Raw genomic sequence first — 113,618 nt, 5'->3', positions numbered from 1 at the left:
AAGCCCTGAACTACGGGGCAAGGACGGCAAGTTACCGGTGATTGTCGCCTCGCCATCGCCCATCGCGCGCCTGCTGAACAACAGCGACGACGTGATGAGCAGCATCAACCGCCTGCTGTACAACGCCAACCAGATGCTCTCGCCGGAAAACGTCGACCGTCTGGGCAAGACCCTGGCCAACCTGGAGCAGACCACCGGGGCCATTGCCGAACAGCGTGGCGATATCCGCCAGGCCATGCAGCAACTGGCGTCCATTGGTAAACAGGCCACGGCCACCCTGGAGCAGACCACTGCGCTGATGCGCAACGCCAACGGCCTGCTCAACGACCAGGGCAAGCAGATGTTCGGCAGCGCCGAACAGGCGATGAAGTCCCTGGAGCAGAGCACGGCAACCATCAATACGCTGCTGACGAGCAATCAGGACGCCCTGAGCAACGGCATGCAGGGGCTCAACGGCCTGGCGCCGGCCGTGCGCGAGTTGCGCGACACCCTGAGCTCGCTGCGGGCCATCTCTCGTCGCCTGGAGTCCAACCCTAGCGGTTACCTGCTCGGCAGCGACACGGACAAGGAGTTCACACCATGAAGCGCGTCTACCGCCCATTCGCCTACGGGACCCTGCTGGCGAGCCTGGCCATGGCCAGCGCCTGCTCGATTCTGCCCAAGGCCGAGCCGCAGGATGTGTATCGCCTGCCTGCCACTCAGGGCCCGACCACCACGACGCGAGCCACCCCCGTGACGTGGTCGCTGCGCCTGGCCAAACCACAAGCGGGCGATGTGCTCAATAGCGCGAAAATTGCGGTGATCCCCCAGGGCGACCTGATCAGCAGCTACAAGGCCTCGCGCTGGAGCGATCCCACCCCGATCCTGCTGCGCAACCGCCTGCTCGATGGTTTCGCCGAGGATGGCCGGGTGCGCCTGCTGAGCACCGATGACAGCAACCTGCAGACGGACCTGGAACTGAATGGCAACCTGCAGGCGTTCCAGAGCGAATACCAGGGCAATGGCGTGCAGGTGGTGATCCGCTTGGATGCCCTGCTGGTGCGTGGCAGCGACCAGCGCATCCTCGCCAGCAAACGCTTTGAAGTGCGCCAGCCGGTGAGTGACGTGAAGGTGCCGGGCGTGGTTACCGGGTTTGGCCAGGCCGGCGATACGCTGACCCGGCAAGTGGTTGCCTGGACGGTGGAGCAGGGGCAGAACCATGCCCCACTGAAACCCTGAGGCCGTCCCACACGAGTGATCAGCCAAAGAACCAGTAGCAGACCCCGATTGCCCCCAGTACCCCGGCCAGTTCCGCCAACAGGGCACACCCCACGGCGTGCCGTGCACGCTGGATTCCCACGGCACCGAAGTACACCGCCAGCACATAGAAGGTGGTTTCGGTACTGCCCTGAAGGGTCGCGGCTACCAGCGCCGGGAAGCTGTCGACGCCGGAGGTCTGCATGGTTTCGATCAGCATCGCCCGCGCGGCACTGCCCGAGAACGGCTTGACCATGGCGGTCGGCAGGGCGTCGACGAACCGCGTGTCCCAGCCCGCCCACTCCACCAGATGGCGAATGCCGTCCAGGCCGAAGTCCAGCGCCCCGGAGGCCCGCAACACGCCTACCGCACAAAGCATGGCCACCAGATAGGGCAACAGGTTCTTGGCCACGTCAAAGCCTTCCTTGGCGCCTTCGACGAATGCTTCATACACCTTGACCTTGCGCAGCGCGCCAACCACTAGAAACAGCATGATCAGGCCGAACAGCGTCAAGTTGCCGAGGATCGAGGACAACCCCGCCAGCGCGGTGGCTGAGAGCGTCGCCAGCAGGGCCATGAAGCCACCCAGGACCAACGCACCGGGAATCAGGTAGGCAAGCACCACCGGGTCCCACAGGCGCAGGCGCTGCATGAATGCCACCGACAACAGCCCGACCAGCGTCGAACAGCTGGTGGCCAGCAGGATGGGCAGGAACACCAGGGTTGGGTCCGGCGCGCCTTGCTGGGCGCGGTACATGAAGATCGTCACCGGCAGCAACGTCAGCGACGAGGCATTGAGGACCAGGAACAGGATCTGGGCATTACTCGCCACCGTTGCGCTGGGGTTGAGCTCTTGCAGCGCCTTCATCGCCTTGAGACCGATCGGCGTCGCCGCGTTGTCCAGGCCCAGGCCGTTGGCTGCGAAGTTGAGGGTGATCAGGCCAATGGCCGGATGGCCTGGCGGCACTTCCGGCATCAGGCGCAGGAACAGCGGCCCCAGGGCCTTGGCCAGCCACTCGACGATGCCGGCCTTTTCGGCAATCCGCAAAAAGCCCAGCCACAGGGTCAAGGTACCGAACAGCAGCACCATCACTTCGACCGACAGCTTGGCCATGGCGAAGATGCTTTCCACCATCGCCGCGAAGATCCCGGCATTACCGCCAATCAGCCACTGCGCCAGTGCCGAAATGGCCGCCACGATGAAAAAGCCAAGCCACAGGCCGTTAAGCATCAGTCAAATCCCCCAGAAGATGCGGCGAATGATAGCGGGGTAGGCAGAAACGACAAACCCCGGATTTCTCCGGGGTTTGTCTGGGATCACGTCGGGGCAAGGCTTGCCTGCGATGAGAACGCCGCGGCGCATCAGCTACACCGCATTATCGTTCATCGCGGGCAAGCCCACTCCCACAGGTTTGGGGTCAGTTCTTGGAAACCTCGCCAACCGGCAGCTTGTCCTTGCTGCGCCAGTGCGGCAGGGAGTTCCAGTAGCGCTGGCCCTTGGCATCGTCGTACATGCCTTCCCAACGCGCGATGACCAGTACGGCCAGGGCGTTGCCGATCACGTTCAGTGCGGTACGAGCCATGTCCATGATGCGGTCGACACCGGCGATGAACGCCAGACCTTCCAACGGAATACCGACGCTGCCCAGGGTGGCCAGCAGGACCACGAAGGACACGCCCGGCACGCCGGCGATACCTTTGGAGGTAACCATCAGGGTCAGGACCAGCAGCAGCTGCTGGCTGATCGACAGGTCGATACCGTACAGCTGGGCAATGAAGATCGCCGCGATGCTCTGGTACAGGGTCGAACCGTCGAGGTTGAACGAGTAGCCGGTGGGTACCACGAAGCTGCAAACGGCTTTCGGCGCACCGTAGGCTTCCATCTTCTCGATCACGCGCGGCAGCACGGTTTCCGAGCTCGCGGTGGAGTAGGCCAGCACCAGCTCATCCTTGAAGATGCGCATCAGCTTGATCACCGAGAAGCCGAACAGGCGAGCGATGATGCCCAGCACCACAAAGGCGAAGAAGGCGATGGCGAAGTAAACCAGGATCACCAGTTTGGCCAGCGGCAGCAGGGAGGCGAAGCCGAAGTTGGCCACGGTCACCGCGATCAGGGCAAACACACCGATCGGCGCGTAGTTCATGATCATGTGAGTGACCTTGAACATGCTTTCCGATACGCCCTGGAACATCTTCACCAGCGGTTCACGCAGGTCCGACTGCAGGCTCGACAAGCCGAGACCGAACAGCACCGAGAAGAAGATGATCGGCAGCATCTCGCCACGCGCCATGGCGGCAAAGATGTTCGATGGAATCAGGTTGAGGATGGTCTCGATGAACGCATGTTCATGCTGAACCTCGGCCGCCGTCGCCTGGTACTTGGAAATATCCACAGTGCCCAGGGTGCTCATGTCGATGCCGGAGCCCGGGTGGAACAGGTTGGCCAGCACCAGGCCCACGAGAATGGCGATGGTGGTGACGATTTCGAAGTAGATGATGGTCTTCAGACCAATGCGCCCGAGTTTCTTCGCGTCACCCACGCCAGCAATGCCGACGATCAGCGAGGAGATCACGATCGGGATCACGATCATCTTGATCAGACGGATAAAGATATCGCCCGCTGGTTGCAGGACGTTACTGATCCACCAGGCTTTTTCAGCACTGAAGTGGTTGAGCAGTGCGCCGATTGCTATACCCAGGACCAGACCGATGAGGATCTGCCAGGCGAGGCTAAGCTTTGCCTTCTTCATATCATTACCCTTACTTGCGTTTGACTCGAGCAGATGCACGAACTGGAACGCCCATTAGCGCAAAAGCCTGTGCACCTGCCCCCGTATAAGGTTACCCGGAGCGCGTATTTCGGCTCTGTGGCAGGCGAAAAAAGGCGCAACTATTCCGATGCAGCGGGGCGACGTCTAATGCCGTAAACGCCTACCCTATGCCGAATCGGCATGAGTTTTTTTTAATAAAACGACCGTCCCAACCGGTTCAAAAACGACATTTCGGCAGGCAAAAGTGCCGTGAACCGGCCATCGTAGAGCAGACTGGTTGTTAATCGATCAGTCAATAATTTACAAAAAGATGAGATTTTCCCTACGCGCCGCGAAGAAAAATGATCAGAAAATAATCGCAAATTTCTCGATATACGGTCGCCAGGAAACACCGGAAAATGGTTTCTCAGAAAGGAATGCTGACCATGACCCGAGCAGAATAGCTCGAGCGCTCTGGCTCAGTGTTTTGCCCACGTAAGCGCGCCGCCCAATCGCCCAGTCGAGATTGACTGGCGAACGGGCGACGCTGCTTTGCCTGACCCGGCCCTCACGCAGGCACTCCCTGCACCCGTAGGTCACTCCGATCCTGCAACAATCAGAACGTCCCGGCCCCTTGGTCATACGCCCACCTTCCTCGGGTGGGCGTAAAGGAAAGAGACGTTATCCGGCTCTTTCGGTTTTCATTTCCTTTGCTCATCCAGCGAGCCCTGGCTTTGCCACCCGGCGGCGGAGTGGCGCCAGTGCCTTCACGCAACGGCTCAGTGTCAGCCTCGACCACGACGGCCAAGGAAGAAGGAAACAACAAACATCACCAGGAACACGACAAAGAGAATCTTGGCGATACCTGTGGCGGTGCCCGCGATACCACCGAAGCCCAGTACGGCAGCGACAATGGCAATGATCAAGAATGTGATTGCCCAGCTCAACATGATGAATCTCCTTACGCTTCGATTAGAGGTGCTGCTGTTCCCGGTGCATGGAGCCGGCACCAGGTCTGTTGCCTAGAACACCCAGCGCTCCTGACGTGGCATGTCGTACTCGCGCTGTGCCTGGTCGACATCCATCATGCGCATGGGGGCCGCATCAGCCGTCTGGCTGCTGACGGCGCTGAAATGGGTCTGGGTGACGTGTTGAGTCGGCGTAATCGCGGCATCGGGCTGCTGGCTGTGCTGCCAGAGCATGAATTGCTGGCCGCCGATCAAGGTGATCACCAGTGCAAGGACGGTGAACAGCCCTTGCTGGACATACAGTGGCGAAAGACGCAATTGGGCGGCACGTTGGCGATTCATCCTGAAACTCCTCCCACACTGGTGGTCATTATTGGGTAAAGGGCGAATCGGCTTGAACGCCCTGGGCTAATCAGTACATTGCAGCCTGCATGCCATCTTCATGAACTGTAATAAAGTAAATAAAATCAATATGTTACAGACATACAAAAAACCCAACTGAACGCATCCTGCACGATGGGGCAAGCGTGGGTCGTGCGTTCTGCACGATTGATTTGCAGCCGATCGAAAATTTTTGGAATGTATGAGGTGCCGCGGATGTCAGAAAAGGAGACAGGCGCGCGGCCGGAGCCCGACTTTTCGCTAAAAATCGATAGATTTCATAGGCTTAGTGGCATGAAGAGAGAATAACTACCCGGCCCTGACCAGAAGCGACCAGAATCAACCATGCAACTTGCCCGATTTCGCCGGGACTAACTACGATCATTCATTTAAGGAGCGCAGGAAAAATGGAATCTGCCAACGAGCACCAAGGCCGCATTCTGCTGGTGGACGATGAGTCCGCCATCCTGCGCACCTTCCGCTACTGCCTTGAAGACGAAGGCTACAGCGTCGCCACCGCCAACAGCGCTGCCCAGGCCGATGTCCTGTTGCAACGCCAGGTCTTCGACCTGTGTTTCCTCGACTTGCGCCTGGGAGAAGATAACGGGCTCGACGTGCTGGCACAGATGCGCATCCAGGCACCCTGGATGCGCGTGGTCATCGTTACCGCGCACTCGGCCGTGGACACGGCCGTCGACGCCATTCAAGCCGGCGCTGCCGACTACCTGGTAAAACCTTGCAGCCCGGACCAACTGCGCCTGGCCACGGCCAAACAGCTTGAGGTTCGGCAACTCTCAGCCCGCCTTGAAGCCCTTGAAGGTGAAATACGCAAACCCAGCGACGGCCTGGACTCCCACAGCCCGGCCATGAAAGTGGTACTTGAAACCGCCCGCCAGGTCGCTGGCACCGACGCCAACATTCTGATTCTCGGCGAATCCGGCACCGGTAAAGGTGAGCTGGCGCGAGCCATTCATGGCTGGAGCAAGCGCGCAAAAAAATCCTGCGTGACCATCAACTGCCCGTCACTGACCGCCGAGCTGATGGAAAGCGAGCTGTTCGGCCACAGCCGGGGAGCATTTACCGGCGCCAGTGAAAGCACCCTCGGCCGGGTCAACCAGGCGGACGGCGGCACGCTGTTTCTCGACGAGATCGGCGACTTTCCCCTGACTTTGCAGCCAAAACTGCTGCGTTTCATTCAGGACAAGGAATATGAGCGGGTCGGCGACCCGGTTACCCGGCGCGCTGATGTACGAATCCTCGCGGCCACCAACCTCAACCTGGAAGACATGGTCCGCGACGGGCGTTTCCGTGAAGACCTGCTCTACCGCCTGAACGTCATTACCCTGCACCTGCCACCGCTGCGTGAGCGCGCCGAGGACATCCTGACCCTGGCTGATCGCTTCCTGGCCCGGTTCGTCAAAGAATACGCGCGCCCGGCACGCGGCTTCAGCGACGAGGCACGCGAAGCACTGCTGGACTACCGCTGGCCCGGCAACATCCGCGAACTGCGTAACGTCGTGGAGCGGGCGAGCATCATCTGCCCGCAGGAACGGGTCGAGATCAGTCACCTGGGCATGGCCGAACAGCCCACCAACAACGCCCCGCGCATCGGCGCGGCCTTGAGCCTGGATGAGCTGGAAAAAGCCCACATTGGTGCCGTACTTGCCAGCGCCGGGACCCTCGATCAAGCAGCCAAGACCCTGGGTATCGACGCCTCGACCCTGTACCGCAAACGCAAACAGTACAACCTGTGAGCGCCACCTTATGAAACTGGCGATGAAGTTGCGCACCCGTCTGTTTCTGAGTATCTCGGCCTTGATGACCGTGGCCCTGCTCGGGCTGGTACTCGGGCTGGTGAGCGTGATGCAGATGGCGAGCAACCAGGAGGTACTGATCCGCGACAACTTCATCACCCTGGACCTGGGCCTAAAACTGCGCCAGACCTTGGGCGATCAACTGATGATCATGCTCAACCAGGCCCCCGACCTGGAAGCACTGGAAAACTCCGAACGGCATTACTTCGAGTTGCTGGATCAAGGCATCACCCATGAAAACCGCCTGGACAACGGCCACCATGGCTTCCAGCAAGCCCGGGATGACTACCTGTCCTTCCTCAAAGCCTTCAGCAACTCCCAGACCCCTTCCGGCAGCCTGAGCGGCAACCAGGAACTGACCGACAAATTCAACGTCCTGCGCAATGGCTTGATCATCGAACACAAACAGGCGCTGGAGAACATCAACAACACCCAGCGCGAAGCCCGCGAACGCGCGTTGCTGGTGGCCGGCGCGCTGGGCCTCGTGGGGTTGGCGGTGCTGATCATCGGCTTTATCACCGCCCACGGCATCGCCCGCCGGTTCGGTGCGCCGATCGAAGCGCTGGCCAAGGCCGCCGACAACATCGGCCAGGGTAACTTCGACGTCACCTTGCCCCTGTCCCCCGCAGTGGAAATGAACCAACTGACTCGCCGCTTCGGCATCATGGCCGAAGCCTTGCGCGAGCATCAGGCCACCAACGTCGATGAGTTGCTGGCCGGCCAGCAGCGCCTGCAGGCGGTACTCGATAGCATCGATGACGGCTTGCTGATGATCGACCGCCAAGGCCAGCTGGAACACATGAACCCGGTAGCACAACGCCAACTTGGCTGGGACGACGACCGCCTCGGCCTGGCTCTGGGTGTCGCGCTGCAACGCCCGGAGCTCGACGAACAACTGCAGTTGGTGTTGCGCGGCGGTTCACTGGAGCACGCACCGGATGACCTGAGCATCGAGGTCGACGGCGAATCGCGCCTGCTGACCTTCAGCCTGACCCCAGTCAGCCATACCGAAGGTCATATCCTCGGGGCGGTGATGGTGTTGCACGACGTCACCGAGCAGCGGGCCTTCGAACAGGTGCGCAGCGAGTTCGTGCTACGCGCCTCCCATGAACTGCGCACACCGGTGACCGGCATGCACATGGCGTTCGGCCTGTTTCGCGAGCGCGCGCACTTTGCCGAGGCTTCCCGGGAAACCGACCTGCTCGACACCGTCAATGAAGAAATGCAGCGCCTGATGCAGCTGATCAACGACCTGCTGAATTTCTCGCGGTATCAGAACGGCCTGCAGAAGCTCACCCTGGCCCCCTGCAACATTGATGACTTGTTGCAGCAGGCCCAGGGACGCTTCCTTGGACGCGCCCATGAGCAAGGCATCGAATTACGGGTGGAAATCCAGCCCCCCCTGCCGCGCTTACAGGCCGATCAGCCCCAGCTAGAGCGGGTGCTGGACAACCTCATCGACAACGCCCTGCGTCATACCAGCGAGAAAGGCCAGATCCGCCTGCAAGCACGGCGCCATGGCGAACGGGTGATTGTCAGCGTCGAAGACAATGGCGAAGGCATCGCCTATGGCCAGCAAGGCCGGATCTTCGAACCCTTTGTCCAGGTCGGCCGCAAGAAGGGCGGTGCGGGGCTGGGCCTGGCCCTGTGCAAGGAGATCGTCCAGTTGCACGGCGGACGCATGGGCGTCTACTCAAGACCGGGACAGGGCACGCAGTTTTACCTGGCGTTGCCGCTCTAGCGAGCGTTCACGCCTCGTCATCGATCCGACGTGGCGCCAGGCGGCGACCGCGTGTCACCAGTTCGATCAATTGCATGGCGGTCAGGGCGTGGGCAAACAGCCAGCCCTGGCCATAGTTGACGCCTTCGCTGCTCAGGTACATGGCTTGGGCTTCGTGCTCGATGCCTTCGGCGATCACCTTGAGTTCCAGGGCATGGGCCATGCGGATGATATGGGGTGCCACGCCACTGCTGGCGGCGTCATGGCCCAGGGCATCAATAAAAGCCTTGTCGATTTTCAGGCAATCCACGGGCAGGGTTTGCAGATACGCCAAGCTGCAATAACCGGTGCCAAAGTCGTCGATCAACACTTGGTGCCCGGCGTCGCGCAGGGCTTGCAGGTTTTCCCGGGCGACCACCACATCGATCAAGCCGCGTTCGGTGACCTCAAAGGCGATTTGCCGGGCTGCCACCCGGTGCAACGCGAGCAAGCGGGACATGACCTCGCCGATCCTCGGCACCATCACATCACAAGCCGCCAGGTTGACGGAGATGTACAGCTGCGGGTTGGCGCGCAGCAGTTGGCCCAATTGTTCCAGCAGCCGCTGCAGGACGAAGTCGGTGATTTGCCGGATCTGTCCGCTGTCTTCGGCCATGGGAATGAACAGGTCGGGGCTAGTCAGGGTGCCGTCCGGCCGGCGCCAGCGCAACAAGGCCTCGGCGCCCACGCAATTACGGCTGCGCAGATCGAAGATCGGCTGATACAGCACCTGCAACTCACCGCGCTTGAGAGCACCCTGCAGCTCGCCGCCCATGGACTGGCGCTGGCGGGCCAACAGAAACACCAATGCACCAATGCTCAGTCCCAGCACCAGGCTCGCCGGTACCAGCCACCACCACAAGGTCGGCAGGTGCATGGCCGTGCGCGGAGAGATCAGCACCAGTTGATACTCCGGGTTGTTGGTCGGCATGCGATAGATCAGACGGTGCTGGGTAATCTGCAGCGGCTCATTGCTGAACGGCGACCACGGCTCCGACGGTGGCCAGGCTTGCGGCACCCCCAGGACCGGTATCGCCCGCGAGCCATGGTCGAGCACCACCAGTAGGCTGCTTCCGGGCGACAGGTCGACCATGTCGGTCAAATGCCCGCGCGAGGTCGCCACCCGAAAACTGCCACGCCCCAGCATCAACGCCGCGCGGTTTTCATTGGGTTCGGTGGAGGTGTTGAGCCAATAGCTGTAGGTCGGCCCCTTGATGTCGGGGGGACGGATGGCCGAGAGGGCTTCCTGGTGCGGACGGTTGGAACAGAATTGGGTCTGGTCGATGTAGGCCGCTTCATAGACGAAACGGTAGTTGAAACTGACCTGCTGCAGGGTGGTGAACATTTTCATGTCGCAGCCGCGCAATGGCTGGGCCTCAAGGTCGTCCAGGCCTTCGCGCAATTGCCCGAACAACTGCTCAAGACGCTCGAGAAAACGTTCGCCCTGGCTGTTCATCTGTTCGCTTTCACGCAGTTGCACCTGACGCAAGGCCACGCCCAGGCTGCCGGCCAGCAACAAAGAGACACTCAACGCAGCCGCCAGTATCGCCAAAGACCAAGGGCGATAGAACCAACTACGCAGGGTCTCTCGTGCGGCCGCCATCATCGAATATCCAAAGGATTACCAATGAGTTATAGCTACTGATTGAGATTTAGCGCTGACCGTCGGGCGGGCGTCATTATTTTGTCTGATTCAGTACCTGCAGGATCGCCGCACTCTGCGCATCCGGCGTACCGTCGAACAGCGTCGGGCGAAAGCGCATCTGGAAGGCCGCCAGGACGTGACGGGTGGCGACATCCAACTCGCCGGTGTGCGCAATGGTGTAGCCCAGGCGCGACAACTGCTCCTGGAACCAACCGATGCTCGGCAACTGGGCGGCGAACAACGCTTGCTGGCGCGCCACAGCCTGCTCATTAGGCCACAGCGCCACCCCGGCCTCAGCCAAGCGCTTCCACGGGAACAGCGGGCCCGGATCGAGCTTGCGCAGCGGTGCAATGTCACTATGGCCGATCACCTGCCGCGGACTGATGCCATTGCGCTTGCTGATGTCCTTGAGCAGGAAGATCAGCGATTGCACCTGAGCTTCGCTGTAGGGATACCAGACGCGTCCAGTCGGCGTATCGGTGAAGCCCGGGTTGACGACCTCGATGCCGATCGAGCTGGAGTTCAGCCAGGTACGCCCTTGCCATTCGCTTTCACCGGCATGCCAGGCCCGACGGTTTTCATCCACCAGTTTGTAGATGGTCGCATTCTTGTCATCGCCCACCAGGTAATGGCTGCTGACTTCCCCGCGGGTCAACAACGCCAATGAACGCTCCAGCGAAGCGGAGGTGTAATGCACCACCACGAACTGTATCCGGTTGTCTTGGTTGACCGAGGGATAATGGGTATTGATACGCGGACCGCTGGCGCAACCGGCCAGGACAAGGAGGGATACAAGCAGGGCGATGAATTTCATGACAGTGGCAGTACGCTGCAGACGATAATGCAACAGTGTAACGTACTGCCCGAAACCCAATCGGCAAAAGCCCGGCATTTAAACAAAATGGAACAAATGCCCTCAGCCCGCCTCGACCCGGTTGCGACCGGCATTTTTCGCCCGGTACAGTGCCTGATCGGCTCTTTTGAGTACCAGATCGCTGTGTTCCCCCGACTTGAACGCCGACACGCCGATAGACGCCGTGAGGGTCACCGGCTCACCCTTGAAGTGAAAGGGGCAGGCTTGGATGGCGGTGCGCAAACTCTCCAGCAACTTGACCCCCACCACCAACGCAGTAGCCGGCATCAACAGGACAAACTCTTCACCACCAAAACGAGCGATGAAATCCGTGCCGCGCAGGCGTTTGCGCAACACCGTGGCAATGATTTTCAGCACCTTGTCGCCGGCCAGGTGGCCGTAGTTATCGTTGATGTGCTTGAAATGGTCGAGGTCGAGCATCGCCAGCAACAAGGTATTGCCGTGTTGCTGCCACTGGCCGACTTCATGCTCCAGGCGCTCGCTCCAGGCCGCGCGATTGGGCAATCCGGTCAGCGGGTCGACCAGGGCTTTCTGGCGTTGTTCTTCCAGGTGCTCGCGATAACCCTGGGCTTCCTGCTCCATGCTGGCCACTCGCGCGGCCAGGCCCTGCAGGCGCGCCGCGACTTCCTGCTCGCGCTCGTCACGCTGCTTCTGGTGCTGATCCATGGTGCTGAGCAAGCCTTCAAGGTGGTTCTCCAGCACGTGCTTGAGCCCATCCAGGTCAGCGGCCTCCTGCATGCTGCTTTGCAAGCCGTCGACCTGCTCACGGATCTGCGTGTCCAGTTCCCGGGCCGCCGAGCGGTTGTCGGCATGGCCTGCGCTGGCGGCCTGCAGGTTGCTCTGGAATGACTCCAGGCGCTCGTTGAGCTGCTTGAGGTAGACCTCAAACTCGTGCTGGCCACTGTCGGTAATCGCCAGCATCAACACCGCCAGATCATCGAGAATCGGCAGAAGCTCGTACCAGTTCAGCCCGTTTTTCAGACGCTCGCGCATGGCTTCGGCTTGCGGTCGATGGCGCTCTGGCAATGACAGATCGTCCAGCAGCCCCAACAGCGTGCTTTCTATGTGCTTGGCCACCGAGCTATAGGACGGCTCGGGCGAATCCGGCAGCGCATAGAACAGTTCCGGTTCGCTCGGCTGCGGTTCCAGCTCGGCGAGGATGGCGGGCAGGGCAGGGGCCACGGGCAACGCTTGCGCTGGCGTCGGGGTCGCTTCGTCCTCCGGTTGCACATCAGCGGGAGCGCTGTCGGCAACCGGCTCCAGAATCGGATCGACGGCAGACTCCGGCAGCAGCGCCACGTCAGTCTCGACCTCAAGTTGGACCTGAGGGGCCATGGTCGCAGGGGCAATAGCCACCGGAGCGACTGATGACGGCACCTCAATCAACGGCTCCGGGGCCACTGGGGCAACGTGCGTCGCACCGACCGGCAGCATGTCCGGCTCCTGATCGCGACCACCAAACAAACGCTGCAACAACCCCGGGCGGTTCGGCTCGGCAGGGTTGTCGAGGAGGCTGAGCGCCTGGCCCTGCAGGCCACTGTACTCACCCAACAGCAGTGGTATCTCGCGAGCCTGGCCTACGCGCCCATCCAGTTGCTTGGCAAAGGTCTTGAGCGGTCGGCTGACCTCGCGCGGCAGGGGCAAGCGCTGCAGTTGCCGGACCAACTCGGACAACGCCGTGCCGATTTGATCGACCCGGGTCTCGCGCCGCTGCTCGGAGTCGAGCACGGCTTTTTCCAGGCGCGGCAGCAGGGCGGCCAGGCCTGCATCCATGTCGTCGGTGCGGATGACTTCGCGCATCTCCTTCATGCACTGGTCAACCGCGCGATCCGTGCCCTCGGCCGCCAGCGTGCTGCGCACCAGCCCGCGACGCAGCAAGTCGAGACGGGCATCCCAACGACGTTCGAGTTTTTCCTGTTGTTCGATGCTTTTGAGGTACTTCTCTTTCCAGCGGCTAGCTTCGTCGCTCATTCAGGGGTTCCGCGAGGGGCAGGACTCAACGCGGGCAATGCATCAGCCGTGAGCGAACCCGGCAGACGAATCTCTACCGCGACCGGCAGGTGATCGGAAATCGGTTGCGCCAGCACTTCGACCCGTTCGAGGGTCAGCGACGGGCTGAGCAGTATGTGGTCCAGGCAGCGTTGCGGGCGCCAACTGGGGAAGGTCGCCTCGACCTGGGGCGCGAGCAAGCCCAGATCACGCAGCGGCGAGCTTTGCAGCAGATCACTGGCGTGGGTATTCATGTCGCCCATGAGTACCTGGTGCTTATAGTCGCCGATCAGGTCGCGAATGTACGCCAGTTGCAGGGTCCGAACCCGGGCGCCCAGCGCCAGGTGCATCATCACCACCACCAGCGCCTCCGGCCCTTCGCCGAACCGCACGAGAATCGCACCGCGCCCCTTGGGCCCGGGCAATGGGTGATCTTCGATCACCCACGGACGCAGCCGGCTGAGCACGCCATTGCTGTGCTGGCCGAGCCGACCGAGGTTGCGGTTGAGTTGTTGGTACCAGTAGGGGAAAGCGCCGAGCTGGGCCAGGTGTTCGACCTGGTTGACATAGCCCGAACGCAAACTGCCGCCATCGGCTTCCTGCAACGCAACCAGGTCATAGTCGCCCAGCAGGTTGCCGATCTTCTGCAGATTGTCGGCACGCCCGGTGTGTGGCAGCAGGTGCTGCCAGCCTCGGGTCAGGTAATGCCGATAACGCTCGGTACTGATCCCGACCTGAATGTTGAAGCTGAGCAGGCGCAGACGGCTGTCTGCAGGCAAGCCCGAGGGCTCCAGATGGTGCTCGTTGACCTGCGGATCATGCCGGCCAACGATGCGTTCAGTACTCCAGCGGCGCATGGCGTGCGCCGCTTACTTAGCGGCGCGCTCCTTGGCAATCAACTGATCAGCCACGCTCAGGGCGCCTTCCGGGCCACCGGCGGTGCCGAGGTCAAAGCGATACTTGCCATTGACGACCATGGTCGGTACGCCGGAGATCTGATAGGCCTGGGCCTTTTTCTTGGCGTCCTCGACCTTGCCTTTGACGGCGAACGAGTTGAACGTGCTGAGGAACTTGTCCTTGTCGACGCCTTCGCCAGCCAGGAACTCGGCCATTTCTTCCGGGGTCGCGAGTTTCTTGCCGCCGTGGATTGCTTCGAACACAGCCTTGTGGACCTTGTGCTCCACACCCATGGCTTCCAGGGTGATGAACAGTTGGCCGTGGACGTTCCAGATACCACCGAACATGGCCGGGATGCGCACGAAGTTCACGTCGGCCGGCAGTTTCTCGGCCCAAGGGTTGATGGTCGGCTCGAACGCGTAGCAATGCGGGCAGCCGTACCAGAACAGTTCCACGACTTCGATCTTGCCAGGCACCGCCACCGGAACGGCGTTGCTCAGTTCAACATATTGTTTACCGGCTTCAAGCGGTTCAGCAGCCTGGGCGGTCATGCCGAACAGGCTGGCGGTGACGAGTGCGGCGCTGAGAATCAGATTACGCATGCTTTGCTCCTGGACACATTGGCTCGCCTCGCGCGACCTGCGGTCTGGCAGGTCATGGCGGGCATCAGTTTTCTAGTGTAACGGCAGCGGCCACAAAAAAGGGCGGCCTAGGCCACCCTTTTTATGCTTGCATCGACAGATTAATCGAGCGTTAACGTTGAGCGAGATGTACACCTCGCGCAACGCCCGATTCGTCGGTCTTAGTGCAGACCTTGAATGTAGCTGGACACCGCTGCGATATCTTCGTCGCTCAGCTTTTTGGAGATGCTCTGCATCGGCTTGGTGTCACCATCGTTGGCGCGGCCGCCTTCTTCCTTGCGGAAGTCGGTCAGTTGCTTGGCGATGTATTGAGCGTGCTGACCGCCCAGGTGCGGGAAGCCGGCTGCTGCGTTGCCTGTACCATTGGGCGAGTGGCAACCGGTGCAGGCTGGCAGGCCCTTGGCCAGATCGCCGCCGCGGAACAGTGCTTCACCGCGAGCCACGACTTTCGGATCCGCTGCGCCGACGCTGCCTTTCTGGCTGGCGAAGTAGGCAGAAATATCCGCCAGGTCCTGATCACTCAGGTTGGTCAGCAGGCCGGTCATTTCCAGAACGGTGCGCTTGCCCGACTTGATGTCGTGCAGTTGCTTGTTCAGGTAACGCTCACCCTGACCCGCCAGTTTTGGAAAATTTGGCGCCATGCTGTTGCCATCCGGGCCATGGCAAGCGCCACATACTGCGGCTTTCGCCTGACCAGCAGTCGCATCACCTGCAGCATGGGCAATGCCGGAGATCCCCACGGTCAACAGCAGACTCACGATCAATTTGTTCATCAGCTAATCCAACTACGGCTAAGGGTTAAAGAGTTATGGACCGGGATCACTCGCTCATCCACTGGATGATGGCCTGGTAATCCTCGGCACTGCAGTCCATGCACAAACCACGCGGCGGCATCGCCTTGAAACCCTGGGTCACGTGTTGCACCAGCGTCTCCATACCTTGCGCCAGTCTCGGCGTCCATGCCTGCTGGTCGCCCTTTCGAGGCGCCATTGGCAGTTGGCCGGAATGACAGGCTCCACAAACACGGTTGTACACAGCTTCCGGATCCTGTGTAGCCTGCGCGCTATAGAGCGGCATCAAGACACCGGCAGCTAGCAGCCATTTCGTCATAAAACGACCTTTTCAGGGTTGAGAGCGTGCTGCGTTCTAATGCGCAATCAAGGTCAATCGCTCTCGTGAACTTCATCCTACGCTGGGACAAAGCGCACACAAAATCTGCGGCATTATATACTGGCGTCACTGAAACGGAAACGACGCTGCTCTTTGCGACCATTCTCGGCACCGCCCACATCGGAAATCCCATGCAACTCAAGAACCCCATCCTCGGTCTGTGCCAACAGTCCACCTTCATGCTCAGCGCTGCCAAAGTCGATCAATGCCCCGACGACGAAGGCTTCGAAGTGGCGTTCGCCGGGCGGTCCAACGCCGGTAAATCCAGTGCGCTGAACACCCTGACCCACGCCAGCCTCGCGCGTACCTCGAAGACGCCAGGACGCACACAGCTGTTGAACTTCTTCAAGCTAGACGAAGAACGACGTCTGGTCGACCTTCCGGGCTACGGCTACGCAAAAGTACCGATCCCGCTGAAGCAGCACTGGCAGCGCCACCTGGAAGCCTACCTGGGCAGCCGTGAGAGCCTGAAGGGCCTGATCCTGATGATGGACATCCGTCATCCAATGACCGACTTCGACCTGCTGATGCTCGATTGGGCCGTGGCCAGCGGCATGCCAATGCACATCCTGCTAACCAAAGCCGACAAGCTGACCTTTGGCGCAGCCAAAAATACCCTGCTCAAGGTCCAGGCAGAAATCCGTAAAGGCTGGGGCGACGCCGTGACCATCCAACTGTTCTCGGCCCCTAAACGCCTGGGCCTGGAAGACGCCTACACGGTATTGGCGGACTGGATGGAGCTTGCGGACAAGGGCGCCGAGGCGGCCGAGTAAAAATCGCAGGCAAAAAAAACCCCGAATTTCATATGGGGAGGGAGAAATTCGGGGTTTAAGCTTCTGGACCGCTAGGGCGGGGTCCAGTTATCTGCCAACACTTAACACAACATAGGAGCATCGAAGGGCTTCACCACCCATTCAGTAACTCTGAGTGGTGTTTCACGGGTTTAGTTCCTGGCGACCACAAAATCGATTGGCAATAAACCCAAGAATTTTTCGACCTAAGCGCCTTTCACCCCGCAATCGCCGCGACACTATGCCGCGGCGCCCCCTGCAAAAAATCGCGAAAAAACGGCTCAGTGAGCCTCATCCCAGTTGTTGCCAACGCCGACTTCCACCAAAAGTGGCACCTCGAGGGTGGCCGCAGCGCTCATGTGCTGGCGAATTTCGTCGCGCACCTGATCGACCAGGTCTTCGCGAACTTCCAGCACCAGTTCATCGTGTACCTGCAGGATTACCCGGGCGTCGAGGCCAGAGTTCGCCAGCCAGTTATCCACAGCCACCATGGCCTTCTTGATGATGTCCGCCGCCGTGCCTTGCATCGGCGCGTTGATCGCGGTGCGTTCGGCACCGGCGCGCTCTTGCGGCTTGTTGGAGTTGATTTCCGGCAAGTACAGCCGGCGACCGAACAGGGTCTCGACATAGCCCTGTTCCGCCGCCTGGGCGCGGGTGCGATCCATGTATTCACGCACGCCCGGGTAACGCGCGAAATAGGTGTCGATATAGGCCTTGGCGGTCTTGGTGTCGACGCCGATGTCCTTGCCCAGCTTCTGCGCCCCCATGCCGTAGATCAGGCCAAAGTTGATGGCCTTGGCGCTGCGGCGCTGCTCGGTGGTGACGTCCGCCAGCTCGACCCGGAACACTTCCGCAGCCGTGGCGGTGTGCACATCCAGGTTACTGCGGAAGGCATTGAGCAGGCCTTCATCGCGGGACAGGTGGGCCATGATCCGCAGCTCGATCTGCGAATAGTCTGCCGCCAGCAGCTTGTAGCCGCTCGGCGCGATGAACGCCTGGCGGATGCGCCGGCCTTCGGCAGTGCGCACCGGAATGTTCTGCAAGTTCGGATCACTGGAGGACAGCCGCCCGGTAGAGGCCACCGCCTGGTGATAGGAGGTGTGAATGCGACCGGTGCGTGGGTTGATCTGCTCGGGCAGACGGTCGGTGTAGGTGCTTTTCAGTTTGCTCATGGAGCGGTACTGCATCAGTACCTTGGGCAGTTGGTAGTCCTCCTCCGCCAGCTTGGCCAGCACCTCTTCGGCGGTGGACGGTTGGCCCTTGGCAGTCTTCTTCAGCACCGGGTAGCCGAGCTTTTCATAAAGAATCACCCCAAGCTGCTTGGGTGAGCCGAGGTTGAACTCCTCGCCGGCAATCTCGAAGGCTTCACGCTCCAGCGCCACCAGCTTGTTGCCCAACTCGACGCTCTGTTCGCCGAGCAGCTTGTCATCCACCAGCGCGCCCTGGCGCTCGATCCGCGCCAACACGGGCACCAACGGCATCTCGATATCACTCAGGACACTGGCCAGGCTCGGGATGGCCGCCAGTTTTTCGTGCAGGGTCTGGTGCAGACGCAGGGTCACGTCGGCATCTTCGGCGGCATAAGGACCCGCCTGTTCCAGGGCAATTTGATCGAAGGTCAGTTGCTTGACGCCCTTGCCGGCGATGTCCTGGAAACTGACGGTGGTGTGGTCAAGGTACTTCTGCGCCAGGCTGTCCATGTCATGGCGGGTGGCCACGGAGTTGAGTACGTAGGACTCCAGCATGGTGTCGAAGGCAATCCCGCGCACGGTGATGCCGCATGCTTGATCGCCACCGATGGCGCAGTTGGCCAGGATATTCATGTCGAACTTGGCGTGCTGGCCGACCTTGAGCTTTGCAGGATCTTCGAGCAGCGGCTTGAGGGCGCGCAAGACCGTGTCGCGATCCAACTGTTCCGGCACGCCTATGTAGGAGTGAGTCAGCGGAATGTAGGCCGCTTCATTGGCCCGGACCGCAAACGACAGGCCGACCAGTTGCGCCTGCTGGGCATCGACCCCGGTGGTTTCGGTGTCGAAGGCGAACAGCGGCGCGTTGCGCAACTTCTCCAGCCACACGTCGAAACGCGCCTGATCGAGGATGGTTTCGTACTGCGCCTCAGCCCCCACAGGCTCTTCAACGGCTACGTCCGTCTCGACCGCACTCAGCAGATCGGTCGCGGGCTCGGGTTGGGCCGCGGTCGCCAGCTCGACGCGCTTGGCATCGCGCTGCAACTCGTCGGACCAACTCTTGAACTCAAGCAGGGCATACAGCTCGGCCAGCTTGTCGCGGTCCGGCTCACGCAGGTGCAGGTCGTCCAGGCCCACATCCAGCGGCACGTCGACCTTGATGGTCGCCAGTTGATAGGACAGGAACGCCATCTCCCGATGTTCTTCGAGTTTGGCCGGCAGCGTCTTGGCGCCACGAATCGGCAGGCTCGGGACACTATCGAGCTGCGCGTACAGCTCGGTCAGACCGCCGTTCACCCCAACCAACAGGCCGGATGCGGTCTTGGGTCCAATCCCCGGAACCCCGGGAATGTTGTCGGAGGAATCGCCCATCAGCGCCAGGTAGTCGATGATCTGCTCGGGAGCGACACCGAATTTCTCCTTCACGCCAGCCACGTCCATCGAACTACCGGTCATGGTATTGACCAAGGTAATGTGCCCATCAACCAACTGCGCCATGTCCTTGTCGCCGGTGGAAATCACCACCGGACGGTCAGCGGCCGCACTGCTGCGGGCCAACGTGCCGATCACATCGTCCGCCTCGACGCCTTCAACGCACAGCAGCGGGAAGCCGAGGGCGATCACGCTGGCGTGCAGCGGCTCGATCTGGACGCGCATGTCGTCAGGCATGCTCGGACGGTTGGCCTTGTATTCGGCGTACATGTCGTCGCGAAAGGTCCCACCCTTGGCATCGAACACGACAGCGAAAGGGCTGTCCGGGTACTGCTTGCGCAGACTCTTGAGCATGTTCAGCACGCCCTTGACCGCTCCGGTCGGCAGGCCTTTGGAAGTGGTCAAAGGTGGCAGCGCGTGAAAGGCGCGGTACAGGTATGAAGAACCGTCCACCAGGACGAGGGGGGCTTGGCTCATGAGCAGGATCAACCTTTTCGGCGGGTCCGGCGCTAGAATAGCGGGACCATTGACGACAAAGGGACAAGGTTATCATGCGCACACTCAATCGCCTGTTGCTGGCTGGCTTGTTTAGCGTCATTCCATTGGCCGCCATGGCGGTGGATGACGCCCCCTCGCCAGAGCCGGAAGTCACGATCCGCACGGAAGGCGATAAAACCATTCAGGAATACCGTCAGAACGGCTTCCTGTACGCGATCAAGGTCACACCGAAGAGCGGCGTTCCGTACTTTCTGGTGCGCGCAGACGGCACGGAAGCCAATTTCATCCGCTCGGATCAGCCCGATATGCTGATTCCGGCGTGGAAGATCTTTGAGTGGAAGTAGTTTCTTAACTTTAATCGGCGCTGGCTTGATCGCCGCGCCCGAACTGAGCAGTTTTTAACCATGTCTGTGTTCACCCCCCTGGCTCGGCCCGAGCTGGAAACCTTTCTCGCCCCGTATGGGCTCGGCCGCCTGCTTGATTTCCAGGGGATTGCCGCTGGTAGCGAAAACACCAATTTTTTCATCAGCCTGGAACAGGGCGAGTTCGTCCTGACCCTGGTCGAGCGCGGCCCGGTGCAGGAAATGCCGTTCTTCATCGAACTGCTGGACGTCTTGCATAACGCCAATCTTCCCGTGCCCTACGCCCTGCGCACCACCGACGGCATCGCCTTGCGCGAACTGGCCGGCAAACCTGCGCTGCTGCAGCCGCGACTGGCGGGCAAACACATCAAGGTGGCCAACGCCCAGCACTGCGCGCAGGTCGGCGAACTGCTGGCGCACCTGCACCTGGCAACCAAGGACCAGATGATCAAGCGCAAGACCGATCGCGGCCTGGACTGGATGCTTGAAGAGGGCACGCAGTTGCTCCCGCACCTGGGCGATGAGTCGCGCCAGTTGCTGCAACGCGCCCTGGACGAGATCCACGAGCAGAAGGTGAAAATCCTCGCCTTGCCCCGGGCCAACATCCACGCCGACCTGTTCCGCGACAATGCGATGTTCGAAGGCACCCACCTGACCGGGCTGATCGACTTCTACAACGCCTGCTCCGGCCCCATGCTCTATGACGTGGCCATCGCCCTGAACGACTGGTGCTCGGACGATGACGGGCTGATCGATGGACCACGGGCGCGGGCCTTGCTCGGCGCTTACGCGGCGCGGCGCCCGTTCAGCGCAGCCGAGGCCGAACTGTGGCCGACCCTGCTGCGCGTGGCCTGTGTGCGGTTCTGGCTGTCACGCCTGATCGCTGCCGAATCCTTTGCCGGGCAAGACGTGCTGATTCACGACCCGATGGAGTTCGAGCAACGTTTGGCCCAGCGCCAGCAGGTCAGTACGCCGTTGCCGTTCGCACTTTAAAAGCTTCGCGGGCAAGGCTTGCCCGCGATAGGACCGCCCCACATCCCAGCGTTTACAGCGACTCCAGGCACCCTGCCAGATCATTGCCCAGCTTTTCCAACACCTGCTCATAACCCTGGGCAGTCGCTGGCGTATAGCCGCCGAGCGCGTCCAGCTCCGCCAGTTTCACCGGCAAACCGGCCACCAGGGTCTCCGCCAGGCGTGGGCGCAGTGGCGGTTCGCTGAATACGCAGGTCTTACCGACAGCCTGCAGGCGCGCACGCATCGCCGCCACATGCTGGGCACCCGGCTGCACTTCGGCGACCACGCTGAACACACCCGCATGCTTGAGCCCATAGGCGTCTTCGAAATAGTCGAACGCTTCATGGAACACGAAGTAAGGCTTGCCTTCGACCACCGCCAGGCGCGCCTTCAAGCGCAAATCCAGGGCATCGAGGCGCTCATCGAAGGCTTTCAGGTTGCTTTGATAGCGCGGGGCATTGGCCGGATCAACGGCACTCAGGTCGGTGGCGATTTTCGCCGCAATCACCCGCGCATTCACCGACGATAGCCACAGGTGGGCATCGAGGCTGCCGGGACGATGATCGTGATCATGCTCGTCGGCCTCTTCGGCGTGGGAGTGATTGTCCTCGGCAAAATGGCGCAGCTTCAGGCCCGGCAACGCCTGCAGGGCCACCGATGGCAAGTTGCGCCCCTTGAGGACCCGAGGCAGGAAACCTTCCATGTCCGGACCGATCCAGTACAGCAGGTCTGCCGACTGCACCCGCCGTACGTCGGAAGGTCGCAGGGCATAGTGATGGGGAGAAGCGCCCGGCGGCAGCAGGACTTCCGGCACCCCGAGGCCGTCCTGCACCGCAGCGGCTATCAGCTGTACCGGCTTGATACTGGTCAGCACCCTAACTTCGGCGTGAGCGGCGTTGATCATGAAGAAACTGGCAGCAAATGTGACAAGGATGGCAAAAACTCTGGACACGATGACCACTCAAAGAGGCGAGAACGGGTAATATAATAACGTCTCTCACAATATTCGTCGCCGCTCATGCCTAAAACACCGCTTGCCAGTCGTCCCCACGACCACTCCCATTGCGTGCACACCGCACTGTCCGAGGCTGATGCGATCTGCGCACGCCAGGGCCTGCGCCTGACCGCGTTGCGGCGGCGGGTGCTGGAGTTGGTGTGGCAGAGCCACAAGCCGCTGGGCGCCTACGACATCCTGGCGGTGCTCAGCGAGCAGGACGGCCGCCGCGCCGCGCCTCCCACCGTATACCGCGCCCTGGATTTCCTGCTGGACAACGGCCTGGTGCATCGCATCTCGTCGCTCAACGCCTTCGTCGGCTGCAACCATCCAGGGCACGCCCATCAGGGCCAATTCCTGATCTGTCGGGAATGCCACGCGGCCATCGAGCTGGAACAAAAGTCCATCAGCGACACCATCATCCACAGTGCCGGTGAAGTCGGTTTTGTGGTCGAAGGCCAGACAGTCGAAGTGGTCGGACTCTGTTCGGGTTGCCAGGGGGCTTGATGAGCACTGCATTGATCCGCCTGGAGCAGGTGACGGTGACCTTTGCCGGGCAAAACGTGCTGGACAACATCCAGCTCAGCGTCGAGCCGGGGCAGATCGTCACCCTGATCGGCCCCAACGGTGCTGGCAAAACTACCCTGGTGCGCGCCGTGCTCGGCCTGCTCAAGCCCGACAGCGGCAGCGTGTGGCGCAAACCGAAGCTGCGGGTCGGCTATATGCCGCAAAAACTCCACGTCGACCCGACCCTGCCGCTGTCGGTCCTGCGTTTCCTGCGCCTGGTGCCGGGCGTGGACCGGGCACGAGCCCTGGCCGCACTCAAGGAAGTGGGTGCCGAACAAGTGATCGACAGCCCGGTGCAGAGCGTCTCCGGCGGTGAAATGCAGCGCGTGCTGCTGGCCCGGGCGCTGCTGCGCGAACCGCAACTGCTGGTGCTCGACGAACCGGTCCAGGGTGTCGATGTCGCCGGCCAGGCCGAGCTGTACAGCTTGATCACCCGCCTGCGCGACCGGCACGGCTGCGGCGTGCTGATGGTCTCCCACGACCTGCACCTGGTCATGAGCACCACCGACCAGGTGGTCTGCCTCAATCGCCATGTCTGCTGCTCCGGGCACCCTGAACAGGTCAGCTGCGACCCGGCATTTGTCGAGCTGTTCGGCAAGAACGCACAAAGCCTGGCGATCTATCACCACCATCACGACCATGCCCACGACCTGCACGGCTCGGTCGTCAGCGCGGCGCCCGCCGCTCATACCCACGTTCACGGAGATGGCTGCAAGCATGGCTGATTTTCTGTTGTATGCCCTGCTTGCAGGCCTGGCCTTGGCCGTCGTGGCTGGCCCGCTGGGATCGTTCGTGGTCTGGCGGCGCATGGCCTATTTTGGTGACACCCTGTCCCACGCGGCCCTGCTCGGCGTGGCCCTGGGCTTCTTGCTGGATGTCAGCCCAACCATCGCCGTCACCGTCGGCTGCCTGTTGCTGGCCGTGCTGCTGGTGACCCTGCAACAGCGTCAACCACTGGCCTCCGACACCTTGCTGGGGATTCTTGCACCCAGCACCCTCTCTCTGGGCCTGGTGGTACTAAGCTTCATGCATGAAGTGCGGATTGACCTGATAGCCTATCTGTTCGGCGACCTGCTGGCGATCAGCCCCGGCGACCTGGCCTGGATCCTCGGCGGCAGCACGGCTGTATTGCTGTTGCTGGTGGCGCTGTGGCGGCCTTTGCTGGCCATTACCGTGCACGAAGAACTCGCCATGATCGAAGGCCTGCCCGTGGCGGCGCTGCGCCTGACCTTGATGCTGTTGATTGCAGTGGTGATCGCGGTGGCGATGAAAATCGTCGGGGTGTTGTTGATCACCTCATTGCTGATCATTCCGGCGGCTGCGGCACAACGCCACGCCCGCTCGCCCGAGCAAATGGCCTTGGGTGCAAGCTTGCTGGGTATACTCGCGGTCTGCGGTGGCCTGGCGCTGTCGTGGTTCAAGGACACGCCGGCCGGCCCCTCGATTGTGGTCGTGGCCGCCGCGCTGTTTCTGCTGAGTTTTGTCCTGCCCCGCCGAGGGGTGTAGACTTGCTCGTTTTTTGCGCAATCAGAGAGTCGCAGGAATGAAGCCGTTCGCCTCCCGTTATCTGCTCCTTGTTGCATTTTTGCTGCTGGGTGCCTGCCAAAGCACGCCGCCTGCGCCCGAGGTCCCGGACGCGCGGGCGACGGCGATTGCCCAGCTGGAACAAAGCCTGGCCAGCAACGAACTGGCCACCGCCGAAGGTCAACTGGCGGCCTTGCAGGCACAATCGCCCGACGACCCGTCCCTGGAGCAATACCAGCGTCAACTGGCCGAAGCCTATTTGCAGCGCAGCCAGATCGTCCTGCAAAAGGGTGACGTCAACGCCGCCGCCACCGCCCTCAGCCGCGCTCGGGCGCTGATGCCCAAGGCGCCGGCACTGACCGGTGGCGTCAACGGCGCCATCACCGAGGCCCGTAAAGCCGAACTGGAAAAAGCCGAGGCCGCCCTCCTGGCTGCCGCCGCCAAACCCCAGGCCAAGGTCATCGACCCGACCGCCGAAAGCACCACCGTGGCACTGAACATCACCGATAGTCGACAACTTCGACGGCAACTGGATGCGATTGCCGCCGATGTAGTGAATTACCAATGTGACGTCAGCATCCAGGCACCCCGCACTCAGGACTACCCGTGGCTGGCGACCTTGCTGACTAAACGGGTGAAGAAGCTCGACCCCGACTTTGACCTGAAGATCGAGCGGCAGATCCTGCGCCACATTCCGGCGCAAATGGTGCTGGCGCCACGCAAAGACTGATACACGCTATTCGCTGGCGAGCCGCAAGCGGGCGCCAGCGAAAGCGATCTTTGTGCCTAAGCCGGTACCGCCTTGGCTTTCGCCTCACGGTCCCACACCCGATGTTGCCCGATTGCGGCAAAGAACGCCTTGGTCAAAGTACCGCCCGCGCCCACGACCAGCCCGGCATCGGCTTGCAGCTTCAACACATCGAGCAATTGTTTGGCCTCGCCCTGCAGCGCGATCGCCTTGAGGTGCTTGTACGCCTCCAACAGGTAGTGCAGCGCCACGCCATCGGTGCTCAACGCCTTGATTGATGGCGCGCCACCCGGTACGAACACCGCATCGAAAGCCACCGAAGGCGACCCTTCCATGGACCCATCCACCGGCAGGCTTTTGCCATCCGCGGTTTTCACCGGTGCCGACGTCGGCCCCAACAGTTTGGCGTGCGCGCCTTCGGCCTCCAGGGCTTTTTTCATGGCATCGATCGCCGCGCCATCGACGCCGTTGGCCGCCAGGATCGCGACTTTGCGGGTCTTGATGTTTTCCGGCAGCAAGTTGGCCTGACTGAGCGCAGGGGAGCGTTCCAGCGCGGTTTTGCGCACTTGCACCGTGCCCGCCTTGGGTACCGGCAGGCCGAGGTTCTGCGCCACACGTCCGGCCAGTTCCAGGTCGATGTTGGCGAGAATTTCATTGACCTCCCGCGCCCGGATGAACTCACGCTCGACCTTGCCCAGCTCGAAGCTGTAGGCGGCGATGATGTGCTCCTGCTCGTGCTTGCTCATGCTGTGGAAAAACAGCCGTGCCTGGGAGAAGTGATCACTGAAGGATTCGCTGCGCTGGCGGATCTTGTTGGCGTCGATGCGCTCAGGGTAACTCTCGAAGCCGCCATCGCTGGCCGCCGCCGGGGTTTCTTTCGGCCAGCCGCCATCGATGGAGTTCGGTTCGTAGGCCGCGCGCCCCTTGTCGATGGTGGTGCGGTGCAACGCATCACGCTGGCCGTTGTGGAACGGCGCGACAGGGCGATTGATGGGTATCTCGTGAAAGTTCGGTCCTCCGAGTCGGCTGATCTGCGTATCAGTGTAGGAAAACAGCCGACCTTGCAGCAGCGGGTCATTGGAAAAATCGATCCCCGGCACGATGTGCCCTGGGCAGAACGCAACCTGCTCGGTTTCGGCAAAAAAATTGTCCGGGTTACGGTTGAGTACCATTTTGCCGAGCGGGGTGATCGGCACCAACTCCTCGGGAATCAGCTTGGTGGGGTCGAGGATGTCGAAATCGAAAGCATGCTCGTTTTCCTTCTCGATGACTTGAACCCCCAGTTCCCACTCGGGGTAGTCGCCCATCTCGATGGCGTCCCACAGGTCGCGGCGATGATAGTCGGCGTCTTTGCCGGCAAGCTTCTGGGCTTCGTCCCACACCAGCGAGCAGGTGCCTGCAGTGGGGCGCCAGTGGAATTTCACAAAACGCGACTTCCCGGCCGCATTGATCAGGCGGAAGGTGTGGACGCCAAAGCCCTGCATGCTGCGCAGACTTTTGGGAATCGCCCGGTCGGACATGGCCCAGATCACCATGTGCGCCGACTCCGGTTGCAACGAAACAAAATCCCAGAACGTATCGTGCGCCGAACCACCGGTCGGTATTTCGTTGTGCGGTTCAGGTTTTACGGCGTGGACGAAGTCGGGAAACTTGATGGCATCCTGGATGAAAAATACCGGCATGTTGTTGCCGACCAGGTCGAAGTTGCCTTGCTCGGTGAAGAATTTCACGGCGAACCCACGCACATCCCGCACGGTATCACCGGAGCCACGGGGGCCCTGCACCGTGGAGAACCGCACGAACACCGGCGTTTTGTGCCCGGGATCCTGAAGGAAACCGGCCTTGGTCAGTTCGGCGTGGTTCTCGTAACTCTGAAAGAAGCCATGGGCCCCGGTGCCCCGGGCATGAACGATGCGCTCGGGAATCCGCTCATGGTCAAAGTGGGTGATCTTTTCCCGCATGATGAAGTCTTCGAGCAGCGAAGGGCCGCGCGCGCCAGCCTTCAGGCTATTCTGGTTATCGGCGACCTTGACCCCCTGATTAGTGCGCAACGCCTGCTCGCTGGCGTCCGAACGAAAGGTTTCCAGGCTTTGCAGCTTAGCGTTGCTGTTGGCGCGGTCCGGGGTATCGGTGCCGGCCAGTTGGCTCTTGCCGGCGCCAGGTTTTTTGGTACTCATCAGTGCTGAACTCCTCGATCGGGATTCGCGCGTACGGCGAGATCCGTGAGCTAAATCCCCAGGCACGGCCCTGGGAGTTTTTCAGTGCTGAAGTAGTGACTGATATGGCGGGGGAGCCGTTCCTTTTTTATGACCTTTGATCGCGTCATTGCCAAATGAAAGGATGAATACGAAATAAATGCTAAGAACCTCTATACGGACAGGCTAAAATGCGCGCCCGGCTAACCGCTGATCCTTTTCTAACGCGCCCCACAAGGTTCGCTACGTGATCGAGTTTCAAAACGTCCATAAAACCTACCGCGTTGCCGGTAGGGATATTCCTGCCCTGCACCCGACCAGTCTGACGATTGAGAACGGCCAGGTGTTTGGCCTGATCGGCCATTCCGGCGCGGGAAAAAGTACCCTGCTGCGCCTGATCAACCGCCTGGAAGACTCCAGTGGCGGCAAGATCATCGTCGATGGTGAGGAAGTCACTGCGCTGGACGCCACTGCGTTGCGCCGTTTCCGCCAGCAAGTCGGGATGATCTTCCAGCACTTCAACCTGCTGGCCTCCAAGACCGTGGCCGACAACGTGGCGCTGCCGCTGACCCTGGCCGGTGAACTGTCCCGCGCCGACATCGACCGGCGCGTGGCCGAGTTGCTGGCGCGGGTAGGCCTGTCCGACCACGCCAGGAAGTACCCGGCGCAGTTGTCCGGTGGCCAGAAGCAGCGCGTCGGCATCGCCCGCGCCCTGGCGACCAAGCCGAAGATCCTGTTGTGCGACGAAGCCACCAGCGCCCTGGACCCACAAACCACGGCGTCGGTCCTGCAACTGCTGGCCGAGATCAACCGCGAACTGAAACTGACCATCGTGCTGATCACCCATGAAATGGACGTGATTCGCCGGGTCTGCGACCAGGTGGCCGTGATGGACGCTGGCGTGATTGTCGAGCAAGGCCCGGTGGCCCAGGTGTTCCTGCACCCCAAGCACCCGACCACCAAGCGCTTTGTCCAGGAAGACGAGCAAGTCGACGAAAGCGAACAGCGCGATGACTTCGCCCACGTGCCGGGCCGTATCGTGCGCCTGACCTTCCAGGGCGATGCCACCTATGCGCCGCTGCTGGGCACTGTCGCCCGCGAGACAGGAGTGGACTACAGCATCCTCGCCGGCCGCATCGACCGCATCAAAGACGTCCCTTACGGGCAACTGACCCTGGCCATCACTGGCGGTGACATGGAAGCGGCCTTTGCCCACTTCACCGCCGCCGATGTCCACATGGAGGTGCTGCGCTAATGGAACTGCTGACAAGTTTCTTCGCCAATATCGACTGGTATGAAATCTGGCTGGCCACTGGCGACACCCTGCTGATGCTCGGTGGCTCGCTGCTGTTCACCGTCCTGCTGGGCCTGCCACTGGGCGTACTGTTGTTCCTGTGCAGCCCGCGCCAGTTGCTTGAAGCCAAGGGCGTCTACGCGCTGCTGTCGCTGATCGTCAACATCCTGCGCTCGCTGCCGTTCATCATTCTGCTGATTGTGATGATCCCGTTCACCGTACTGATTACCGGCACCTCGCTGGGTGTCGGCGGTGCGATCCCGCCGCTGGTGGTGGGTGCCACGCCGTTCTTTGCGCGCCTGGTAGAAACAGCCCTGCGTGAAGTCGATCGGGGCATCATCGAAGCGACCCAGGCCATGGGCGCCAGCACCCGCCAGATCATCACCAATGCCTTGCTGCCGGAAGCGCGCCCAGGCATCTTTGCGGCGATCACGGTGACGGCCATCACACTGGTGTCCTACACGGCGATGGCCGGTGTGGTCGGCGCCGGTGGCCTGGGTGACCTGGCGATCCGCTTCGGTTACCAACGCTTCCAGACAGACGTGATGGTAGTGACCGTGGTGTTGCTGCTGGTGCTGGTCCAAGTGTTGCAAACCGTCGGCGATAAGCTGGTGGTGCACTTTTCCCGAAAATAAATGCAATCGCCGGCATCACGCTGGCAGGCGCCCGAACGGGCGCTTCACAAGGAGTTTGCTGGATGAAAAAACTACTCGTTGCGTTCGCTGCCGTTGCCGCGTTCTCTGCCCAGGCCGCCGAAACCCTGACCGTGGCCGCCAGCCCGGTGCCGCATGCGGAAATCCTTGAGTTCGTGAAGCCGGCCCTGGCCAAGGAAGGCGTGGACTTGAAGGTCAAGGTCTTCACCGACTACGTGCAACCCAACGTACAGGTCGCGGAAAAACGCCTGGACGCCAACTTCTTCCAGCACCAGCCGTACCTCGATGAATTCAACAAGGCCAAGGGCACTCACCTGGTGAGCGTGGCGGGCGTGCACATCGAGCCGCTGGGCGCTTACTCCAGCAAGTTCAAGACCCTGGCCGAGCTGCCGGGCGGCGCCACCGTGGTCATCCCGAACGACGCCACCAACGGCGGCCGCGCCCTGCTGCTGTTGGACAAGGCCGGCCTGATCAAGCTGAAGGACTCGACTAACATCCTGTCGACCGTCAAGGACATCGCCGAGAACAACAAGGGCCTGAAATTCCGCGAACTGGAAGCGGCGACCATCCCGCGCGTCCTGACCCAGGTCGACCTGGCGCTGATCAACACCAACTACGCCCTGGAAGCCAAGCTGGACCCGTCCAAGGACGCGCTGACCATCGAAGGCAAGGACTCGCCTTACGTGAACATCCTGGTGGCGCGTGAAGACGACAAGAACAGCGATGCCATGAAGAAGCTGGTAGCGGCCCTGCACACTCCAGAAGTGAAAGCCTTCATCCTGGAGAAGTACAAAGGCGCGGTACTGCCGGCGTTCTGATCTGACGTCACACGGTCAACAAAAGAGGCGCATTGATTGCGCCCCTTTTTTGTGTCCGAAACACTCGCCCTTGTGGGGGCGGGAGTCATTGCCGGCTGAGCATCACCGGTAACTGCGCCACCAGCTTCGCGTTGTTCAGCGGTGCGCGGATGAAGCCACGCTGGGTGCCGTCCGGGCCGATGACCGCGAGGTTGCCGCTGTGGTCGACGGTGTAGTTGGGCTTGCTGGTGTCCGCCGGGATGAACGGGATACTCACCGCGTTGGCGACTTTTTGCAGTTCCTCGACCGAGGTTGGGGTCAGGCCGATGAATTGCGGATCGAAGTAGCCCAGGTACTGCTTGAGCTGCTGGGGTGTATCGCGATGCGGGTCGACGCTGACCAGGATGATCTGCAACTTGTCGACCGCATCCGCCGGCAGCTCACTCTTGATCTGCCGCAGCTGGGCCAGGGTGGTCGGGCAGATGTCCGGGCAGAACGTATAGCCGAAGAACAGCAGGCTCCATTTGCCTTTCAACTCGTTGACCATCACCGGCTGGCCATCCTGATTGGTCATCTGCAAGGCCGGCAAGGTGCGGCTTTGCGGCAGCAGGATGATTCCGGCGTCGATCAGTGCAGTCGGGTCCCCCTGGCCTTTGCCAGACAGGACCTTGTTGATGGTCAGCCCCAGGACCAGCGCAATCAGGGCAACGAGGATGAAGACGGTTTTCTGGGTTCGAGTCATAGGTTCAACATTAGGTAATGGTCTACGAGCAGGGCGATGAACAGCAGGAACAAGTAGTAAATAGAGTACTTGAAGGTGTTGATCGCCGCGTGCGGCCGAGTGCCACGGTACAGCACCACGGCCCATTGCAGAAACCGCGCGCCCAGGACCAGCGCACAGACCAGGTACAGCAGGCCGCTCATGTGGATCACGTACGGCATCAGGCTCACCGCCAGCAGCACGCAGGTGTAGAGCAGGATGTGGACCTTGGTGTAGTGCTCGCCGTGGGTTACCGGCAACATCGGGATATCGGCCTTGGCGTACTCCTCCTTGCGGTGAATCGCCAGCGCCCAGAAGTGCGGCGGGGTCCAGGCGAAGATGATCAGCACCAGCAGCAGGGGCTCTGCACTGACGTGCCCGGTCGTGGCAACCCAGCCGAGCAGGGGCGGGGCGGCACCGGTCAAGCCGCCGATAACAATGTTCTGCGGCGTCGCACGCTTGAGGAAGCCGGTGTAGATCACCGCATAACCCAACAGGGATGCGAGGGTCAGCCAGGCCGTCAACGGATTGGTGAACGCCAGCAGCAACGCCTGGCCACTCAGCGCCAACATCAGGGCGAAGGTCAGCGCCGCCGCGGGTGACACCCGGCCTTCGGCCAGCGGCCGTTTATGGGTGCGGGCCATGACCGCGTCGATCCGCCGGTCCACCACATGATTGACCGCCGCCGCCGCCCCGGCACACAGGGCAATGCCCAGGTTACCGAACACCAGCACGGTCCAGGGTACGCCCGCGCGGGTGGCGAGGAACATGCCGACCAGTGAAGTGATCAGCATCAACACCACCACCTTGGGCTTGGTCAGCTCCAGGTAGTCGCGCCAGATCGCCTGGCTGGGCCGTTCGCCGATCAGAGTCGCCATGGCATTTCTCCTTTTATTGTTATGGGCCCGGCCGCATGTTTACGGGGGCTGAAGCGCCAGCGTCGCAGCGCCGGCTGCTTGACCCGGACCAGGCTGGTGCGGGCGTGATAGTTGACCAGCACCAGACACAGCAACAACGCTGCGCCGCCGGCGTTGTGAGCCACGGCGACCGGCAAGGGCAGGTGGAACAGCACGTTGCTGATGCCCAGGCTGATTTGCGCCGCCAGGGCCACCAACACCAGGCCGGCGAGACGGGTCATGCCAACCCCCTTCAGTTGCCAGGCCAGGCCGAGCAACACCAGGGTCACCAGCAAGGCACCGATACGGTGGGTCAGGTGGATGGCGGTGCGTGCATCGCTGTCCAGCTGTCCACCCAGGTAGTTGGGGCCAATGTGTTGGGTCAGGTGAAAGCCGTTGGCAAAATCCGCCGGCGGCAACCACTGGCCATGGCAGGTCGGGAAGTCGATACAGGCCACCGCCGCGTAGTTGGAGCTGACCCACCCCCCCAATGCGATCTGCCCGATCACCAGCAGCAGGCCGGCTGTTGCCCAATACTGCAGGCGGCGCGGCACGATCAACGCCGGCAGTACCCCGGACAAGCGCAAGGTCAACAGAAACAGCAGGCTCAAGGTGGCAAACCCACCGAGCAGATGCCCGGTCACCACCTGCGGCCAGAGCTTGAGCGTCACCGTCCACATGCCGAAGGCGGCCTGGGCAAACACCACTACCAGCAGGAACAGGGGCAGTTTCAAGGGTTGGTCGGGATGCCGGCGATGGGTCCAGGCCCGAGCCGCCAGCAGCACGATCAGCAGGCCCAGGGTGCCGGCGAAGTAGCGGTGGATCATCTCGTTCCAGCCCTTGCGGGCTTCCACCGGAGTACCGGGAAAATGCAGCTCGGCATGGGCCAGTTGGGCTTCGCTTTTCGGCACGCTGATAAAGCCGTAGCACCCCGGCCAGTCCGGGCAACCCAGGCCGGCGTGGGTCAGCCGGGTGTAGGCACCCAGCAACACAACAATCAGTGCCAGCAGGGTGGCAAACAGCGCGAGGCGAAATCCAGGTTTGGCCATGACGATGCCCTTATCCGATGTTCGACAGTTTCAGCAGATGGCGCAGGTCGTTGAGCAAGTCCTTGCCTTTGACCGTGGGGCTATAACGCAACACCAGGTTGCCGTGGGGGTCGACGATCCACAGTTGCGGCGCAGCTTGATCCCCGGTGGTTTTGCTGAACGTGGTCAGGTCCATGGGATAACGCTGTAGCTGTGGGTATTCGCGGGTCAGCTTGGCTTCGTAGTCGCTGCTCAAGGGTTGTGCGGCGGCCAATGCGTGACTGGCGCGCGAGGCATCGCGACCGAGGCCGATCTGGATCTGGCGCGCCAGGTACACCAGTTGCTGGCAGTCGACCGAACAGGCCTTGGGCGCTGTCACCAACACCTGCCAGCGGTCTCCCTGAGCCTGTACGCCGAGGTCGGCACGGGTCTGGCCGTTGCCGATCAGTTCGCCGTGGTAACTGCGACCCTCAGGCACCCAGAACTGCCATTTGTACATGCCGGTGGCGAGGATCATCGGACCGATCACCCCCAGCAGGATCAGCAGCAGCTGCACGCGACCCTTGCGCCGGTTCGACGAAGTTTTCGCCTCAGACATGCTGGGTGGATTCATGGCCGCTCCCATGGTGTTTCTCCTTTGCGTTGTGCCAGCCGAGATAGAGATAAAGACCCAGCAGGGCAATCGCCAGGGCGAACCACTGCACGGCATAAGCCAGGTGTTTTTCCGGCCCCATGGCCACCACCGGCCAATCAGCCTGGTAGGACGCCGGACCGCTTTCGGTGCGTAATTCGTAGGCGAAACCTTCACGACCCAGCGCCGCCCAAAGCTTGGCCGGCTCAACGGCAGTGACCAGTCGTGGCCAAGTCGTGGCGCTGGGGTCGGCGTGGAGCTGGAAAGTCGCGCCGGGAGCGACGTACACCCAGGCGTCGAGACTCAGCACCGTCTGCGGCGTGGTGAATTGCGGCGGTGTGCGCCGGTCCGGCCATGGCAGCCAGCCACGATTGACCAGCAGCCAGAGTCTCGTCGCCTGATCCTGGAACGGTTGCAGCAACTCGACCCCGACCTTGCCATCGCGCTGACGGTTATCGAGCAGCAGACTGTGCCCGGCATCGAACTGGCCATGCAGGCGCACTCGGCGAAAGGCCGGATCCTCGGTGTGTTGCAGCTCGGCGCTGGCCATCGGCTCGGCGACCCGGCGCTCAGCGTAGCTGTTCAGCAGGGCGCTCTTTTCCGCGCCACGACTCAGTTGCCAGAACCCCAGCGAGACCAGTAGCGGCAGCAACAGGGCCACCACCAGGGTCGGCACGATGCCCGGCCGGAAACGCTTCATGACAGCGCCAGTAAGTCAGCGGGCGAGCTAGCTATACTCAAGTGCATCGCGCTTCCCCCGGAGTCCCACCATGCTCAAAGCAGCCATCGTCCTGATGCTGATTGCCACGGTCTTCAGCCTGTTCAGCGGCCTGTTTTTTCTGGTCAAGGACGACAGCAGCTCACATCGCCTGGTCATCGCCTTGAGCGTTCGTGTCGGTCTGGCCGCCATCACCGTCGGCCTGATCGCCTGGGGCTTCTTCAGTGGCCAACTGGTTTCTCACGCCCCCTGGTAGCGCGCCTCAGAGTACGTAGACAAAAACAAACAGGCCGATCCAGACCACGTCCACGAAGTGCCAGTACCAGCTCGCGGCCTCGAAGCCGAACTGGTGCTCGGCATCGAAATGCCCGCGCAACACCCGCATCAGCATCACGAACAGAATCAGAGTGCCGATGGTCACGTGGGCGCCGTGGAAGCCGGTGAGCATGAAGAAGGTTGCGCCGTAGATCCCCGAGCCCAGGGTCAGGCCCAGTTCTTGGTAGGCGTGGATGTATTCCTCGGCCTGGAAGCCGAGAAAGGCGCAGCCCAGCAGTACGGTCAGCGCCAGCCAGATTTTCAGCGCCCCGCGATGGCCTTTTTTCAGGGCATGGTGGGCGATGGTCACAGTGACACTGGAGCTGACCAGAATCACCGTGTTGAGCAACGGCAGGCCCCAGGGGCTGATGACGTCCTTGGGTGGCGGGAACAGCTTGGAGTCCGGGTTTTCCAGCAATGGCCAGACGAACTGGAAGTTCGGCCAGAGCATGTGGGCCAGGCCCTTTTCCCCTTCACCGCCCAGCGCCGGCCCCGAGATGTGCCGCACGTAGAACAGCGCACCGAAAAACGCGATGAAGAACATCACCTCGGAGAAGATGAACCAGCTCATGCCCCAGCGGAACGAGCGATCCAGCTGGGCGCTGTACAGCCCCGCGCGACTTTCCTTGATCACCGCACCAAACCAGCCAAACAGCATGTAGGCCAGCAGCAACCCCCCGACGAAAAAGATCAGCGGGCCGTGGGATTCCGGGCGTGCCGCCTTCAGATCGTTGAACCAAGTGGCCAGGCCAAACACCGTGACGAACATGCCGATGGTGGCGATGATCGGCCATTTGCTTTGGGCGGGAACGTAATAATGCTCATGAGTTGCCATTTATTGTTCTCCTTATCGGGCACGCTTGAACGTCTAGCCACCGGTCTTTTGTGCAACAGCCACGGGTGGATGACGCGCGGTGATATCGAACAGCGTGTAAGCCAGCGTCAGGTGCTTCACATCCTTGGGCATATCGCGATCAACGATGAAACGTACCGGCATCTCGATCTGCTGACCGGGCTGCAGCACTTGCTGGGTAAAGCAGAAACATTCGGTCTTGTGGAAATACATTGCCGCAGCACTGGGTGAAATGCTCGGCACCGCCTGGGCGCTCATCGGGTGGCTGCTGGGGTTGCGGGCGATGAAAATCATCTCGTTGACCGCACCGGGGTGGACCACGATGTCATCGGACTTGGGATAAAACTCCCAGACCATGTCGATCGCATTGGTGGACAGGAACTGCACCCGCACCTGGCGCGACTCGTCCACCTGCTGCTCACCGGAATACTGCCCGCCGGTCTTGCCATTGATTCCCAGCGCCTTGCACATCACGTCATAGATCGGCACCAGGGCAAACCCGAAGACAAACATCGCCACCACCACCAGCAATAAACGGGTCACCAGTTTTTTCGTGGAAATCGAATCAGCCATGATTCAAAACCTCCCCCGAGAACCCTGCCGCGGCGTTCATTTCACTTCCGGCGGAGTGGTGAAGGTGTGATACGGCGCGGGTGAAGGAATGCTCCACTCCAGGCCTTCCGCGCCATCCCACGGTTTGGCCGGTGCTGGCTCGCCGCCGCGGATGGTCTTGATCACGATGAACAGGAAGAAGATCTGCGTCGCGCCAAACATGAAGGCGCCAATCGAAGACACCATGTTGAAATCGGCAAACTGCAAGTTGTAGTCCGGGATGCGGCGTGGCATGCCCGCCAGCCCGACGAAGTGCATCGGGAAAAACGCCATGTTCATGCCGATGAAGGACAACCAGAAATGCAGCTTGCCCAGGGTCTCGTCATACATGTGCCCGGTCCACTTGGGCATCCAGTAGTAGGCGGACGCGAAGATGCCGAAGATCGCCCCCGGCACCAGCACGTAGTGGAAGTGCGCCACCACGAAGTAGGTGTCCTGGTACTGGAAGTCCGCCGGCGCGATGGCCAGCATCAACCCGGAGAAACCGCCAATCGAGAACAGGATCACGAACGCCACGGCAAACAGCATGGGGGTCTCGAACGTCAGCGAGCCCTGCCACATGGTACTGGCCCAGTTGAACACCTTGACCCCGGTGGGCACCGCGATCAGCAGGGTGGCGTACATGAAGAACAGCTCGCCCACCAGCGGGATGCCCACCACGAACATGTGGTGCGCCCAGACGATGAACGACAGGAAGGCGATGCTCGCCGTCGCGTAGACCATTGAGGTGTAGCCAAACAGCGGTTTGCGCGAGAAGGTCGGGATGATCGAGCTGACGGCACCGAAGGCCGGCAGGATCATGATGTACACCTCAGGGTGACCAAAGAACCAGAACACATGCTGGAACAGCACCGGGTCACCGCCACCGGCGGCACTGAAGAAGCTGGTGCCGAAGTGGATGTCCATCAGCATCATGGTCACGCAACCGGCCAGCACCGGCATCACCGCGATCAACAGGAAGGCGGTGATCAGCCAGGTCCAGACGAACAACGGCATTTTCATCAGGGTCATGCCGGGGGCGCGCAGGTTGAGGATGGTGGCGACCACGTTGATCGCCCCCATGATCGAACTGATACCCATCAGGTGAATGGCGAAGATGAAAAAGGTCACGCTTTCCGGGGCGTAGGTCGTGGACAGCGGTGCGTAGAAGGTCCAGCCGAAGTTCGGTCCGCCACCGGGCATGAACAAGGTCGAGACCAGCATCAGGAACGCTGCCGGCAGCAGCCAGAAACTGAAGTTGTTCATCCGCGGCAGGGCCATGTCCGGCGCGCCGATCATCAGCGGGATCATCCAGTTGGCCAGGCCGACAAACGCCGGCATCACCGCGCCGAAGACCATGACCAGGCCGTGCATGGTGGTCATCTGGTTGAAGAACGCCGGCTCGACGATCTGCAGTCCGGGCTGGAACAGCTCGGCACGGATCACCATGGCAAACGAACCGCCGAGCAGGAACATCATGAAGCTGAACCACAGGTACAGCGTGCCGATGTCCTTGTGGTTGGTGGTCAGCACCCAGCGCATCAGGCCCTTGGCGGGACCATGGGCGTGGTCATGGCCGGCATGACCATGGTCATCGATCACTGCACTCATGTCCTGACTCCTGTAGACGGATGGACTGGGCAGCTCGAGGCATCACGCCCCAAGCGCTCACGGGAACACGCAATCGACCGGGTCATTTGCTTTCCTCCTGCTTGAGGGCCAGCACATCTTTTGGCGTGACCATGTCGCCTTTGTTGTTGCCCCAGGCGTTGCGCTCGTAGGTCACCACGGCGGCGATATCGACTTCCGACAGCTGTTTACCGAACGCCGCCATGGAGGTGCCCGGCTTGCCGTGGAAGACAATACCCAAGTGCTCCGCTATGGGGCCGGTGGCGATTTTCGAACCCTTGAGCGCCGGGAACATCGGCGGCAGGCCCTGGCCTTCGGCCTGGTGACAAGCCACGCAGGTGGTGTGATAGACCTTGTCGCCACGTTCCTTGAGTTCCTCCAGCGTCCATTCCTTGCTGGTCAGTTCCTTGAGCTTGGCCGCTTCGGCCTTGCGCTCGGCGAGCCAGGTGTCGTAATCAGCCTGGCTTTTGACATCGACCACGATCGGCATGAAGCCGTGGTCCTTGCCGCACAGTTCGGCACACTGGCCACGGTAGATCCCGGGCTTGTCGACCCGGGTCCAAGCCTCATTGACGAAACCGGGAATCGCATCGCGCTTGACCGCAAAGGCCGGTACCCACCAGGAGTGAATGACATCGGCGGAGGTCACCAGAAAGCGCACCTTGGCGCCGATTGGCAGCACCAATGGCTGATCGACCTCCAGCAGGTAGTGTTCGCCCTTGGTGCTCTGGTTGCGGATCTGCTCTTGCGGGGTGGCCAGGTTGCTGAAGAACTCGACGTCCTGGCCCAGGTATTTGTAGTGCCACTTCCATTGATAGCCGGTGACCTGGATATCGATATCCGGCTCACTGCTGTCGTACATCTTGATCAGGGTGGCGGTCGCCGGCACGGCCATGGCGACGAGGATGATGAAGGGCACCACGGTCCAGAGGATCTCGACCGTCGTACTTTCATGGAATTTGGCGGCCTCCTGCCCAGTGGAGCGCCGATGCATGATCATCGACCAGAACATCGCCCCAAAGACGATGATGCCGATCACTACACAGATCCAGAAGATGGTCATGTGCAGGTCGAAGACTGCGTGACTGATTTCAGTAGCCCCAGGCGCCATATTCACAGTCCAGGCGGCTTGCGCCTGGCTGAAAATCGACCACAACAGGAGGCCCATCCAGACTTGTGGATGTCGCATCATTGCGGGTTCCCCTTATCGTTCTTGTTATCCCGCCGGCTTTCACCTGCGTCCAAGGGAGCGGCTGCCTAGACTACGAACTTAAACCGCCAAGCCTTGCTGCACATGCAGTCGGGCGTCATCAGCTAACTTCATACAGAACCGAGTATAGACAGCGAGTGGGACCTCGCAACGCGATGGCGTAAATCATCTGAAACACCTGGGGCTTGCGCCGCAGGCCGCGGATGGAGAAGGATGTGACTAGGTGATGGCAAATCGATATAACTTAGATGCATCAAAGGTGAAACAATTATGACAAATACGTCTTAACGGTTTTCATAAGCAAGCTAACTTATGTCTTCCCCTATTTCCTTGCCTTCGTTTCCTGGAGTTTTCATGAACACCGCCGCATTGCGCGAGCAGATTCAACGTGCCCAATTACATGAGTCCGAAACCGGTCAGCTGACCCGTCAGCTGGAAGTCCAATTGCCCCACCTGCATGCCGCTATCCAATTGCCGGACGTCGACGCCAAGGGCGTGATGACCCGTTTTGTTATCGCCTACATCGACCAGGTTCCAGACCTGCTCGACGCAGCCAACGAAGTCGCGCGCGAAGCCGGGATCGAGTCGCAGATCAAGCCGGTATTGAAGATTGCCGAGCAGTTCTTCCTCCAGCCCCCGGCAATCATGAACGGCCACGTAGGCCTGGACAGCTTGCTGGATGAAGCCTACCTGGCCCATCGCCTGGTAGAAGAAGTGAACGACCTCTACATCAAACATTTCGGCCAGCCACTGATCCCCTTGGACATGACTGTCGCCAACCTGATTGCCCACCAACTGATCGGCGAAGACTTCGCCAATCAACTGGATGAGGCGGTTCATCACGCCGTTGACGAAATGCTCAACGAAGACAGCTTCGCCCTGGAGTCCGTCGAAGCCTATCGGGAAAAACTCAACAGCCCGGACACCGGTGCCGCCTGGAAACGCTGGCCGTGCCTGTCGCGCCAGTTGGGTGTAGGCCTGGAGCTGGATCAACCAGCCGCCTGACCCCCTCCAACACTTGTGGGAGCAGACTTGCTTGCTCCCACAAGGATTTTGACCGGCTGAACCTCAGCCAGAAACATCGCCCTGCAAGTCAGCTGCTTCCTTGCCTGAAGCGCTTTCAGTCGCCCCCTCCATGAGCCTTACCCGGATTGATTCGGTGTGGCGAAGCCTGGACGTTTTTTCAGCCGCCCCGACCAGTCACGCAAGATCTAGAAGCGCGCCTTGGGCGTCGCCATGGGGATCGGAAGGCTACCGTCCAAAGGCAGGAAGCAACCCTTGTCCGCGTCATAGGCTTTTATTTCACTGGATTCGATGCTGTAGACCCAACCATGGATGAACAACTGACCGTTGGCCATGCGCGAAGCCACGGAGGGGTGAGTACGCAAATGCTGCAGCTGGGCGATCACGTTTTCTTCGGTCAGTACCTGCATGCTTTCGTGTTCGGTGGCGCACTGACAGTTGTCCTGGACCATGCTTTTCGCGACTTCCGCATGGACTAGCCAGGCTTTGACCGTGGGCATTTTTTCCAGGCTCTGCGGGTTGAGGACCGCCCGCATGGCGCCGCAATCGGAGTGCCCGCAAATGATGATGTGCTGAACACCCAGCGCCAGCACGGCATATTCGATGGCCGTAGAAACACCGCCATTCATTTGCCCGTAAGGCGGGACGACGTTGCCCACATTACGCGTGACGAACAGGTCGCCTGGCGCGCTTTGCGTGATGAGTTCAGGGACGATTCGCGAATCGGCACACGCGATAAACATTGCCCGTGGCCGCTGGGCCGTAGCAAGCTTCTTGAAGAGTTCTTCCTGTTGCGGGAAGACCTCATGATGAAAATGCAGAAAGCCGTCAACAATGTGCTGCAGCGCTGCATCGGCGCTTTCGGCCTCTGGAAGGGCTGAAGCCGATGCAGCCAACGGTGGCTTGTCTTTGTCACTCATCACTCATCCTCGTTGGCACATTAGGGGGGGTGCCCCAGAGTTTACATCACTCAGGTGCAATGCAAACGACGGTGGCGTCACCCACAAAGAACAAGCCAGACACCGCAATAACCCTCGGACTTAATTGAGACTGAACAAAGGCAATTGAGCAGCATATGCGACAGTTCAATACTTGTGGCACGAACAATCGCTACGAATACATTAACAGCAACACCTAATCCTGACAGGGCAGCGAACAACTTTTATGCCAGGCTCAAGAAACAAAGAGAAAGGCTTTAAGCCTACTTTATTCTGAAATTCTCATTAATCTAACCAGCAAGTGCACCAGCACTTGAAAACTAAAAATACCTTCAAAGGAATGAACCCAATGACTGCTTTTGTCGCAACCATGAACGAACTTCGCGCCCACCACAAATCCGTGTTGGCGGGTGGCAAACAACAACCCGCTCGTAGTTTCTCCATGCCCAACGCTACCCAACTAGATGACGTTTCCCCAGATGAAACAATCGCACTGGAAGAACTGAAATCGACAGCAAAAATGCTGGCTACCACCCAGAATCAGAGCGTAGAGCTCAGCATTACCAACGATGCCCAAAACCTGAGCAATGCTGCGGGTGATGCCAGTGCCATTGCGACATTCAAACAGCAAATGAATGAAAGACGCATCTACGAAAAAGAGCAATCCGAAAAAAATATTGACCGAATTTTCGATAAGGCCATTGAAATCGGCGAGCGTCACCCGAACGCACAAAAAGCAATAATGTCCACAACGGATATGATTTTCAGCCTGTTCCGAATCATGTCGGAAAAACTCAATGCCTTCATTACAAAAGTTGTAGCCGAAACTATCACGTGGGTTAAAAACGCCTTCGCCGATATCAAGTCAACTTTCAGTAATATCAGCGGCTGGATTCAAGGCTGGTTTACCAGTTAATTAATTACGCTAGTAACTCTGAGCACCCGACGTCCCCGTACTGTAATCCAAGACCAAGGACAGACTTGGCGAGTTACGGTCAACCTGGGACGTCGGCACATTGCCTGTTTACCCGAAGCCTACGCAACGAGCGGTTGGTTGAAACGCATCCAGGCAGTTCTGATCACCGCCACTATTGAAAGTTAACTCAATCGTAATCAACCACCTCGCAACAAGCGCGCCAAACCAAAAAACCGACAATAACGTACTATTACGAATAGTACGTACCACACCAAAACAGACCTGTTCAGCATCTACAACAACGACATCTGAGCACCTGGAGGACAAAAAGCCGTGCAATCCAGGTTGAACCCCTCCCGCTGATTCAGCCCCAGGCGCTTCATTGCCTTGGCAAACCGTTGTGCCAGCAAGTCAGCGAACGGCCCCTCACCGCGCATTCGCGCGCCAAAGCGACTGTCGTACAACTCACCGCCACGACTCTGGCGGATCAGGCTCAGCACATGCGCAGCTCGTTGCGGGTAATGCGCCGCCAGCCATTCCTCGAAGAGCGGTGCGACTTCCAGCGGCAGACGCAACATCATGTAGGCCGCACTCTGGGCACCAGCCGCCTGGGCGGCCGCCAGCAGACTCTCCAGCTCGCTATCGTTGATCATCGGAATCATTGGCGAACACAGCACGCCCACCGGAATACCGGCCTCACGCATCACCCTGATGGCCCGCAATCGCGCCTTGGGTGCCGCCGTACGCGGCTCAAGAATGCGCTTGAGCTCGTCGTCCAGGCTGGTCAGGCTGATCATCACCGCCACCAGCCGCTGCTCAGCCAATTCGGTCAATAAATCCAGATCGCGAAGGATCAGCGACCCTTTGGTGATGATCGTCACCGGATGTCGATAGCGTAGTAGCACCTGGAGAATTTGCCGGGTAATTCGGTGTTCGCGCTCGATCGGCTGATAAGGGTCGGTATTGGAGCCCAAGTTGATCGGCGCACACTGATAGCCGCGCCTGGACAGTTGCTGCTCAAGCACATCGGCGGCGTTAGTTTTGGCAATCAGCCTGGTCTCGAAATCCAGGCCGGGAGACAGATCCCAATACGCATGGCTGGGCCGCGCGTAGCAGTAGATGCAACCGTGCTCACAGCCCCGGTAGGGGTTTATCGAGCGGTCGAAGGGCAAGTCCGGCGAACTGTTGCGGGTGATGATGGATTTCGCTGTTTCGATACGCACTTGCGTACCCTGGGTCAGCGGCACCTCCTGATACCACCCGTCGTCTTGCGCCACCGAGCGGCTTGGCGCAAAGCGGTTATGCGGATTAGCGCCAGTACCGCGCCCGCGAGGCGGCAGGGAATTGATCATCGCGACACCCTCTATCTGTATATCCATACAGTACAACAAGGTCACGCACCCAACCAGTACCGTTCAGCCTCCCGATGCAGTGTGCTGCACGGTATTGTTTTCAGATTAATGTTTTAAATAGTCCACTAAATGTAAAACCATGAAACATTTACTCAGTGGCTAAATCATAACTTCCGTACTTAATATCACTCCCGCAAGTAAAAACCCCATGGATAATAAACAAAAGGACTTAAACATGTCTTTCTTTAATCAACGCGGCGCCTTTTTGCAACTCATGCCGCCTGGCCCCTCGGAACCCAATACACTGGTATCCATACAACTTTCCCGCAAGAAAACCGAATGGGATGCCGAGAACGAAGTCGAGATAGATACCTTGGTTGACTCTGTTTTTGTAACGGCTACATCTGCCGATAATGGAAACACCTTTACTATCAACAGACTCCGGAAAGATGTGGATGGTGATGGCGACATCGATGCCGACGACAAAGCCAAGTTGCAGGCCCTGGCCAAGGCCTACGCCAGCATCGTCAACCCCTGAGTAGCAGGTGCACGCAAGTCATCGCGTGCACCCTTGCACGGAGATCATCCATGTACTTACCCCATACCAACGGCATATTCCTACAAAGAAAAAAAACTGCGAACGACGTCAAAATCATTATAAAGCTGTCAAGAATTGATGCCGACTCTACTGCCACCACGACAAACTTAACCCTGCACATCAACGAGAATGAAAACAGCTTCAAACTCGACTTCGACCCTTGGTCTAACATCAATGTTATCCCTGACGGCAGTATTGATGAAAAAGACACCAAGGCTATTATCGATCTCGCTATTGCCTTCTATCGCCAAACCACTATCGGCCCCCAACTTGCAGTGTTTCTCTCGCCGATCGACAACCCTCCCGGCGTGCTGAGGGTTCGGATCGGATTGCTCGAGCTGGATGAAGGCGAGTTATCCCCCCTCGGTTACTTTTTCACGGCTTCTTCAGTCGATAACGGGGTCAGTTTCAGGATATTCAAAGTGACGCATCATGGCGGTAGCCACCCGAAAGACGATACCGACCTGGAGCCCATGACCAAGGCATTCATCAAGATGAAGGTGTGAGAAAACGACGTTCGCCGGGGGGGTGTTCAACACCTCTTTGACAACCCCCTCACGGACCCTTGACTGGCAGCGGTTCAGGCTCGAGCGCTGCCATCGACGCGTACTACAGATGTCGCCACCCCTCTACCGGAGTGCACGCCCGAATGACGGCGTCCTGCCGTTGCTCGACAAGCTCGAGGTGCGGACGGTCATCACATTCCTGCCAAGAGCTGGTTGACGGTCACTGAGAGCAACCCCGCGTAATGAGGCCTGCAAGCCGGCTCCCGGGAGAGGGGAGCCGGCCACGCGGTCAGGCGTCGTGGGGTTTCTTCTTCAGTTTCGGATTCACAAAAAACTGCACGGTCTGGACCTTGGCGTCCGCGACCTTCACCGGACTGACGTTGACCCGAGTCCCCAACTCCTTGGGAACCGACAATCCCTGCTCATTGAGCGTGTCCGAGTACCCACACGCCACGCATTCGCGGTGCGGTACATCGTCTTCACTCCACATCATCAATTTGTCCGGCTCGCTGCACGCCGGGCACACGGCACCGGCGATAAAGCGTTTCTTGGTTTTGCTCACAGGCCCATCACTCATGCTGCCGCGCCCTCATTCAGGCCGCTGTGGCGCAAGAGTGCGTCAATCGACGGTGCACGTCCGCGGAAGTCGACGAACAGCACCATTGGCTCCTGAGAGCCTCCACGCGCCAGGATCGCCTCACGGAAGGCCCGACCGGTCGCGGCGTTGAGCACACCTTCCTCCTCAAACCTGGAGAACGCGTCGGCCGACAGCACTTCCGCCCATTTGTAGCTGTAGTAACCGGCGGCGTAACCACCGGCAAAGATGTGCGCGAAGCTGTTGGGGAAGCGGTTGTAGGCCGGCGGACGCATGACCGAGACCTCGTCGCGTACGCCCTCGAGCACCTGCAGCACGCTGCGGCCATCGCCGTGGGTAGCATGCAGTTCGAAGTCGAACAGGGAAAATTCCAGCTGACGCACCATCATCAGGCCGGACTGGAAGTTCTTCGCCGCGAGCATTTTCTGCAGCAGGTCCTGGGGCAGTGGCTCGCCGGTTTCATAGTGACCGGAAATCAGCGCCAGGCCTTCCGGCTCCCAGCACCAGTTTTCCATGAACTGGCTCGGCAACTCGACCGCATCCCAGGCCACGCCATTAATCCCGGATACGCCCGCATGCTCGACACGGGTCAGCAGGTGATGCAGGCCGTGACCAAACTCGTGGAACAGGGTGGTGACTTCGTCATGGGTCAATAGCGCAGGCTTGCCACTGTCGGCCGGAGTGAAGTTGCACACCAGGTTGGCCACCGGGCTTTGCAGCACGCCCTCGGCGGTGCGACGGCGGTCTCGGGCACCGTCCATCCAGGCGCCACCACGCTTGTTGGCGCGCGCATACAGGTCGAAGAAGAAGCGGCCGACGTGCTCGCCGTTTTCCTTGATTTCGAACAGGCGAACGTCCGGATGCCAGGTGTCGAACCCCGTCTGCTCGGCGATCTCGATGCCGTACAGGCGCTGGACGATGGCGAACAGACCGCTCAGCACTTTATCGATCGGGAAGTATGCGCGCAGCGCCTCTTGAGCGACGCTGTAACGCTGCTCACGGAGTTTTTCCCCGTAGAAACCGCTGTCCCAGCTTTGCAGGTCGGCACAGCCCTGTTCGGCCGCGTAGGCCTTCAACTGTTCCAGGTCCTGGGCGGCGAATGGCTTGCTGCGCTTGGCCAGGTCCCGCAGGAAACTCAGGACCTGATCGCTGGACTCAGCCATTTTGGTCGCCAGGCTCAGTTCCGAGAAACTGCTGTAGCCCAACAGCCTGGCCAGTTCCTGACGCAGGTCGAGGATCTCTTCCATCACCGGCCCGTTATCGTTCTGACCGACATTCGGGCCCTGGTCCGACGCACGAGTGCAGTAGGCCGCGTAGACCTCTTCGCGCAGTGCACGATCATGGGCATAGGTCATTACTGCGAAGTAGCTCGGAAACTCCAGGCTGATCAACCAGCCATCCAGCTCCTTGGCTTGAGCCGCAGCGGCCATTTGCGCCTTGGCCGAGTCCGTCAGGCCGGCGAGGGCGGCTTCATCGGTGATGTGCTTGGTCCAGGCCTGGGTGGCGTCGAGCAACTGGTTGGAAAAGCGGCTGCCCAGTTCGGACAGCTTGCTCTGCACCTCGGCATAACGCTTTTGCTCAGCCTCCGGCAGGTCGATACCCGACAGACGGAAGTCACGCAGGGAATGTTCGAGAATGGTTTTTTGCGCCACATCGAAACCGGCCGCTTGCGGGCTGTTGGCCAGGGCTTCGAAGGCCTGGAACAGTTCACGGTTCTGGCCCAGCTCGGTGGAGTAGGCGCTCAACGCTGGCAGGCAGGACTCGTAAGCTTCACGCAACTCGGCGCTGTTGCACACCGCGTTAAGGTGGCTGACCGGACTCCAGGCGGCGCCCAGGCGGTCGTTGAGCTCATCCATTGCCAGCACCAGGCCGGCCCAGGTCGGTTCAGTGCCCTGGGTCTTGAGGAGGTCGGCAATGGCGAGGCGGTTGTCCGCGAGGATCTGTTCGATGGCCGGTTGTACATGCTCGGCGCGGATCGCCGAGAACGGCGGCAGGTCGTAGGACTGCAAAAGAGGGTTGTTCACGCTCACGGTTGGCACCTTGGCTGGAAGAAACATGGCCCCATCTTAATTACAATCGACGCCAACCGCAGCTATCAGCAACAGAGAGAGAGCCTATCGTGTCCCTTCGCAAGTATCAGAACCACACCCCCGTGCTCAACCCTGGCGCGTTTGTCGACGGTTCGGCAGTGGTGATTGGCGACGTCGAAATAGGCGCCGACAGCTCCGTCTGGCCGCTGACCGTGATCCGCGGCGACATGCACCGCATCCGCATTGGCCAGCGCACCAGCGTGCAGGACGGCTGCGTGCTGCACATCACCCACGCCGGGCCATTCAACCCAGACGGTTTCCCGTTGCTGATCGGCGATGACGTGACCGTTGCCCACAAGGTCATGCTGCACGGCTGCACCGTCGGCAACCGGATTCTGATCGGCATGGGCAGCATTGTAATGGACGGTGCGGTGGTCGAAGACGAGGTGATCATCGGCGCGGGGAGCCTGGTGCCGCCCGGTAAACGTCTGGCCAGCGGCTTCCTGTATGTAGGCAGCCCGGTAAAGCAGGCCCGGCCGTTGACTGACAAGGAGCGAGCATTCTTTACCTACAGCGCGGCCAACTACGTCAAGCTCAAAGACCTGCATCTGGCCGAAGGCTACGACCAGCTCTGACTCTCATTCAGGAATTTTCATGCATTACCAAAGCGTTTTATTCGACCTTGATGGCACCCTGACTGACCCGCGCGAAGGGATCACCCTCTCCATCCAGTATGCCTTGGGCAAACTGGGGATCGATGAGCCGGACCTCGGCAAACTGGAGCACTTCATCGGCCCGCCCTTGCTGCAAGCCTTCATGCAGTTCTACGCCTTCGACGAAACCAGGGCCTGGGACGCGGTGAACTTCTACCGTGAACGCTTCAAGGTCACCGGGCTCTATGAAAACCGAGTGTTCGACGGGGTCACACCGCTGCTGGAAACCTTGCGTGGGCAAGGGCGGCAACTGTACATCGCAACGTCGAAACCCTGGATCTTCGCCCGGGAGATCGCGCGTCACTTCGACTTCGACCGGCACTTCAAGGTGATCTACGGCAGCGAGCTGGACGGCACCCGCACCGACAAGGTCGAACTGATTGCCCACCTGGTGGCCGAGGAGGGACTGGACCCCAGCACCACCCTGATGATCGGCGACCGTAAGCACGACCTGATCGGCGCTCAGCGCAATGGCCTGGATGCCGCGGCGGTGGGCTATGGCTTTGGCAGCCTTGAAGAGCTGAGCGCCGAGCACCCAGCGTACTACTTCGAGACGCTGGCTGAATTGCACCAGGCGTTTTTGCGCAACGAATAAGCTTGCCCGCGATGGCGTCCCTCAACCAGACAACGACCTCAGCGCCGCCTTGCGTTGCTGAGCCGGTAACGCTCCCAACCGTTCGACGGCGGCGTAAAACCTCTGCCAATCCCCTGCCGACTGCTTGAACAGCTCGGCAAACGCCGGCACCCATTGCTCGTACAGACCGAAGGGCAACAGGCGCGCGTTGTTCATGGGGGCGTAAATCCAGGCGTCGTATCGCTTATCGCCGGCCCACTGGCTGTCGCGCAGGTTTTGGTAGTCGCTGCGCAAGTGCTCGAACTCGGCGCTTTTGCGCTGGCGCATCTGTTCCCTCGGCAAGGGCAGGGCGTACAGCGCCTCCAGGCGCGCTCGGCAATCCAGCATCAATTGGGTGAACTGCTCGCGTTGTCGCGCCCGGGCGTCGCTGGCCGGGGGTAAACCGCGTGCTACGCGCCATTGTCGAGTACCTTGCTGCTCAACGAAGGTGGCAAACGATTCGTTGAACTCAGTGTCGTCCTTCAGATAGAACCGCTGATGCGCCAGCTCATGAAAAATCAGGCTGGCCAGGCGCTCGTCGCCCCAGCCCAGCATCGAATTGAGAATCGGGTCATTGAACCAACCCAGGGTCGAATAGGCCTCCACGCCACTGATCGAGACATCCATGCCCTGCAGCCGCTGCAGCGCTGCCTCGCCCCGCGCCGCACCCTGGCGGTAGTACCCGCGGTAGGCCACGCACCCGGCAATCGGAAAGCAATGGTTCTGCGGGCTGAGGGAAAATTCCGCAGTCACGAACACATTCCACACCACATAAGGGCGACCTATGTCGGCGTAGAGGCGATAACTCTGGTTATCCGGCAGGTGCAAGTGCTGGCTGGCGAAGTCGCGGGCCTTTTGCGATTGCTCCAAGTGTGCGCGCAATGTCGCGTCGCTGGCCGGGTCAGCCAGCACCTGGCTGACCGGCTCGCGTGCCCGCAGCAACTGCCACTGACCGCTGGCCAACTGGCTGTAGTAATCGACACTGGCACAACCGTTGAGCAACAAAAACATCACAGTCGGAAACAAAACGCGCAAAACGCGATCAAGTAACCGATGGCTTGGAAGCAGCCTGATCACATCGAATCATCCTTGGGGAGTCTGCTCGCAAGACTATCTCGCCTGACTGGAGCTTCGCTATGCGCGCGTTACTGCTGACTGGAGGCCTGCTGACGCTGGCCGGCTGTGTTGGATTGCCCCAACCCGACCCGGCGCAAGCCTGGATCGACCTCGCCCCTCACCCTGAAGACACCACGCTGCAAGCGCTGGAGGTGGATGACAAAGCCTCTGAGGACAAACGTTACTTCCAGGTCCCGCCCGGCCGCCATGAACTGACCGTGCGTTATCAGTTCACCGTCGATCCAACCAACATCGGCCCAGACGCCGAGCCATTGTGGCGAGATTGCCAGTTGAACGTGAAATTCAACGACTTCAACGCTGGCCAACGGTATCAGTTGCAGGCTGGCAACATTGGCTTTCGTCCCTGGGCCAAACTCTACGACGAACAGCGAAAAGTGGTTGGCCAGGCGCAACCCGCGGGCTGTCAGCGCACCTGATCGGCGCTATGCTGAATGCCTGACCACCCGGAACTGAATCATGCACAGGTATTTGCTGTTCTTCGCCCTCGGCGCATTGTCTGCGTGCGCCGCCAGCCCCCTGCCGGATGTCAATCCGAACATGGCCTGGGTCGACTTCGCCATGCCTACCCCCGGCGGCAAAGTCCTGATGGCCGAGCGCCTGGACAATCAACCACAGCGTGACGGACGTTTTTTCCAGGTCACGCCGGGCAGCCACGAGCTGACTGTGCGTTTTGACTTTGAAGTGTTCGGCGGCGGCATGGGCATGAACACCGACCCGCAGGAGCGGTTGTGCTACATGACCATCCCGTATGAGCATTTCGAAGCGGGCCAGCGTTACCGGCTCGAAGCCCGCTCACTGGCCTTTACCCCCAGCGCCCGGCTATACAACGCCCAACGCCAACTCGTCGCCGAAGAACGTCAGGTCAATTGCGTGCCCTGAAGCGGCTTAGCGGTCATTTTTCTGATAGATGATTTTTTTGGTGCCGCCTTCACAGGTGCCGACCACCATGTTCTGGTCATTCACATCGTCATTACTGACAATTTCCAGCGTATAGGACGATACGTTGTTGGCCTGGATCTTGGCTTCGATCTCGGCCTTGAGTTCTTCGCACGGTTTAGGCGCCGCCAGGGCCGATGTGGCCAGCGCACCGCAGATAACCGCCAAGGCAAAACGTTTCATGGTTGAAGCTCCCTTGAAGCAGCGCGCACGGGTGTGCGCTTGGGCTGCTGTCATTTATTCGACCACAATTTTGCCCTGGGAGTTCTGATGTGTAGGAGTCGCCTTGTTGGCGAATCTGCCAACTCGTGGTGTCAGACAGCTCGCTTTCGCTGGCAAGCCAACTCCTATGTGGGGGAGGGGAGGCTCAACTGACGAGCGTGCCGTCCAGGGTGATTGTCGCGTTCAGCACCTTGGACACTGGGCAACCCTCCTTGGCCTTTTTGCTCAACTCATCAAATTGCTGCGGGCTCGCCCCAGGGATTTTTGCCTTGAGAATCAGGTGCACGGCGGTAATCGCGAACCCACCGTCGACCTGATCCAGGGTCACCTCCGCCTGAGTATCGATGCTGTCGGCCTTGAGGCCGGCGTCACCGAGAATCATCGAAAAGGCCATGGAGAAACAGCCCGCATGCGCTGCGCCGATCAACTCTTCGGGGTTGGTCCCCTTACCACCCTCGAAACGCGCATTGAAGCCGTAGGGTGCCTCCTTGAGTACCCCGGTTTCCGTGGAGATCGAACCGATGCCGGTTTTCAGATCACCTTCCCAATGCGCCGATGCTTTCTTCTTGATGCTCATGTGTGCCTCCTCAAGATCCGGCGCGAAGCATCGCGCCTTGATGGTTTTCGGTTGCTAAGGGTTCTGAGGATAGATGGCCCGACAAAGTTCACCCTGTCAGATAGAACCGCTTATCTGGTAGGCATTTTCAGGTCAGCTATTGAAACTCGGGTATATGCCCACATTGCATAGAACAGGCTTATACATTCGGCAGGTTTTCGTTCGTGAGAAAAGCCTGCACACCCCTTGGAGACGCAGGCTTATGAAACAACTGTCCGATATCAAGTTCTCGACCCTGGACCTGGTGCCCGTGCGGGAGAACGGCAGCCCCGCCCAATCCTTGCGCAACTCCCTGGATCTGGCGCAGCACGTCGAAAGATGGGGTTACAACCGCTTCTGGGTCGCCGAACACCACAACATGGACGGCATCGCCAGTTCCGCCACCTCGGTGTTGCTGGGTTATCTGGCCGGCGGCACGTCGAGCATTCGTGTCGGCTCCGGCGGGGTGATGTTGCCCAACCATGCGCCACTGGTGATTGCCGAACAGTTCGGCACCCTGGAAAGTCTCTATCCGGGCCGAATCGATCTCGGACTGGGCCGCGCCCCGGGGTCCGATCAACTGACCGCACGCGCCCTGCGCCGTGAACGTTCCGGCAGCGCCGATGACTTTCCCGAAGACGTCGCGGAGCTGGTGCGCTACCTCGGCCCCCGGACACCGGACCAACGCATCATCGCCATGCCCGGCACCGGCACCAACGTCCCGGTGTGGCTGTTGGGCTCGAGCCTGTTCAGCGCACAACTGGCGGGCGAACGCGGCTTACCCTACGCCTTTGCCTCGCATTTCGCACCGCGCTATATGCACGAGGCGATTCGCGTCTATCGCAATCACTTCAAGCCATCCGCCGTCCTCGACAAGCCTTATGTGATGCTCGGCGTACCACTGGTCGCGGCCGACACCGATGAGCAGGCCGATTACCTGGCGACGTCGGTCTATCAGCGCATCCTCGCGCTGATGCGCGGGCAAAGCCTGGTTCAGCGCCCACCCGTCAAGAGCATGGACGGCCTGTGGTTGCCCCATGAGAAACAGGCGGTCGGGGATTTCCTCGGGTTGGCCATGGTGGGCAGCCCGGCAAAAATCCGCGGCAAACTGGAGGTCCTGATCGAACAGACCCAGGCCGATGAACTGATCTTCACCTGCGACCTGTACGAACACGCCGATCGCCTGCACTCCTACGAGCTGCTGGCGCAGGTGATGAAAGGCTGAGCGAGCACCCTGCAGGCATAAAAAAGCCGACGCCAGAGCGTCGGCTTTTTCACTTGCAGCCCATTCCAGCTACTTCTTGTAGACGATTTCCTTGGAACCACCTTCACAGGTGCCTACGACCTTGCCGTCAGCCGCAGTGCCCTTGTCGACGATTTCCAACGAATAACCTGACACGCCCTTGGCATCGAGTTTCGCTGCAATTTCCGCCTTCAGTTCTTCACAAGGCTTGCCGGCCGCTAGGGTTGTTCCTGCGATGCTCAGCAAACCAATAGCCAGAATCAACTTCTTCATCGGTCACATTCCCTGGTCGGGTCAAAAGGATTAGCGTTCAGCCCAAGGCATCAGCGCCTGAGGATCAGTAGCGCTTTGCCACTCCCTATGGCAATCGGCCAGCGCACAAGTTCAGAAATCTAGCCCATCTTCAGCTATTGGCAATCCGGAACCCGACCTTGAGCGTCACCTGGAAGTGCGCAGCCTTGCCGTCCTTGATGTGGCCTCGGGTTTCAGTGACCTCAAACCATTCCAGGTGCTTGATGCTTTTGCTGGCCTCAGCCAAGGCATTATTGATGGCGTCCTCGATACTGGTGGGCGAGGAGCCAACCAGCTCGACTTTCTTGTACGTGTGGTGGTCTGTCATGGCGATCTCCTTGGGTGTTCATACAGCCTAGCAGTGATTTTTCGTATTTCTTCTGTAGGCATTTCTGCTGCTAAGGTTCATATTTTCTGCACTTTCGAGAATCGCCGGAGTCGGAACCAACACACGCTACTCAATCAATGCAGGAGAGCCACCATGGCCAACACCTCTTTACGTAAAGCCTCATTGCAAAGCATGGAAGCCGAGATCGAGAGTCTGCTCAAGTCGTTGGAAAGCCTGAAAAGTGATGCCTCGGACGAGTCGCTGAAAACCCTGAAGTCCCTCAAAAGCAACGCCGAGAGCGCGCTGAAACACTCGCGCAGCCTGCTCAGCGATGCCTATGAGGAAGTCAAAGTGAAAACCCGTGAGACCGGGATCGCGACCCGCGATTACGCTCAGGAACACCCTTGGACCACCGCGGGCGTAGCCGTCGGGGCGCTGGGGTTGCTGGCGGCTTACCTGCTGTGCAAACGCGGTGATTAATCTGTCTGGCGCAGTTCGTTTTTAAGCCACTGCGCCAGCTGCCGAGCGCGCCCATCCGCGGCGCGCTTGGGTAACCACAACGCCAGTTGCGCCGGGGTTTGTGAAAAACCCCAAGGCGCAACCAGGCGACCTGCCTTCAAGTCCTCGGCCACCAATGGCTGTGGGGCGATCGCTACACCCAGCCCGGCCACGGCCGCCTCCAGCAAATAATACAAATGCTCGAAACCCTGGCCGAACTTCAAGGCCTGCGGGTCGATTTGATTGTGCTGCGCCCAACTGGGCCAGGCTTGCGGTCGAGAGGTGGTGTGCAACAAGGGTAACCCGAGCAGGGCACTGGACGGCGCCTCACGCAGCGACTCATACCCGGCGAAGCGGGGGCTGAGCACCGGGCCGATTCGCTCGCTGGTCAGCTCGTACACCTGCATATCCGCAGGCCATGGTGGCTCGGCGAACACCAGCAAGGCATCCAGGCCGGGACGTCGCGGGTCCAGGTCACCTTCACCGGCCGACAGGTGCAAGCGCAAATCCGGCAGATCGGCATTCAGGCGCCCCAGGCGAGGAATAAACCAGCGCGCCAGCAAACTTCCGGAGCAGCCTAGGACGAAGGGCGCCTCGGCGTGGCCCTGAGTGAGTTCGCCGCAGACCGTGCGCAGGCGCTCGAATGCCTCAGTGCTGGCGTCGCGCAGGCGTACACCGGCATCTGTGAGTTTCAGGCCGCGCCCATCCTTGACGAACAGACTCACCCCCAAGTGCTCCTCCAGCACTTTCAGCTGACGGCTGACGGCTCCATGGGTAACGTGCAATTGCTCCGCCGCCTGACTGACGCTGTGCAGACGGGCAGTGGCTTCGAAGGCGCGCAGGGCGTTGAGGGGGGGCAGGTCGTGGCTCATGATATCTGTGAGTTTTCCTGACAGGTTGTGGCGATCTTATCGGTTTTCAGTCGGCGACGTCAGGGGTAGAGTGAACGCCATTGTCACTTCACGCACTCAACTGGAGCGCCCCATGACCCAGACTAATCTGCGCAACGGCCCTGACGCCAACGGCCTGTTTGGCGCGTTCGGTGGTCGCTACGTCGCCGAAACCCTAATGCCGTTGATCCTCGACCTGGCCCGCGAATACGAAGCGGCCAAGGAAGATCCGGCCTTCAAAGAAGAACTGGCCTACTTCCAGCGCGATTACGTCGGACGCCCAAGCCCGCTGTACTTCGCCGAACGCCTGACCGAGTTCTGTGGCGGCGCCAAGATCTACCTCAAGCGTGAAGAGCTGAACCACACCGGCGCGCACAAGATCAACAACTGCATCGGCCAGATCCTGCTGGCGCGGCGCATGGGCAAAAAACGCATCATCGCCGAGACCGGCGCGGGCATGCACGGCGTGGCCACGGCCACCGTTGCCGCGCGTTTCGGTCTGGAGTGCGTGATCTACATGGGCACCACTGACATCGAGCGCCAACAGGCCAACGTGTTTCGCATGAAACTGCTGGGTGCCGAAGTGATCCCGGTGGTGGCCGGCACCGGCACCTTGAAAGACGCCATGAACGAAGCCCTGCGTGACTGGGTAACCAACGTCGACAACACCTTCTACCTGATCGGCACCGTGGCCGGCCCGCACCCTTATCCGGCGATGGTCCGCGACTTCCAGGCCGTGATCGGCAAGGAAACCCGTGACCAGCTGCAGGCCCAGGAAGGTCGTCTGCCTGACAGCCTGGTGGCATGCATCGGCGGTGGCTCCAACGCCATGGGCCTGTTCCACCCGTTCCTCGACGATACCAGCGTCGAGATCATCGGGGTCGAGGCAGCCGGTCATGGCATCGAAACCGGCAAGCATGCCGCCAGCCTGAACGGTGGGGTACCGGGTGTGCTACACGGCAATCGCACCTTCCTGCTGCAGGACGACGATGGTCAGATCATCGATGCCCACTCGATTTCCGCTGGCCTCGACTATCCGGGCATTGGCCCTGAGCACGCCTGGTTGCATGACATCGGTCGGGCCCAATACACCTCGGTGACCGACGACGAAGCCCTCGACGCGTTCCACAAGTGCTGCCGCCTGGAAGGGATCATTCCGGCACTGGAAAGCGCCCACGCCCTGGCCGAAGTATTCAAGCGCGCACCGACCCTGCCGAAGGATCACCTGATGGTGGTCAACCTGTCCGGTCGTGGTGACAAGGACATGCAAACCGTAATGTTCCACATGGAACACTCTCAGCAGGAGAAACACTGATGAGCCGCCTGCAAACCCGCTTCGCCGAACTCAAAGAGCAGAACCGTGCGGCCCTGGTGACCTTTGTCACGGCTGGCGACCCCAGCTATGACACCTCCCTGGCGATCCTCAAAGGGTTGCCGGCAGCCGGCGCCGATGTGATTGAGCTCGGCATGCCGTTCACCGATCCAATGGCCGATGGCCCGGCGATCCAGCTTGCCAACATCCGCGCCCTGGGCGCCAAACAGAACCTGGCGAAAACCCTGCAAATGGTTCGCGAGTTCCGGGCGGGCAACAGCGACACGCCATTGGTGCTGATGGGGTACTTCAATCCTATCCACTATTACGGTGTTCCACGCTTCATCGCTGACGCCAAGGAAGCGGGGGTGGATGGCCTGATCGTGGTCGATCTGCCACCTGAGCATAACGGCGAGCTGTGCGATCCGGCCCAAGCCGCCGGCCTGGACTTTATCCGCCTGACCACCCCGACCACCGACGACGTACGCCTGCCGACCGTGCTCAATGGCAGCTCCGGGTTCGTGTACTACGTCTCGGTGGCTGGTGTCACCGGTGCAGGTGCTGCCACCCTGGAGCACGTCGAAGAAGCCGTGGCACGTTTGCGTCGCCATACCGATCTGCCGATCAGCATCGGCTTCGGCATCCGTACGCCAGAGCAAGCGGCGGCAATTGCTCGCTTGGCAGATGGGGTGGTGGTGGGTTCGGCGCTGATCGACCATATCGCCAACGCCACGACACCAGACCAGGCCATTGATGGTGTGCTGAGCCTGTGTGCGGCGCTGTCTGAAGGTGTGCGTAACGCTCGCGCTCGCTGAGTCTTGCCCCCGCAACAGCCCAAGGCCCGGAACACTGTTTCGGGCCTTTTTTGTGGCGCGAATCCGCCCCTCAGAACATTGACAGGTCCAGCGGTCGGATCGCCCCCATCCAGATCGCGTGGTCCGTGTGATCGACGAGTTCATCACCGGTCTCCGGATGCAAGAACACCACCAGCCCGTTGCGGTGCAGCGCCAACCACGGCAGCACCACACCGATCAGTTCCGGCCCAAAGGCCAACTGGCAGCTCCAGTCCGGATGCGGCCCCACCGGGCGTTCGTGAACTCGCCCCATTTGCAGGTCAAACAGCCGGGCAGCCTCTTCACACAGTGCCCGAGCCTGAGCAAGGGTGCTCGCGTCGAAGTAAACATGGGCGTGGTAGCCCTTGATTCGTTGCATAGTGCTCTCGTCTTAACCAATCCAGGTCCCAGGGGCCACGCTACACCGCAATCGACGGCAGGGCCAAGCCCGCCAGCGACTCCGCGCTGTTGGCCTGTTCGCTCATGAGCCAGTCGACAAATTGCTGGATCAGCGCGCTGCGGCGTTTGCGCTGGGGCAGCACCACGTAATAACCGAAGCTGGAGATCGCCGACTCGGCAATCGGCCGCACCAGCAGCCCCTGCGCCAGCAAGTCATCGACCAGGTGCCGCCAACCGATGGCCACGCCCTGACCGCCAATCGCCGCCTGAATCAACAGGGTGTAATTATCAAACCGCAGCTGCCCAGGCGCTGGCGCAGTGGCGATACCCAGACTGCGGAACACACCGCTCCAGTCGAACCAGTGGCTGCTGTTCTCGCCCCGCAGGTGCAACAGCGGCAAGTCCAGCAAGGCATGGGCGGGCAGGGGTGCGAGCCGCTCCTTGAGCAGCAGCGGGCTGCACACCGGGAACACCTCTTCGCTGAACAACCCGTGACTTTCACCCTGCTTGAAGCGCCCCTCACCGAACAGCACGGCCACGTCGATATCGCTACGTAGCATGTTGTGATTACGTTCACTGGTCACCAGGCTGACATCCACCTGAGGATTGGCCTCATGAAAGCGATGCAGACGCGGCATCAACCAGTAAGCGGCGAAGGCGAAGTCAGTGGCCACCTGCAACACCTCATGCTGATGCTGGGCACTGATCGCGCTCAACCCGGCCTCGATACTCTGCAGGCCGCTCTGCACTTGCTCGAACAGGATCGACCCGGCCTCCGTTAACGCGATGCCGCGGTAGATGCGGTCGAACAGGCGCGTGGCCAGTTGCTCTTCCAGCCGCTTGAGCTGTTGGCTGACGGCAGGCTGGGTGGTACCCAGCTCCACGGCGGCGGCGGTAAAACTGCCATGGCGCGCCGCCGCTTCAAAGGTGCGCAACAGGTCAAGGGAGAGTTCACCAAGAGCGTCATACATAAGATGGGCTTATCCTAGTCATTGCCGGACATGGGCTTTACCGCGAAGAGCACGGGCTACATTCTCGATCACAGCACTTTCGCATAACCGCCCACTATGGAATGCCGCGATCACATGAAGCGCAAGAACATTCTTTTCATCATGGCCGATCAAATGGCTGCGCCCCTGTTGCCGTTCTACGGCGCTTCACCGATCAAGCTGCCCAACCTGAGCCGCCTGGCTGCCAAGGGCGTCGTGTTCGACGCGGCGTACTGCAACAGCCCGTTGTGCGCCCCCTCACGCTTCACCCTGGTCAGCGGCCAGTTGCCGAGCAAGATCGGCGCCTACGACAACGCCGCAGACTTCCCCGCCGACGTGCCGACCTACGCCCACTACCTGCGGCGCCTCGGCTATCGCACCGCCCTGTCCGGCAAGATGCACTTCTGCGGCCCTGACCAATTGCACGGCTATGAGGAGCGCCTGACCAGCGACATCTACCCGGCCGACTACGGTTGGGCGGTGAACTGGGATGAGCCGGACGTACGCCCGACCTGGTACCACAACATGTCCTCGGTCCTGCAAGCCGGTCCGTGCGTGCGCACCAATCAACTGGATTTCGACGAAGAGGTGGTCTTCAAGGCCCAGCAGTACTTGTTCGACCATATTCGCGAGGAGGGCGACCAACCGTTTTGCCTGACCGTGTCGATGACCCACCCCCACGACCCGTACACCATTCCCAAGCCGTTCTGGGACCTGTACCACGACAACGACATCCCGTTGCCCACCACGCCAGCCCAGGCTGATCTCGACCCGCACTCCCGGCGCCTGCTCAAGGTCTACGACCTGTGGGACAAGCCCCTGCCCGAGGACAAGATCCGTGATGCACGCCGCGCCTACTTCGGCGCGTGCAGCTACATCGATGCCAACGTCGGCAAACTCCTGCAGACCCTCGAAGACACCGGGCTGATCGACGACACCATCATTGTGTTTTCCGGCGACCACGGCGACATGCTCGGCGAGCGTGGCCTCTGGTACAAAATGCACTGGTTCGAAATGGCCGCCCGGGTGCCGTTGCTGGTCTACGCGCCAGGGCAGTTCCCTGCCGGGCGCGTCAGTGCCGCCGTTTCCACCGCCGACCTGCTCCCGACCTTCGTCGCCCTGGCCGGTGGCGAACTGCAGCCTGGCCTGCCACTGGACGGCCGCTCGCTGCTGCCACACCTGCAGGGGCAGGGCGGCCACGATGAAGTGTTTGGCGAATACATGGCCGAAGGCACCGTCAGCCCGTTGATGATGATCCGCCGAGGGCCCTACAAATTTATCTACAGTGAGGACGACCCCTGCCTGCTATTCGATGTGCGCAACGATCCGCACGAACAGCAAGAGCTCAGTCACTCGCCATCGCATCAACCGGTTTTCGCCGCCTTTCTTGCCGAAGCTCGCGCCAAGTGGGATATCCCGGCGATTCACCAGCAGGTCCTGGCCAGCCAGCGCCGTCGGCGATTCGTCGCTGACGCCCTGAGCCTCGGCCACCTCAAGAGCTGGGACCACCAGCCACTGATCGACGCCAGCCAGCAGTACATGCGCAACCACATCGACCTCGATGACCTGGAGCGCAAAGCTCGTTATCCACACCCCTGCCAAAACCACTAACGTAAGGGCAAGCGCATGCAAACGTTATCCACAGTACTGGCTGCCGGGTTGCTGGTGTTTGGCAGTGTCTCGGCCTGGGCCGAACAGGGATGCGACATCGTGAAAATGGCCGACCCGGGCTGGAGCGACATCGCCGCGACCAATGCCATCACCGGCGTGCTGCTCGATGGCATGGGGTACAAGGCCAAAATCGATACCCTGGCGGTGCCGATCATCTTTGGCGGCCTCAAGGACGGTCAGGTCGATGTCTTCCTCGGGAACTGGATGCCGGCACAGCAGGGCTTCTACGACAAGTTCGTGGCCACCGGCGAGGTCACTCAACTGGCGAAGAACCTCGATGGCACCGAGTTCACCCTGGCAGTGCCGGACTACGTCTGGGAGGCCGGCGTGCATGACTTCGCCGACCTGAACACGTACGCCGAGCAATTCGACAAGAAAATCTACGGCATCGGCTCCGGAGCACCGGCCAACCTCTCGTTGCAGGACATCATCAAGAACAACGATTTCAACCTGGGCCAATGGAAGCTGGTGGAATCCAGCGAGCAGGCGATGCTCGCGGAAGTCTCGCGCGCGGTGAAGAAGCACAAGTTCGTGACCTTCCTCGGCTGGACCCCGCACCCGATGAACGTGCAACTGAACATGCGCTACCTCAAGGGTGGCGAGAAATACTTCGGCGATACCGGCAGCGTCCACACCCTGACCCGTAACGGTTATGCCCAAGCCTGCCCGAACATCGGCAAACTGCTGAGCAACCTGAGCTTCACCCAGGATATGGAAAACAGCATCATGGCCGAGGTGGTCAACAACAAGGTCAGCAACGCCGAGGCGGCCAAGGCGTGGATCAAGGCCAACCCGGCGGTGCTGGACAAATGGCTGGACGGGGTGAAAACAGCGGACGGCAAAGAGGCATTGCCGGCAGTCAAGGCCAAGCTCTAACCCCAGGCCCTTGGGATTGTTCCTGCGCACCCGTGGGAACAATCACCTTTGCCCTGATACTCTTTGGTAAAACCCCATTCGCGAGGATTCATGGTAATCCCCAGCCGCCATTCGCTCTTTCCCTTTCTTCGCTGGCTGCCCCGGCAGACCCGCGCCAGTGTCGGCCGCGATCTTGTCGTCGGGCTGAGCGGGGCGATTCTGGCGCTGCCACAATCGATTGCCTACGCGCTGATTGCCGGCCTGCCGCCCGAGTATGGCTTGTACGCCGCTATCATCCCGGTGCTGATCGCCTGCCTCTGGGGCTCCTCCTGGCATCTGATCTGCGGTCCTACAGCGGCCATCTCCATTGTCCTGTACGCCAGCGTCAGCCCGTTGGCCGTGCCCGGCTCCCAGGACTACATCACCCTGATCCTGTTGCTGACCTTCCTCGCCGGGGTGTTCCAGTGGCTGCTCGGCCTGTTGCGGTTCGGTGCCTTGGTGAATTTCGTTTCGCACTCGGTGGTGCTGGGCTTCACCCTGGGTGCCGCGGTGGTCATCGCCCTCGGGCAACTACCGAACCTGCTGGGGCTGGATCTGCCGAGCCAGGCCACGGCACTCGACAGCCTGATATCCCTGGCCAGCCATCTGAATGAGCTGGATAAACCGTCGCTGGTGCTGGGCCTCGGCACTCTGGCGCTGGGTGTTGCCCTGAAGTTGTGCCTGCCACGCTGGCCGAGCCTGTTGATCACCCTGGTCCTGAGCAGCCTGCTGGTCTGGTTGTGGCCCTCGTTGTTCGGCCATGTGCACCGGGTCAGCGCGTTTGTCGGACGACTGCCGCCGTTCAGCCCATTGCCCCTGGATCTGGACCTGATCCTGCGTTTGCTGCCCAGTGCCGTGGCGGTCGGCATGCTGGGGCTGGTCACCAGCCTGTCCATCGCCCGCTCGCTGTCGACACGCTCGCAACAGTTGCTCGACGCCAACCAGGAAGTACGCGCCCAGGGCTTTTCCAACATCGTCGGCAGCTTTTTCTCCGGCTCACTGTCGGCCGGCTCCTTCACCCGCTCTGCCTTGAGTTATGAAGCCGGGGCCTGCTCACCGCTGGCGGGCGTGTTCTCGGCGTTATGGGTGGCCGTGTTTGCGCTGGCCGGGGCGAGCCTGATCGCGCACATCCCGATCCCCGCCATGGCCGGCAGCATTCTGTTGATTTGCTGGGGCCTGGTGGACCACCGCGGTATTCGGGCGTTGTTTCGGGTCAGCCGGGCCGAGTTTGCGGTGATGGCCCTGACCTGCGTCGCCACGCTGCTGCTGGAGCTGCAAACGGCGATCTACGCCGGTGTGCTGGCCTCGCTGTTCTTCTACCTCAAACGCACCTCCCAGCCCCGCGTGCAGCAATGGCGCGAAGGTGATGAAGAGATTCTGCGGGTCGGCGGGTCGATCTTTTTCGGCGCCAGCCATTACTTGCAAGTGCGCCTACAGCGCACCCAGGGGCTGGCAGTGGTGATCGAGGCGCAATACATCAACTTCATCGACTACTCCGGGGTGGAAATGCTCCACCAGGAAGCCCGCCGCCTGCTCAGGCAGGACCGCAGCCTGACCTTGCGTCGGGCGCGGGGGCATGTGGTCGAAGAGTTGCGCAAGCTCGAAGGCGCGGATAAATGCCCGATCCGCTTCGAAGATTGAACTACAGCGCCAATTGCCGGCGCAGTTCAGCCAGCACCGGTGCCGTCTCCGGGCGTACTCCGCGCCACAGGAAGAAGGCTTCGGCGGCTTGCTCGGCGAGCATGCCCAGGCCATCCAGCACCATGGCGGCGCCATGGGCGCTGGCCCAACGGCAGAAAGATGTCGGCTCCTTGCCATACATCATGTCGTAGCACAGGGTCTTGCCGGGTTCGATCAGGCTGCTGGCGATCGGCGGTACTTCGCCTGACAGGCTGGCCGACGTCGCGTTGATGATCAGATCCACCGGCTCGCGCAGCCAATCGAAGCCACTGGCCGACACCGGGCCCAGATCGGCGAACAGTTCGGCCAGCAACTCAGCTTTCTCCACCGTGCGATTGGCGATGATCACCGAGGCCGGTTGCTCGGCCAACAATGGCTCCAGCGCACCGCGCACCGCGCCACCGGCGCCGAGCAACAGGATGCGTTTGCCTTGCAGGCTGAACCCGGCATTGACTGTCAGGTCTCGAACGAGCCCAGCGCCATCGGTGTTGTCACCCAACAGGCTGCCGTCAGCCAACTTGCTCAGGGTGTTGACCGCCCCGGCCCGTTGCGCACGGGCCGTCAGTTGGCTGGCCAGGCGGTAGGCCTCTTCCTTGAAGGGCACCGTGACGTTGGCACCGCGCCCCTCAGCGAAAAATGCCCTGGCGCAGCCGGAAAAATCATCGAGCGGCGCCAGCAGGGTGTTGTAGTCCAGTTGCTGAGCCGTTTGCTGGGCAAACAGGCGATGGATCAACGGCGACTTGCTGTGGCCAATCGGGTTACCGAAAACGACGTACTGATCCATCTCACACCCTCTAGGAGCGCGCCCCTGCGGGCGCTGCTGTGCTCAACCACGTTAGCGTTGTTTGCCGGCAAGCCGGCGCCTACCGATCAGGCAGAGCCTGACAGCCAGTCGCGGTCTTGCAGGAAGTACTCCGTCAGGCGCGCTTCTTCGCTACCCGGCTCGGCCTTCCAATCGTAAGCCCAGCGCACTTGCGGCGGCAGCGACATGAGGATCGACTCGGTACGCCCGCCCGACTGCAGGCCGAACAGCGTGCCTCGGTCGTAGACCAGGTTGAATTCGACGTAGCGCCCACGGCGGAACTCCTGGAATTCACGCTGTGGCTCGGTGTAGGCCTGGGCCTTGCGGCGCTGCACGATCGGCAGGTATGCCTCGATGTAGGCATCGCCGATGGCGCGGATGAACGCGAAGCAGGTGTCGAAATCCCATTCATTCAGGTCATCGAAAAACAGGCCGCCGATACCCCGGGGCTCGTTGCGATGCTTGATATGGAAGTAGCTGTCGCACCACGCCTTGTAGCGGCTGTAGACGTTAGGCCCAAACGGCGCACAGGCCTGGGCGGCGACACGGTGCCAATGCACGCAGTCTTCTTCATTGCCGTAGTAGGGGGTCAGGTCGAAGCCGCCACCAAACCACCACACCGGCTCTTCACCGGGTTTTTCGGCGATGAAAAAGCGCACATTGGCGTGGGACGTCGGCACGTGAGGGTTGTGCGGGTGGATCACCAGCGACACGCCGAGGGCTTCGAAGCCGCGTCCCGCCAACTCCGGCCGGTGTGCGCTGGCCGAGGGCGGCAGGCCGCTGCCAAACACGTGGGAAAAGTTGACGCCGCCTTTTTCGATCACCGCGCCATTTTCGATTACCCGCGTCCGTCCGCCACCGCCGGCTGGCCGGGTCCAGGCGTCTTCGACAAAGCGCGTGCCGCCGTCTTCTGTTTCCAGCGCGGCACAAATGCGGTCTTGCAGGTCGAGCAGGTAGGCTTTAACGGCTTCGGTGCGGGTAGTCATGGCATCACCTTGAATCGGGCAAAGCTACGCGGCGCTCGATCAGAACGGCGGCCGGCGCAAATGGGCGCGTAGCATAACACTGCACCCGGGCCTGCCGCAGTTGACGAAGATCAAGCTTAGGCGTCCGATAGGCCCCTACGCAAAACCACCCCAAGGAGAGTGCAGATGGCCAAACGAATCCAGTTCCGTGCCCATGGCGGCCCTGAAGTGCTTGAGTATGTGGACTATCAACCGGCCGAGCCGGGCCCGCAGCAGGTGCGCGTGAGCAACAAGGCCATCGGCCTGAACTTCATCGACACCTATTTCCGCAGTGGCCTTTATGCGCCTCCCGCCTTGCCATCGGGCCTGGGCGCCGAGGGGGCCGGTGTGGTCCAGGCCGTCGGCAGCCAGGTCAGCCGATTTAAGGTCGGCGACCGCGTCGCCTATGGCAGCGGCCCACTGGGGGCCTACAGCGAGGTGCACGTATTGCCGGAAGCCAACCTGGTGCATCTGCCCGAGGCTATCAGCTTCGAACAAGCCGCCGGCGTGATGCTCAAGGGCCTGACGGTGCAGTACCTGTTGCGTCAGACCTATGAACTCAAGGGGGGCGAAACCATCCTGTTCCACGCTGCTGCCGGCGGCGTCGGTTCGTTGGCCTGCCAGTGGGCCAAGGCCCTGGGCGTGAAGTTGATCGGCACCGTCAGCTCTCCGGAAAAGGACGCACTGGCCAAGGCCAACGGGGCCTGGGCGACCATCGACTACAGCCATGAGAATGTCGCTGAGCGCGTGCTGGAACTGACAGACGGCAAGAAGTGCCCGGTGGTCTACGACGGGGTCGGCAAAGACACCTGGCTGACTTCCCTCGACAGCACTGCGCCCCGTGGGCTGGTGGTGAGTTTCGGCAATGCGTCGGGAGCGGTGGAGGGGGTGAACCTGGGGATTCTCTCGGCCAAGGGCTCGCTGTACGTCACCCGGCCGACTCTGGCGACCTACGCCAACAACGCTGAAAACCTGCAGCGCATGGCCGATGAGCTGTTCGAGATGATCATCAGTGGCCAGTTGCGGGTTGATATCAGCCAGCGTTACTCACTGGCTGAAGCGGCGAAGGCACAGACCGAGTTGTCGGCCCGGCGCACCACGGGCTCGACCATTCTGTTGCCCTGATAAGTTTGTGGGTGTGCGCAAAATCTGTGAGCACCCAAAGTCATACTCTGGGAGCGAGTCGGGCGGCGTTCCGTCTGCTCGCGATGAGGCCCGCACAGCCAACCTCCACGGTGCTTGACCTACCGCTATCGCGAGCAGGCTCCCACAGGTTTTGCGTGATCTCGTAGGAGCGATTTCAGTCCGGGCGCACCACGTGGCCGGTCGCCAGGTCGCGAATCACGCTGGGGTTCCTGCGCCCGCCAAGCTGACCGCCCAGCACCAGGTCGACTTGCCCACGGAAATACTGCTCGACGCGAATCCGCGTGCGCGCCGCCGGCCGCCCCTGGGGGTTGGCGGACGTCGACACCAGCGGCCCAACCAATGCACACAGGTCCCGTACCTGCGGGTGATCGCTGACGCGCAGGGCCACGGTTTCGTGAACCCCGGTGATCCATTGCGGCAACATGTTCTGGTGGGGCACCAGCCAGGTATTCGGCCCTGGCCAGGTGCTGGCCATGCGATCGAGCCACAACTGCGGGAAGTCATCGAACAGGAAGTCGAACTGGCGAATATTGTCAGCTACCAGGATCAGGCCCTTTTCCACCGAGCGTCCCTTGATCGCCAACAGGCGATACACCGCCTCTTCATCCCAGGGGTCGCACCCCAGGCCCCAGACAGCTTCGGTTGGATAGGCAAGCACCGCCCCTGCGCGAATTCCTCGTGCGGCTTGTTGCACACGCCAACTGTTGACCATGACCGACTCTCCAAAATAAGGCTGTGCGCAGTTTACCCATCTTCCTTACAAATCCCAGCGCATGAACCTAGCTTAGGCGGGCAAACCAGCGTCCGCCTTCCGACACCGCCCGACCCTCCATTTCCAGTTCGGTCAGCGCCACCAGCACTTTAGGCAAGGCCCAGCCGCTGGACTCGGCCAGGGCTTCGCTGGTGTGGGGCGCGGCAAACAGCAGGCGCAATAACGGGTGATCGAGTTCAGCCGGCGCCGTGTCCGTGGCGGCCGGCAAATACTGCCAGCCGCGCAACCCTTCGAGAATATGGTCAATGGTCTCCACCAGGGTTGCTCCCTCGCGAATCAACTGGTGACAACCGCGAGCAGCGGGGTGGTGGATGGAGCCGGGAATCGCGTAGACCTCGCGCCCCTGTTCTGCCGCCAACCGGGCGGTGATCAACGAACCACTGGCGACACTGGCCTCGACCACCAGCACGCCCAGGGACAAACCACTGATGATCCGGTTGCGCCGAGGAAAGTGGCTGGCGTGCGGCCCGGCATCCAGGGCAAATTCAGAAACCACCGCGCTGCCCTGGGCAATCATCGCTTCGGCAAGGGTTCGGTTGCGCTGTGGATAAAATTTTTCCAGGCCGGTGCCGAGCACGCCCACCGTCTGTCCCCCGACGTCCAGCGCGGCCTGATGCGCAGCGGCATCGATGCCAAGCGCCAAGCCACTGGTGATCACAAAACCAGCGCCTGCCAGGCTGCGGGAAAATGCCGCCGCAGTGTCCATCCCCGGCCTGGAGGCGCGACGGCTGCCGACCATCGCCAACTGCGGTTTTTCCAGGATCGCCGGATCGCCAGCGACAAACAACAAGGGCGGGGGGTCACTGATTTCGGCCAGCAACGCGGGGTAACCGGGCTGGTCAATCATCAGTAAATGCTGGCCTTCACGCTCTAACCAGGCCAACGCCTGGTGGGCGCCATCACGAATCAACGGGCTGCGCCGGGCCTCTGCGCAGGCGGCGGGCAAACCCAGGGCGCGCCAGGCACTGGCTGGGGCGCTGATGGCTTTGGAGGCCGAACCGAAGGCTTGCAGCAACTTCTGGAAACGCCGCGGCCCCAGTTCTGGCAGGCGGTGCAAACGCAGACGGGCTTCCAGTTCCGCCGGCGAAAGCGGCAGGGGTACAGACGAGGGCATAAGATCATCCTTGATCGTTATTGGGCCTGACGAATCAGGAACAAGCTGTGGATAAGTCTGTTGGTAACTTGTTGAGCGTTTTCCCGCTGAGACACCCTGGGGGGGATGGATATTTGTGCTGCATGCAGGCTGCGGCGGGGGATGGCCAAAGGTTTGTGATTTCCCTCACGCGGTGAATCCCTTTATTATGTGGGCTCGCGTAAAACGCCAGAGCCGGCATGGCTCGCTCCCGCGAGGGGGCTTCGTTTTACAGCCATCGCCAGCCTCTGCGGACTGCCAGGCGATCGGCCCTGACCTTACTTCACACGTGCAGCAATTACGCTTATGGCCATTTTGAACATCCTCGAATTCCCCGACCCGCGCCTGCGCACGATCGCCAAACCGGTGGCCGTAGTGGACGACGAAGTGCGGCAGTTGGTCGATGACATGTTTGAAACAATGTATGAAGCGCCAGGCATCGGCCTTGCGGCGACCCAGGTCAATGTGCACAAGCGCATCGTGGTCATGGACTTGTCCGAAGACCGCAGTGAACCGCGGGTCTTCATCAACCCCGAGTTCGAAACCCTGACCGAGGAGATGGACCAGTACCAGGAAGGTTGCCTTTCGGTACCCGGCTTCTACGAAAACGTCGATCGCCCGCAGAAGGTCAAGATCAAGGCCCTGGATCGCGACGGCAAGCCGTACGAACTGATTGCCGAAGGCCTGCTGGCAGTGTGCATTCAACATGAGTGCGATCACCTCAACGGCAAATTGTTCGTCGACTACCTGTCCACGCTCAAACGCGACCGGATCAAGAAGAAGCTGGAAAAGCTCCATCGCCAGAACGCTTGATTCCTTTCTTCCAAAGGCTTGCTGCGGCAAGCCTTTTTCTTTTGTGACTGCTTCTGAAACCGAGAGCCTCCTCAATGCGCATCGTCTTTGCCGGCACCCCCGAATTTGCCGCTGAACACCTCAAGGCCTTGTTCGACAGCCCTTACGAGGTCGTGGCGGTCTACACCCAACCGGACCGTCCGGCAGGTCGTGGGCAAAAGCTGATGCCAAGCCCGGTCAAGCAACTGGCCCTGGAGCACCACATTCCGGTGTTCCAGCCACCGACCCTGCGCAATGCCGACGCCCAGGCCGACCTGGCCGCGCTGCAACCGGACCTGATGGTGGTGGTCGCCTACGGTCTGATCCTGCCGCAAGTGGTGCTGGATATCCCGCGCCTGGGTTGCATCAACAGCCATGCCTCCCTGTTGCCGCGCTGGCGCGGTGCGGCGCCGATCCAGCGCGCCGTCGAAGCGGGCGATGCACAGAGTGGCGTCACCGTGATGCGCATGGAGGCAGGGCTGGACACCGGGCCGATGTTGCTCAAGGTGACCACTGCGATCAGTGGCCAGGACACCGGCGGCACCCTGCATGACCGGCTTGCCGAGATGGGCCCGCCCGCAGTGATTCAGGCGATTGCCGGATTGGCCGCCGGTACCCTGCAAGGCGAAGTGCAGGACGACAGCCTCGCCACCTATGCACACAAATTGAACAAGGACGAGGCACGCATCGACTGGAGCCGCCCGGCGGTCGAACTGGAGCGCCTGGTACGCGCCTTCAACCCTTGGCCGATCTGCCACAGCACCCTCAATGGCGAGGCCCTGAAAGTCCTGGCCGCCACCCTGGCCGACGGCAAGGGTGCCCCGGGCGAAGTGCTCGGCGCCAGCAAGGACGGTCTGATCGTCGCCTGTGGCGAACAAGCGCTGTGCCTGACCCGCCTGCAGTTGCCCGGAGGCAAGGCCCTGAACTTCAGCGACCTGTTCAACAGCCGCCGCGAGAAATTTGCCCTGGGCACCGTGCTCGGCCAATCGGTGGCCGCCCAATGAACCCGCGTCTAGCCGCCGCCAAGGCATTGGCCGCAGTCCTCAGTGGCAAAGCGTCCCTCAACAGCTCCCTGCCAACCCAACTGGACAAGGTTGAAGACCGCGATCGCGGCTTCACCCAGGACCTGGCCTTCGGTACCGCGCGCTGGCAGCCACGCTTGTCGGCGCTGGCGGCCAAACTGCTGCAAAAACCCTTCAAGGCGGCGGATGCCGATGTCGAGGCGTTGCTGCTTGTCGGCCTGTATCAACTGCTCTACACCCGAGTACCGGCCCACGCCGCCATCGGTGAAACCGTGGGCTGCGCCGACAAGCTGAAAAAACCCTGGGCCAAGGCCCTGATCAACGCCGTGCTGCGCCGCGCGCAACGGGAAAGCGAAGCGCTGCTGGCCGAACTCGAGCACGACCCGGTGGTACGCACCGCCCATCCACGCTGGCTGCAAAAATCCCTCAAGGCCTTCTGGCCCCTGCAGTGGGAAGCCATTTGCGCCGCGAACAACGCGCACCCGCCGATGATTCTGCGGGTCAATCGCCGCCATCATGACCGCGCTGCCTACCTGCAATTGCTCAGCCAGGCCGGGGTAGCCGCTCAGCCGTGCACATACAGCCAGGACGGCATCGTCCTCGAGACCCCGGGCGATGTGCGCAGCCTGCCGGGCTTCAGCGAAGGCTGGATCAGCGTGCAGGACGAAGCGGCGCAACTGGCCGCCGAGCTGCTGGATCTGGCGCCGGGCCAGCGGGTGCTCGACGCCTGCTGCGCACCCGGCGGCAAGACCTGCCACATCCTCGAGGTCGAGCCTGGGCTGGCCGGTGTGGTTGCGGTGGACCTCGAGGCCAAACGCCTGGTGCGGGTCAAGGAGAACCTTGAACGCCTGGGCCTAGATGCCGAATTGATCGCCGCCGATGGCCGCGACACTCAGGCCTGGTGGGATGGCAAGCCGTTCCAGCGGATTCTGCTCGACGCTCCATGTTCGGCCACGGGCGTGATTCGCCGGCACCCGGACATCAAGCTGACCCGCCAACCCGATGACATCGCTGCCCTGGCCGTGCTGCAAGGCGAGTTGCTTGACGCGATGTGGCCGACCCTCGAGGTCGGCGGCATCCTGCTGTACGCCACCTGCTCGACACTGCCGACCGAGAACACCGAAGTGATCGAAGCCTTCCTCGCGCGCACCCCCGGCGCTCGCGAACTGGACATCGCCAGCCAGGCCGGCATCAAGCAACCCCATGGTCGTCAGTTGCTGGCGCAAGAGGGTGGTCATGACGGGTTCTATTACGCCAAGCTGATCAAGATTGCCGCCGCGCGCGGTTAACCGGATTTAAGGGAGTATACGGATGAAAATCATCATCCTCGGCGCAGGGCAGGTGGGTGGTTCACTGGCAGAGCACCTGGCCAGCGAAGCGAACGACATCACCGTGGTCGACACCGACGGCGAACGCCTGCGTGATCTCGGCGATCGCCTCGACATCCGCACGGTGCAGGGCCGCGGCTCGTTGCCCACGGTGCTGCGCCAGGCCGGCGCCGACGACGCCGACATGCTGGTGGCCGTGACCAACAGCGACGAAACCAACATGGTCGCCTGTCAGGTCGCCCATACCCTGTTCCACACCCCGACCAAAATCGCCCGGGTGCGCGAGGCGTCCTACCTGACCCGCGCCGACCTGTTTGACAACGACGCGATTCCGGTCGATGTACTGATCAGCCCGGAACAAGTGGTCACCAACTACATCAAGCGCCTGATCCAGCACCCTGGTGCCCTGCAGGTGATCGACTTCGCCGAGGGCAAGGCCCAATTGGTGGCGGTCAAGGCCTACTACGGCGGCCCGCTGGTGGGCCAGCAACTGCGCCAGTTGCGCGAACACATGCCGAACGTCGATACCCGGGTGGCGGCGATTTTCCGTCGCGACCGGCCGATCCTGCCGCAAGGCAACACGGTGATCGAAGCCGACGATGAAGTATTTTTCATTGCCGCCCGAGCCAACATTCGCGCGGTCATGAGCGAAATGCGCCGCCTCGATGAAAGCTACAAGCGCATCGTCATCGCCGGTGGCGGGCAGATTGGCGAGCGCCTGGCCGAGGCCATCGAAAGCCGCTACCAGGTCAAGATCATCGAGATGAACCCGGCCCGCTGCCGCTACCTGTCGGACACCCTCGACAGCACCGTGGTGTTGCAGGGCAGTGCGTCGGACCGCGACTTGCTGCTGGAGGAAAACATCGCCGATGCCGATATCTTCCTCGCGCTGACCAACGACGATGAAGCCAACATCATGTCTTCGCTGCTGGCCAAGCGCCTGGGCGCAAAGAAGGTCATGACCATCATCAACAACCCCGCCTACGTGGACCTGATCCAGGGCGGTGACATCGACATCGCCATCAGCCCACAACTGGCGACCATCGGCACCCTGCTGGCCCACGTGCGCCGAGGCGACATCGTCAGCGTGCACTCACTGCGCCGGGGTGCGGCAGAAGCCATTGAGGCGATTGCCCACGGCGACGAGAAGTCGAGCAAGGTCATCGGCAAGGCCATCGAGAACATCGCATTGCCGCCGGGTACCACCATTGGCGCGATCATCCGCGACGAAGAAGTGTTGATCGCCCACGATGACACCGTGATCGAAGCTGGCGACCATGTGATTCTGTTCCTTGTGGATAAAAAGCATATTCGCGATGTGGAGAAGCTGTTCCACGTGGGGTTGAGCTTCTTCTGAACCAGGATTTGCGGCGGCGGGCCTGTTCGCGATAGCGGCCGCATGGCGAACCTTCTACCCCTGACCCACCCAACAAGGAAATGACCCATGCTCGAATCCCTGGAAAAAATGCTCGCCAAGGGTGTGGATAACTCATTGTTGCGCTTCGGGTTGGGCAAGGGGTATCTGGATCTTGGGGAAAACGCCAAGGCGGCCGAGCACTTCACGCGCTGCGTGGCATTCGATCCGAACTACTCTGCGGCCTGGAAGCTATTGGGTAAGGCCCACCTGGCACTGGCGGACTATCCGGCGGCGCGCCAGGCTTGGGAGCAGGGCCTGGAGGCAGCCCGCGCCCATGGCGACAAGCAGGCCGAAAAGGAAATGACGGTGTTCCTGAAAAAGCTCGATCGCACGAACGCCCTATAGGAACGCGGTGCTCTTGAGACCATCGCCGGCAAGCCGGCTCCCACAAGGGAATCGTGGCTTTCGTGGGAGCGGGCTTGCCCGCGATGGGCGTCAACGATGACACGGGTATCCTGAAGCTCAGTGAATCTTCAGTACCAGCGCTCTTCACCCGGCGGGCGCTTCTTGAAGCGCTTCATGCTCCACATGTACTGACTCGGATACGCCCGCACATACCGTTCAACCACCTGGCTCATGGCCGCGCAGGAGGTCTCGGTGTCGGTGCTGTACATCGCCTCGGGGGCCGCTTCCAGGATCACCTTGTAGCCCGAGCCGTCCGGCAGGCGCAGGGCATGCAGGAATACCCCGACCGCCTTGCCGCCGGCGAGCATGTTCGGCACAAACTTGCTGGTCAGGGCTTTGGTGGCGAAAAAAGGCACGAAGATACCGGCCGATTCCGCTGGCTCCGGGTCAGCCGGAATCCCCACCGCGCCGCCTTTGCGCACTTCCTTGATGACGCTGAGAATGCCTTCCTTGGTGGACGCCGCCACGCGGTTGCCCAGTTGCACGCGCTGCTTGCGCAGCAGTTCATCCACCGCCTTGAGCTTGGGCGGACGGTAGAAAATGATCGGTTTGCACTGGCTGCAATAGAAGTGGTTGAGCACTTCCCAATTGCCCAGGTGGCTGGTGATGCCGACGACGCCCTTGCCCGACGCCAGGGCCTCCTTGAGCACCTCCAGGCCTTCGACTTCACGCACCAGGTCGATCGAACGCTGGGCGGGCCAGATCCACGCGCAGGCGCTTTCGGTCAGGGACTTGCCGATGTCCTTGAGGCTCTGGCCCACCAGGCGCTCACGCTCGGCGGGGTCCATTTCGGGGAAGCACTTGGCCAGGTTGATACGCACCACGTCGCGAGAACGGTTGGGGGTTTTCCACATGACCCAGCCAATCGCCGCGCCCACCGCTTGCACTGCCCGCCACGGGAGCAGGGCAAACAACCTTAGAGCGCCTACCAGCAAGGCGCCTTTAAACTTATCCACAGGTCACTCCTGTTGTCTGAATCCTGTTGCGAGCCGGCTATTCTAACCGCGCACCGCCAACTCGGCGTAACGATCACATTCGCGGGTGTGGTCCATGACCATGCCCGACGCCTGCATCAGGGCGTAACAAATGGTCGGTCCGACGAACGTGAAACCGGCTTTTTTCAGCCCGCGGCTCATTTCCACGGCGACCGGGGTCACGGCCGGCACCTGGCTGCGGTCCTGGAAGTGGTTGATGGTCGGCACACCGCCGACGAACGACCAGAGAAAGCCCACCGGGTCTTCCAGCGCTAGCCAGGCCTGGGCGTTGCGCCGGGCGGCATTGAGTTTCAGGCGATTGCGGATGATCCCAGGATCAAGCATCAGGTCATCGATTTCGGCGTCGCTCATCTGCGCCACGCGCTGCACATCGAAGCCGTACAACACCTGGCGATAACGCTCGCGCTTCTTCAGCACAGTGATCCATGAGAGTCCGGCCTGGAACCCTTCGAGCAAAAGCAACTCGAACAAGCGCTGCGCATCGCGTAGCGGTACGCCCCACTCCTGATCGTGATAGGCCATGTACAGCGGATCTTCGGAACACCAAAAGCAGCGTGGCATAAGGCTCCAGGGGGCGTGCGCACGAACGAATCGGGTATACTCCCGCTCTTTAAATCGCAGCCCAAGAAACAGGTGAATTTCGTGAGCCAGCCTACGCCAGCCGTGCGTACCTTCCAAGACTTGATCCTCGCCCTCCAGCAATACTGGGCCGAGCAAGGTTGTGTGGTACTTCAGCCCTACGATATGGAAGTAGGCGCCGGCACTTTCCATACCGCCACGTTCCTGCGCGCCATCGGCCCGGAAACCTGGAACGCCGCTTATGTGCAGCCCAGTCGTCGCCCGACTGACGGCCGCTACGGCGAAAACCCGAACCGTCTGCAGCACTACTACCAGTTCCAGGTAGTCCTGAAGCCGAACCCGGACAATTTCCAGGAGCTGTACCTGGGCTCCCTCAAGCACGTGGGCCTGGACCCGCTGGTGCACGACATCCGTTTCGTCGAAGACAACTGGGAATCGCCGACCCTCGGCGCCTGGGGTCTGGGCTGGGAAGTCTGGCTCAACGGCATGGAAGTGACCCAATTCACTTACTTCCAGCAGGCGGGCGGCATCGAGTGCTACCCGGTGACCGGCGAAATCACCTACGGCCTGGAGCGCCTGGCCATGTACCTGCAAGGCGTGGACTCGGTCTACGACCTGGTCTGGGCTGACGGCCCGATGGGCAAAGTGACCTACGGCGACGTGTTCCACCAGAACGAAGTGGAGCAGTCGACCTACAACTTCGAGCACGCCAACGTCGAGAAACTGTTCGAACTGTTCGACTTCTACGAAAGCGAAGCCAAGCGCCTGATCGAGCTCGACCAGCCGCTGCCGCTGCCAAGCTACGAAATGGTGCTGAAGGCCTCGCACACCTTCAACCTGCTGGATGCGCGCCGGGCGATCTCGGTGACCGCACGTCAGCAATACATCCTGCGTGTGCGCACCCTGGCGCGTTCCGTTGCGCAAGCCTACCTGCTGGCGCGCGCCAAGCTGGGCTTCCCGATGGCGACACCGGACCTGCGTGATGAAGTACTAGCCAAGCTGGAGGCTGCACAATGAGTGCGCAAGATTTCCTGGTTGAACTGGGCACCGAAGAGCTGCCACCCAAGGCCCTGAACACCCTGGCCGAGGCCTTCCTGGCCGGTATCGACAAGGGCCTGCAAGCTGCAGGCCTGAGCTTTGAAGCCAAGCAGGTCTACGCCGCGCCACGGCGCCTGGCCGTGCTGATCAGCGCGCTGGCGACCCAGCAACCGGATCGCAGCATCAACCTCGACGGCCCGCCACGCCAGGCGGCGTTCGATGCCGAAGGCAACCCGACCCAGGCCGCCCTGGGTTTTGCCAAGAAGTGCGGTGTCGAGCTGAGCGAAATCGACCAGAGCGGCCCGAAACTGCGTTTCAGCCAGGTCATCAAGGGCAAACCAACCGCCAGCCTGCTGCCGACCATCGTCGAAGATTCCCTCAATGACCTGCCGATTCCCAAGCGCATGCGCTGGGGTGCGCGCAAGGAAGAGTTCGTGCGTCCGACCCAATGGCTGGTCATGCTGCTGGGTGACCAGGTCATCGACTGCACCATTCTGGCCCAGAAGGCCGGTCGCGATTCCCGCGGTCACCGCTTCCATCACCCGCAAAACGTGCGCATCGGTTCGCCATCGAGCTACCTGGCCGACCTGCGTGCCGCCTACGTGCTGGCCGACGCCAACGAACGTCGCGAGCTGATCAGCCAGCGCACCGAAGAGCTGGCCACCCGTCAGGAAGGCACGGCGATCGTTCCGCCAGCGCTGCTCGACGAAGTGACCGCGCTGGTCGAATGGCCTGTGCCGCTGGTGTGCTCGTTCGAAGAACGTTTCCTCGACGTGCCACAAGAAGCCCTGATCACCACCATGCAGGACAACCAGAAATATTTCTGCCTGCTGGATGCCGACGGCAAGTTGCTGCCCCGCTTCATTACCGTGGCCAACATCGAGAGCAAAGACCCGCAGCAGATCATCGACGGCAACGAGAAAGTGGTTCGCCCACGCCTGACCGATGCCGAATTCTTCTTCAAGCAAGACAAGAAGCAGAAACTCGAAGACTTCAACCTGCGCCTGCAGAACGTGGTGTTCCAGGAAAAGCTGGGCAGCGTCTACGACAAGGCCGAGCGCGTGTCCAAGCTCGCCGCCTTCATCGCCCCGCACATTGGCGGCAACGCCCAATGGGCTGCGCGTGCGGGCCTGCTGTGCAAGTGCGACCTGGCGACCGAAATGGTCGGTGAGTTCCCGGAGATGCAAGGCGTCGCCGGTTACTACTACGCCCTCAACGATGGCGAGCCAGAAGACGTTGCCCTGGCCCTGAACGAGCAGTACATGCCGCGCGGTGCTGGCGCCGAGCTGCCAAGCACCCTGACCGGTGCGGCCGTGGCGATTGCCGACAAGCTCGACACCCTGGTCGGCATCTTCGGTATCGGCATGCTGCCGACCGGCAGCAAAGACCCCTATGCCCTGCGTCGTGCAGCGCTGGGCGTGTTGCGCATCCTGATCGACAAGAAACTGGAACTCGACCTGACCGACGCCGTGGCCTTCGCCGTGGCTGCCTTCGGGACCAAGGTCAAGTCCGCAGGCCTGGCTGACTCGGTGCTGGAGTTCATCTTCGACCGCCTGCGTGCGCGTTACGAAGACGAAGGCGTGGACGTGGCTACCTACCTGTCGGTGCGCGCCCTGAACCCGGGTTCGGCGCTGGACTTCGATCAACGCGTGCAGGCCGTACAAGCCTTCCGTCAGTTGCCTGAAGCCGCCGCCCTGGCCGCGGTGAACAAGCGCGTGTCGAACCTGCTGAGCAAGCTCGAAGGCAGTGTGCCGACCACGGTCGAAGCCAAGTACTTCGACAACGCCAACGAGTTCTCCCTGTACTCGGCGATCCAGCAAGCGGACCAGGCTGTGCAGCCAATGGCCGCCGCTCGCCAGTACCGTGAAGCACTGGCACGCCTGGCAGCCTTGCGCGAGCCGGTGGATGCGTTCTTCGAAGCGGTCATGGTCAATGCCGAAGACGCCAACGTGCGGGCTAACCGTTATGCACTGCTGGCGCGCCTGCGTGGCCTGTTCCTGGGCGTAGCCGACATTTCGTTGCTGGGGTAAGACCGTTTGAAACTGCTGATTCTCGATCGGGACGGGGTGATCAATCATGACTCCGACGCTTACATCAAGTCGGTGGCGGAGTGGATTCCACTGCCGGGATCGATCGAAGCCATCGCGCAGTTGAGCAAGGCCGGCTGGACGGTAGCGGTCGCAACCAACCAGTCGGGCATCGCTCGTGGCTATTACGATGTCGCCACCCTGGACGCCATGCATGCGCGCTTGCGCACGCTGGTGGCCGAGCAGGGTGGCGAACTCGGCCTGATCGTCTACTGCCCCCACGGGCCGGACGCAGGCTGTGACTGTCGTAAGCCAAAACCCGGCATGCTGAAAACCATTGCCGCACATTACGACGTGCCGCTGACGGGCCTGTGGTTCGTCGGCGACAGTCTCAGTGACCTGGAGGCGGCAAAAGCCGTCGACTCTCAGCCAGTCTTGGTAAAAACCGGTAAAGGCGCAAAGACTCAGGGCAAGCCCCTGCCGGCAGGCACTTTGATTTTTGACGATCTGGCGGCGATTGCCGCAGAACTTATCAACAACTAGGGCGATTCTGACTTCCTGACCAAGGACTGTTCGGGAGCGCGCTTTTAGAAGGCGGGCACTGACCCGCAACGGTAATCGCGACCATGTCGATCTTGCAGGCAATCAGAACCTTTCTTTTTTACCTGCTGCTGGGCACCAGTTCGTTGCTGTGGTGCAGCCTGAGCTTTTTCATCGCGCCTTTCCTGCCGTTCAAGGCACGCTACCGTTTCATCAACGTCTACTGGTGCCGCTGCGCGTTGTGGTTGAGCAAGGTGTTCCTGGGTATTCGCTATGAAGTCAAAGGTGCCGAGAACGTCCCGGACCAGCCGTGCGTGATCCTGTCGAACCACCAGAGCACCTGGGAGACCTTCTTCCTCTCGGCGTACTTCGAGCCCCTGAGCCAGGTGCTCAAGCGCGAGTTGCTGTACGTGCCGTTCTTCGGCTGGGCAATGGCCATGCTGCGCCCGATCGCCATCGACCGCGACAACCCCAAGGCCGCCCTCAAGCATGTCGCCAAGAAGGGTGACGAGCTGCTCAAGGACAAGGTCTGGGTGCTGATTTTCCCGGAAGGCACCCGCGTGCCGTTTGGTACCGTCGGCAAGTTCTCCCGGGGCGGTACAGCGCTGGCGGTCAACGCCCAGTTGCCGGTGCTGCCGATTGCGCACAACGCCGGCAAGTTCTGGCCGAAAACCGGCTGGGCGAAGAAGCCGGGGGTCATCACCGTGGTCATCGGCGCGCCGATGTACGCCGAAGGCAGCGGACCCCGCGCCATTGCCGAGTTGAACGACCGCGCCGCCGCCTGGAACGAGCAAACCCAGCGCGACATGGGCTCACTGGCGCCACTGTCCGCTGCCGTGGATAAAGAAGTGCAGTGATTCTGTGGATAACCTGTGTACGGTTTTCCTGCTGAATGCTTTATTCACTACCTAACTTAATGATTTATATGCATATTTCTTAAGCTGATAAAACACCGAAAAACGTGCATAAGTTTTCCCGGTGATAAAAAAACCGGCCATTGTTGCCGGTTTTTTTATGCCCGTTCGACCTGCCAATCACTCATCCAGTAACGGCAACTCGACTCGGAAAGTCGTGCCTTGGGCAACCCGGCTTTCACATAGGATCCGCCCGCCATGACGATCCACCACCGCCTTGACCATCGACAGCCCCAGGCCCAAGCCCTCACTGCCCTGCGAGGACGCAAAGCGCCGGTACTGGCTGAACAGTTGGGGTTGCTCCTCGGCCGCGATTCCCCGGCCCTGATCGCTGATCTCACAACTCAGCCAGCCCTGTGCACAACTGACCCGCACCCGTACCTGGCTTCCGGCCGGGCTGTACTTGATGGCGTTCTCCAGCAGATTGAACAGGGCCCGGGTCAGCAGTGACTGGTCCGCCAGCACCATGCCCTCGGCTTCTTCATCCAGGTCATGGAGCAGTTCGATCTGCTTGAGCTGGGCGCTGCTCATGGCTTGATCGAACGCGTCGAGCACCAGCATCGCGAACATGCTCGGCGCGAACTGATAGGCCTCCGATTCCGCCTTGGCCAGTTGCACGAAGGCTTCGGTCAGACCCAAGGCCTTGCGCACCTGCAACTCGATCTGGCTGTGCAGTTGTGGGTCCGCGGAGCCTTGCTGATGCTGCACGTCGAGCAGGGCCAGGATCGCCGAATGCGGCGCACGCAGGTCATGGGAAAGAAAGCGCAGGAGCACCGCGCGCTGTTCCTCGGCCTCACGCTCAAGACTCAGGTCGGTCAGGCTGAGCAGCCAGCCAATCGCCGCACCGCCTTCAGCCGGCAACAACGGCGCCAGCTCCAGCCGCAGACTGCGCCCCTGGTTGTCGCGAAACTCGCTGCTGCCCGGGGTCGCAATCGCCGGCAAAGCCCCCTCCAGCAGCCCTGGATAGCCTAGCCCGGCGAGTCGGGCCATCAGTGGCTCACCCACCAGGTCACCGGCAAACAGCGCGCGGGCATTGCGGTTGGCCAACAGCACCCGGCCATCCGGGCCGCTGATCAGGGTCGCCACCGGCAAATACTCCAGGCCGTCGGCAATAAATCGGCGGGTATCGCGAGTACGGCTCATGGCCTGCTCCAGGGCGACAATCTGCCCCTGTAGCACATCACCGGCTGGGGGCGCCGTGCGCCGACGCTCAGGGAACACCTTGGGTTCGTTATCCAAACGCTCCAGTTCCCAGCCGAAATAAGCGAGTACGGCGCTCAGGCGGCGCCAGTTCCAGATCAGGTAGCCCAGTAACATCCCCACCAGGCTGGCCATCGGCGACCACCACCATCCTGCCCGCAGTAATAACGCAGATACCAGCAGGGCACTCGCCATGCCCCCCAGGGTCAACCACAGCGCGCGCTGCGGTCGGAACAGCAGCAGGCCCAGCAGCCCGGCAACCAGGGCTGTGGATAAACTCAGCGTCCAGCCAGTGCCCAGTACCAGGATGCTGCGCTGTTGCAGCAGGCCGTTAAGCAGATTGGCCTGGATCTCGATGCCCGGTGTAGTGCCGAGACTGGCTGACTGTGGTGTGACATACCGGTCGCCCAGGCCGGGGGCGATCGAGCCGATCAGGATCAAGCGGTCGCGCAACAGTTGCGCCGGCACTTCCCCACGCAACACGCTGACGTAAGGCACGCTGGGGAATCCGCCAGGGTGACTGATGAACGGAATGCGTACGCTGTTGGCGCGTTGCCAGCCTTGCATCGTCTGCGGCACAGACGAGCCGGGCAGGGCGACAGGACCGTCAACGCTCGCCTCATAAAGCAGCCACGCCAGTTGCGCCCTGGGCTGCGGCGGCGGACCTTCGCGCAGGTAGACGCTGCGTACCTTGCCATCAGCGTCCGCTTCAGCGTTGATGTGCCCGACCGCTTTGGCGCAGTGGCGCAAAGGTGCCACGGGTTCAATCTCACCCAATGACTGGCCATAGCGGGCGACCCCTTCGCGCAGCAACGGAATGAACACATTGCCGGCCCGGCAGAGCGCCTGGGCCAGGCGTTGGTCATTGTCGGGGGAGGGGGCCGGCTCGCTGAAGATCACATCGAACAGCACGCCCCTGGGCTCGGCCGCCGTCAACCGGTCCAGCAGGTCGGCGTGCAGGGTACGCGGCCAGGGCCACTTTCCCAGTTGCTGCAAACTGTAGTCGTCGATGGTCACAATGAGAATGCGCGGGTCGACCGGCAGCGGGCTCAAGCGTCGCAGGTTGTCGTACAGCAGGTTGCTCAGGGTCAGGCCGTGACTCAGGGACAATACGGCCGTCAGCGGCAGCAGGATCAGGCTGACCCCTAGCCATTCGCGGACCATGCGCCGAAACAGTCGCTGCGCCTGGGTCGGCTCGCGCCCCTCCTTCCTTGGCCAGCGCTTCATCGGCCCATCGCCGCGGCGCTACTGCACCCGTGATGGGCTGGGGTAATAGAAGATGTCATATACCCCGGTTTCTCCTTCAAGCCCCTGCTGATCGAATGCCGAGAGCCGAACGTGATAATAAAAGGCCTTCAACCCGCTGAAACTGATCTCTGGCGTATCGGAAAACTGTTCCTGCTTGATGTTCATGAACCCGGTATCGGTGGCGACCTGGGCCCGGTAACGCGTGGCGCCTTCCAGGGGGTTCATGATCAATTGCCAGACCGGTGTCGGGCCGGTCTGCCCGGCCTGGCCGAGCAATCGAGGGGCCGGTAGCAGGTCGCTGGGGATCAACTTGCCTTCCTTCTGGATACGCAGCCCCTGGCGCGCCAGGACCTGTACTTCATCATCCGCGCGGGCTACGGGCAAGGGCTTGCCCGCAGGTTTTTTCGCCAGCTCATCGCGGTCCACGGCCACCTGGCCATTGAGCACCTCAAGCAACGAGTGCCCGGCGGCATCGTTGCGCACTCGGAAGTGGGTACCGCGAACCCCGAGCACACCTACCGGCGTGAGGATCTGGAAACGATCATAGTCACTGGCGCGCTTGATTACATAAGACTCGACCTGGCCTTGCTGCAGAAGGACCTGCGGGACCTTGAGTTCATCGTTAAGGCTCAGGGTGACCTGGGAGCTGGAGGGCAGGACGATACGCGACCCATCGCCCAGGGACAGGCTGACAAAGGCGGTAGGAGAAGTCTTCACACCTTCCTGCTCATCCACAGTCATACCCTCCTCCAGCGCTACCTGCTGGCCCTTGCGATCGAGCTTCCAGGCTTCGCCTGTCAGGTGTTCGACCGTGGCGGGGAGTGGCTGACCACGGCATTGCTGCTGGTCATCGATGTAGGGCAGGCGCTTGGCGCTGGAAGATGCGGCAATGGCGCTCTGGGTCAACGGACTGACCAGCCCTGCCACGAGCAACAGGCAAGTACCCAGGTGGCGGCGGTGCAAGGAGGAGATTGGAGTCATGGGATTCGCTTTGGCGCTTTTTCTGAAAATCTGTTCGAGCCGCAGCACGCACCATACCTGACGCAGGGGCATAGAGGTGACACATCCTTGTGTCGGCCGAACCTGCCAGGATCCAGCGTGGTGCTTGAGCGGCTCCCTGTTTTCCCCCTGAACTGCAGACCGCAAGCGAACCGGCGATCGGCGGTCCCGCCAGGTTGGCGTCGACACTCCTGTGTCGGAGCACTTCCGAATGCTCCATTGCCGCTCGACACTTATGAATTTACCTACACAAACCGAATCAGAAATCCAGGTTCGACACTGCCAAAGCGTTGCTTTCGATGAAGTCACGACGTGGTTCGACCGCATCACCCATCAGGGTGTTGAAGATCTGGTCCGCACCGATGGCGTCTTCGATAGTCACTTTGAGCATCCGGCGCTGTGCGGGGTCCATGGTGGTTTCCCACAGCTGGTCCGGGTTCATCTCGCCCAGACCTTTGTAGCGCTGGATGGTGTGGCGCTTGGTGCTTTCGTTCATCAGCCACTCAAGGGCTTCCTTGAACTCGGTGATGGCCTTCTTGCGTTCGCCACGCTGGATGTACGCACCGTCATCCAGCAGGGTGCTCAGTTGTGCCCCCAGGGAGACGACGGTCTTGTAGTCATTGCTGCCGAAGAAGTCGCGGTTGAAGGTGACGTAGTTCGACAGACCGTGGGAGATCAGTTCGACCTCCGGCAGCCAGACGTTACGCTCACGGTCTTCACGCAGGCTGGCCTTGTAGACCAGGCCCGACTTCTCGACGGTGCGCAGGCGCACTTCGTACTGGGCCAGCCAATCCTGCATCGCTGCATGATCGGACAACTGCTCCATGCTCACTGCCGGCAGGTAGATGAAGTGCTCGGTCAGCTCCTGCGGGTACAGGCGCGACAGACGCTTGAGAGTCTTCATGACCAGGCGGAAATCGTTCACCAGGCGCTCGAGGGCCTCACCGGAGATACCCGGTGCGTCCTCGTTCAGGTGCAGGCTCGCATCTTCCAGGGCCGACTGCGTCATGTACTCTTCCATGGCGTCGTCGTCTTTGATGTATTGCTCTTGCTTGCCTTTCTTCACCTTGTACAACGGCGGCTGGGCGATGTAGATGTAGCCACGCTCGATCAGCTCCGGCAACTGACGGAAGAAGAAGGTCAGGAGCAGGGTACGGATGTGCGAACCGTCGACGTCAGCATCGGTCATGATGATGATGTTGTGATAACGCAACTTGTCGATGTTGTACTCGTCACGGCCAATGCCGCAGCCCAGCGCGGTGATCAAGGTGCCTACTTCCTGGGAAGAAATCATCTTGTCGAAGCGCGCCTTCTCCACGTTCAGGATCTTGCCCTTGAGCGGCAGGATGGCCTGGGTACGGCGGTTACGACCCTGCTTGGCGGAACCGCCAGCAGAGTCACCTTCCACCAGGTACAGTTCGGAGAGGGCAGGGTCTTTTTCCTGGCAGTCCGCCAGTTTGCCCGGCAGGCCGGCGATATCCAGAGCACCTTTACGACGCGTCATTTCACGGGCTTTACGCGCCGCTTCACGGGCACGGGCGGCGTCGATCATCTTGCCGACCACCAGCTTGGCTTCGTTCGGGTTTTCCAGCAGGAAGTCCGAGAAGTACTTGCCCATTTCCTGTTCGACCGCGGTCTTCACTTCGGAAGAAACCAGCTTGTCCTTGGTCTGGGAGCTGAACTTCGGATCCGGCACTTTCACCGAGATAATCGCCGTCAGGCCTTCACGGGCGTCGTCACCGGTGGTGGCGACCTTGTGCTTCTTCGCCAGGCCTTCAGCTTCGATGTAGGTGTTCAGGTTACGCGTCAGTGCGGAACGGAAGCCCACCAGGTGGGTACCGCCATCACGCTGGGGAATGTTGTTGGTGAAGCACAACAGGTTCTCGTTGAAGCTGTCGTTCCACTGCAGGGCGATTTCCACGCCGATGCCGTCTTCACGCTGGATGTTGAAGTGGAACACCTGGTTGACCGCAGTCTTGTTGGTGTTCAGGTATTCAACGAACGCACGCAGACCACCTTCGTACTTGAACAGCTCTTCCTTGCCGCTGCGCTCGTCCTTGAGGACGATACCCACACCGGAGTTGAGGAACGACAGTTCGCGAATCCGCTTGGCCAGGATGTCCCAGCTGAAGTGAATGTTCTTGAAGGTTTCAGCCGAAGGCTTGAAGTGGATCTGGGTACCGGTGGTCTCGCTTTCGCCAACGATCTTCATCGGCTCCTGCGGAACGCCGTGCACGTAGGTCTGCTCCCAGATCTTGCCGCTACGGCGAACGGTCAGGATCAGTTCTTCAGACAGTGCGTTCACTACCGACACACCTACACCGTGCAGGCCGCCGGATACTTTGTAGGAGTTGTCGTCGAACTTACCGCCGGCGTGCAGCACAGTCATGATGACCTCGGCTGCCGAAACGCCTTCTTCTTTGTGCACGTCTACCGGAATGCCGCGACCGTTGTCGCGTACGGTGATCGATTCATCAGGGTGGATGATGATGCTGATGTCGTCGCAATGGCCAGCCAAAGCTTCGTCGATCGAGTTATCGACCACCTCGAACACCATGTGGTGCAGACCGCTGCCATCGTCTGTGTCACCAATGTACATACCGGGACGTTTGCGTACGGCATCCAGGCCTTTCAGCACTTTAATGCTCGTTGAGTCGTACGTATTTTCTTCGCTCATGCCTTCACTCCCGATGGTCGTGGGTCTGGGTGATACGGCCCTGTTCCACGTGGAACAAAGCGACTGGCGTTTCCGTCTGCCAGCCTTCCCTCAATAATTCGTGGTCTACACAGGTGATGAACACCTGGCAGCGTAAGTCTTCCAGCAAACGGCAAAGCGCGCGGCGGTGCTGCTCATCCAGTTCAGACGGCAAATCATCCACCAGATAAATACATTGGCCGCGCCGGGCTTGGCTGACCAAGTGCCCTTGGGCGATCCGCAGGGCGCAAACCACCAACTTCTGCTGACCCCGGGACAAGATGTCCGCGGCATTGTGCGCGCCTAATCTAAGACGCAAATCAGCGCGTTGCGGTCCGGCCTGGGTATGCCCCATTTGCTGATCCCGGTGTACGGACGCGGCGAGCACTGCACTCAGCTCCCGCTCTTTGTCCCAACCCCGGTAATAGCTAAGCGTTAAGCCCTCGAGTTCGACGAGTTCGCTCAAGGTCTGTTCAAAGACTGGTTTCAAGGCTTTGATATAAGCGCGGCGGTATTCATCAATTTCAGCGCTGGCCTGGCACAATTCTCTGTCCCAAACCGCTTGCGAAACGGCGTCAAGTGTACCATGCCGCAGCCAAGAGTTTCTCTGGCGCAGGGCCTTCTGCAAGCGCTGCCAGGTGGACATGAATCGCGGTTCCACGTGGAACACCCCCCAGTCCAGGAACTGTCGGCGAATCTTCGGTGCGCCTTCCAACAGTCGAAAGCTGTCCGGGTTGATCAATTGCAGCGGCAGAATTTCTGCCAGTTGCGCGGCACTGCGGGCGTTCTGCCCATCGATGCGAATCTGAAACTCGCCTTGGCGATCACGGGAAATCCCCAACGCACTGTGGCCGCCTTCGGCCAATTCGACCTGGCCGAATACCGTACAGGCCAACTGTTCGTACTGGATCACCGGTAATAGGCGGGTACTGCGAAACGAACGGGCGAGCCCCAACAAGTGGATGGCTTCCAACACACTGGTTTTACCGCTGCCGTTGGCGCCGTACAGGATATTGATGCGGGGGGAAGGGGAGAAGGTCACCGGGTGCAAATTGCGCACCGCGGTGACCGAGACGCGACTGAGGGACATCTAGTGGCTGCTGAACATGTTTACAGGCGCATCGGCATGACAACGTAAGCCGAGTCGTCGTTGTCGGACTCTTGCACCAGCGCACTGCTGTTGGAGTCAGACAGGATCAAGCGCACTTGCTCGGTGGTCATCACGCCCAGCACGTCCAGCAAGTAGCTGACGTTGAAGCCGATTTCCAGGGAGCCGCCGTTGTACTCAACACCAACTTCTTCTTCCGCCTCTTCCTGTTCCGGGTTGTTCGCCTGGATCTTCAACTGACCGTTGGCCAATTGCAGGCGAATGCCGCGGTACTTCTCGTTGGACAGAATCGCGGTACGGCTGAACGCTTCACGCAGGGCCTGGCGATCGCCGAGTACCAGCTTGTCGCCGCCTTTTGGCAGGACGCGCTCGTAATCCGGGAACTTGCCGTCTACCAGTTTCGAGGTGAAGGTAAATTCGCCGGTGGTGGCACGAATGTGGTGCTGGCCCAACACGATGCTGACGTTGCCGTCCGGCTCAGTCAGCAGGCGTGCCAGTTCCAGGATGCCTTTGCGTGGCACGATCACCTGGTGGCGATCCGGTTGGCCGATGTCGGCCTGCATCGAGCACATGGCCAGACGGTGACCATCGGTTGCCACGGCGCGGATGATCCCGGCGGACACTTCCAGCAGCATGCCGTTGAGGTAGTAGCGAACATCCTGCTGCGCCATGGCGAAGCTGGTGCGTTCGATCAAACGACGCAGTTTGCTTTGCTCCAGGGTGCAGGTCAGCGAACCCGGGCCTTCTTCCACGGTCGGGAAGTCATTGGCGGGCAGGGTCGACAGGGTGAAGCGGCTACGCCCGGCCTTGACCACCAGTTTCTGCTCATCGAGCTTGATGTCGATCAGCGCGTCGTTCGGCAGGCTCTTGCAGATGTCCATCAGCTTGCGTGCCGGGACAGTGATTTCGCCCGGCTCGGCCGGTTCTTCTAGTTGCACACGACCGACCAGTTCGACCTCCAGGTCGGTACCGGTCAGCGACAATTGCTGGCCTTCGACAACCAGCAGCACGTTGGAAAGCACCGGCAAGGTCTGTCGGCGCTCGACGACGCCTGCGACCAGTTGCAGGGGTTTCAACAGGGCTTCGCGTTGAATGGTGAAATGCATGGTCTAGTCCCTTGCCTTAATAAGCTGCGCTGGTGTTCATCAAGTGGTCAGTGTACGCAGCAGGTTCTTGTAGTCCTCGCGGATGTCCGCGTCGGATTCCTTAAGCTCGTTGATCTTGCGGCAGGCGTGCAACACCGTGGTGTGGTCGCGACCGCCAAACACATCGCCGATTTCCGGCAGGCTGTGGTTGGTCAGTTCCTTGGACAGGGCCATGGCCACTTGGCGTGGACGGGCCACCGAACGCGAACGGCGCTTGGACAGCAAATCGGAAATCTTGATCTTGTAGTACTCGGCGACCGTGCGCTGAATGTTATCCACAGAGACCAGTTTGTCCTGAAGCGCCAACAGGTCTTTCAGGGATTCGCGAATCAGCTCGATGGTGATGTCGCGGCCCATGAAGTGCGAGTGTGCGATAACACGCTTGAGCGCGCCTTCGAGTTCACGCACGTTGGAGCGGATACGCTGGGCGATGAAGAACGCGGCGTCGTGCGGCAGGTCAACTTTGGCCTGGTCGGCTTTCTTCATCAGAATCGCGACGCGGGTTTCCAGTTCCGGAGGCTCGACAGCAACGGTCAGGCCCCAACCGAAGCGCGACTTCAAGCGCTCTTCCAGGCCTTCGATCTCTTTCGGGTAACGGTCACTGGTGAGGATGACCTGCTGGCCACCTTCAAGCAGAGCGTTGAACGTGTGGAAAAACTCTTCCTGGGAACGTTCCTTGCGGGCGAAGAACTGAATGTCATCGATGAGCAGCGCGTCCACCGAACGGTAGAAGCGCTTGAACTCGTTGATCGCGTTCAGTTGCAGCGCCTTGACCATGTCGGCCACGAAGCGCTCGGAATGCAGGTACACGACCTTGGCATTCGGGTTCTTCTTTAATAGATGGTTACCCACAGCGTGCATCAAGTGGGTTTTACCCAGGCCAACACCGCCATAGAGGAACAACGGGTTGTAACCGTGCTTGGGATTGTCCGCGACCTGCCAGGCCGCAGCGCGGGCCAACTGGTTGGACTTACCCTCGACGAAATTCTCGAAGGTAAAGGTCCGGTTCAGGTAACTGGTGTGCTTGAGCGCACCTTCTACCTGCACCGTGCGTTGTTCCGCACGTACCGGGGCCTGTTGCGAGCTGGCGCCTGCCATCGGGTCGAAGCTGTCCCGGGACGGCTCTTCATTGACCTCGACGATTTTCTGCGTCGAACGCTTGCTGGTTGCGGCCGCCGTTGGCATGTTGACCGGTGCCGGCGCCGCAGCAGCCTGGGCTTGCGATGCCGCAGCCGCCAAAGGTGCATTGGGCGCGGCCCGCGGTGCTGAACTGCGCTTGCTGCCTATTAATAAGGAAAGCGCGGGCGCCATGCCGTTGCCGTGCTCATCCAGCAGCTCGAGCACGCGGCTCAGGTACTTTTCATTGACCCAGTCGAGAACAAAGCGATTCGGTGCGTAGACACGCAACTCGTCGCCTTCGGCTTCGACCTGTAGTGGACGGATCCAAGTGTTGAATTGTTGGGCAGGCAGCTCATCGCGCAAAAGCTCCACGCACTGCTGCCAAAGTTCCACTGACACGGATATCCCCTAAGTTGAAAGCCGGTGAGGCAAAAACAAGCGGTCATTGTAGCGACCGGGCGCAGACTTATCCACACGTAGCGTGCTCACAGGTGCAGAAGAATCAAGCTTTTATCAGTAAAAAAGGCGACCAATGGTCTGTGCATAAGCCCTGTGGATAAACCCACTTAAGCTCGTTGTACAAGTGGGGGCGAAACTCGGTGGATAACCTGCCTGTGGATAACCACCTGTTTCACTCACAGCTTATCCGACAGCGCAGCACAGGCTGACCACCGTTTTCCACGGTAGTTATCATTCTCTGTACAGCACGGAATATAAGGGCTAAAGCCAGTTATCCACAGATAGAGGCGGGTCTAGCTTTTATAAGCTTTACAGAAAAGCTTTAAATACTTTCCTTCTTTATTTTTATATCTAGCTGTCCTCCTTTCAAGGACGAACCGCCCCGATACCCATTTAAAGGAAACCTTGGTTGGAAATTGACCTAGAGGCTTGCTTTCTCTAGAATCCCCGGTCTCTTAAAACGGGGGCCATTCCGGCCCGTTGTGGACGAACCAGGTAACACGACATGAAACGTACTTTCCAACCAAGCACTATCAAACGCGCTCGTACCCACGGTTTCCGTGCTCGCATGGCTACCAAGAACGGCCGCGCAGTCCTGTCGCGTCGTCGCGCCAAAGGTCGTGCGCGTCTGGCAGTTTGATAATCCGGTACTGGAGGTGAGTCAGGACTTCAGTCGGGAAAAGCGTTTGCTGACCCCCCGGCATTTCAAGGCAGTCTTTGACTCCCCTACCGGCAAGGTTCCGGGGAAAAATCTCCTGCTCCTTGCACGCACCAACGATCTCGATCACCCCCGTCTCGGGCTGGTTATCGGGAAAAAGAGTGTGAAACTCTCCGTTGAGCGAAATCGCCTCAAACGTCTGATGCGCGAATCGTTTCGCCTCCACCAGGACTCTCTGGTTGGGTGGGATATCGTGATCGTCGCGCGCAAAGGTTTGGGCGAAGTAGAAAACCCCGAATTGATTCAGCATTTCGGCAAACTCTGGAAACGTCTGGCACGCAACAAGCCAGAGCCAGCAGTCAAAGCCGAAACTGTAGGGGTAGACAGCACCGATGCGTAAACTGGCACTCGTTCCGATCCAGTTTTATCGCTATGCCATTAGTCCTCTGATGGCCAGTCACTGTCGTTTCTACCCCAGTTGTTCCTGCTACGCGTATGAAGCCATTGAAAATCATGGCCTTCTGCGCGGTGGCTGGCTGACCTTTCGTCGTTTAGGTCGCTGTCATCCGTGGAATCCCGGTGGTTATGACCCGGTTCCGCCTATCCCTACCTCCCGTTCTTCTTCGATGGCCGAGTAATCATGGATATTAAACGCACGATCCTGATCGTCGCCCTGGCAATCGTGTCCTACGTCATGGTCCTGAAATGGAACCAGGACTATGGCCAGGCTGCCCTGCCGACTCAGAATGTTGCTGCCAATCAGAATGCCCCGGCTATTCCGGACGGTACCAACGCTTCCGCCAGTGCCGATGTACCCAGCGCGAATACCGATACCAGCACCCCTACCGAAACTCCGGTAGTGGCGAGTAAAGATCTCATCCACGTTAAAACGGATGTGCTCGAACTGGCTATCGATCCTCAGGGTGGTGATGTCGCCCAGCTGATGCTGCCAAAATATCCACGTCGTCAGGACCATCCGGATGTTCCGTTCCAGCTGTTTGATAACGGCGGCGAACGTACTTATCTGGCGCAAAGCGGCCTGACTGGCACCAACGGTCCGGATGCACGCCCGACCGGTCGTCCGGTTTACTCGACCGAGCAGAAGACTTATCAACTGGATAAAGATCAGAACCAACTGAACGTTGATCTGAAATTCAGCGATGCCGGTGTCAATTACATCAAGCGCTTCACCTTCACTCGCGGTTTGTACGATCTGAAAGTCACCTATCTGATCGACAACACCAGCGACAAGGCCTGGACTGGCAACCTGTTTGCCCAGCTCAAGCGTGATGCCAGTTCGGATCCTTCTTCCACCACAGCCACCGGCACTGCCACTTACCTGGGCGCCGCCCTGTGGACAAGTGCAGAGCCGTACAAAAAAGTGTCGATGAAAGATATCGACAAGGCTGCGCTGAAAGAAACCGTCAATGGTGGCTGGGTCGCCTGGCTGCAACACTACTTCGTGACGGCCTGGATTCCAGCCAAGAACGACAGCAACGTGGTGCAGACTCGCAAAGACAGCCAAGGCAACTACATCATCGGTTTCACTGGCCCGGCTTTGACCGTTGCGCCAGGTGCCAAGGCTGAAACCAGCGCTACCCTGTACGCTGGCCCGAAAAGCCAGGCGGTGCTGAAAGAGTTATCCCCAGGTCTGGAGCTGACGGTCGACTACGGCATTCTGTGGTTCATCGCTCAACCGATCTTCTGGCTGCTGCAACACATTCACGCCATTGTGGGTAACTGGGGCTGGTCGATCATCTTCCTGACCATGCTGATCAAAGGGATCTTCTTCCCGCTGTCAGCTGCCAGCTACAAGTCCATGGCGCGCATGCGTGCAGTGGCGCCAAAACTGGCTGCATTGAAAGAGCAACATGGCGATGACCGGCAGAAAATGTCGCAAGCCATGATGGAGCTGTACAAGAAAGAGAAGATCAATCCGCTGGGTGGTTGCTTGCCAATCCTCGTGCAGATGCCGGTTTTCCTCTCGCTGTACTGGGTACTCCTGGAAAGCGTGGAAATGCGCCAAGCGCCCTTCATGCTGTGGATTACCGACCTGTCGATCAAGGATCCGTTCTTCATTCTGCCGATCATCATGGGTGCAACCATGTTCATCCAACAGCAGTTGAACCCGACTCCTCCGGATCCGATGCAGGCCAAGGTGATGAAGCTGATGCCAATCATCTTCACCTTCTTCTTCCTGTGGTTCCCGGCGGGCCTGGTGCTGTACTGGGTTGTGAACAACTGCCTGTCGATCGCTCAACAGTGGTACATCACTCGCAAAGTTGAAGCCGCGGCGAAAAAAGCCGAGGCATAACTTGCTCTGTGTGTAACCATTCAAAACGCCCCCTCGTGGGGCGTTTTGCTATCTGCCATTTTTATCGGGATATCGGTTTATGAGCGCTCCTCGTGAAACCATCGCCGCCGTCGCCACCGCCCAGGGCCGTGGGGGTGTCGGTATCGTTCGTATTTCCGGGCCGCTGGCACGTCATGCGGCTCAAGCCATCAGTGGCCGTGAACTGAAGCCGCGTTTTGCCCATTACGGTCCGTTTCTCAGCGCCGACGCTGAAGTCTTGGATGAAGGAATCGCCCTGTATTTTCCGGGCCCCAACTCCTTCACCGGCGAAGACGTCCTCGAACTGCAGGGCCACGGCGGACCGATTGTCCTGGACATGTTGCTGCAGCGTTGCCTGCAACTGGGTTGCCGCCTGGCGCGTCCGGGGGAGTTCAGCGAACGCGCGTTCCTCAACGACAAGCTCGACCTGGCCCAGGCCGAAGCCATTGCCGACCTCATCGAGGCCAGCTCGGCGCAAGCTGCACGCAATGCCCTGCGTTCCCTGCAAGGGGCGTTTTCCCAGCGTGTGCATAACCTCACCGAACAGTTGATTGCGTTGCGCATCTACGTCGAAGCGGCCATCGACTTCCCGGAGGAGGAGATCGACTTCCTTGCCGATGGCCATGTGCTGACCATGCTCGACGCGGTGCGCGAGGCGTTGGCCAAGGTCATGCGCGAAGCCGGGCAGGGCGCCTTGCTGCGCGATGGCATGACCGTGGTCATCGCCGGCCGGCCGAATGCCGGCAAGTCGAGTCTGCTCAATGCACTGGCCGGTCGTGAAGCAGCGATTGTCACCGAGATCGCCGGCACCACCCGGGACATCCTGCGCGAACATATCCACATCGATGGCATGCCCCTGCACGTGGTCGACACCGCGGGTCTGCGCGATACCGATGACCAGGTCGAGAAAATTGGCGTGGAGCGGGCATTGAAGGCGATCAGTGAAGCCGATCGGGTGTTGTTGGTGGTCGATGCCACGGCCCCTGAAGCCCTTGATCCGTTTGCCCTGTGGCCTGAATTCCTGGAGCAGCGCCCGGAGCCTGGCAAGGTCACCCTGATCCGCAACAAGGCCGACCTCACGGGTGAGGCCATCGCGCTGCAGGTCTGTGACGATGGGCACGTCACCATCAGCCTCAGTGCCAAGTCCGCAGGCGAGGGCCTGGAGCTGCTGCGTGACCACCTCAAGGCCTGCATGGGCTATGAGCAGACCTCGGAAAGCAGTTTCAGCGCCCGTCGCCGTCACCTTGAAGCCTTGCGCCATGCCAGTGACTCCCTTGAGCACGGTCGTGCCCAACTGACATTGGCCGGCGCCGGCGAGTTATTGGCCGAGGATTTGCGCCAGGCACAGCAATCGCTGGGTGAAATTACCGGTGAATTCAGCTCCGATGATCTGCTGGGCCGAATCTTTTCCAGCTTCTGCATCGGTAAGTAACCCCTTCTCCGGGCGCAACCTGCGATCTTTTGATGTTTCTGCCGTGCTTCCCTCTGTGACGAGCACATGAATCGTTAAAAGATCGCAGCCTTCGGCAGCGCCCACAGCGGTAAATCCGTTTTTTCTTCTCCCGTTGCCATGCGATTCCATCGCCAGGGTGGTTTGCCTGTGCCTGCGATTTGCCTTTTTTCGACTTTTCTGTGGATTAAGCCCTGTGAATAACTCCCACTAAGGGCAGTTGATAACAGGGCCTGAAAACTGAGGAAAACCACCCCTGTGGATAACCGCCCCATCCATCCACAGGCTTAGACCGGTTATCCAAGGGGCTCATGACCACATGACCACAGACTTTAAAATCTCTGTACACAGCATAAATAAAGGCCTGTATGGATCTATCCACAGAAAGGTAGCTGTATAGAAATAAACATAAAAACCAAGCTTTTATAAATTTCTTTCTTTTTAATTTCTATTGTTCGTGACTTACCCACAGCTGGTTAAATTTTGTGCAAAGGGTTCTTTAGGGAAGGCGAAGTCCCTATACTTGTCGACCAGGTCCAAAAACCTGAGCTCAAACCATTTCTGAATTAATTAACTGAAGCAGGCACGAGGTGCGTGGTGGATTTCCCTTCCCGTTTTGAAGTGATCGTCATCGGCGGCGGTCATGCCGGTACCGAGGCAGCACTTGCATCAGCACGTATGGGGGCAAAAACCCTGTTGCTGACGCATAACGTGGAAACCCTCGGTGCCATGAGCTGCAACCCCGCGATCGGCGGGATCGGCAAAAGCCACCTGGTCAAGGAAATCGACGCCCTCGGCGGTGCGATGGCCATGGCCACCGACAAAGGTGGTATTCAGTTCCGCGTGTTGAACAGCCGCAAAGGCCCGGCCGTACGCGCTACTCGCGCTCAAGCCGACCGTGTGTTGTACAAGGCTGCCGTTCGCGAGATTCTTGAGAACCAACCGAACCTGTGGATATTTCAACAGGCAGCGGACGACCTGATCGTCGAACAGGAACAGGTACGCGGTGTTGTCACCCAAATGGGTCTGCGTTTCTTCGCCGACTCCGTGGTTCTGACCACCGGTACCTTCCTCGGTGGACTTATCCACATCGGTTTGCAGAACTTCTCTGGCGGTCGCGCCGGCGATCCACCGTCCATTGCCCTAGCTCACCGTCTGCGTGAACTGCCGCTGCGTGTGGGTCGCCTGAAAACCGGTACGCCACCGCGCATTGACGGCCGCTCTGTGGATTTCTCGGTGATGACCGAGCAGCCAGGTGATACGCCGATCCCGGTGATGTCGTTCATGGGCAACAAGGAACAGCATCCCAAGCAGGTCAGTTGCTGGATTACCCACACCAACGCCCGTACCCACGAAATTATTGCCGCGAACCTCGACCGTTCGCCGATGTATTCCGCTGCCGGTGAGATCGAAGGCATTGGTCCGCGTTATTGCCCGTCGATCGAAGACAAGATTCACCGCTTTGCCGACAAGCAGAGCCACCAGGTGTTTATCGAGCCGGAAGGTTTGACCACCCACGAGCTGTACCCGAACGGGATATCCACAAGCTTGCCGTTCGACGTGCAGTTGCAGATCGTGCAATCGATCCGTGGCATGGAAAACGCACACATCGTGCGTCCGGGCTACGCGATCGAGTACGACTACTTCGATCCGCGAGACCTGAAGTACAGCCTGGAAACCAAGGTGATCGGCGGTCTGTTCTTCGCCGGGCAGATCAACGGCACCACCGGCTACGAAGAAGCCGGTGCCCAAGGTTTGCTGGCCGGCGCCAACGCCGCACTGCGCGCACAGGGCAAAGACGCTTGGTGTCCGCGTCGAGATGAAGCCTACATCGGCGTATTGGTCGACGACCTGATAACCCTCGGGACTCAGGAACCGTACCGGATGTTCACTTCCCGCGCCGAGTATCGGTTGATCCTGCGCGAAGACAACGCTGACCTGCGCTTGACCGAAAAAGGTCGGGAACTGGGTCTGGTCGATGACGCGCGTTGGGCGGCGTTCTGCAAAAAACGCGAAAGCATCGAACTCGAAGAGCTGCGCCTGAAAAGTACTTGGGTTCGCCCGGGCACCGAGCAGGGCGATGCCATTGCCGAAAAATTCGGCACTCCGCTGACCCACGAATACAACTTGCTGAACCTGCTGACCCGTCCGGAAATCGACTACGCTGGCCTGATCTCGGTCACCGGCGCCGGTGCAGAAGATCCACAGGTTGCCGAGCAGGTCGAGATCAAGACCAAGTACGCCGGCTACATCGACCGCCAGCAGGATGAAATCGCTCGTCTACGGGCCAGCGAAGACACCAAACTGCCTGTGGATATCGATTACACGACCATCTCCGGTCTCTCCAAGGAGATCCAGAGCAAGCTCGGTGCGACCCGTCCGGAAACACTGGGCCAGGCTTCGCGGATCCCGGGGGTGACGCCGGCAGCCATTTCGCTGTTGATGATTCATTTGAAAAAACGCGGCGCGGGCCGTCAGTTGGAGCAAAGCGCTTGAGTTCGTTGGTCACCTCGCAACACGCCGAAGAGTTATCCACAGGTGCACGCCAGATCGGCGTCAACCTGAGTGAAACCCAGCATGCCCAACTGCTGGGTTACCTGGCCCTGTTGATCAAATGGAACAAGGCCTACAACCTCACCGCGGTGCGTGATCCGGACGAAATGGTGTCGCGCCATTTGCTCGACAGCCTGAGCGTGATGTCCTTCATCGAAAACGGGCGTTGGTTGGATGTCGGCAGTGGTGGCGGCATGCCGGGTATTCCCCTGGCCATCCTGTTTCCTGAATCGCAAGTCACTTGCCTGGACAGCAACGGCAAGAAAACCCGCTTCCTGACCCAGGTCAAACTCGAACTCAAACTGGATAACCTGCAAGTTATCCACAGTCGCGTCGAAGCCTTCCAGCCTGAGTTGCCATTCAACGGGATCATTTCCCGGGCCTTCAGCAGCATGGAGAATTTCAGCAACTGGACTCGCCACCTTGGCGACACCGATACACGTTGGCTGGCAATGAAGGGCGTTCATCCCGCGGATGAGCTGGTAGCATTGCCGGCAGACTTCCACCTCGATAGCGAACACGCCTTGGCCGTACCTGGTTGCCAAGGCCAACGCCATCTGCTGATACTGCGCCGCACGGCATGATTGGGAACACAAGCAAGAATGGCTAAGGTATTCGCGATAGCGAACCAAAAGGGTGGTGTGGGCAAGACCACCACCTGCATCAACCTCGCAGCATCCCTGGTCGCCACCAAGCGCCGGGTGCTGTTGATCGATCTTGATCCACAGGGCAACGCCACCATGGGTAGCGGTGTGGATAAACACGGCCTGGAAAACTCGGTCTACGACTTGTTGATCGGCGAATGCGACCTGACCCAGGCCATGCATTACTCCGAACACGGTGGTTACCAGCTGTTGCCGGCCAACCGCGATCTGACCGCGGCGGAAGTGGTCCTGCTGGAAATGCAGATGAAGGAAAGCCGCCTGCGCAGCGCCTTGGCGCCGATCCGCGAGAGCTACGACTACATTCTGATCGACTGTCCGCCGTCGTTGTCGATGCTCACCCTGAATGCATTGGTCGCCGCCGATGGGGTCATTATCCCCATGCAGTGTGAATACTTTGCACTCGAAGGCTTGAGCGACCTTGTGGATAACATCAAGCGCATCGCCGAACTGCTGAACCCGAACCTCAAGGTCGAAGGCCTGCTGCGGACCATGTATGACCCGCGCCTGAGCCTGATGAACGATGTTTCGGCCCAGCTCAAGGAACACTTCGGCGAGCAGCTGTACGATACGGTCATCCCACGTAACATCCGCCTGGCCGAAGCGCCAAGCTATGGCATGCCCGCGCTGGCGTACGACAAATCATCGCGAGGCGCGATTGCCTACCTGGCATTGGCAGGCGAGATGGTTCGCCGTCAACGCAAAAACTCACGTGCCGCCGCCGCTCAGGCAACTTAAGGAATCCCCATGGCCGTCAAGAAACGAGGTCTCGGACGTGGACTGGATGCACTGCTGAGTGGTCCGACTGTCAGCGCGCTGGAAGAACAGGCCGTGCAGGCTGACCTGCGCGAGCTGCAGCACCTGCCCCTGGATCTGCTCCAGCGCGGCAAGTACCAGCCACGCCGAGACATGGATCCCCAGGCGCTGGAAGAGCTGGCGCAGTCGATCAAGAGCCAGGGCGTGATGCAGCCGATCGTGGTTCGCCCCATTGGCGCCGGACGCTTTGAGATCATTGCCGGTGAGCGCCGCTGGCGCGCTAGCCAGCAAGCCGGGCAGGAAACCATCCCGGCGATGGTGCGCGACGTGTCGGACGAAACCGCTATCGCCATGGCCCTGATCGAGAACATCCAGCGTGAGGACCTCAATCCAATCGAGGAAGCGGTCGCCCTGCAGCGCTTGCAGCAGGAATTCCAGCTGACTCAGCAGCAAGTGGCCGAAGCCGTGGGCAAGTCCCGCGTGACAGTCGCCAACCTGTTGCGCCTGATTGCCTTGCCGGAAGTCATCAAGACCATGTTGTCCCATGGCGACCTGGAAATGGGTCATGCCCGTGCTTTGCTCGGTTTACCGGAGAATCAACAGGTTGAAGGGGCGCGACACGTTGTCGCACGTGGCCTCACCGTACGCCAGACAGAAGCCCTGGTTCGCCAGTGGCTCAGTGGTAAACCGGAGGTCAGTGAACCGGTCAAGGCCGACCCGGATATCGCCCGCCTCGAACAGCGGCTGGCAGAGCGCCTGGGCTCTGCGGTGCAGATCCGCCACGGGAAGAAGGGAAAAGGTCAGTTGGTAATCGGCTATAACTCACTGGATGAGCTTCAAGGTGTCCTTGCACACATCCGCTGAAACATTTCCTCATGTAGCGTGCAGTCGGAAATCACTACCTGACAGTTGAATAGGGGCTGAACCGCCCCTATACTCTGCGCGCATTTTGTCGGCACAAATTATGCCAAGTTATTGAATTCTGGCAGCCGACCTTTGAGGAGCGAGATCGATGGAAACACGCACGCCAAACCGCTTGCCGTTCCATCGCCTGGCGGTTTTTCCGGTGTTACTGGCTCAATTTGTCGTTTTGCTGCTGGCCGCTTTGGCGCTTTGGCAATGGCATGGAGTCGTAGCCGGGTACTCAGGACTCTGCGGAGGCCTGATAGCCTTGCTTCCCAATGTTTATTTCGCTCACAGGGCATTTCGGTTTTCCGGGGCCCGGGCAGCTCAAGCCATCGTCCGGTCTTTTTATGCCGGTGAGGCGGGCAAACTGATTTTGACGGCAGTGCTTTTTGCATTGACGTTCGCAGGTGTGAAGCCACTGGCGCCGTTAGCAGTCTTCGGCGTCTTTGTGTTGACCCAACTGGTCAGCTGGTTCGCTCCCCTGCTGATGAGAACAAGACTTTCGAGACCTTAGGGCGTTTGAGGCAACCATGGCAGAAACAACCGCTTCGGGCTATATCCAGCACCACTTGCAGAACCTGACCTTCGGTCAGCACCCTACCGGCGGCTGGGGCTTTGCCCACACCGCAGCAGAAGCCAAGGAAATGGGCTTCTGGGCTTTCCACGTCGATACCCTCGGCTGGTCGGTCGCATTGGGTCTGATTTTCGTACTTCTTTTCCGCATGGCGGCGAAGAAAGCGACTTCCGGTCAACCAGGTGCTTTGCAGAACTTCGTTGAAGTATTGGTCGAATTCGTCGATGGCAGCGTGAAAGACAGCTTCCATGGCCGTAGCCCGGTGATTGCACCGCTGGCACTGACCATCTTCGTCTGGGTCTTCCTGATGAACGCCGTCGACCTGATCCCGGTTGACTGGATTCCTCAGCTGGCCATGATGATCTCTGGCGATCCGCACATTCCATTCCGTGCCGTATCGACCACTGACCCGAACGCTACCCTGGGCATGGCGCTGTCGGTGTTCGCGTTGATCATTTTCTACAGCATCAAGGTCAAGGGCATCGGCGGCTTCATCGGCGAACTGACCCTGCACCCGTTCGGCAGCAAGAACGTCTTCGTTCAAGCCCTGCTGATCCCGGTGAACTTCCTGCTGGAGTTCGTGACGCTGATTGCCAAGCCAATCTCGCTGGCACTGCGTCTGTTCGGCAACATGTATGCCGGCGAACTGGTGTTCATTCTGATCGCTGTGATGTTCGGCAGTGGTCTGCTCTGGCTTAGCGGCCTGGGCGTAGTTCTGCAGTGGGCGTGGGCTGTGTTCCACATCCTGATCATCACCCTGCAGGCGTTTATCTTCATGATGCTGACCATCGTCTACCTGTCGATGGCGCACGAAGAGAACCATTAAGACCGGCTTAGGCTAGTCTGATGTCCCTCTCGTCTCGGCGGGAGGGGGCCCATCACGGGCACGATGAAACGATTTGTTTTACCGCTTTAATCTAAAAAACCTAAACCATACGACGTAAAAGTCGGGAGGAAAGATGGAAACTGTAGTTGGTCTAACCGCTATCGCTGTTGCACTGTTGATCGGCCTGGGCGCACTGGGTACCGCAATTGGTTTCGGCCTGTTGGGCGGCAAGTTCCTGGAAGGCGCAGCGCGTCAGCCAGAAATGGTTCCAATGCTGCAAGTTAAAATGTTCATCGTTGCCGGTCTGCTCGACGCCGTAACCATGATCGGTGTTGGTATCGCTCTGTTCTTCACTTTCGCGAACCCATTCGTTGGTCAACTCGCTGGCTAATCACTCGAACCTTCGAGTGATTGGTGTGATGTGCAACGAACGAGCGAGGTGTTGGCGTGAACATTAATGCAACCCTGATTGGCCAGTCCGTTGCGTTCTTAATTTTTGTACTTTTTTGCATGAAGTTCGTGTGGCCTCCGGTCATTACGGCTTTGCACGAACGTCAGAAGAAGATCGCGGATGGACTGGACGCTGCCGCCCGAGCAGCTCGCGACCTGGAGTTGGCCCAAGATAAAGCGGGTCAACAACTGCGCGAAGCAAAAACTCAGGCTGCCGAAATCATTGAGCAAGCCAAGAAGCGCGGCAATCAGATCGTTGAAGAGGCTGTTGAAAAAGCCCGTATCGACGCTGAACGCGTAAAGGTTCAGGCTCAGGCCGAGATCGAACAGGAAATCAACAGTGTCAAAGACGCGCTGCGTACCCAACTGGGTGCACTGGCCGTTGGCGGCGCCGAGAAGATCCTGGGTGCCACAATCGATCAAAACGCGCACGCGGAGCTGGTAAACAAACTGGCTGCTGAAATTTAAGCGAGGGCGATCATGGCAGAATTGACCACGTTGGCCCGACCTTACGCTAAGGCAGCCTTCGAGCACGCCCAGGCCCACCAGCAACTGGCCTCTTGGTCAGCCATGCTCGGCCTGGCTGCAGCAGTGTCGCAAGACGACACCATGCAGCGCGTGCTCAAGGCCCCGCGACTGACGAGCGCAGACAAGGCCGCCACGTTTATTGACGTGTGCGGCGACAAGTTTGATGCCAAGGCACAGAACTTCATCAACATCGTTGCCGAAAACGACCGTCTCCCGCTGTTGCCGGAGATCGCCGCTCTGTTCGACCTGTACAAGGCTGAACAAGAGAAGTCGGTAGATGTAGAAGTCACCAGTGCTTTTGCATTGAACCAAGAACAGCAAGACAAACTCGCCAAGGTTCTCAGTGCACGACTCAACCGGGAAGTGCGCCTGCAAGTTGCGGAGGATGCCGCCCTGATTGGTGGTGTCATCATTCGCGCCGGCGACCTGGTAATCGATGGCTCGATTCGCGGAAAACTCGCGAATCTTGCCGAAGCATTGAAATCTTGAGTTTGAAGGGGCAGCAGAGCAATGCAGCAACTCAATCCTTCCGAAATAAGTGAAATTATCAAGGGCCGCATCGAAAAGCTCGATGTGACCTCCCAAGCCCGTAACGAAGGCACTGTCGTCAGCGTATCTGACGGTATCGTGCGGATTCACGGTCTGGCCGACGTCATGTACGGCGAGATGATCGAGTTTCCGGGCGGCGTCTTCGGTATGGCTCTCAACCTGGAGCAGGACTCCGTAGGTGCCGTTGTATTGGGCGCATACCAGTCCCTGGCTGAAGGCATGAGCGCCAAGTGCACCGGCCGCATCCTCGAAGTTCCGGTTGGTAAGGAACTGCTGGGTCGCGTAGTCGATGCACTGGGTAACCCAGTTGACGGCAAAGGTCCGCTGAACAACACCGAGACCGATGCGGTCGAGAAAGTTGCTCCAGGCGTGATCTGGCGTAAGTCGGTAGACCAGCCTGTACAGACTGGCTACAAGGCTGTCGATGCCATGATCCCAGTCGGCCGTGGCCAGCGTGAGCTGATCATCGGTGACCGTCAGATCGGTAAAACCGCTTTGGCGATCGACGCGATCATCAACCAGAAAGACAGCGGCATCTTCTGCGTCTACGTAGCGATCGGTCAGAAACAATCGACCATCGCCAACGTGGTTCGCAAGCTGGAAGAAAACGGCGCACTGGCTAACACCATCGTCGTGGCTGCGAGCGCCTCGGAATCTGCAGCACTGCAGTTCCTGGCACCGTACTCCGGTTGCACCATGGGCGAATACTTCCGCGACCGCGGTGAAGACGCGCTGATCGTTTATGACGATTTGTCCAAGCAAGCAGTGGCTTACCGCCAGATTTCCCTGCTGCTGCGCCGTCCACCAGGCCGTGAAGCTTACCCAGGCGACGTGTTCTATCTCCACTCCCGTCTGCTGGAGCGCGCATCCCGCGTTTCGGAAGAATACGTAGAGAAGTTCACCAACGGCGCAGTGACCGGCAAAACCGGTTCCCTGACCGCACTGCCGATCATCGAAACCCAGGCTGGCGACGTTTCCGCGTTCGTTCCGACCAACGTGATTTCCATCACCGACGGTCAGATCTTCCTGGAATCGGCCATGTTCAACTCCGGGATCCGTCCTGCTGTGAACGCCGGTGTTTCGGTATCCCGTGTGGGTGGTGCCGCTCAGACCAAGATCATCAAGAAGCTCTCCGGTGGTATCCGTACCGCTCTGGCTCAGTACCGTGAACTGGCGGCATTCGCCCAGTTCGCTTCTGACCTGGACGAAGCGACCCGTAAGCAACTTGAGCATGGTCAGCGCGTTACCGAGCTGATGAAGCAGAAGCAATACGCACCAATGTCGATCGCTGACATGGCGCTGTCGCTGTATGCCGCTGAGCGTGGGTTCCTGACTGACGTTGAAATCGCCAAGATCGGCAGCTTCGAACAAGCGCTGATTGCTTTCTTCAACCGCGATCACGCCGATTTGATGGCGAAGATCAACGTGAAGGGTGACTTCAATGACGAAATCGACGCTGGCATGAAAGCCGGTATCGAGAAGTTCAAGGCCACCCAAACCTGGTAAGCCGCAGCGGGAGCCGCAAGGCTCCCGCTTGCTAACCTGATAGGTGTTACATGGCAGGCGCAAAAGAGATTCGCAGTAAGATTGCGAGCATCAAAAGCACGCAAAAGATTACCAGCGCCATGGAAAAAGTGGCGGTCAGCAAAATGCGCAAGGCACAAATGCGCATGGCTGCTAGCCGTCCTTACGCGGAGCGCATCCGCCAGGTTATTGGTCATCTGGCCAACGCCAACCCGGAATATCGCCACCCCTTCATGATCGACCGTGAAATCAAGCGCGTCGGTTACGTGGTAGTGAGCAGTGACCGTGGTCTGTGTGGTGGCTTGAACACCAACCTGTTCAAGGCCCTGGTCAAGGACATGGCGGTAAACCGCGAAAATGGCGTCGAGATCGATCTGTGTGTTGTTGGTAGCAAGGGTGCGGCTTTCTTCCGCAACTTCGGCGGTAACGTCGTAGCAGCTATCAGCCACCTGGGTGAAGAACCATCGATCAATGATCTGATCGGCAGCGTCAAGGTGATGCTGGATGCCTACCTGGACGGCCGTATCGACCGCCTGAGCGTGGTATCCAACAAGTTCATCAACACCATGACGCAACAGCCTACCGTGGAGCAGTTGATTCCGCTGGTGGCAACCCCGGATCAAGGACTCAAGCACCACTGGGACTATCTCTACGAACCGGATGCCAAGGAGCTGCTGGACGGCTTGATGGTCCGTTACGTGGAGTCGCAGGTCTACCAGGCGGTGGTCGAGAACAACGCAGCTGAACAAGCGGCGCGGATGATCGCAATGAAGAACGCTACCGACAACGCCGGTGACTTGATCAGCGATTTGCAGCTGATCTACAACAAGGCGCGTCAGGCTGCGATCACCCAAGAGATCTCGGAAATCGTCGGCGGCGCTGCCGCGGTTTAACGGTTCAAATATTCAGAGGATCCAGCTATGAGTAGCGGACGTATCGTTCAAATCATCGGCGCCGTTATCGACGTGGAATTTCCACGCGACAGCGTACCGAGCATCTACAACGCGCTGACAGTTCAAAGCGCGGCCGCAACCACTCTGGAAGTTCAGCAACAGCTGGGCGACGGCGTGGTTCGTACCATTGCGATGGGCTCCACCGAGGGCTTGAAGCGTGGTCTGGACGTCGTCGACTCCGGCGCAGCCATCTCCGTACCAGTCGGTAAAGCGACCCTGGGCCGGATCATGGACGTTCTGGGCAACCCGATCGACGAAGCAGGTCCAATCGACACCGAAGAGCGCTGGGGCATTCACCGTCCTGCGCCAACCTTCGCGGAACAAGCGGGCGGCAACGACCTGCTGGAAACCGGCATCAAGGTTATCGACCTGGTTTGCCCGTTCGCCAAGGGCGGTAAAGTCGGTCTGTTCGGTGGTGCCGGTGTAGGCAAAACCGTAAACATGATGGAACTGATCCGTAACATCGCCATCGAGCACAGCGGTTATTCCGTGTTCGCCGGTGTGGGTGAGCGTACTCGTGAGGGTAACGACTTCTACCACGAGATGAAGGACTCCAACGTTCTGGACAAAGTGGCACTGGTTTACGGTCAGATGAACGAGCCGCCGGGTAACCGTCTGCGCGTAGCACTGACTGGCCTGACCATGGCCGAGAAGTTCCGTGACGAAGGTAACGACGTTCTGCTGTTCGTCGACAACATCTATCGTTACACCCTGGCCGGTACTGAAGTATCCGCACTGTTGGGCCGTATGCCTTCTGCAGTAGGTTACCAGCCGACCCTGGCTGAAGAGATGGGCACTCTGCAAGAGCGCATCACTTCGACCAAAAACGGTTCGATCACCTCGATCCAAGCGGTATACGTACCAGCGGATGACTTGACTGACCCGTCGCCAGCGACCACCTTCGCCCACTTGGACGCCACCGTCGTTCTGTCCCGTGACATCGCTTCCCTGGGTATCTACCCAGCGGTAGACCCACTGGACTCGACTTCGCGTCAGCTGGATCCGAACGTGATCGGTCAGGACCACTACGACACCGCTCGCGGCGTACAGTATGTTCTGCAGCGTTACAAAGAACTGAAGGACATCATTGCGATCCTGGGTATGGACGAGCTGTCGGAAGCCGACAAGCAGTTGGTAAACCGTGCTCGTAAGATCCAGCGTTTCTTGTCGCAGCCGTTCTTCGTGGCTGAAGTCTTCACCGGTGCTTCGGGTAAATACGTTTCCCTGAAAGACACCATTGCTGGCTTCAAAGGCATCCTCAACGGTGACTACGACCACCTGCCAGAACAAGCGTTCTACATGGTTGGCGGCATCGAAGAAGCGATCGAGAAAGCCAAGAAACTGTAATCCAGGCGCCCGGCGACGGGCGCTAATTTAGGTTGAGGCAATCAGATGGCTATGACAGTCCATTGCGACATCGTCAGCGCGGAAGGAGAAATCTTTTCCGGCCTGGTCGAGATGGTGATTGCGCACGGTGCACTAGGTGATCTTGGTATCGCCCTGGGTCACGCGCCGCTGATCACTAATCTGAAACCGGGTCCGATCCGCCTGATCAAGCAAGGCGGGGAGCCCGAGGTGTTCTACATCTCCGGTGGTTTCCTCGAGGTTCAGCCGAACATGGTCAAGGTACTTGCCGATACCGTGCAACGTGCTGCCGACCTGGATGAAGCCTCCGCTCAGGAAGCCGTCAAGGCTGCCGAGAAGGCCCTGCATGAACGCGGCGCGGAGTTCGATTACGGTTCCGCTTCCGCACGTCTGGCCGAGGCCGCAGCTCAGCTGCGCACCGTCCAGCAGATCCGCAAGAAGTTCGGCGGCTAATAGCCTCCCGCTTGTTGTGTGATTGATTAAAAAGGGTAGCCTCGGCTACCCTTTTTCTTTTTTTGCAATTCACCTCTTGGTCGCAGCCGCTGACCACCCAGGATTGGTAGCCAGTCATGTCACTAGAAATCGTTATCCTCGCCGCAGGTCAAGGCACTCGCATGCGTTCAGCCTTGCCCAAAGTGCTTCATCCGGTGGCAGGCAACTCGATGCTTGGCCATGTTATCCACAGCGCCCGGCAGCTTCAGCCACAGCGCATTCATGTGGTGATCGGCCACGGCGCCGACGCCGTGCGAGAGCGCCTGGCGGCGGATGACCTGAACTTTGTCCTGCAGGACCAGCAACTGGGCACTGGCCATGCCGTGGCCCAGGCGGTGCCGTTCATCACGGCCGACACCGTATTGATTCTCTACGGCGACGTGCCCCTGATCGAAGTCGAGACCCTGCAACGCCTGCTGACTCACGTGGCGCCCCAACAGCTGGGCTTGTTGACGGTCGAGCTGGACGACCCGACGGGCTATGGCCGCATCGTGCGCGACGCGGCCGGCAAGGTCACGGCCATCGTCGAACAGAAAGACGCCAACGAGGCCGAGCGGGCTATCACCGAAGGCAACACCGGGATTCTCGCGGTGCCTTTCGAGCGTCTGGGTGACTGGATGAGCCGGCTGTCCAACAACAACGCCCAGGGCGAGTACTACCTGACAGACGTGATTGCCATGGCCGTCGGCGATGGCCTGGTGGTCGCTACCGAACAACCCCACGACGCCATGGAAGTGCAGGGCGCCAACGACCGCAAGCAACTCGCCGAACTGGAGCGTCATTACCAACTGCGCGCCAGCCGTCGACTGATGGCCCAAGGGGTGACATTGCGCGATCCGGCACGCTTTGACGTGCGCGGCGAAGTGACCGTCGGTCGGGATGTGCTGATTGATATCAACGTGATTCTCGAGGGTCGCGTGGTCATCGAGGACGACGTGGTGATCGGTCCGAACTGCGTGATCAAGGACAGCACCCTGCGCAAAGGCGTGGTGGTCAAAGCCAACAGTCACATAGATGGCGCCATTCTGGGTGAAGGCAGCGACGCTGGCCCGTTCGCCCGTCTGCGTCCGGGTACCGTCCTGGAGGCGAGGGCCCATGTGGGTAACTTTGTCGAACTGAAAAACGCCCACTTGGGCGAAGGCGCCAAGGCCGGCCACCTGACCTACCTGGGCGACGCTGAAATCGGTGCCCGCAGCAACATCGGCGCGGGCACCATCACCTGCAACTACGATGGCGCCAACAAGTGGAAAACTGTGTTGGGCGAAGACGTGTTCATCGGCTCCAACAACTCGTTGGTAGCGCCTGTGGATATCTCGGCCGGTGCAACCACCGCGGCCGGATCGACCATCACCGCCAATGTGGATAAGTCCCAACTGGCAGTGGCCAGGGCCAGACAGAAAAATATCGACGGTTGGAAACGCCCGGAGAAGATCAAGAAGGTCTGATTTATCCACAGCGTCATGATCCATCCACTTCGCGGGTCAGCCCGCTCCTCCTAGGAGCAAGGCTTGCCCGCGAAGCTTTTTTTCTTCTCCCGCTTGACGAAGTTTCGCTGATAGGTTTTGATTGCTTTCGTTATCTTTCGAAACGAAACTTACCCCGCCATGTCGAAACGCAACACGCCCCTCCGCCGACACAACATCCTTGCCTTGCTCACCGAGCAGGGTGAAGTCAGTGTGGATGAGTTGGCCAAACGCTTCGAAACCTCGGAAGTGACGATTCGCAAGGATCTGGCCGCGCTGGAAAGCCATGGCCTGCTGTTACGACGGTATGGCGGCGCAATCACCATGCCCCAAGAATTGGTCAGCGATCCCAGCCAGCCGGTCTCCCATTACAAACAGGCCATCGCTCGCGCCGCCGTGCAGCGGATTCGCGAGCATGCGCGCATCATCATCGACAGCGGCAGCACCACGGCGGCCATGATTCCCCAACTAGGCCTGCAGCCTGGCCTGGTGGTCATGACCAACTCCCTGCACGTGGCCAACGCCCTGAGCGAACTGGAACACGAGCCCGTGCTGTTGATGACCGGCGGAACCTGGGACCCCCATTCCGAGTCATTCCAGGGGCAAGTGGCCGAGCAGGTCCTGCGCTCCTACGATTTCGACCAGTTGTTCATCGGTGCCGACGGCATCGACCTGGTGCGTGGTACCACCACCTTCAATGAGTTGCTCGGCCTCAGCCGGGTCATGGCCGATGTGGCCCGCGAAGTGATCGTGATGGTCGAATCCGACAAGATCGGACGCAAGATCCCGAACCTGGAGCTGCCATGGAGCAGCGTCCATACCCTTATTACCGATGATCGCCTGCCCATCGAAGCGCGCGATCAGATTCAGGCCCGCGGCATACACTTGATTTGCGCGGCAGTCAGCCAGGAGAAATAGCATGTGTGGAATTGTCGGCGCCGTTGCGGAACGTAATATCACCGCCATCTTGCTCGAAGGCCTCAAGCGCCTTGAATACCGCGGCTATGACAGCGCCGGTGTGGCAGTCTTCACCCACGACAATACGCTGGAGCGCATGCGTCGTCCGGGCAAGGTCAGCGAGCTGGAGCAGGCCCTGGAAACCGCGCCGCTGGTCGGCCGCCTGGGCATCGCCCACACCCGCTGGGCCACCCACGGCGCCCCGTGCGAGCGGAACGCCCACCCGCATTTCTCCGGCGACCTGGCGGTGGTGCACAACGGCATCATCGAAAACCACGAAGCCCTGCGCGAACAGCTCAAGGCCCTGGGTTACGTGTTCACCTCGGACACCGATACCGAAGTCATCGCCCACCTGCTCAACCACAAGCTCAAGGACCAGCCCGACCTGACCGCCGCCCTCAAGGTCACGGTCAAGGAACTGCACGGTGCCTATGGCCTGGCCGTGATCAGCGCCCAGCAGCCGGATCGCCTGGTGGCCGCCCGCAGTGGCAGCCCGCTGGTGATCGGCCTGGGCCTGGGCGAGAACTTCCTCGCCTCCGACCAACTGGCATTGCGTCAGGTCACCGACCGCTTCATGTACCTGGAAGAGGGCGATATCGCCGAAATCCACCGTGACAGCGTGCAGATCTGGGATATCGACGGCCAGGCCGTGGAACGCGAGTCGGTGCAGTACCGCGACAACGCCGAATCGGCCGAGAAGGGCAAGTACCGGCACTTCATGCTCAAGGAAATCCACGAGCAGCCGTCCGTGGTCCAGCGCACCCTGGAAGGCCGCCTGAGCCAGAACCAGGTGCTGGTCCAGGCCTTCGGCCCGCAAGCCGCTGAACTGTTCGCCAAAGTACGGAACGTGCAGATTGTCGCCTGCGGCACCAGTTACCACGCCGGCATGGTTGCCCGGTACTGGCTGGAAGAGCTGGCCGGGATTCCGTGCCAGGTCGAAGTCGCCAGCGAGTTCCGCTACCGCAAGGTCGTGGTGCAACCCGATTCCCTGTTCGTGACCATCTCCCAGTCCGGCGAAACCGCCGATACCCTGGCGGCCTTGCGAAACGCCAAGGAACTGGGCTTCCTCGCCAGCCTGGCGATCTGCAACGTCGGCATCAGCTCGCTGGTGCGCGAGTCCGACCTGACCCTGCTGACCCAGGCCGGTCGTGAAATCGGCGTGGCGTCGACCAAAGCGTTCACCACCCAACTGGTTGGCCTGCTGCTGTTGACCCTGTCCCTGGGTCAGGTCCGCGGCACCCTCGCCCCAGGCGTGGAGGCCGAACTGGTCGAAGAACTGCGTCGCCTGCCGATCCGCCTGGGCGAAGCCCTGGCCATGGACGGTATCGTCGAGAAAGTCGCCGAACTGTTCGCCGAGAAGCACCACACCCTGTTCCTGGGCCGTGGCGCGCAGTTCCCGGTGGCGATGGAAGGGGCGCTCAAGCTCAAGGAAATCTCCTACATCCACGCCGAAGCCTATCCGGCGGGCGAGCTCAAGCACGGCCCATTGGCCCTGGTCGACAACGACATGCCAGTGGTCACCGTGGCGCCGAACAACGAGCTGTTGGAAAAACTCAAATCCAACCTGCAGGAAGTTCGCGCCCGTGGCGGCCAGTTGATCGTGTTTGCCGACGAGAAAGCCGGCATGAGCAACGGCGAAGGCACCCACGTGGTGAACATGCCGCACATCCACGACATCCTGTCGCCGATCCTCTACACCATTCCGCTGCAACTGCTGTCGTACTACGTCGCCGTGCTCAAGGGCACTGATGTCGACCAGCCACGCAACCTGGCGAAGTCAGTGACTGTGGAATAAGTTATCCACAGCGAAGTCAAAATTGGTTTTTGACAATACATTTTGACAACAGACAAAATATTCTGACAACAAACAATATATTTTGACAAAATCCCCAAGCCCCTGATTTCAGGGGCTTTTCTTTTTTGAAGTCCTCCACCATATGTCTGATTATGGAATGTGAGCTCACTGAGAGGGTAGTCTGGGAGAGGCTTCAGACTTATTCACAGTGATATTTCTTTCCTAGGACTTTTTTGTACACATCCATTTTGGGGGACATGTGGAGGCAACAGAAGGTATGGGAGGTTGGCTTGCGTGGTCGTAGCTTCAAAATGCAATCCGATATTGATCGGCATATCGAAAAAGGCTTTGGGCAAGGAAGTCAGGAGCTGTATGTGCCTTGGCTAAGGGTTCAGGACGTTCCCTCTCATGGCCGGTCGCGCAAGGTACAGGGAGTAAAGATCAACCGGCTCCATCACCTGCTTTCTGATCTTGAATATGGATACCTGCTGGTAACCGAGTTCTCTCCTGAGGTTTTGGATATACGCGAGCAATATCCGATTCTTCCGCAATTAGAAGTCCAGTCGATTGCTCATTCTCTGAATATTCGCTATCCCACATATCCAGGCACCAAGCTGCCATATGTGATGACGACCGATTTCTTGCTCACCATTCGCCAGCCTGACGGAAGCACGCGGTTGGCTGCACGGACGCTCAAATACACTGAATCACTCAAGAGCGGGAAAGGGCTGAAAGGCACGTTGGAGAAGTTTCAGATCGAACGTGCCTACTGGAGCGATAGGGGGGTGGATTGGAACATCGTCACTGAGAAAGACGTTCCCGCCACTCTTATCCAGAATCTTGATTGGTTTCGAAACTCAGCTGTCCTCCAACGGCATCTCCAACAGCGCCCGCTTATCGAGACTTTCTTGGAGGAGCTCGGTCGAGTTCAGTCATACCAATGGCCTTTGGATCGTGTCTTACGGCACATCGCAGGGGCACTGTTTCTTCCCTACACCGACGCCAAAGCGATGTTTATGCACCTGGTCTGGAACAAATACGTCCTACTGGATCTGACAGCTGAGCGGCTTTCGATGAAAAGCACGCTGCCAGCGATCAACATCGTTTGGCCTGCCAGCAATCTAGATCACGACTTGAAGGTGGGTTGAAATGGTGGATCTATCCAAGAACGACATTCTTGAGGCGTTGACTGAACCCCATCTCTTGAAGGGAATGGTGAGGGTTCTTTGGATTGATAAGCGCAGCGATCAGATCGTATTGATTACTATCGAGCGCACACCCAAACGCCCATGGGTAATGCGCTTGTCTGAGCTGAAAAGCTGGCTGATTTCCGGTGATATCAAGACCGTCTCAATAGCTACTCCGACTTATATGATGAAGGTCGAAGAAGATCTTTCAGATAAGGAAAAAGCTTTTCGGGATAACAACTGGGCTCGTATCCAAGCCCTGGTCGACACTGATCCTCCTGACGATATTTTTCAGCCCAACGCCATGGGGCAAATGGTTAAAGCTCAAAGCCTACGACTCGAGACCCCCAAAAAGACTATCTACCGATTGCTGTACCGATATTGGATGGGTGGGCAGGTACGCAATGCTTTGCTCGCAGATCGAGTGAATGCCGGCGCCCCCGGTAAACCTCGGCAATACCGTGAGGGCCAGAAGCCAGGACGGCTTGCTCTATTCCAGGGAGTGAAAGCTTCGGTTCAATCGAAAGTGCTCACTGAGGCCGACAAAGGCTGCATCAAAATCGGCTTCGCACTGTTTGCGAAAGGTACCGTGGGAACCATCGCGGATGCTTACGTGAAAATGCTTCGGCGCTTTTATAAGGTCAAGGCAATGCACAATGATGAAAACGACGATACTCCGTTGCTTCCTGCCGGTGAGCTACCCACGGCCAAGCAGTTTGCTTACTGGGGCCACAAAGCTTTCGACGATATTGCCGTTTTGAGAGGCCGCACTGGCGAGCGCAATTGGCAGAAGGATCATCGACCTTTGACTGGTACGGTTCGAGAAGGCCTGAGAGGGCCAGGTCACCTATTTGAAATAGATGCCACCATCGCAGATGTCTATCTCGTCAGCCGTTATAACCGTAACTGGATCATCGGCCGGCCGGTCGTGTACGTCGTCATCGATACGTTTTCGGGAATGATCGTAGGGTTGTTCGTGGGGTTGGAGGGGCCAAGTTGGAACGGAGCTCGCCAAGCCCTCTATAACGCGTTCACGTCGAAGGTGGATTTCTGTGCGGCCAATGGCGTTGAAATTGAAGCTGCCGATTGGCCTTGTCATCACTTACCACACGAGGTTTTCGCTGACCGTGGTGAAATGCTTAGCGTTGCAGCCGAGGGGCTTGCGACCGGGCTACGCATCAATCTGGGCATTGCTCCTCCCTACCGCCCAGACTGGAAGGCCATCGTGGAAAGCTCATTCAAGGTTCTAAATACCACAACGCAAATTCACTGGATTGCTGGAGCCGTGCGTAGTCGCGTTAGAGAAAGGGGGGAGCGCGATAACCGTCTCGATGCCACGCTGAATCTGGAGGAGTTTACGAAGATCGTTATTGAAGGGGTTCTTCATTACAACCGCCACAACCGTCAGCCAGATCGGCTCACTAAAGAGATGATTACCGACCAGGTCGAGCCTACCCCCTTGGACATTTGGAATTGGGCGTTGAGAAATGACCGAATTGAAGCCAATAACCAATCGGAGGAGTTGATCTATCTTCACCTTCTGCCCCGAGACAACGGCTCCGTCCAAAAGGGGGGAGTCAAGTTTAAGGGGATGTTCTATGTGTGTGATTGGGCAATTGAGCAGAATTGGTTTGCTCGTGCCCGCCACAGAGGAGTCAGCAGCATCACTTGTTGGTACGACCCTAACTGCACGGAACATATCTGGCTTCAGGGGCCAGATCGCCATTTCATACGCTGTGATCTGCGCAATTCTGAAGAGCGGTATCGGGGCGTTCGCTTCGAGGAAGTGATCGATATGCTGGCGATTGTTAAGCAAGAGTCTCCGGAGAAAAAATACTCCAAACTGGCGAGTCGAGTTGCGCTTGATGCAACAATTTCGGGCGTTGTGGCGAATGCAGCAAAAGAGAAAAAGTCGACATTGGAGCCAGGGTCGAAGGCGGAGAAGCTTGGCAACATTCGGAACAATAGGTCTCACGAGCGCATGCAGGAGCGATCTGAGTCGTATGTGCCTGAAAATCTGAGAGCTGCCAACACAAGTCAGGGGGACCTAGCAGCGAAAGAAGGCACAGGGTCTGCTGACGATTATGCCGGCAGCCGTGGCGGTGAGGTTATTGATCTGCTAAGTCGGCTTCGCCCTGGAGGTGGCAAATGACTCAGAGTGCTCAGAATTTTGCGAAGTACGTAGGTTCTCCAGTGCTGGAGTTTCAAGGAAATCCGTTGATTGAAGCGCTACCTCCAATACTCTGTGAGATCGATGCTGCTTCGAGGATTTCCTATTTCCCTCCGGTCCCCGACGAGGAGAAGCAGCTCGAGAAATCTGTTCGGCTTCATTGCATCGACCGCATTCGTTCGATTGTTCAGCCTCTCCCAATTCATCTTGAGCTCGAGTCAGCGTTTTCATCGCTGTTGCGAAGTGGGTATGTCGGGCGTAATCCTATGTCTACGAACACGGTCAGGCATTTACACTCACTTTCAACGGGAAGAAGTTCAGAGGGATTTCGCTCAACCGCAAACACATTCAGTCTTGTTGGATTGAGTGGGATTGGAAAATCTACTGCGCTTGAATCGATTCTTCGTTTGTACCCGCAAACAATCATTCACCAACGCTATGCCGGACGCTCGTTCGTGCAGACGCAGATCACATGGTTGAAATTAGACTGTCCATTTGATGGTTCACTCAGTGGCCTGTGTCGGGCATTTTTTCGCGCTGTCGACCACGCTATTGGCCAAGACCGATATGCAAACAGCTATCGCGCGCGATATGGGTTACCTGACCTCATCCAGCGCATGGAACAAGTCGCGAGTACCTACTTTGTCGGTGCTCTTCTGATCGATGAAATTCAGCATCTACGCTCTGCTCGCACCGGTGGCAAAGACAACATGCTCAATTTCTTCGTCAATTTGATCAACTCGATTGGAATCCCGGTAGTTTTCATTGGCACCAATTCGATGATCAGTCTCTTTTCTGACGTGTTACGAAACGCCAGGCGAGGCTGCGGTCTCGGTGTTGTCGAATTTAAGAGGTTCGAGAAGGATGATCGACTATGGAGGATGATGGTCGAGTCTCTCTGGACGTACCAGTGGAGTCGTGAGGACAGCCCGCTGACAGCGGAGCTGTTCGATACCCTCTATGATTTGACCCAAGGTGTTACTGACTTTTTGGTGAAGCTGCTGATTCTAGGACAGCGCTTTGCGATTCAGAGCGGTGAGGAGTGCCTGACGCCAAGTACATTCAGACGAGTGTCTGACACGAAAATGCATATCCTCAAGCCGGCGCTTGCGGCACTGCGTAGCCGAGACCCTCGGCAGCTAAACCGCTTCGAGGACTTGCTGCCGATCGACGATCAGCTTCAAGGCATGATGACACTGGACGTGAATGATGCTCAGGATCGGTGGGCGCTGTTGCGTAGTATTACGCCGATGCCCCGGCCAGAAATCTCGCCGGAGAAGATTGAGAGCACACCAAAGGCCAAGCCAATAGGGGTGGAAAAGTCGAGACAGTTAACAAAATCTGCTGAGATGGCTCAGGCTGAGAACCCACTCGATAGGCTGAGTGAAGAAGGTTGGCTGAATACTGAATCGCCCCGGGTTTCGTAGACACCTCCATGCCTTAAAATGAGGCCAATCAGGAGGTGCCATGAGCAACCCGCGTTATCCCGAAGAATTCAAAATCCAAGCAGTCAATCAAGTGACCGAAAAGA

General features: G+C 59.9%; 111 protein-coding genes (1 of these 111 running past the window's edge). 64 read left to right on the top strand and 47 right to left on the bottom strand.

The window, feature by feature from the left end; all coding sequences use genetic code 11:
* Both AACY45_RS20490 and AACY45_RS20485 read left to right on the top strand, forming a co-directional pair.
* Nucleotides 1-583: the 3' portion of an MlaD family protein gene (locus AACY45_RS20490; RefSeq protein ID WP_339547149.1), read on the top strand. It extends 356 nt beyond the left edge of the window; 583 of the gene's 939 nt are visible here — the last part of the coding sequence; its start codon lies off the left edge, out of view; its stop codon occupies nt 581-583.
* The gene (locus AACY45_RS20485; RefSeq protein WP_339547148.1) at nt 580-1,218 is read left to right on the top strand and encodes an ABC-type transport auxiliary lipoprotein family protein; all 639 of its coding nucleotides are present in this window, start codon (nt 580-582) and stop codon (nt 1,216-1,218) included. Before AACY45_RS20490 ends, AACY45_RS20485 begins: the two co-directional genes overlap by 4 nt.
* Before the next feature lie 19 nt (nt 1,219-1,237).
* Here the strand turns inward: AACY45_RS20485 and AACY45_RS20480 are convergent, their stop codons facing one another.
* The 4 genes from AACY45_RS20480 to AACY45_RS20465 form a co-directional block, all read right to left on the bottom strand.
* Nucleotides 1,238-2,467 carry a nucleoside recognition domain-containing protein gene (locus AACY45_RS20480; RefSeq protein WP_339547147.1) on the bottom strand — a complete coding sequence of 410 codons (1,230 nt, stop codon included), beginning with the start codon at nt 2,465-2,467 and terminating at the stop codon, nt 1,238-1,240.
* Between the two features lie 187 nt (nt 2,468-2,654).
* Entirely contained in the window at nt 2,655-3,986 is a 1,332-nt protein-coding gene (gene gltP / locus AACY45_RS20475) for a glutamate/aspartate:proton symporter GltP (RefSeq protein ID WP_339547146.1), read from the bottom strand.
* 785 nt (nt 3,987-4,771) lie between these two features.
* Nucleotides 4,772-4,936, bottom strand: coding sequence for a DUF1328 domain-containing protein (locus AACY45_RS20470; RefSeq protein ID WP_339547145.1), 165 nt, complete (start codon nt 4,934-4,936; stop codon nt 4,772-4,774).
* Nucleotides 4,937-5,008: 72 nt separating this feature from the next.
* On the bottom strand, nt 5,009-5,296 hold the full coding sequence (locus tag AACY45_RS20465) for a hypothetical protein (RefSeq protein ID WP_339547144.1): 288 nt from the start codon (nt 5,294-5,296) through the stop codon (nt 5,009-5,011).
* A 446-nt stretch (nt 5,297-5,742) separates the two neighbouring features.
* Between AACY45_RS20465 and algB the strand changes: the two genes are divergently transcribed.
* Nucleotides 5,743-7,089: a sigma-54-dependent response regulator transcription factor AlgB gene (gene algB / locus AACY45_RS20460; RefSeq protein WP_339547143.1), complete on the top strand. Its 1,347-nt coding sequence runs from the start codon at nt 5,743-5,745 to the stop codon at nt 7,087-7,089.
* A 10-nt stretch (nt 7,090-7,099) separates the two neighbouring features.
* On the top strand, nt 7,100-8,890 hold the full coding sequence (locus AACY45_RS20455; RefSeq protein ID WP_339547142.1) for an ATP-binding protein: 1,791 nt from the start codon (nt 7,100-7,102) through the stop codon (nt 8,888-8,890).
* A gap of 7 nt (nt 8,891-8,897) precedes the next feature.
* Here AACY45_RS20455 and AACY45_RS20450 read toward each other — a convergent pair whose 3' ends face one another.
* The 7 genes from AACY45_RS20450 to AACY45_RS20420 form a co-directional block, all read right to left on the bottom strand.
* On the bottom strand, nt 8,898-10,514 hold the full coding sequence (locus tag AACY45_RS20450; RefSeq protein ID WP_339547141.1) for an EAL domain-containing protein: 1,617 nt from the start codon (nt 10,512-10,514) through the stop codon (nt 8,898-8,900).
* A gap of 73 nt (nt 10,515-10,587) precedes the next feature.
* Nucleotides 10,588-11,367, bottom strand: coding sequence for an N-acetylmuramoyl-L-alanine amidase (locus tag AACY45_RS20445; RefSeq protein WP_339547140.1), 780 nt, complete (start codon nt 11,365-11,367; stop codon nt 10,588-10,590).
* A 102-nt stretch (nt 11,368-11,469) separates the two neighbouring features.
* The gene (locus AACY45_RS20440) at nt 11,470-13,398 is read right to left on the bottom strand and encodes a diguanylate cyclase (protein ID WP_339547139.1); all 1,929 of its coding nucleotides are present in this window, start codon (nt 13,396-13,398) and stop codon (nt 11,470-11,472) included.
* A complete protein-coding gene (locus AACY45_RS20435; protein ID WP_166588959.1) occupies nt 13,395-14,273 on the bottom strand; it encodes an endonuclease/exonuclease/phosphatase family protein in 879 nt (292 codons plus the stop codon). The genes AACY45_RS20440 and AACY45_RS20435 overlap by 4 nt, the downstream gene beginning before the upstream one ends.
* Before the next feature lie 12 nt (nt 14,274-14,285).
* On the bottom strand, nt 14,286-14,915 hold the full coding sequence (locus AACY45_RS20430) for a thiol:disulfide interchange protein DsbA/DsbL (protein ID WP_339547138.1): 630 nt from the start codon (nt 14,913-14,915) through the stop codon (nt 14,286-14,288).
* 200 nt (nt 14,916-15,115) lie between these two features.
* Nucleotides 15,116-15,727, bottom strand: a complete 612-nt coding sequence (locus AACY45_RS20425) for a c-type cytochrome (protein ID WP_339547137.1) — start codon at nt 15,725-15,727, stop codon at nt 15,116-15,118.
* Nucleotides 15,728-15,773: 46 nt separating this feature from the next.
* Nucleotides 15,774-16,064 carry a c-type cytochrome gene (locus tag AACY45_RS20420; RefSeq protein ID WP_339547136.1) on the bottom strand — a complete coding sequence of 97 codons (291 nt, stop codon included), beginning with the start codon at nt 16,062-16,064 and terminating at the stop codon, nt 15,774-15,776.
* Nucleotides 16,065-16,255: 191 nt separating this feature from the next.
* On the opposite strand from AACY45_RS20420, the gene yihA reads away from it, so the two are divergent.
* Complete coding sequence (yihA, locus tag AACY45_RS20415; protein WP_339547135.1) at nt 16,256-16,897, top strand: ribosome biogenesis GTP-binding protein YihA/YsxC; 642 nt, start codon at nt 16,256-16,258, stop codon at nt 16,895-16,897.
* 299 nt (nt 16,898-17,196) lie between these two features.
* Here yihA and polA read toward each other — a convergent pair whose 3' ends face one another.
* A complete protein-coding gene (gene polA, locus AACY45_RS20410) occupies nt 17,197-20,010 on the bottom strand; it encodes a DNA polymerase I (RefSeq protein WP_339547134.1) in 2,814 nt (937 codons plus the stop codon).
* Between the two features lie 74 nt (nt 20,011-20,084).
* Here polA and AACY45_RS20405 point away from each other — a divergent pair, with 74 nt between their 5' ends.
* Together AACY45_RS20405 and AACY45_RS20400 are read left to right on the top strand one after the other, a co-directional pair.
* Nucleotides 20,085-20,375, top strand: coding sequence for a DUF2782 domain-containing protein (locus tag AACY45_RS20405; RefSeq protein WP_339547133.1), 291 nt, complete (start codon nt 20,085-20,087; stop codon nt 20,373-20,375).
* A gap of 60 nt (nt 20,376-20,435) precedes the next feature.
* Entirely contained in the window at nt 20,436-21,386 is a 951-nt protein-coding gene (locus tag AACY45_RS20400) for a homoserine kinase (protein ID WP_339547132.1), read from the top strand.
* A gap of 52 nt (nt 21,387-21,438) precedes the next feature.
* Here AACY45_RS20400 and AACY45_RS20395 read toward each other — a convergent pair whose 3' ends face one another.
* Entirely contained in the window at nt 21,439-22,311 is an 873-nt protein-coding gene (locus tag AACY45_RS20395; RefSeq protein ID WP_445261205.1) for a zinc ABC transporter substrate-binding protein, read from the bottom strand.
* A 114-nt stretch (nt 22,312-22,425) separates the two neighbouring features.
* On the opposite strand from AACY45_RS20395, the gene zur reads away from it, so the two are divergent.
* The 4 genes from zur to AACY45_RS20375 are packed head-to-tail and all read left to right on the top strand — an operon-like array spanning nt 22,426 to nt 25,222.
* Nucleotides 22,426-22,908 (top strand): zinc uptake transcriptional repressor Zur, encoded by a 483-nt coding sequence (gene zur / locus AACY45_RS20390; RefSeq protein ID WP_339547130.1) that lies wholly within the window; start codon nt 22,426-22,428, stop codon nt 22,906-22,908.
* On the top strand, nt 22,908-23,693 hold the full coding sequence (gene znuC / locus AACY45_RS20385; RefSeq protein ID WP_339547129.1) for a zinc ABC transporter ATP-binding protein ZnuC: 786 nt from the start codon (nt 22,908-22,910) through the stop codon (nt 23,691-23,693). Before zur ends, znuC begins: the two co-directional genes overlap by 1 nt.
* Entirely contained in the window at nt 23,686-24,474 is a 789-nt protein-coding gene (gene znuB / locus AACY45_RS20380) for a zinc ABC transporter permease subunit ZnuB (RefSeq protein WP_339547128.1), read from the top strand. Before znuC ends, znuB begins: the two co-directional genes overlap by 8 nt.
* 37 nt (nt 24,475-24,511) lie before the next feature.
* Nucleotides 24,512-25,222 (top strand): PA5502 family lipoprotein, encoded by a 711-nt coding sequence (locus AACY45_RS20375; protein WP_339547127.1) that lies wholly within the window; start codon nt 24,512-24,514, stop codon nt 25,220-25,222.
* 56 nt (nt 25,223-25,278) lie between these two features.
* Here the strand turns inward: AACY45_RS20375 and katE are convergent, their stop codons facing one another.
* Nucleotides 25,279-27,417 carry a catalase HPII gene (katE, locus tag AACY45_RS20370; protein WP_339547126.1) on the bottom strand — a complete coding sequence of 713 codons (2,139 nt, stop codon included), beginning with the start codon at nt 27,415-27,417 and terminating at the stop codon, nt 25,279-25,281.
* Between the two features lie 265 nt (nt 27,418-27,682).
* Here katE and AACY45_RS20365 point away from each other — a divergent pair, with 265 nt between their 5' ends.
* The 3 genes from AACY45_RS20365 to AACY45_RS20355 all read left to right on the top strand — a co-directional run bounded on the left by AACY45_RS20365 (nt 27,683) and on the right by AACY45_RS20355 (nt 30,200).
* Complete coding sequence (locus AACY45_RS20365; protein ID WP_339547125.1) at nt 27,683-28,690, top strand: methionine ABC transporter ATP-binding protein; 1,008 nt, start codon at nt 27,683-27,685, stop codon at nt 28,688-28,690.
* Nucleotides 28,690-29,364 (top strand): methionine ABC transporter permease, encoded by a 675-nt coding sequence (locus AACY45_RS20360; protein ID WP_095165135.1) that lies wholly within the window; start codon nt 28,690-28,692, stop codon nt 29,362-29,364. The genes AACY45_RS20365 and AACY45_RS20360 overlap by 1 nt, the downstream gene beginning before the upstream one ends.
* Nucleotides 29,365-29,426: 62 nt before the next feature.
* A complete protein-coding gene (locus tag AACY45_RS20355; protein WP_339547124.1) occupies nt 29,427-30,200 on the top strand; it encodes a MetQ/NlpA family ABC transporter substrate-binding protein in 774 nt (257 codons plus the stop codon).
* An 85-nt stretch (nt 30,201-30,285) separates the two neighbouring features.
* On the opposite strand, the gene AACY45_RS20350 is transcribed toward AACY45_RS20355, so the two are convergent.
* The 5 genes from AACY45_RS20350 to AACY45_RS20330 are packed head-to-tail and all read right to left on the bottom strand — an operon-like array spanning nt 30,286 to nt 34,194.
* Entirely contained in the window at nt 30,286-30,921 is a 636-nt protein-coding gene (locus tag AACY45_RS20350) for an SCO family protein (protein ID WP_095165133.1), read from the bottom strand.
* Complete coding sequence (gene cyoE / locus AACY45_RS20345) at nt 30,918-31,817, bottom strand: heme o synthase (protein ID WP_339547123.1); 900 nt, start codon at nt 31,815-31,817, stop codon at nt 30,918-30,920. Before cyoE ends, AACY45_RS20350 begins: the two co-directional genes overlap by 4 nt.
* A complete protein-coding gene (locus AACY45_RS20340) occupies nt 31,805-32,884 on the bottom strand; it encodes a COX15/CtaA family protein (RefSeq protein ID WP_339547122.1) in 1,080 nt (359 codons plus the stop codon). The genes cyoE and AACY45_RS20340 overlap by 13 nt, the downstream gene beginning before the upstream one ends.
* A 10-nt stretch (nt 32,885-32,894) precedes the next feature.
* Complete coding sequence (locus AACY45_RS20335) at nt 32,895-33,488, bottom strand: hypothetical protein (protein WP_339547121.1); 594 nt, start codon at nt 33,486-33,488, stop codon at nt 32,895-32,897.
* Nucleotides 33,454-34,194 carry an SURF1 family protein gene (locus tag AACY45_RS20330; RefSeq protein ID WP_339547120.1) on the bottom strand — a complete coding sequence of 247 codons (741 nt, stop codon included), beginning with the start codon at nt 34,192-34,194 and terminating at the stop codon, nt 33,454-33,456. The genes AACY45_RS20335 and AACY45_RS20330 overlap by 35 nt, the downstream gene beginning before the upstream one ends.
* 70 nt (nt 34,195-34,264) lie before the next feature.
* Between AACY45_RS20330 and AACY45_RS20325 the strand changes: the two genes are divergently transcribed.
* On the top strand, nt 34,265-34,468 hold the full coding sequence (locus tag AACY45_RS20325; RefSeq protein ID WP_339547119.1) for a twin transmembrane helix small protein: 204 nt from the start codon (nt 34,265-34,267) through the stop codon (nt 34,466-34,468).
* Nucleotides 34,469-34,474: 6 nt separating this feature from the next.
* On the opposite strand, the gene AACY45_RS20320 is transcribed toward AACY45_RS20325, so the two are convergent.
* From AACY45_RS20320 to coxB, 4 genes are all read right to left on the bottom strand, one after another.
* The gene (locus AACY45_RS20320) at nt 34,475-35,362 is read right to left on the bottom strand and encodes a cytochrome c oxidase subunit 3 (RefSeq protein ID WP_339547118.1); all 888 of its coding nucleotides are present in this window, start codon (nt 35,360-35,362) and stop codon (nt 34,475-34,477) included.
* Between the two features lie 33 nt (nt 35,363-35,395).
* Nucleotides 35,396-35,953, bottom strand: coding sequence for a cytochrome c oxidase assembly protein (locus tag AACY45_RS20315; RefSeq protein ID WP_166588937.1), 558 nt, complete (start codon nt 35,951-35,953; stop codon nt 35,396-35,398).
* 36 nt (nt 35,954-35,989) lie between these two features.
* Nucleotides 35,990-37,582 carry a cytochrome c oxidase subunit I gene (ctaD, locus tag AACY45_RS20310; RefSeq protein WP_339547117.1) on the bottom strand — a complete coding sequence of 531 codons (1,593 nt, stop codon included), beginning with the start codon at nt 37,580-37,582 and terminating at the stop codon, nt 35,990-35,992.
* 82 nt (nt 37,583-37,664) lie between these two features.
* Nucleotides 37,665-38,792, bottom strand: a complete 1,128-nt coding sequence (gene coxB, locus AACY45_RS20305; protein ID WP_339547116.1) for a cytochrome c oxidase subunit II — start codon at nt 38,790-38,792, stop codon at nt 37,665-37,667.
* Nucleotides 38,793-39,164: 372 nt separating this feature from the next.
* Between coxB and AACY45_RS20300 the strand changes: the two genes are divergently transcribed.
* Nucleotides 39,165-39,815, top strand: coding sequence for a hypothetical protein (locus tag AACY45_RS20300; protein WP_339547115.1), 651 nt, complete (start codon nt 39,165-39,167; stop codon nt 39,813-39,815).
* 206 nt (nt 39,816-40,021) lie between these two features.
* Here AACY45_RS20300 and AACY45_RS20295 read toward each other — a convergent pair whose 3' ends face one another.
* A complete protein-coding gene (locus AACY45_RS20295; RefSeq protein ID WP_159992975.1) occupies nt 40,022-40,753 on the bottom strand; it encodes a carbonic anhydrase in 732 nt (243 codons plus the stop codon).
* A 367-nt stretch (nt 40,754-41,120) separates the two neighbouring features.
* Here AACY45_RS20295 and AACY45_RS20290 point away from each other — a divergent pair, with 367 nt between their 5' ends.
* Nucleotides 41,121-41,687, top strand: a complete 567-nt coding sequence (locus tag AACY45_RS20290; protein ID WP_339547114.1) for a hypothetical protein — start codon at nt 41,121-41,123, stop codon at nt 41,685-41,687.
* A 293-nt stretch (nt 41,688-41,980) separates the two neighbouring features.
* Here the strand turns inward: AACY45_RS20290 and AACY45_RS20285 are convergent, their stop codons facing one another.
* Nucleotides 41,981-43,039: a PA0069 family radical SAM protein gene (locus tag AACY45_RS20285; protein WP_339547113.1), complete on the bottom strand. Its 1,059-nt coding sequence runs from the start codon at nt 43,037-43,039 to the stop codon at nt 41,981-41,983.
* A gap of 235 nt (nt 43,040-43,274) precedes the next feature.
* On the opposite strand from AACY45_RS20285, the gene AACY45_RS20280 reads away from it, so the two are divergent.
* Nucleotides 43,275-43,577: a hypothetical protein gene (locus AACY45_RS20280; protein ID WP_339547166.1), complete on the top strand. Its 303-nt coding sequence runs from the start codon at nt 43,275-43,277 to the stop codon at nt 43,575-43,577.
* Nucleotides 43,578-43,627: 50 nt separating this feature from the next.
* Entirely contained in the window at nt 43,628-44,143 is a 516-nt protein-coding gene (locus tag AACY45_RS20275) for a hypothetical protein (protein WP_339547112.1), read from the top strand.
* Between the two features lie 289 nt (nt 44,144-44,432).
* On the opposite strand, the gene AACY45_RS20265 is transcribed toward AACY45_RS20275, so the two are convergent.
* Together AACY45_RS20265 and prlC are read right to left on the bottom strand one after the other, a co-directional pair.
* Nucleotides 44,433-44,720, bottom strand: a complete 288-nt coding sequence (locus tag AACY45_RS20265; RefSeq protein WP_339547111.1) for a YheV family putative zinc ribbon protein — start codon at nt 44,718-44,720, stop codon at nt 44,433-44,435.
* Nucleotides 44,717-46,795, bottom strand: a complete 2,079-nt coding sequence (gene prlC / locus AACY45_RS20260) for an oligopeptidase A (protein ID WP_339547110.1) — start codon at nt 46,793-46,795, stop codon at nt 44,717-44,719. Before prlC ends, AACY45_RS20265 begins: the two co-directional genes overlap by 4 nt.
* Nucleotides 46,796-46,857: 62 nt before the next feature.
* On the opposite strand from prlC, the gene AACY45_RS20255 reads away from it, so the two are divergent.
* Both AACY45_RS20255 and AACY45_RS20250 read left to right on the top strand, forming a co-directional pair.
* Entirely contained in the window at nt 46,858-47,403 is a 546-nt protein-coding gene (locus tag AACY45_RS20255; RefSeq protein ID WP_339547109.1) for a gamma carbonic anhydrase family protein, read from the top strand.
* 19 nt (nt 47,404-47,422) lie between these two features.
* Nucleotides 47,423-48,076, top strand: coding sequence for an HAD family hydrolase (locus AACY45_RS20250; protein WP_339547108.1), 654 nt, complete (start codon nt 47,423-47,425; stop codon nt 48,074-48,076).
* A 21-nt stretch (nt 48,077-48,097) separates the two neighbouring features.
* Here AACY45_RS20250 and AACY45_RS20245 read toward each other — a convergent pair whose 3' ends face one another.
* Nucleotides 48,098-49,171, bottom strand: coding sequence for an aminopeptidase (locus tag AACY45_RS20245; protein ID WP_339547107.1), 1,074 nt, complete (start codon nt 49,169-49,171; stop codon nt 48,098-48,100).
* Between the two features lie 59 nt (nt 49,172-49,230).
* Between AACY45_RS20245 and AACY45_RS20240 the strand changes: the two genes are divergently transcribed.
* Nucleotides 49,231-49,647 carry a PA0061/PA0062 family lipoprotein gene (locus tag AACY45_RS20240; protein ID WP_339547106.1) on the top strand — a complete coding sequence of 139 codons (417 nt, stop codon included), beginning with the start codon at nt 49,231-49,233 and terminating at the stop codon, nt 49,645-49,647.
* A gap of 40 nt (nt 49,648-49,687) precedes the next feature.
* Nucleotides 49,688-50,110, top strand: a complete 423-nt coding sequence (locus AACY45_RS20235) for a PA0061/PA0062 family lipoprotein (RefSeq protein ID WP_095165109.1) — start codon at nt 49,688-49,690, stop codon at nt 50,108-50,110.
* A 6-nt stretch (nt 50,111-50,116) separates the two neighbouring features.
* On the opposite strand, the gene AACY45_RS20230 is transcribed toward AACY45_RS20235, so the two are convergent.
* Together AACY45_RS20230 and AACY45_RS20225 are read right to left on the bottom strand one after the other, a co-directional pair.
* Nucleotides 50,117-50,350, bottom strand: coding sequence for a DUF1161 domain-containing protein (locus tag AACY45_RS20230; RefSeq protein ID WP_339547105.1), 234 nt, complete (start codon nt 50,348-50,350; stop codon nt 50,117-50,119).
* Nucleotides 50,351-50,534: 184 nt separating this feature from the next.
* Nucleotides 50,535-50,966: an OsmC family protein gene (locus AACY45_RS20225; RefSeq protein ID WP_339547104.1), complete on the bottom strand. Its 432-nt coding sequence runs from the start codon at nt 50,964-50,966 to the stop codon at nt 50,535-50,537.
* Nucleotides 50,967-51,207: 241 nt separating this feature from the next.
* On the opposite strand from AACY45_RS20225, the gene AACY45_RS20220 reads away from it, so the two are divergent.
* Entirely contained in the window at nt 51,208-52,209 is a 1,002-nt protein-coding gene (locus tag AACY45_RS20220; RefSeq protein ID WP_339547103.1) for an LLM class flavin-dependent oxidoreductase, read from the top strand.
* Nucleotides 52,210-52,278: 69 nt separating this feature from the next.
* Here AACY45_RS20220 and AACY45_RS20215 read toward each other — a convergent pair whose 3' ends face one another.
* Together AACY45_RS20215 and AACY45_RS20210 are read right to left on the bottom strand one after the other, a co-directional pair.
* A complete protein-coding gene (locus AACY45_RS20215; protein ID WP_095165105.1) occupies nt 52,279-52,500 on the bottom strand; it encodes a DUF1161 domain-containing protein in 222 nt (73 codons plus the stop codon).
* Between the two features lie 130 nt (nt 52,501-52,630).
* Nucleotides 52,631-52,846 carry a dodecin gene (locus AACY45_RS20210; RefSeq protein WP_029290270.1) on the bottom strand — a complete coding sequence of 72 codons (216 nt, stop codon included), beginning with the start codon at nt 52,844-52,846 and terminating at the stop codon, nt 52,631-52,633.
* A gap of 153 nt (nt 52,847-52,999) precedes the next feature.
* Between AACY45_RS20210 and AACY45_RS20205 the strand changes: the two genes are divergently transcribed.
* Entirely contained in the window at nt 53,000-53,326 is a 327-nt protein-coding gene (locus AACY45_RS20205; protein ID WP_339547102.1) for a DUF883 family protein, read from the top strand.
* Here AACY45_RS20205 and AACY45_RS20200 read toward each other — a convergent pair.
* Entirely contained in the window at nt 53,323-54,216 is an 894-nt protein-coding gene (locus AACY45_RS20200) for a LysR family transcriptional regulator (RefSeq protein ID WP_339547101.1), read from the bottom strand. The two genes, AACY45_RS20205 and AACY45_RS20200, sit on opposite strands and share 4 nt — an antisense overlap.
* 112 nt (nt 54,217-54,328) lie before the next feature.
* Here AACY45_RS20200 and trpB point away from each other — a divergent pair, with 112 nt between their 5' ends.
* On the top strand, nt 54,329-55,549 hold the full coding sequence (gene trpB, locus AACY45_RS20195; protein ID WP_339547100.1) for a tryptophan synthase subunit beta: 1,221 nt from the start codon (nt 54,329-54,331) through the stop codon (nt 55,547-55,549).
* On the top strand, nt 55,549-56,361 hold the full coding sequence (gene trpA / locus AACY45_RS20190) for a tryptophan synthase subunit alpha (RefSeq protein ID WP_339547099.1): 813 nt from the start codon (nt 55,549-55,551) through the stop codon (nt 56,359-56,361). The genes trpB and trpA overlap by 1 nt, the downstream gene beginning before the upstream one ends.
* A gap of 70 nt (nt 56,362-56,431) precedes the next feature.
* Here the strand turns inward: trpA and AACY45_RS20185 are convergent, their stop codons facing one another.
* Nucleotides 56,432-56,758 (bottom strand): DOPA 4,5-dioxygenase family protein, encoded by a 327-nt coding sequence (locus AACY45_RS20185; RefSeq protein WP_339547098.1) that lies wholly within the window; start codon nt 56,756-56,758, stop codon nt 56,432-56,434.
* Between the two features lie 40 nt (nt 56,759-56,798).
* Nucleotides 56,799-57,749 carry a choline sulfate utilization transcriptional regulator gene (locus AACY45_RS20180; RefSeq protein WP_339547097.1) on the bottom strand — a complete coding sequence of 317 codons (951 nt, stop codon included), beginning with the start codon at nt 57,747-57,749 and terminating at the stop codon, nt 56,799-56,801.
* A gap of 114 nt (nt 57,750-57,863) precedes the next feature.
* On the opposite strand from AACY45_RS20180, the gene betC reads away from it, so the two are divergent.
* The 3 genes from betC (at nt 57,864) to AACY45_RS20165 (ending at nt 61,973) form a co-directional block, all read left to right on the top strand.
* Nucleotides 57,864-59,378 (top strand): choline-sulfatase, encoded by a 1,515-nt coding sequence (betC, locus tag AACY45_RS20175; RefSeq protein ID WP_339547096.1) that lies wholly within the window; start codon nt 57,864-57,866, stop codon nt 59,376-59,378.
* Between the two features lie 15 nt (nt 59,379-59,393).
* Nucleotides 59,394-60,314 carry a choline ABC transporter substrate-binding protein gene (gene choX / locus AACY45_RS20170; RefSeq protein ID WP_339547095.1) on the top strand — a complete coding sequence of 307 codons (921 nt, stop codon included), beginning with the start codon at nt 59,394-59,396 and terminating at the stop codon, nt 60,312-60,314.
* A gap of 90 nt (nt 60,315-60,404) precedes the next feature.
* Complete coding sequence (locus AACY45_RS20165; protein ID WP_339547094.1) at nt 60,405-61,973, top strand: SulP family inorganic anion transporter; 1,569 nt, start codon at nt 60,405-60,407, stop codon at nt 61,971-61,973.
* Nucleotide 61,974: 1 nt separating this feature from the next.
* Here the strand turns inward: AACY45_RS20165 and aroE are convergent, their stop codons facing one another.
* Nucleotides 61,975-62,796, bottom strand: a complete 822-nt coding sequence (aroE, locus tag AACY45_RS20160) for a shikimate dehydrogenase (RefSeq protein WP_339547093.1) — start codon at nt 62,794-62,796, stop codon at nt 61,975-61,977.
* 86 nt (nt 62,797-62,882) lie between these two features.
* Nucleotides 62,883-63,800: an oxygen-dependent coproporphyrinogen oxidase gene (gene hemF, locus AACY45_RS20155; RefSeq protein WP_339547092.1), complete on the bottom strand. Its 918-nt coding sequence runs from the start codon at nt 63,798-63,800 to the stop codon at nt 62,883-62,885.
* Between the two features lie 165 nt (nt 63,801-63,965).
* On the opposite strand from hemF, the gene AACY45_RS20150 reads away from it, so the two are divergent.
* Entirely contained in the window at nt 63,966-64,943 is a 978-nt protein-coding gene (locus AACY45_RS20150) for an NADPH:quinone reductase (protein WP_339547091.1), read from the top strand.
* A 175-nt stretch (nt 64,944-65,118) separates the two neighbouring features.
* Here AACY45_RS20150 and AACY45_RS20145 read toward each other — a convergent pair whose 3' ends face one another.
* Together AACY45_RS20145 and dprA are read right to left on the bottom strand one after the other, a co-directional pair.
* Entirely contained in the window at nt 65,119-65,676 is a 558-nt protein-coding gene (locus tag AACY45_RS20145) for an L-threonylcarbamoyladenylate synthase (RefSeq protein ID WP_095165092.1), read from the bottom strand.
* Between the two features lie 67 nt (nt 65,677-65,743).
* Nucleotides 65,744-66,850, bottom strand: coding sequence for a DNA-processing protein DprA (dprA, locus tag AACY45_RS20140; RefSeq protein ID WP_339547090.1), 1,107 nt, complete (start codon nt 66,848-66,850; stop codon nt 65,744-65,746).
* 324 nt (nt 66,851-67,174) lie between these two features.
* Between dprA and def the strand changes: the two genes are divergently transcribed.
* From def to AACY45_RS20115, 5 genes are all read left to right on the top strand, one after another.
* On the top strand, nt 67,175-67,681 hold the full coding sequence (def, locus tag AACY45_RS20135; protein WP_339547089.1) for a peptide deformylase: 507 nt from the start codon (nt 67,175-67,177) through the stop codon (nt 67,679-67,681).
* A 74-nt stretch (nt 67,682-67,755) separates the two neighbouring features.
* A complete protein-coding gene (gene fmt, locus AACY45_RS20130) occupies nt 67,756-68,703 on the top strand; it encodes a methionyl-tRNA formyltransferase (RefSeq protein WP_339547088.1) in 948 nt (315 codons plus the stop codon).
* Nucleotides 68,700-70,010: a 16S rRNA (cytosine(967)-C(5))-methyltransferase RsmB gene (rsmB, locus tag AACY45_RS20125; RefSeq protein WP_339547087.1), complete on the top strand. Its 1,311-nt coding sequence runs from the start codon at nt 68,700-68,702 to the stop codon at nt 70,008-70,010. Before fmt ends, rsmB begins: the two co-directional genes overlap by 4 nt.
* 22 nt (nt 70,011-70,032) lie before the next feature.
* Nucleotides 70,033-71,406 (top strand): Trk system potassium transporter TrkA, encoded by a 1,374-nt coding sequence (trkA, locus tag AACY45_RS20120; RefSeq protein ID WP_339547086.1) that lies wholly within the window; start codon nt 70,033-70,035, stop codon nt 71,404-71,406.
* A gap of 87 nt (nt 71,407-71,493) precedes the next feature.
* A complete protein-coding gene (locus tag AACY45_RS20115) occupies nt 71,494-71,811 on the top strand; it encodes a tetratricopeptide repeat protein (protein ID WP_339547085.1) in 318 nt (105 codons plus the stop codon).
* 128 nt (nt 71,812-71,939) lie between these two features.
* On the opposite strand, the gene AACY45_RS20110 is transcribed toward AACY45_RS20115, so the two are convergent.
* Both AACY45_RS20110 and AACY45_RS20105 read right to left on the bottom strand, forming a co-directional pair.
* Entirely contained in the window at nt 71,940-72,827 is an 888-nt protein-coding gene (locus tag AACY45_RS20110) for a lysophospholipid acyltransferase (RefSeq protein WP_095165086.1), read from the bottom strand.
* A gap of 42 nt (nt 72,828-72,869) precedes the next feature.
* Entirely contained in the window at nt 72,870-73,427 is a 558-nt protein-coding gene (locus tag AACY45_RS20105) for a DNA-3-methyladenine glycosylase I (RefSeq protein ID WP_339547084.1), read from the bottom strand.
* Nucleotides 73,428-73,508: 81 nt separating this feature from the next.
* On the opposite strand from AACY45_RS20105, the gene glyQ reads away from it, so the two are divergent.
* The 4 genes from glyQ (at nt 73,509) to AACY45_RS20085 (ending at nt 77,907) form a co-directional block, all read left to right on the top strand.
* Nucleotides 73,509-74,462 carry a glycine--tRNA ligase subunit alpha gene (glyQ, locus tag AACY45_RS20100; protein WP_008155694.1) on the top strand — a complete coding sequence of 318 codons (954 nt, stop codon included), beginning with the start codon at nt 73,509-73,511 and terminating at the stop codon, nt 74,460-74,462.
* Entirely contained in the window at nt 74,459-76,513 is a 2,055-nt protein-coding gene (gene glyS / locus AACY45_RS20095) for a glycine--tRNA ligase subunit beta (RefSeq protein WP_339547083.1), read from the top strand. Before glyQ ends, glyS begins: the two co-directional genes overlap by 4 nt.
* Nucleotides 76,514-76,519: 6 nt before the next feature.
* On the top strand, nt 76,520-77,053 hold the full coding sequence (gene gmhB / locus AACY45_RS20090; RefSeq protein WP_339547082.1) for a D-glycero-beta-D-manno-heptose 1,7-bisphosphate 7-phosphatase: 534 nt from the start codon (nt 76,520-76,522) through the stop codon (nt 77,051-77,053).
* Nucleotides 77,054-77,136: 83 nt separating this feature from the next.
* Nucleotides 77,137-77,907: a lysophospholipid acyltransferase family protein gene (locus AACY45_RS20085; RefSeq protein ID WP_339547081.1), complete on the top strand. Its 771-nt coding sequence runs from the start codon at nt 77,137-77,139 to the stop codon at nt 77,905-77,907.
* A gap of 177 nt (nt 77,908-78,084) precedes the next feature.
* Here AACY45_RS20085 and AACY45_RS20080 read toward each other — a convergent pair whose 3' ends face one another.
* The 6 genes from AACY45_RS20080 to dnaA all read right to left on the bottom strand — a co-directional run bounded on the left by AACY45_RS20080 (nt 78,085) and on the right by dnaA (nt 87,877).
* Nucleotides 78,085-80,391: a CHASE2 domain-containing protein gene (locus tag AACY45_RS20080; RefSeq protein ID WP_339547080.1), complete on the bottom strand. Its 2,307-nt coding sequence runs from the start codon at nt 80,389-80,391 to the stop codon at nt 78,085-78,087.
* Between the two features lie 18 nt (nt 80,392-80,409).
* On the bottom strand, nt 80,410-81,393 hold the full coding sequence (locus AACY45_RS20075) for a FecR family protein (protein WP_339547079.1): 984 nt from the start codon (nt 81,391-81,393) through the stop codon (nt 80,410-80,412).
* Nucleotides 81,394-81,670: 277 nt separating this feature from the next.
* Complete coding sequence (gyrB, locus tag AACY45_RS20070) at nt 81,671-84,088, bottom strand: DNA topoisomerase (ATP-hydrolyzing) subunit B (protein ID WP_095165077.1); 2,418 nt, start codon at nt 84,086-84,088, stop codon at nt 81,671-81,673.
* A gap of 4 nt (nt 84,089-84,092) precedes the next feature.
* Nucleotides 84,093-85,196 (bottom strand): DNA replication/repair protein RecF, encoded by a 1,104-nt coding sequence (gene recF / locus AACY45_RS20065; protein ID WP_019694407.1) that lies wholly within the window; start codon nt 85,194-85,196, stop codon nt 84,093-84,095.
* Between the two features lie 20 nt (nt 85,197-85,216).
* On the bottom strand, nt 85,217-86,320 hold the full coding sequence (dnaN, locus tag AACY45_RS20060; protein WP_339547078.1) for a DNA polymerase III subunit beta: 1,104 nt from the start codon (nt 86,318-86,320) through the stop codon (nt 85,217-85,219).
* 39 nt (nt 86,321-86,359) lie between these two features.
* A complete protein-coding gene (gene dnaA / locus AACY45_RS20055) occupies nt 86,360-87,877 on the bottom strand; it encodes a chromosomal replication initiator protein DnaA (protein WP_339547077.1) in 1,518 nt (505 codons plus the stop codon).
* A 565-nt stretch (nt 87,878-88,442) separates the two neighbouring features.
* On the opposite strand from dnaA, the gene rpmH reads away from it, so the two are divergent.
* The 24 genes from rpmH (at nt 88,443) to AACY45_RS19935 (ending at nt 113,514) form a co-directional block, all read left to right on the top strand.
* Nucleotides 88,443-88,577: a 50S ribosomal protein L34 gene (rpmH, locus tag AACY45_RS20050; RefSeq protein ID WP_003213577.1), complete on the top strand. Its 135-nt coding sequence runs from the start codon at nt 88,443-88,445 to the stop codon at nt 88,575-88,577.
* Between the two features lie 16 nt (nt 88,578-88,593).
* Nucleotides 88,594-88,995 carry a ribonuclease P protein component gene (gene rnpA / locus AACY45_RS20045; protein ID WP_198422819.1) on the top strand — a complete coding sequence of 134 codons (402 nt, stop codon included), beginning with the start codon at nt 88,594-88,596 and terminating at the stop codon, nt 88,993-88,995.
* Nucleotides 88,988-89,233, top strand: coding sequence for a membrane protein insertion efficiency factor YidD (gene yidD / locus AACY45_RS20040; protein ID WP_010465488.1), 246 nt, complete (start codon nt 88,988-88,990; stop codon nt 89,231-89,233). Before rnpA ends, yidD begins: the two co-directional genes overlap by 8 nt.
* 2 nt (nt 89,234-89,235) lie before the next feature.
* The gene (yidC, locus tag AACY45_RS20035) at nt 89,236-90,909 is read left to right on the top strand and encodes a membrane protein insertase YidC (RefSeq protein ID WP_339547076.1); all 1,674 of its coding nucleotides are present in this window, start codon (nt 89,236-89,238) and stop codon (nt 90,907-90,909) included.
* Nucleotides 90,910-90,988: 79 nt separating this feature from the next.
* Nucleotides 90,989-92,359: a tRNA uridine-5-carboxymethylaminomethyl(34) synthesis GTPase MnmE gene (gene mnmE / locus AACY45_RS20030; protein ID WP_339547075.1), complete on the top strand. Its 1,371-nt coding sequence runs from the start codon at nt 90,989-90,991 to the stop codon at nt 92,357-92,359.
* A 615-nt stretch (nt 92,360-92,974) separates the two neighbouring features.
* Complete coding sequence (mnmG, locus tag AACY45_RS20025) at nt 92,975-94,873, top strand: tRNA uridine-5-carboxymethylaminomethyl(34) synthesis enzyme MnmG (protein ID WP_339547074.1); 1,899 nt, start codon at nt 92,975-92,977, stop codon at nt 94,871-94,873.
* Nucleotides 94,870-95,514 (top strand): 16S rRNA (guanine(527)-N(7))-methyltransferase RsmG, encoded by a 645-nt coding sequence (rsmG, locus tag AACY45_RS20020; RefSeq protein WP_339547073.1) that lies wholly within the window; start codon nt 94,870-94,872, stop codon nt 95,512-95,514. The genes mnmG and rsmG overlap by 4 nt, the downstream gene beginning before the upstream one ends.
* A gap of 18 nt (nt 95,515-95,532) precedes the next feature.
* Nucleotides 95,533-96,330 (top strand): ParA family protein, encoded by a 798-nt coding sequence (locus AACY45_RS20015; RefSeq protein WP_339547072.1) that lies wholly within the window; start codon nt 95,533-95,535, stop codon nt 96,328-96,330.
* A gap of 9 nt (nt 96,331-96,339) precedes the next feature.
* Nucleotides 96,340-97,212: a ParB/RepB/Spo0J family partition protein gene (locus AACY45_RS20010; RefSeq protein WP_339547071.1), complete on the top strand. Its 873-nt coding sequence runs from the start codon at nt 96,340-96,342 to the stop codon at nt 97,210-97,212.
* Between the two features lie 148 nt (nt 97,213-97,360).
* Nucleotides 97,361-97,768, top strand: a complete 408-nt coding sequence (locus tag AACY45_RS20005; protein ID WP_071552654.1) for a F0F1 ATP synthase subunit I — start codon at nt 97,361-97,363, stop codon at nt 97,766-97,768.
* A 16-nt stretch (nt 97,769-97,784) separates the two neighbouring features.
* On the top strand, nt 97,785-98,654 hold the full coding sequence (atpB, locus tag AACY45_RS20000) for a F0F1 ATP synthase subunit A (RefSeq protein WP_095165065.1): 870 nt from the start codon (nt 97,785-97,787) through the stop codon (nt 98,652-98,654).
* A gap of 133 nt (nt 98,655-98,787) precedes the next feature.
* The gene (gene atpE, locus AACY45_RS19995) at nt 98,788-99,045 is read left to right on the top strand and encodes a F0F1 ATP synthase subunit C (RefSeq protein ID WP_002555987.1); all 258 of its coding nucleotides are present in this window, start codon (nt 98,788-98,790) and stop codon (nt 99,043-99,045) included.
* 56 nt (nt 99,046-99,101) lie between these two features.
* On the top strand, nt 99,102-99,572 hold the full coding sequence (locus AACY45_RS19990) for a F0F1 ATP synthase subunit B (RefSeq protein ID WP_339547070.1): 471 nt from the start codon (nt 99,102-99,104) through the stop codon (nt 99,570-99,572).
* Between the two features lie 12 nt (nt 99,573-99,584).
* Nucleotides 99,585-100,121, top strand: a complete 537-nt coding sequence (locus tag AACY45_RS19985; protein ID WP_095165064.1) for a F0F1 ATP synthase subunit delta — start codon at nt 99,585-99,587, stop codon at nt 100,119-100,121.
* A 21-nt stretch (nt 100,122-100,142) separates the two neighbouring features.
* Entirely contained in the window at nt 100,143-101,687 is a 1,545-nt protein-coding gene (gene atpA, locus AACY45_RS19980; protein ID WP_339547069.1) for a F0F1 ATP synthase subunit alpha, read from the top strand.
* Nucleotides 101,688-101,737: 50 nt separating this feature from the next.
* The gene (atpG, locus tag AACY45_RS19975) at nt 101,738-102,598 is read left to right on the top strand and encodes a F0F1 ATP synthase subunit gamma (RefSeq protein WP_042556891.1); all 861 of its coding nucleotides are present in this window, start codon (nt 101,738-101,740) and stop codon (nt 102,596-102,598) included.
* Nucleotides 102,599-102,625: 27 nt separating this feature from the next.
* On the top strand, nt 102,626-104,005 hold the full coding sequence (atpD, locus tag AACY45_RS19970) for a F0F1 ATP synthase subunit beta (protein WP_339547068.1): 1,380 nt from the start codon (nt 102,626-102,628) through the stop codon (nt 104,003-104,005).
* 45 nt (nt 104,006-104,050) lie between these two features.
* On the top strand, nt 104,051-104,476 hold the full coding sequence (locus tag AACY45_RS19965) for a F0F1 ATP synthase subunit epsilon (protein WP_166588885.1): 426 nt from the start codon (nt 104,051-104,053) through the stop codon (nt 104,474-104,476).
* Between the two features lie 116 nt (nt 104,477-104,592).
* Nucleotides 104,593-105,960 (top strand): bifunctional UDP-N-acetylglucosamine diphosphorylase/glucosamine-1-phosphate N-acetyltransferase GlmU, encoded by a 1,368-nt coding sequence (glmU, locus tag AACY45_RS19960; protein ID WP_339547067.1) that lies wholly within the window; start codon nt 104,593-104,595, stop codon nt 105,958-105,960.
* A 159-nt stretch (nt 105,961-106,119) separates the two neighbouring features.
* Nucleotides 106,120-106,896 (top strand): DeoR/GlpR family DNA-binding transcription regulator, encoded by a 777-nt coding sequence (locus AACY45_RS19955; protein ID WP_339547066.1) that lies wholly within the window; start codon nt 106,120-106,122, stop codon nt 106,894-106,896.
* Nucleotide 106,897: 1 nt separating this feature from the next.
* Nucleotides 106,898-108,730: a glutamine--fructose-6-phosphate transaminase (isomerizing) gene (glmS, locus tag AACY45_RS19950; RefSeq protein ID WP_339547065.1), complete on the top strand. Its 1,833-nt coding sequence runs from the start codon at nt 106,898-106,900 to the stop codon at nt 108,728-108,730.
* 290 nt (nt 108,731-109,020) lie between these two features.
* Complete coding sequence (locus tag AACY45_RS19945; RefSeq protein WP_339547064.1) at nt 109,021-109,878, top strand: TnsA endonuclease N-terminal domain-containing protein; 858 nt, start codon at nt 109,021-109,023, stop codon at nt 109,876-109,878.
* 1 nt (nt 109,879) lies between these two features.
* A complete protein-coding gene (locus AACY45_RS19940; RefSeq protein WP_339547063.1) occupies nt 109,880-112,069 on the top strand; it encodes a Mu transposase C-terminal domain-containing protein in 2,190 nt (729 codons plus the stop codon).
* Complete coding sequence (locus AACY45_RS19935; RefSeq protein ID WP_339547062.1) at nt 112,066-113,514, top strand: ATP-binding protein; 1,449 nt, start codon at nt 112,066-112,068, stop codon at nt 113,512-113,514. The genes AACY45_RS19940 and AACY45_RS19935 overlap by 4 nt, the downstream gene beginning before the upstream one ends.
* Nucleotides 113,515-113,618 lie beyond the last annotated feature (104 nt).

Origin of the sequence: Pseudomonas sp. RA_35y_Pfl2_P32 (assembly GCF_963970735.1) — a bacterium.
Classification (GTDB): domain Bacteria; phylum Pseudomonadota; class Gammaproteobacteria; order Pseudomonadales; family Pseudomonadaceae; genus Aquipseudomonas.
The sequence above is the reverse complement of the archived record's forward strand: the minus strand, read 5'-3'. Positions and strand labels throughout refer to the sequence as shown.

Bases quoted from the DNA above. Each gene is read 5' to 3' on its own strand.
- AACY45_RS20200 (WP_339547101.1), bottom strand. From the start codon at position 54,216: ATGAGCCACGACCTGCCCCCCCTCAACGCCCTGCGCGCCTTCGAAGCC.
- ctaD (WP_339547117.1), bottom strand. From the start codon at position 37,582: ATGAGTGCAGTGATCGATGACCATGGTCATGCCGGCCATGACCACGCC.
- AACY45_RS20240 (WP_339547106.1), top strand. From the start codon at position 49,231: ATGCGCGCGTTACTGCTGACTGGAGGCCTGCTGACGCTGGCCGGCTGT.
- AACY45_RS20395 (WP_445261205.1), bottom strand. From the start codon at position 22,311: ATGATCAACGCCGCTCACGCCGAAGTTAGGGTGCTGACCAGTATCAAG.
- atpD (WP_339547068.1), top strand. From the start codon at position 102,626: ATGAGTAGCGGACGTATCGTTCAAATCATCGGCGCCGTTATCGACGTG.
- AACY45_RS20330 (WP_339547120.1), bottom strand. From the start codon at position 34,194: ATGAAGCGTTTCCGGCCGGGCATCGTGCCGACCCTGGTGGTGGCCCTG.
- fmt (WP_339547088.1), top strand. From the start codon at position 67,756: ATGCGCATCGTCTTTGCCGGCACCCCCGAATTTGCCGCTGAACACCTC.
- AACY45_RS20275 (WP_339547112.1), top strand. From the start codon at position 43,628: ATGTACTTACCCCATACCAACGGCATATTCCTACAAAGAAAAAAAACT.
- atpE (WP_002555987.1), top strand. From the start codon at position 98,788: ATGGAAACTGTAGTTGGTCTAACCGCTATCGCTGTTGCACTGTTGATC.
- AACY45_RS19935 (WP_339547062.1), top strand. From the start codon at position 112,066: ATGACTCAGAGTGCTCAGAATTTTGCGAAGTACGTAGGTTCTCCAGTG.
- AACY45_RS20180 (WP_339547097.1), bottom strand. From the start codon at position 57,749: ATGTATGACGCTCTTGGTGAACTCTCCCTTGACCTGTTGCGCACCTTT.
- AACY45_RS20230 (WP_339547105.1), bottom strand. From the start codon at position 50,350: ATGAAACGTTTTGCCTTGGCGGTTATCTGCGGTGCGCTGGCCACATCG.
- AACY45_RS20315 (WP_166588937.1), bottom strand. From the start codon at position 35,953: ATGGCTGATTCGATTTCCACGAAAAAACTGGTGACCCGTTTATTGCTG.
- AACY45_RS19955 (WP_339547066.1), top strand. From the start codon at position 106,120: ATGTCGAAACGCAACACGCCCCTCCGCCGACACAACATCCTTGCCTTG.
- AACY45_RS20350 (WP_095165133.1), bottom strand. From the start codon at position 30,921: ATGACTCGAACCCAGAAAACCGTCTTCATCCTCGTTGCCCTGATTGCG.
- atpG (WP_042556891.1), top strand. From the start codon at position 101,738: ATGGCAGGCGCAAAAGAGATTCGCAGTAAGATTGCGAGCATCAAAAGC.
- AACY45_RS20220 (WP_339547103.1), top strand. From the start codon at position 51,208: ATGAAACAACTGTCCGATATCAAGTTCTCGACCCTGGACCTGGTGCCC.
- polA (WP_339547134.1), bottom strand. From the start codon at position 20,010: ATGAGCCAAGCCCCCCTCGTCCTGGTGGACGGTTCTTCATACCTGTAC.
- AACY45_RS19985 (WP_095165064.1), top strand. From the start codon at position 99,585: ATGGCAGAATTGACCACGTTGGCCCGACCTTACGCTAAGGCAGCCTTC.
- AACY45_RS20285 (WP_339547113.1), bottom strand. From the start codon at position 43,039: ATGATCAATTCCCTGCCGCCTCGCGGGCGCGGTACTGGCGCTAATCCG.
- AACY45_RS20165 (WP_339547094.1), top strand. From the start codon at position 60,405: ATGGTAATCCCCAGCCGCCATTCGCTCTTTCCCTTTCTTCGCTGGCTG.
- AACY45_RS20265 (WP_339547111.1), bottom strand. From the start codon at position 44,720: ATGAGTGATGGGCCTGTGAGCAAAACCAAGAAACGCTTTATCGCCGGT.
- dnaN (WP_339547078.1), bottom strand. From the start codon at position 86,320: ATGCATTTCACCATTCAACGCGAAGCCCTGTTGAAACCCCTGCAACTG.
- AACY45_RS20215 (WP_095165105.1), bottom strand. From the start codon at position 52,500: ATGAAGAAGTTGATTCTGGCTATTGGTTTGCTGAGCATCGCAGGAACA.
- AACY45_RS20210 (WP_029290270.1), bottom strand. From the start codon at position 52,846: ATGACAGACCACCACACGTACAAGAAAGTCGAGCTGGTTGGCTCCTCG.
- aroE (WP_339547093.1), bottom strand. From the start codon at position 62,796: ATGGATCAGTACGTCGTTTTCGGTAACCCGATTGGCCACAGCAAGTCG.
- AACY45_RS20280 (WP_339547166.1), top strand. From the start codon at position 43,275: ATGTCTTTCTTTAATCAACGCGGCGCCTTTTTGCAACTCATGCCGCCT.
- glyS (WP_339547083.1), top strand. From the start codon at position 74,459: ATGAGTGCGCAAGATTTCCTGGTTGAACTGGGCACCGAAGAGCTGCCA.
- AACY45_RS20105 (WP_339547084.1), bottom strand. From the start codon at position 73,427: ATGCCACGCTGCTTTTGGTGTTCCGAAGATCCGCTGTACATGGCCTAT.
- yidC (WP_339547076.1), top strand. From the start codon at position 89,236: ATGGATATTAAACGCACGATCCTGATCGTCGCCCTGGCAATCGTGTCC.
- yidD (WP_010465488.1), top strand. From the start codon at position 88,988: ATGCGTAAACTGGCACTCGTTCCGATCCAGTTTTATCGCTATGCCATT.
- atpA (WP_339547069.1), top strand. From the start codon at position 100,143: ATGCAGCAACTCAATCCTTCCGAAATAAGTGAAATTATCAAGGGCCGC.
- AACY45_RS20185 (WP_339547098.1), bottom strand. From the start codon at position 56,758: ATGCAACGAATCAAGGGCTACCACGCCCATGTTTACTTCGACGCGAGC.
- AACY45_RS20355 (WP_339547124.1), top strand. From the start codon at position 29,427: ATGAAAAAACTACTCGTTGCGTTCGCTGCCGTTGCCGCGTTCTCTGCC.
- AACY45_RS20400 (WP_339547132.1), top strand. From the start codon at position 20,436: ATGTCTGTGTTCACCCCCCTGGCTCGGCCCGAGCTGGAAACCTTTCTC.
- AACY45_RS20295 (WP_159992975.1), bottom strand. From the start codon at position 40,753: ATGAGTGACAAAGACAAGCCACCGTTGGCTGCATCGGCTTCAGCCCTT.
- AACY45_RS19940 (WP_339547063.1), top strand. From the start codon at position 109,880: ATGGTGGATCTATCCAAGAACGACATTCTTGAGGCGTTGACTGAACCC.
- yihA (WP_339547135.1), top strand. From the start codon at position 16,256: ATGCAACTCAAGAACCCCATCCTCGGTCTGTGCCAACAGTCCACCTTC.
- AACY45_RS20430 (WP_339547138.1), bottom strand. From the start codon at position 14,915: ATGCGTAATCTGATTCTCAGCGCCGCACTCGTCACCGCCAGCCTGTTC.
- rpmH (WP_003213577.1), top strand. From the start codon at position 88,443: ATGAAACGTACTTTCCAACCAAGCACTATCAAACGCGCTCGTACCCAC.
- znuC (WP_339547129.1), top strand. From the start codon at position 22,908: ATGAGCACTGCATTGATCCGCCTGGAGCAGGTGACGGTGACCTTTGCC.
- katE (WP_339547126.1), bottom strand. From the start codon at position 27,417: ATGAGTACCAAAAAACCTGGCGCCGGCAAGAGCCAACTGGCCGGCACC.
- AACY45_RS20405 (WP_339547133.1), top strand. From the start codon at position 20,085: ATGCGCACACTCAATCGCCTGTTGCTGGCTGGCTTGTTTAGCGTCATT.
- AACY45_RS20235 (WP_095165109.1), top strand. From the start codon at position 49,688: ATGCACAGGTATTTGCTGTTCTTCGCCCTCGGCGCATTGTCTGCGTGC.
- AACY45_RS20360 (WP_095165135.1), top strand. From the start codon at position 28,690: ATGGAACTGCTGACAAGTTTCTTCGCCAATATCGACTGGTATGAAATC.
- AACY45_RS20455 (WP_339547142.1), top strand. From the start codon at position 7,100: ATGAAACTGGCGATGAAGTTGCGCACCCGTCTGTTTCTGAGTATCTCG.
- AACY45_RS20375 (WP_339547127.1), top strand. From the start codon at position 24,512: ATGAAGCCGTTCGCCTCCCGTTATCTGCTCCTTGTTGCATTTTTGCTG.
- AACY45_RS20225 (WP_339547104.1), bottom strand. From the start codon at position 50,966: ATGAGCATCAAGAAGAAAGCATCGGCGCATTGGGAAGGTGATCTGAAA.
- betC (WP_339547096.1), top strand. From the start codon at position 57,864: ATGAAGCGCAAGAACATTCTTTTCATCATGGCCGATCAAATGGCTGCG.
- AACY45_RS20325 (WP_339547119.1), top strand. From the start codon at position 34,265: ATGCTCAAAGCAGCCATCGTCCTGATGCTGATTGCCACGGTCTTCAGC.
- trpA (WP_339547099.1), top strand. From the start codon at position 55,549: ATGAGCCGCCTGCAAACCCGCTTCGCCGAACTCAAAGAGCAGAACCGT.
- AACY45_RS20420 (WP_339547136.1), bottom strand. From the start codon at position 16,064: ATGACGAAATGGCTGCTAGCTGCCGGTGTCTTGATGCCGCTCTATAGC.
- AACY45_RS20075 (WP_339547079.1), bottom strand. From the start codon at position 81,393: ATGACTCCAATCTCCTCCTTGCACCGCCGCCACCTGGGTACTTGCCTG.
- AACY45_RS20470 (WP_339547145.1), bottom strand. From the start codon at position 4,936: ATGTTGAGCTGGGCAATCACATTCTTGATCATTGCCATTGTCGCTGCC.
- AACY45_RS20480 (WP_339547147.1), bottom strand. From the start codon at position 2,467: ATGCTTAACGGCCTGTGGCTTGGCTTTTTCATCGTGGCGGCCATTTCG.
- cyoE (WP_339547123.1), bottom strand. From the start codon at position 31,817: ATGGCGACTCTGATCGGCGAACGGCCCAGCCAGGCGATCTGGCGCGAC.
- AACY45_RS20435 (WP_166588959.1), bottom strand. From the start codon at position 14,273: ATGCGCCGCTGGAGTACTGAACGCATCGTTGGCCGGCATGATCCGCAG.
- AACY45_RS20205 (WP_339547102.1), top strand. From the start codon at position 53,000: ATGGCCAACACCTCTTTACGTAAAGCCTCATTGCAAAGCATGGAAGCC.
- coxB (WP_339547116.1), bottom strand. From the start codon at position 38,792: ATGATGCGACATCCACAAGTCTGGATGGGCCTCCTGTTGTGGTCGATT.
- AACY45_RS20085 (WP_339547081.1), top strand. From the start codon at position 77,137: ATGTCGATCTTGCAGGCAATCAGAACCTTTCTTTTTTACCTGCTGCTG.
- mnmE (WP_339547075.1), top strand. From the start codon at position 90,989: ATGAGCGCTCCTCGTGAAACCATCGCCGCCGTCGCCACCGCCCAGGGC.
- hemF (WP_339547092.1), bottom strand. From the start codon at position 63,800: ATGACTACCCGCACCGAAGCCGTTAAAGCCTACCTGCTCGACCTGCAA.
- AACY45_RS20250 (WP_339547108.1), top strand. From the start codon at position 47,423: ATGCATTACCAAAGCGTTTTATTCGACCTTGATGGCACCCTGACTGAC.
- AACY45_RS20440 (WP_339547139.1), bottom strand. From the start codon at position 13,398: ATGAGCGACGAAGCTAGCCGCTGGAAAGAGAAGTACCTCAAAAGCATC.
- AACY45_RS20320 (WP_339547118.1), bottom strand. From the start codon at position 35,362: ATGGCAACTCATGAGCATTATTACGTTCCCGCCCAAAGCAAATGGCCG.
- rsmB (WP_339547087.1), top strand. From the start codon at position 68,700: ATGAACCCGCGTCTAGCCGCCGCCAAGGCATTGGCCGCAGTCCTCAGT.
- AACY45_RS20150 (WP_339547091.1), top strand. From the start codon at position 63,966: ATGGCCAAACGAATCCAGTTCCGTGCCCATGGCGGCCCTGAAGTGCTT.
- dprA (WP_339547090.1), bottom strand. From the start codon at position 66,850: ATGCCCTCGTCTGTACCCCTGCCGCTTTCGCCGGCGGAACTGGAAGCC.
- AACY45_RS20485 (WP_339547148.1), top strand. From the start codon at position 580: ATGAAGCGCGTCTACCGCCCATTCGCCTACGGGACCCTGCTGGCGAGC.
- algB (WP_339547143.1), top strand. From the start codon at position 5,743: ATGGAATCTGCCAACGAGCACCAAGGCCGCATTCTGCTGGTGGACGAT.
- AACY45_RS20340 (WP_339547122.1), bottom strand. From the start codon at position 32,884: ATGGCCAAACCTGGATTTCGCCTCGCGCTGTTTGCCACCCTGCTGGCA.
- glmU (WP_339547067.1), top strand. From the start codon at position 104,593: ATGTCACTAGAAATCGTTATCCTCGCCGCAGGTCAAGGCACTCGCATG.
- trkA (WP_339547086.1), top strand. From the start codon at position 70,033: ATGAAAATCATCATCCTCGGCGCAGGGCAGGTGGGTGGTTCACTGGCA.
- AACY45_RS20115 (WP_339547085.1), top strand. From the start codon at position 71,494: ATGCTCGAATCCCTGGAAAAAATGCTCGCCAAGGGTGTGGATAACTCA.
- AACY45_RS20005 (WP_071552654.1), top strand. From the start codon at position 97,361: ATGGAAACACGCACGCCAAACCGCTTGCCGTTCCATCGCCTGGCGGTT.
- AACY45_RS20450 (WP_339547141.1), bottom strand. From the start codon at position 10,514: ATGATGGCGGCCGCACGAGAGACCCTGCGTAGTTGGTTCTATCGCCCT.
- AACY45_RS20080 (WP_339547080.1), bottom strand. From the start codon at position 80,391: ATGAAGCGCTGGCCAAGGAAGGAGGGGCGCGAGCCGACCCAGGCGCAG.
- AACY45_RS20290 (WP_339547114.1), top strand. From the start codon at position 41,121: ATGACTGCTTTTGTCGCAACCATGAACGAACTTCGCGCCCACCACAAA.
- AACY45_RS20335 (WP_339547121.1), bottom strand. From the start codon at position 33,488: ATGGGAGCGGCCATGAATCCACCCAGCATGTCTGAGGCGAAAACTTCG.
- def (WP_339547089.1), top strand. From the start codon at position 67,175: ATGGCCATTTTGAACATCCTCGAATTCCCCGACCCGCGCCTGCGCACG.
- AACY45_RS20015 (WP_339547072.1), top strand. From the start codon at position 95,533: ATGGCTAAGGTATTCGCGATAGCGAACCAAAAGGGTGGTGTGGGCAAG.
- glmS (WP_339547065.1), top strand. From the start codon at position 106,898: ATGTGTGGAATTGTCGGCGCCGTTGCGGAACGTAATATCACCGCCATC.
- zur (WP_339547130.1), top strand. From the start codon at position 22,426: ATGCCTAAAACACCGCTTGCCAGTCGTCCCCACGACCACTCCCATTGC.
- prlC (WP_339547110.1), bottom strand. From the start codon at position 46,795: ATGTTTCTTCCAGCCAAGGTGCCAACCGTGAGCGTGAACAACCCTCTT.
- trpB (WP_339547100.1), top strand. From the start codon at position 54,329: ATGACCCAGACTAATCTGCGCAACGGCCCTGACGCCAACGGCCTGTTT.
- AACY45_RS20465 (WP_339547144.1), bottom strand. From the start codon at position 5,296: ATGAATCGCCAACGTGCCGCCCAATTGCGTCTTTCGCCACTGTATGTC.
- AACY45_RS20425 (WP_339547137.1), bottom strand. From the start codon at position 15,727: ATGAACAAATTGATCGTGAGTCTGCTGTTGACCGTGGGGATCTCCGGC.
- gltP (WP_339547146.1), bottom strand. From the start codon at position 3,986: ATGAAGAAGGCAAAGCTTAGCCTCGCCTGGCAGATCCTCATCGGTCTG.
- AACY45_RS20145 (WP_095165092.1), bottom strand. From the start codon at position 65,676: ATGGTCAACAGTTGGCGTGTGCAACAAGCCGCACGAGGAATTCGCGCA.
- AACY45_RS20010 (WP_339547071.1), top strand. From the start codon at position 96,340: ATGGCCGTCAAGAAACGAGGTCTCGGACGTGGACTGGATGCACTGCTG.
- choX (WP_339547095.1), top strand. From the start codon at position 59,394: ATGCAAACGTTATCCACAGTACTGGCTGCCGGGTTGCTGGTGTTTGGC.
- recF (WP_019694407.1), bottom strand. From the start codon at position 85,196: ATGTCCCTCAGTCGCGTCTCGGTCACCGCGGTGCGCAATTTGCACCCG.
- AACY45_RS20445 (WP_339547140.1), bottom strand. From the start codon at position 11,367: ATGAAATTCATCGCCCTGCTTGTATCCCTCCTTGTCCTGGCCGGTTGC.
- znuB (WP_339547128.1), top strand. From the start codon at position 23,686: ATGGCTGATTTTCTGTTGTATGCCCTGCTTGCAGGCCTGGCCTTGGCC.
- AACY45_RS20300 (WP_339547115.1), top strand. From the start codon at position 39,165: ATGAACACCGCCGCATTGCGCGAGCAGATTCAACGTGCCCAATTACAT.
- atpB (WP_095165065.1), top strand. From the start codon at position 97,785: ATGGCAGAAACAACCGCTTCGGGCTATATCCAGCACCACTTGCAGAAC.
- AACY45_RS19965 (WP_166588885.1), top strand. From the start codon at position 104,051: ATGGCTATGACAGTCCATTGCGACATCGTCAGCGCGGAAGGAGAAATC.
- gyrB (WP_095165077.1), bottom strand. From the start codon at position 84,088: ATGAGCGAAGAAAATACGTACGACTCAACGAGCATTAAAGTGCTGAAA.